Origin of the sequence: Paraburkholderia sp. GAS82 (assembly GCF_050436285.1) — a bacterium.
Taxonomy (GTDB): Bacteria; Pseudomonadota; Gammaproteobacteria; order Burkholderiales; family Burkholderiaceae; genus Paraburkholderia; species Paraburkholderia phenazinium_B.
In genome coordinates this window covers 1,206,241-1,319,392 of sequence record NZ_JBNDLX010000001.1, presented here as the reverse complement: position 1 = coordinate 1,319,392, position 113,152 = coordinate 1,206,241, and the positions used below count along the sequence as shown (strand labels likewise).

Annotated in this window: 105 protein-coding genes (1 of these 105 cut by a window edge); 63 read left to right on the top strand and 42 right to left on the bottom strand. The window is 63.7% G+C overall.

What is annotated here, in order from left to right; all coding sequences use genetic code 11:
• Together P3T17_RS05790 and P3T17_RS05785 are read right to left on the bottom strand one after the other, a co-directional pair.
• On the bottom strand, window positions 1-503 hold the 5' portion of the coding sequence (locus P3T17_RS05790) for a sugar ABC transporter ATP-binding protein (protein WP_429405245.1). Its footprint begins 1,060 nt before the window's first position; only the first 503 of its 1,563 coding nucleotides appear in the window; its start codon is at window positions 501-503; the stop codon falls past the left edge of the window.
• Window positions 504-559: 56 nt separating this feature from the next.
• Complete coding sequence (locus P3T17_RS05785; RefSeq protein ID WP_429288427.1) at window positions 560-1,687, bottom strand: sugar ABC transporter substrate-binding protein; 1,128 nt, start codon at window positions 1,685-1,687, stop codon at window positions 560-562.
• Window positions 1,688-2,092: 405 nt separating this feature from the next.
• On the opposite strand from P3T17_RS05785, the gene P3T17_RS05780 reads away from it, so the two are divergent.
• Window positions 2,093-2,821, top strand: coding sequence for a FadR/GntR family transcriptional regulator (locus tag P3T17_RS05780; protein ID WP_429405244.1), 729 nt, complete (start codon window positions 2,093-2,095; stop codon window positions 2,819-2,821).
• Between the two features lie 42 nt (window positions 2,822-2,863).
• On the opposite strand, the gene gph is transcribed toward P3T17_RS05780, so the two are convergent.
• Window positions 2,864-3,586: a phosphoglycolate phosphatase gene (gene gph / locus P3T17_RS05775; RefSeq protein ID WP_429405243.1), complete on the bottom strand. Its 723-nt coding sequence runs from the start codon at window positions 3,584-3,586 to the stop codon at window positions 2,864-2,866.
• Window positions 3,583-4,347, bottom strand: a complete 765-nt coding sequence (locus tag P3T17_RS05770; RefSeq protein ID WP_429405241.1) for an HAD family hydrolase — start codon at window positions 4,345-4,347, stop codon at window positions 3,583-3,585. Before P3T17_RS05770 ends, gph begins: the two co-directional genes overlap by 4 nt.
• Window positions 4,348-4,584: 237 nt before the next feature.
• Between P3T17_RS05770 and P3T17_RS05765 the strand changes: the two genes are divergently transcribed.
• Window positions 4,585-5,730 carry a beta-propeller fold lactonase family protein gene (locus P3T17_RS05765; protein WP_429405239.1) on the top strand — a complete coding sequence of 382 codons (1,146 nt, stop codon included), beginning with the start codon at window positions 4,585-4,587 and terminating at the stop codon, window positions 5,728-5,730.
• On the opposite strand, the gene P3T17_RS05760 is transcribed toward P3T17_RS05765, so the two are convergent.
• Complete coding sequence (locus P3T17_RS05760) at window positions 5,727-8,087, bottom strand: TonB-dependent receptor (RefSeq protein WP_429405237.1); 2,361 nt, start codon at window positions 8,085-8,087, stop codon at window positions 5,727-5,729. The genes P3T17_RS05765 and P3T17_RS05760 overlap by 4 nt on opposite strands.
• A gap of 217 nt (window positions 8,088-8,304) precedes the next feature.
• Here P3T17_RS05760 and P3T17_RS05755 point away from each other — a divergent pair, with 217 nt between their 5' ends.
• Window positions 8,305-9,324, top strand: a complete 1,020-nt coding sequence (locus tag P3T17_RS05755; RefSeq protein ID WP_429405236.1) for a histidine kinase — start codon at window positions 8,305-8,307, stop codon at window positions 9,322-9,324.
• Here P3T17_RS05755 and P3T17_RS05750 read toward each other — a convergent pair.
• From P3T17_RS05750 to P3T17_RS05700, 11 genes are all read right to left on the bottom strand, one after another.
• A complete protein-coding gene (locus P3T17_RS05750) occupies window positions 9,294-9,956 on the bottom strand; it encodes a response regulator (RefSeq protein WP_074264716.1) in 663 nt (220 codons plus the stop codon). The two genes, P3T17_RS05755 and P3T17_RS05750, sit on opposite strands and share 31 nt — an antisense overlap.
• 2 nt (window positions 9,957-9,958) lie before the next feature.
• Complete coding sequence (pqqE, locus tag P3T17_RS05745) at window positions 9,959-11,188, bottom strand: pyrroloquinoline quinone biosynthesis protein PqqE (protein WP_429405234.1); 1,230 nt, start codon at window positions 11,186-11,188, stop codon at window positions 9,959-9,961.
• A 4-nt stretch (window positions 11,189-11,192) separates the two neighbouring features.
• Entirely contained in the window at window positions 11,193-11,483 is a 291-nt protein-coding gene (gene pqqD / locus P3T17_RS05740) for a pyrroloquinoline quinone biosynthesis peptide chaperone PqqD (protein WP_429405233.1), read from the bottom strand.
• Window positions 11,480-12,232: a pyrroloquinoline-quinone synthase PqqC gene (gene pqqC, locus P3T17_RS05735; protein WP_429405232.1), complete on the bottom strand. Its 753-nt coding sequence runs from the start codon at window positions 12,230-12,232 to the stop codon at window positions 11,480-11,482. The genes pqqD and pqqC overlap by 4 nt, the downstream gene beginning before the upstream one ends.
• 63 nt (window positions 12,233-12,295) lie before the next feature.
• Complete coding sequence (gene pqqB / locus P3T17_RS05730; RefSeq protein WP_429405231.1) at window positions 12,296-13,225, bottom strand: pyrroloquinoline quinone biosynthesis protein PqqB; 930 nt, start codon at window positions 13,223-13,225, stop codon at window positions 12,296-12,298.
• Between the two features lie 13 nt (window positions 13,226-13,238).
• Window positions 13,239-13,805, bottom strand: a complete 567-nt coding sequence (locus P3T17_RS05725; protein WP_429288417.1) for a cytochrome b — start codon at window positions 13,803-13,805, stop codon at window positions 13,239-13,241.
• 76 nt (window positions 13,806-13,881) lie between these two features.
• Window positions 13,882-14,727: a formylmethanofuran dehydrogenase subunit C gene (locus P3T17_RS05720; RefSeq protein WP_429405230.1), complete on the bottom strand. Its 846-nt coding sequence runs from the start codon at window positions 14,725-14,727 to the stop codon at window positions 13,882-13,884.
• Window positions 14,724-15,695 (bottom strand): formylmethanofuran--tetrahydromethanopterin N-formyltransferase, encoded by a 972-nt coding sequence (gene fhcD / locus P3T17_RS05715; RefSeq protein WP_429405228.1) that lies wholly within the window; start codon window positions 15,693-15,695, stop codon window positions 14,724-14,726. The genes P3T17_RS05720 and fhcD overlap by 4 nt, the downstream gene beginning before the upstream one ends.
• A gap of 18 nt (window positions 15,696-15,713) precedes the next feature.
• Window positions 15,714-17,414 carry a formylmethanofuran dehydrogenase subunit A gene (locus P3T17_RS05710; protein WP_074264709.1) on the bottom strand — a complete coding sequence of 567 codons (1,701 nt, stop codon included), beginning with the start codon at window positions 17,412-17,414 and terminating at the stop codon, window positions 15,714-15,716.
• The gene (locus P3T17_RS05705) at window positions 17,411-18,811 is read right to left on the bottom strand and encodes a formylmethanofuran dehydrogenase (RefSeq protein ID WP_429405225.1); all 1,401 of its coding nucleotides are present in this window, start codon (window positions 18,809-18,811) and stop codon (window positions 17,411-17,413) included. The genes P3T17_RS05710 and P3T17_RS05705 overlap by 4 nt, the downstream gene beginning before the upstream one ends.
• Window positions 18,812-19,074: 263 nt before the next feature.
• Window positions 19,075-19,848 carry a HisA/HisF-related TIM barrel protein gene (locus tag P3T17_RS05700; protein WP_429405223.1) on the bottom strand — a complete coding sequence of 258 codons (774 nt, stop codon included), beginning with the start codon at window positions 19,846-19,848 and terminating at the stop codon, window positions 19,075-19,077.
• Window positions 19,849-19,862: 14 nt separating this feature from the next.
• Between P3T17_RS05700 and P3T17_RS05695 the strand changes: the two genes are divergently transcribed.
• From P3T17_RS05695 to P3T17_RS05685, 3 genes are read left to right on the top strand one after another with little or no spacing between them, the layout of a single operon-like run.
• Window positions 19,863-20,927 (top strand): ATP-grasp domain-containing protein, encoded by a 1,065-nt coding sequence (locus tag P3T17_RS05695; RefSeq protein WP_429405221.1) that lies wholly within the window; start codon window positions 19,863-19,865, stop codon window positions 20,925-20,927.
• On the top strand, window positions 20,924-22,078 hold the full coding sequence (locus tag P3T17_RS05690) for a hydantoinase/oxoprolinase family protein (protein ID WP_429405219.1): 1,155 nt from the start codon (window positions 20,924-20,926) through the stop codon (window positions 22,076-22,078). The genes P3T17_RS05695 and P3T17_RS05690 overlap by 4 nt, the downstream gene beginning before the upstream one ends.
• Before the next feature lie 39 nt (window positions 22,079-22,117).
• A complete protein-coding gene (locus P3T17_RS05685; RefSeq protein WP_074264704.1) occupies window positions 22,118-22,708 on the top strand; it encodes an aspartate kinase in 591 nt (196 codons plus the stop codon).
• A 75-nt stretch (window positions 22,709-22,783) separates the two neighbouring features.
• Here P3T17_RS05685 and P3T17_RS05680 read toward each other — a convergent pair whose 3' ends face one another.
• The 3 genes from P3T17_RS05680 to pqqA form a co-directional block, all read right to left on the bottom strand.
• The gene (locus P3T17_RS05680) at window positions 22,784-23,527 is read right to left on the bottom strand and encodes a (5-formylfuran-3-yl)methyl phosphate synthase (RefSeq protein ID WP_074264703.1); all 744 of its coding nucleotides are present in this window, start codon (window positions 23,525-23,527) and stop codon (window positions 22,784-22,786) included.
• Between the two features lie 27 nt (window positions 23,528-23,554).
• Window positions 23,555-24,154, bottom strand: coding sequence for a DUF447 domain-containing protein (locus P3T17_RS05675; protein ID WP_429405217.1), 600 nt, complete (start codon window positions 24,152-24,154; stop codon window positions 23,555-23,557).
• 99 nt (window positions 24,155-24,253) lie between these two features.
• A complete protein-coding gene (pqqA, locus tag P3T17_RS05670; RefSeq protein ID WP_143787599.1) occupies window positions 24,254-24,328 on the bottom strand; it encodes a pyrroloquinoline quinone precursor peptide PqqA in 75 nt (24 codons plus the stop codon).
• 472 nt (window positions 24,329-24,800) lie between these two features.
• Between pqqA and P3T17_RS05665 the strand changes: the two genes are divergently transcribed.
• The 7 genes from P3T17_RS05665 (at window position 24,801) to fba (ending at window position 33,056) form a co-directional block, all read left to right on the top strand.
• Complete coding sequence (locus tag P3T17_RS05665; protein ID WP_429405215.1) at window positions 24,801-26,300, top strand: form I ribulose bisphosphate carboxylase large subunit; 1,500 nt, start codon at window positions 24,801-24,803, stop codon at window positions 26,298-26,300.
• 123 nt (window positions 26,301-26,423) lie between these two features.
• Complete coding sequence (locus P3T17_RS05660; protein ID WP_429288407.1) at window positions 26,424-26,852, top strand: ribulose bisphosphate carboxylase small subunit; 429 nt, start codon at window positions 26,424-26,426, stop codon at window positions 26,850-26,852.
• Window positions 26,853-26,855: 3 nt separating this feature from the next.
• Complete coding sequence (gene cbbX / locus P3T17_RS05655) at window positions 26,856-27,815, top strand: CbbX protein (RefSeq protein WP_429405213.1); 960 nt, start codon at window positions 26,856-26,858, stop codon at window positions 27,813-27,815.
• 27 nt (window positions 27,816-27,842) lie between these two features.
• Window positions 27,843-28,940 (top strand): class 1 fructose-bisphosphatase, encoded by a 1,098-nt coding sequence (locus P3T17_RS05650; protein ID WP_429405211.1) that lies wholly within the window; start codon window positions 27,843-27,845, stop codon window positions 28,938-28,940.
• A gap of 19 nt (window positions 28,941-28,959) precedes the next feature.
• Window positions 28,960-29,832 (top strand): phosphoribulokinase, encoded by an 873-nt coding sequence (locus P3T17_RS05645; protein ID WP_429405209.1) that lies wholly within the window; start codon window positions 28,960-28,962, stop codon window positions 29,830-29,832.
• A 46-nt stretch (window positions 29,833-29,878) separates the two neighbouring features.
• Window positions 29,879-31,987 carry a transketolase gene (tkt, locus tag P3T17_RS05640; protein ID WP_429405207.1) on the top strand — a complete coding sequence of 703 codons (2,109 nt, stop codon included), beginning with the start codon at window positions 29,879-29,881 and terminating at the stop codon, window positions 31,985-31,987.
• Window positions 31,988-32,018: 31 nt separating this feature from the next.
• Window positions 32,019-33,056 carry a class II fructose-bisphosphate aldolase gene (gene fba, locus P3T17_RS05635; RefSeq protein WP_429405206.1) on the top strand — a complete coding sequence of 346 codons (1,038 nt, stop codon included), beginning with the start codon at window positions 32,019-32,021 and terminating at the stop codon, window positions 33,054-33,056.
• A gap of 63 nt (window positions 33,057-33,119) precedes the next feature.
• Here fba and P3T17_RS05630 read toward each other — a convergent pair whose 3' ends face one another.
• Genes P3T17_RS05630 through P3T17_RS05620 form a run of 3 tightly spaced genes read right to left on the bottom strand, consistent with a single transcriptional unit; the run spans window position 33,120 to window position 37,213 of the window.
• Window positions 33,120-34,502, bottom strand: a complete 1,383-nt coding sequence (locus tag P3T17_RS05630; RefSeq protein ID WP_429405204.1) for a DUF6513 domain-containing protein — start codon at window positions 34,500-34,502, stop codon at window positions 33,120-33,122.
• 45 nt (window positions 34,503-34,547) lie between these two features.
• Window positions 34,548-35,123, bottom strand: coding sequence for a flavoprotein (locus P3T17_RS05625; protein ID WP_429405202.1), 576 nt, complete (start codon window positions 35,121-35,123; stop codon window positions 34,548-34,550).
• Window positions 35,120-37,213, bottom strand: a complete 2,094-nt coding sequence (locus P3T17_RS05620) for a sigma-54-dependent Fis family transcriptional regulator (RefSeq protein ID WP_429405200.1) — start codon at window positions 37,211-37,213, stop codon at window positions 35,120-35,122. Before P3T17_RS05620 ends, P3T17_RS05625 begins: the two co-directional genes overlap by 4 nt.
• Window positions 37,214-37,658: 445 nt before the next feature.
• Between P3T17_RS05620 and P3T17_RS05615 the strand changes: the two genes are divergently transcribed.
• Window positions 37,659-38,183, top strand: a complete 525-nt coding sequence (locus tag P3T17_RS05615; RefSeq protein ID WP_429405198.1) for a dihydroneopterin aldolase — start codon at window positions 37,659-37,661, stop codon at window positions 38,181-38,183.
• 80 nt (window positions 38,184-38,263) lie between these two features.
• On the opposite strand, the gene P3T17_RS05610 is transcribed toward P3T17_RS05615, so the two are convergent.
• The 9 genes from P3T17_RS05610 to P3T17_RS05570 form a co-directional block, all read right to left on the bottom strand.
• The gene (locus tag P3T17_RS05610) at window positions 38,264-38,668 is read right to left on the bottom strand and encodes a hypothetical protein (RefSeq protein WP_074264690.1); all 405 of its coding nucleotides are present in this window, start codon (window positions 38,666-38,668) and stop codon (window positions 38,264-38,266) included.
• Window positions 38,669-38,753: 85 nt separating this feature from the next.
• Window positions 38,754-39,263, bottom strand: a complete 510-nt coding sequence (gene fae / locus P3T17_RS05605) for a formaldehyde-activating enzyme (protein ID WP_074264689.1) — start codon at window positions 39,261-39,263, stop codon at window positions 38,754-38,756.
• Between the two features lie 104 nt (window positions 39,264-39,367).
• Entirely contained in the window at window positions 39,368-40,306 is a 939-nt protein-coding gene (locus P3T17_RS05600; RefSeq protein ID WP_429405533.1) for a triphosphoribosyl-dephospho-CoA synthase, read from the bottom strand.
• Complete coding sequence (locus P3T17_RS05595) at window positions 40,299-41,348, bottom strand: ATP-grasp domain-containing protein (protein WP_429405196.1); 1,050 nt, start codon at window positions 41,346-41,348, stop codon at window positions 40,299-40,301. Before P3T17_RS05595 ends, P3T17_RS05600 begins: the two co-directional genes overlap by 8 nt.
• Window positions 41,345-42,376, bottom strand: coding sequence for a methenyltetrahydromethanopterin cyclohydrolase (mch, locus tag P3T17_RS05590; RefSeq protein ID WP_429405194.1), 1,032 nt, complete (start codon window positions 42,374-42,376; stop codon window positions 41,345-41,347). The genes P3T17_RS05595 and mch overlap by 4 nt, the downstream gene beginning before the upstream one ends.
• On the bottom strand, window positions 42,351-43,613 hold the full coding sequence (locus P3T17_RS05585) for an ATP-grasp domain-containing protein (RefSeq protein ID WP_429405192.1): 1,263 nt from the start codon (window positions 43,611-43,613) through the stop codon (window positions 42,351-42,353). Before P3T17_RS05585 ends, mch begins: the two co-directional genes overlap by 26 nt.
• Window positions 43,614-43,665: 52 nt before the next feature.
• Window positions 43,666-44,607: an NAD(P)-dependent methylenetetrahydromethanopterin dehydrogenase gene (locus tag P3T17_RS05580; protein ID WP_074264684.1), complete on the bottom strand. Its 942-nt coding sequence runs from the start codon at window positions 44,605-44,607 to the stop codon at window positions 43,666-43,668.
• Window positions 44,608-44,723: 116 nt separating this feature from the next.
• On the bottom strand, window positions 44,724-45,752 hold the full coding sequence (locus P3T17_RS05575) for a beta-ribofuranosylaminobenzene 5'-phosphate synthase family protein (RefSeq protein ID WP_429405190.1): 1,029 nt from the start codon (window positions 45,750-45,752) through the stop codon (window positions 44,724-44,726).
• Window positions 45,753-45,900: 148 nt separating this feature from the next.
• Window positions 45,901-46,299: a 4a-hydroxytetrahydrobiopterin dehydratase gene (locus P3T17_RS05570; RefSeq protein ID WP_429405188.1), complete on the bottom strand. Its 399-nt coding sequence runs from the start codon at window positions 46,297-46,299 to the stop codon at window positions 45,901-45,903.
• 479 nt (window positions 46,300-46,778) lie between these two features.
• Here P3T17_RS05570 and P3T17_RS05565 point away from each other — a divergent pair, with 479 nt between their 5' ends.
• The 20 genes from P3T17_RS05565 to P3T17_RS05470 all read left to right on the top strand — a co-directional run bounded on the left by P3T17_RS05565 (window position 46,779) and on the right by P3T17_RS05470 (window position 65,355).
• Window positions 46,779-48,596: a methanol/ethanol family PQQ-dependent dehydrogenase gene (locus tag P3T17_RS05565; protein ID WP_074264680.1), complete on the top strand. Its 1,818-nt coding sequence runs from the start codon at window positions 46,779-46,781 to the stop codon at window positions 48,594-48,596.
• A gap of 218 nt (window positions 48,597-48,814) precedes the next feature.
• The gene (locus P3T17_RS05560) at window positions 48,815-49,234 is read left to right on the top strand and encodes a c-type cytochrome (RefSeq protein ID WP_074264679.1); all 420 of its coding nucleotides are present in this window, start codon (window positions 48,815-48,817) and stop codon (window positions 49,232-49,234) included.
• A 30-nt stretch (window positions 49,235-49,264) separates the two neighbouring features.
• Entirely contained in the window at window positions 49,265-50,176 is a 912-nt protein-coding gene (locus P3T17_RS05555) for a substrate-binding domain-containing protein (protein WP_429288393.1), read from the top strand.
• A complete protein-coding gene (locus P3T17_RS05550; RefSeq protein WP_429405186.1) occupies window positions 50,173-50,937 on the top strand; it encodes a hypothetical protein in 765 nt (254 codons plus the stop codon). Before P3T17_RS05555 ends, P3T17_RS05550 begins: the two co-directional genes overlap by 4 nt.
• A gap of 15 nt (window positions 50,938-50,952) precedes the next feature.
• Window positions 50,953-51,915, top strand: coding sequence for a LysR family transcriptional regulator (locus tag P3T17_RS05545; RefSeq protein ID WP_429288392.1), 963 nt, complete (start codon window positions 50,953-50,955; stop codon window positions 51,913-51,915).
• Entirely contained in the window at window positions 51,912-52,487 is a 576-nt protein-coding gene (locus P3T17_RS05540) for a DUF3280 domain-containing protein (protein WP_429405184.1), read from the top strand. The genes P3T17_RS05545 and P3T17_RS05540 overlap by 4 nt, the downstream gene beginning before the upstream one ends.
• Window positions 52,488-52,695: 208 nt before the next feature.
• Window positions 52,696-53,715 carry an AAA family ATPase gene (locus P3T17_RS05535; RefSeq protein ID WP_429405182.1) on the top strand — a complete coding sequence of 340 codons (1,020 nt, stop codon included), beginning with the start codon at window positions 52,696-52,698 and terminating at the stop codon, window positions 53,713-53,715.
• Between the two features lie 3 nt (window positions 53,716-53,718).
• Entirely contained in the window at window positions 53,719-54,582 is an 864-nt protein-coding gene (locus tag P3T17_RS05530; RefSeq protein WP_429405180.1) for a DUF58 domain-containing protein, read from the top strand.
• Window positions 54,579-55,544 (top strand): calcium incorporation protein MxaA, encoded by a 966-nt coding sequence (locus tag P3T17_RS05525; RefSeq protein WP_429405178.1) that lies wholly within the window; start codon window positions 54,579-54,581, stop codon window positions 55,542-55,544. The genes P3T17_RS05530 and P3T17_RS05525 overlap by 4 nt, the downstream gene beginning before the upstream one ends.
• Window positions 55,541-56,527: a vWA domain-containing protein gene (locus tag P3T17_RS05520; protein ID WP_074264671.1), complete on the top strand. Its 987-nt coding sequence runs from the start codon at window positions 55,541-55,543 to the stop codon at window positions 56,525-56,527. Before P3T17_RS05525 ends, P3T17_RS05520 begins: the two co-directional genes overlap by 4 nt.
• Window positions 56,524-57,117, top strand: a complete 594-nt coding sequence (locus tag P3T17_RS05515; RefSeq protein WP_429405176.1) for a tetratricopeptide repeat protein — start codon at window positions 56,524-56,526, stop codon at window positions 57,115-57,117. Before P3T17_RS05520 ends, P3T17_RS05515 begins: the two co-directional genes overlap by 4 nt.
• A gap of 44 nt (window positions 57,118-57,161) precedes the next feature.
• Window positions 57,162-58,082, top strand: a complete 921-nt coding sequence (locus P3T17_RS05510; RefSeq protein ID WP_429288501.1) for an MxaL protein — start codon at window positions 57,162-57,164, stop codon at window positions 58,080-58,082.
• Window positions 58,083-58,342: 260 nt separating this feature from the next.
• Complete coding sequence (locus tag P3T17_RS05505) at window positions 58,343-60,076, top strand: pyrroloquinoline quinone-dependent dehydrogenase (RefSeq protein WP_429405174.1); 1,734 nt, start codon at window positions 58,343-58,345, stop codon at window positions 60,074-60,076.
• A complete protein-coding gene (locus P3T17_RS05500) occupies window positions 60,073-60,693 on the top strand; it encodes a c-type cytochrome (RefSeq protein WP_429405172.1) in 621 nt (206 codons plus the stop codon). The genes P3T17_RS05505 and P3T17_RS05500 overlap by 4 nt, the downstream gene beginning before the upstream one ends.
• 23 nt (window positions 60,694-60,716) lie before the next feature.
• Entirely contained in the window at window positions 60,717-61,388 is a 672-nt protein-coding gene (locus P3T17_RS05495) for an ankyrin repeat domain-containing protein (RefSeq protein WP_074264667.1), read from the top strand.
• An 89-nt stretch (window positions 61,389-61,477) separates the two neighbouring features.
• Entirely contained in the window at window positions 61,478-61,780 is a 303-nt protein-coding gene (locus tag P3T17_RS05490; protein ID WP_429405170.1) for a Dabb family protein, read from the top strand.
• Between the two features lie 117 nt (window positions 61,781-61,897).
• A complete protein-coding gene (locus P3T17_RS05485) occupies window positions 61,898-62,344 on the top strand; it encodes a PaaI family thioesterase (protein ID WP_074266081.1) in 447 nt (148 codons plus the stop codon).
• A 102-nt stretch (window positions 62,345-62,446) separates the two neighbouring features.
• Window positions 62,447-63,445, top strand: coding sequence for an NADP-dependent oxidoreductase (locus tag P3T17_RS05480; protein WP_429405168.1), 999 nt, complete (start codon window positions 62,447-62,449; stop codon window positions 63,443-63,445).
• A gap of 70 nt (window positions 63,446-63,515) precedes the next feature.
• Complete coding sequence (locus tag P3T17_RS05475; RefSeq protein ID WP_074264664.1) at window positions 63,516-64,382, top strand: SDR family oxidoreductase; 867 nt, start codon at window positions 63,516-63,518, stop codon at window positions 64,380-64,382.
• A 4-nt stretch (window positions 64,383-64,386) separates the two neighbouring features.
• Entirely contained in the window at window positions 64,387-65,355 is a 969-nt protein-coding gene (locus P3T17_RS05470; RefSeq protein WP_429405166.1) for an alpha/beta hydrolase, read from the top strand.
• A 36-nt stretch (window positions 65,356-65,391) separates the two neighbouring features.
• Here P3T17_RS05470 and P3T17_RS05465 read toward each other — a convergent pair whose 3' ends face one another.
• Both P3T17_RS05465 and P3T17_RS05460 read right to left on the bottom strand, forming a co-directional pair.
• Entirely contained in the window at window positions 65,392-66,240 is an 849-nt protein-coding gene (locus tag P3T17_RS05465) for an NRDE family protein (RefSeq protein ID WP_429405164.1), read from the bottom strand.
• Between the two features lie 138 nt (window positions 66,241-66,378).
• Window positions 66,379-67,428, bottom strand: coding sequence for a YgfZ/GcvT domain-containing protein (locus tag P3T17_RS05460; protein ID WP_429405162.1), 1,050 nt, complete (start codon window positions 67,426-67,428; stop codon window positions 66,379-66,381).
• 78 nt (window positions 67,429-67,506) lie between these two features.
• Between P3T17_RS05460 and mltG the strand changes: the two genes are divergently transcribed.
• The 10 genes from mltG to P3T17_RS05410 all read left to right on the top strand — a co-directional run bounded on the left by mltG (window position 67,507) and on the right by P3T17_RS05410 (window position 77,300).
• Window positions 67,507-68,517 carry an endolytic transglycosylase MltG gene (mltG, locus tag P3T17_RS05455; RefSeq protein ID WP_429288500.1) on the top strand — a complete coding sequence of 337 codons (1,011 nt, stop codon included), beginning with the start codon at window positions 67,507-67,509 and terminating at the stop codon, window positions 68,515-68,517.
• Complete coding sequence (gene tmk / locus P3T17_RS05450; protein ID WP_429288499.1) at window positions 68,517-69,137, top strand: dTMP kinase; 621 nt, start codon at window positions 68,517-68,519, stop codon at window positions 69,135-69,137. Before mltG ends, tmk begins: the two co-directional genes overlap by 1 nt.
• Window positions 69,138-69,230: 93 nt before the next feature.
• Window positions 69,231-70,268 (top strand): DNA polymerase III subunit delta', encoded by a 1,038-nt coding sequence (locus P3T17_RS05445; protein ID WP_429288381.1) that lies wholly within the window; start codon window positions 69,231-69,233, stop codon window positions 70,266-70,268.
• 193 nt (window positions 70,269-70,461) lie between these two features.
• Window positions 70,462-70,968 carry a GNAT family N-acetyltransferase gene (locus tag P3T17_RS05440; protein ID WP_074264658.1) on the top strand — a complete coding sequence of 169 codons (507 nt, stop codon included), beginning with the start codon at window positions 70,462-70,464 and terminating at the stop codon, window positions 70,966-70,968.
• Between the two features lie 48 nt (window positions 70,969-71,016).
• Window positions 71,017-71,808 (top strand): TatD family hydrolase, encoded by a 792-nt coding sequence (locus P3T17_RS05435; protein WP_429405160.1) that lies wholly within the window; start codon window positions 71,017-71,019, stop codon window positions 71,806-71,808.
• A gap of 124 nt (window positions 71,809-71,932) precedes the next feature.
• Window positions 71,933-72,616: an ankyrin repeat domain-containing protein gene (locus P3T17_RS05430; RefSeq protein WP_429405531.1), complete on the top strand. Its 684-nt coding sequence runs from the start codon at window positions 71,933-71,935 to the stop codon at window positions 72,614-72,616.
• Between the two features lie 118 nt (window positions 72,617-72,734).
• Window positions 72,735-73,091, top strand: a complete 357-nt coding sequence (locus P3T17_RS05425) for a Rap1a/Tai family immunity protein (protein ID WP_074264655.1) — start codon at window positions 72,735-72,737, stop codon at window positions 73,089-73,091.
• A 205-nt stretch (window positions 73,092-73,296) separates the two neighbouring features.
• Window positions 73,297-74,709, top strand: a complete 1,413-nt coding sequence (otsA, locus tag P3T17_RS05420; protein WP_074264654.1) for an alpha,alpha-trehalose-phosphate synthase (UDP-forming) — start codon at window positions 73,297-73,299, stop codon at window positions 74,707-74,709.
• Between the two features lie 61 nt (window positions 74,710-74,770).
• Window positions 74,771-75,940, top strand: coding sequence for an AAA family ATPase (locus P3T17_RS05415; RefSeq protein ID WP_429405158.1), 1,170 nt, complete (start codon window positions 74,771-74,773; stop codon window positions 75,938-75,940).
• Between the two features lie 286 nt (window positions 75,941-76,226).
• A complete protein-coding gene (locus P3T17_RS05410; protein ID WP_074264652.1) occupies window positions 76,227-77,300 on the top strand; it encodes a glycosyltransferase family 4 protein in 1,074 nt (357 codons plus the stop codon).
• 98 nt (window positions 77,301-77,398) lie between these two features.
• Here P3T17_RS05410 and P3T17_RS05405 read toward each other — a convergent pair whose 3' ends face one another.
• From P3T17_RS05405 to P3T17_RS05395, 3 genes are all read right to left on the bottom strand, one after another.
• Window positions 77,399-77,986, bottom strand: a complete 588-nt coding sequence (locus tag P3T17_RS05405) for a BPSL1445 family SYLF domain-containing lipoprotein (protein WP_074264651.1) — start codon at window positions 77,984-77,986, stop codon at window positions 77,399-77,401.
• A gap of 435 nt (window positions 77,987-78,421) precedes the next feature.
• The gene (locus P3T17_RS05400; RefSeq protein WP_074264650.1) at window positions 78,422-78,871 is read right to left on the bottom strand and encodes a hypothetical protein; all 450 of its coding nucleotides are present in this window, start codon (window positions 78,869-78,871) and stop codon (window positions 78,422-78,424) included.
• A 316-nt stretch (window positions 78,872-79,187) separates the two neighbouring features.
• Window positions 79,188-79,475, bottom strand: coding sequence for a PsiF family protein (locus P3T17_RS05395; protein WP_074264649.1), 288 nt, complete (start codon window positions 79,473-79,475; stop codon window positions 79,188-79,190).
• Between the two features lie 445 nt (window positions 79,476-79,920).
• On the opposite strand from P3T17_RS05395, the gene P3T17_RS05390 reads away from it, so the two are divergent.
• Window positions 79,921-80,217: a YciI-like protein gene (locus tag P3T17_RS05390; protein WP_429288378.1), complete on the top strand. Its 297-nt coding sequence runs from the start codon at window positions 79,921-79,923 to the stop codon at window positions 80,215-80,217.
• A 77-nt stretch (window positions 80,218-80,294) separates the two neighbouring features.
• Here the strand turns inward: P3T17_RS05390 and P3T17_RS05385 are convergent, their stop codons facing one another.
• The gene (locus tag P3T17_RS05385) at window positions 80,295-80,555 is read right to left on the bottom strand and encodes a hypothetical protein (RefSeq protein WP_429405157.1); all 261 of its coding nucleotides are present in this window, start codon (window positions 80,553-80,555) and stop codon (window positions 80,295-80,297) included.
• 196 nt (window positions 80,556-80,751) lie between these two features.
• Here P3T17_RS05385 and P3T17_RS05380 point away from each other — a divergent pair, with 196 nt between their 5' ends.
• Complete coding sequence (locus P3T17_RS05380; RefSeq protein ID WP_429405156.1) at window positions 80,752-82,080, top strand: transposase; 1,329 nt, start codon at window positions 80,752-80,754, stop codon at window positions 82,078-82,080.
• 76 nt (window positions 82,081-82,156) lie between these two features.
• On the opposite strand, the gene P3T17_RS05375 is transcribed toward P3T17_RS05380, so the two are convergent.
• The gene (locus P3T17_RS05375; protein ID WP_429405154.1) at window positions 82,157-83,677 is read right to left on the bottom strand and encodes a mannose-1-phosphate guanylyltransferase/mannose-6-phosphate isomerase; all 1,521 of its coding nucleotides are present in this window, start codon (window positions 83,675-83,677) and stop codon (window positions 82,157-82,159) included.
• Window positions 83,678-84,220: 543 nt separating this feature from the next.
• Between P3T17_RS05375 and P3T17_RS05370 the strand changes: the two genes are divergently transcribed.
• From P3T17_RS05370 to P3T17_RS05310, 13 genes are all read left to right on the top strand, one after another.
• On the top strand, window positions 84,221-85,618 hold the full coding sequence (locus P3T17_RS05370; protein ID WP_074264645.1) for an undecaprenyl-phosphate glucose phosphotransferase: 1,398 nt from the start codon (window positions 84,221-84,223) through the stop codon (window positions 85,616-85,618).
• A 91-nt stretch (window positions 85,619-85,709) separates the two neighbouring features.
• Entirely contained in the window at window positions 85,710-87,167 is a 1,458-nt protein-coding gene (locus tag P3T17_RS05365; protein ID WP_074264644.1) for a UDP-glucose dehydrogenase family protein, read from the top strand.
• Between the two features lie 22 nt (window positions 87,168-87,189).
• Entirely contained in the window at window positions 87,190-87,645 is a 456-nt protein-coding gene (locus tag P3T17_RS05360; protein ID WP_429405152.1) for a low molecular weight phosphotyrosine protein phosphatase, read from the top strand.
• Window positions 87,639-88,817 carry a polysaccharide biosynthesis/export family protein gene (locus P3T17_RS05355; RefSeq protein WP_074264642.1) on the top strand — a complete coding sequence of 393 codons (1,179 nt, stop codon included), beginning with the start codon at window positions 87,639-87,641 and terminating at the stop codon, window positions 88,815-88,817. Before P3T17_RS05360 ends, P3T17_RS05355 begins: the two co-directional genes overlap by 7 nt.
• 106 nt (window positions 88,818-88,923) lie before the next feature.
• Entirely contained in the window at window positions 88,924-91,122 is a 2,199-nt protein-coding gene (locus P3T17_RS05350) for a polysaccharide biosynthesis tyrosine autokinase (RefSeq protein WP_429405529.1), read from the top strand.
• A 17-nt stretch (window positions 91,123-91,139) separates the two neighbouring features.
• A complete protein-coding gene (locus P3T17_RS05345; protein ID WP_429288373.1) occupies window positions 91,140-92,066 on the top strand; it encodes a glycosyltransferase family 2 protein in 927 nt (308 codons plus the stop codon).
• Window positions 92,067-92,161: 95 nt separating this feature from the next.
• Window positions 92,162-93,316, top strand: coding sequence for a glycosyltransferase (locus P3T17_RS05340; protein ID WP_429405150.1), 1,155 nt, complete (start codon window positions 92,162-92,164; stop codon window positions 93,314-93,316).
• Window positions 93,317-93,319: 3 nt separating this feature from the next.
• Window positions 93,320-94,780 carry a glucose-6-phosphate isomerase gene (locus P3T17_RS05335; protein ID WP_429405148.1) on the top strand — a complete coding sequence of 487 codons (1,461 nt, stop codon included), beginning with the start codon at window positions 93,320-93,322 and terminating at the stop codon, window positions 94,778-94,780.
• Entirely contained in the window at window positions 94,781-95,980 is a 1,200-nt protein-coding gene (locus P3T17_RS05330; RefSeq protein ID WP_429405146.1) for a glycosyltransferase family 4 protein, read from the top strand. It begins immediately after the preceding gene.
• A 56-nt stretch (window positions 95,981-96,036) separates the two neighbouring features.
• Window positions 96,037-97,203, top strand: a complete 1,167-nt coding sequence (locus P3T17_RS05325) for a glycosyltransferase family 4 protein (protein WP_074264637.1) — start codon at window positions 96,037-96,039, stop codon at window positions 97,201-97,203.
• Between the two features lie 35 nt (window positions 97,204-97,238).
• Window positions 97,239-99,155 carry an SMP-30/gluconolactonase/LRE family protein gene (locus tag P3T17_RS05320; RefSeq protein ID WP_429405143.1) on the top strand — a complete coding sequence of 639 codons (1,917 nt, stop codon included), beginning with the start codon at window positions 97,239-97,241 and terminating at the stop codon, window positions 99,153-99,155.
• A 182-nt stretch (window positions 99,156-99,337) separates the two neighbouring features.
• On the top strand, window positions 99,338-100,348 hold the full coding sequence (locus tag P3T17_RS05315) for a glycosyltransferase family 2 protein (RefSeq protein WP_429405141.1): 1,011 nt from the start codon (window positions 99,338-99,340) through the stop codon (window positions 100,346-100,348).
• Window positions 100,349-100,363: 15 nt separating this feature from the next.
• On the top strand, window positions 100,364-101,389 hold the full coding sequence (locus P3T17_RS05310; RefSeq protein WP_074264634.1) for a glycosyltransferase: 1,026 nt from the start codon (window positions 100,364-100,366) through the stop codon (window positions 101,387-101,389).
• Window positions 101,390-101,460: 71 nt separating this feature from the next.
• On the opposite strand, the gene gmd is transcribed toward P3T17_RS05310, so the two are convergent.
• The 3 genes from gmd to P3T17_RS05295 all read right to left on the bottom strand — a co-directional run bounded on the left by gmd (window position 101,461) and on the right by P3T17_RS05295 (window position 104,397).
• Window positions 101,461-102,504, bottom strand: coding sequence for a GDP-mannose 4,6-dehydratase (gmd, locus tag P3T17_RS05305; protein WP_429405140.1), 1,044 nt, complete (start codon window positions 102,502-102,504; stop codon window positions 101,461-101,463).
• A gap of 55 nt (window positions 102,505-102,559) precedes the next feature.
• A complete protein-coding gene (locus P3T17_RS05300) occupies window positions 102,560-103,219 on the bottom strand; it encodes an SGNH/GDSL hydrolase family protein (RefSeq protein WP_429405527.1) in 660 nt (219 codons plus the stop codon).
• A gap of 86 nt (window positions 103,220-103,305) precedes the next feature.
• Entirely contained in the window at window positions 103,306-104,397 is a 1,092-nt protein-coding gene (locus tag P3T17_RS05295) for an acyltransferase family protein (RefSeq protein ID WP_429405138.1), read from the bottom strand.
• A 341-nt stretch (window positions 104,398-104,738) separates the two neighbouring features.
• Between P3T17_RS05295 and P3T17_RS05290 the strand changes: the two genes are divergently transcribed.
• From P3T17_RS05290 to P3T17_RS05280, 3 genes are all read left to right on the top strand, one after another.
• Complete coding sequence (locus P3T17_RS05290; protein WP_429405525.1) at window positions 104,739-106,910, top strand: hypothetical protein; 2,172 nt, start codon at window positions 104,739-104,741, stop codon at window positions 106,908-106,910.
• Between the two features lie 206 nt (window positions 106,911-107,116).
• On the top strand, window positions 107,117-108,583 hold the full coding sequence (locus P3T17_RS05285) for a flippase (RefSeq protein ID WP_429405136.1): 1,467 nt from the start codon (window positions 107,117-107,119) through the stop codon (window positions 108,581-108,583).
• Window positions 108,580-111,051, top strand: a complete 2,472-nt coding sequence (locus P3T17_RS05280) for a glycosyltransferase family 4 protein (RefSeq protein WP_429405135.1) — start codon at window positions 108,580-108,582, stop codon at window positions 111,049-111,051. The genes P3T17_RS05285 and P3T17_RS05280 overlap by 4 nt, the downstream gene beginning before the upstream one ends.
• A gap of 194 nt (window positions 111,052-111,245) precedes the next feature.
• Here the strand turns inward: P3T17_RS05280 and P3T17_RS05275 are convergent, their stop codons facing one another.
• Complete coding sequence (locus tag P3T17_RS05275; RefSeq protein ID WP_429405133.1) at window positions 111,246-112,484, bottom strand: acyltransferase family protein; 1,239 nt, start codon at window positions 112,482-112,484, stop codon at window positions 111,246-111,248.
• 310 nt (window positions 112,485-112,794) lie between these two features.
• Here P3T17_RS05275 and P3T17_RS05270 point away from each other — a divergent pair, with 310 nt between their 5' ends.
• Window positions 112,795-112,950, top strand: coding sequence for a hypothetical protein (locus P3T17_RS05270; protein WP_167379387.1), 156 nt, complete (start codon window positions 112,795-112,797; stop codon window positions 112,948-112,950).
• Window positions 112,951-113,152: the final 202 nt, after the last annotated feature.

The following is a 113,152-nucleotide window of genomic DNA, read 5'->3' as shown; positions in this document are numbered from 1 at the left end:
AGGATACGCGGCTCGTGCGCCAGCCCCTTCGCGAGCTCGACCATCTGCTGGCGTGACAGCGGCAGGTCGCGGACTTTGGCGAGCGGATTGATGTCGGCCGCGCCTGCGCGGGCGAGCGCTTCCTCGGCCTGGCGACGCTGGGTCCGGCGGTCGATCATGCCGAAGCGTCGCGGCGGATTCGAAGCGAAGATATTGTCCGCCACGCTCAGATCAGGGATCAGCGAGAGCTCCTGATACACGCAGACGATGCCGGCTGCGTTCGCCTCGGAGGGCGACGCGAAGGAGACCTGACGACCGTCGAGGTGCATGGTTCCCTCGTCAGGTTGCACGACGCCGGACATCACCTTCAGCAGCGTGGACTTGCCCGCGCCGTTCTCGCCGAGGACCGCATGGATGCGGCCGCTCCTCACCGCGAGATCCGCGCTATCCAGCGCGACGGCGCCGCCGTAGCTTTTCGACACGCCGGACATCTGAAAGAACGGCTGCTCCTCGTCCTGCCGCATGCTTGGTCTCCGATCCCATACAAGATGGTTGCCGTCACGTCACAGCACCAACCCGATCACTGGTTGCCCTGGCTCTGCTTCATGATTTCCTGCGCCGAGAAATTGATGCCGCAAGTCGGAAATGAGTTGCCGACGAAGAAGTTATCGGACTCATCCGGGAAATAGTTGACACCTGCCTTCAGTTTCGAATCGTCGGTGACGTCGAGCGGCAGCTTGATCGCGACCGGAATCGTCTGGCCGTCCAGCGCAGCGAGCGCCGTCTTGATCGCCACGGCCACCTGCGCGGGACCGCTACCCGCCGACGTGCACTTCAGGCCCTGGCTCCCATACTGCGCACAGAGCTTGCGAAAGCCGTTCTCCGTTTCGCCGCCGAACGGCACGAAAGGATGCTTCGCGTCGAGCATCGCGCGCACGACACCGGTGTCGCCGCCTTGCGCGGAGATGCCATCGAAATGGCCCTGCACGGCAATCGCGTCGGCCACGGCCTTCTGTGCGACGCCATCGTCCCACTTGCCGTAGACCTGGACAACGTTCCACTTCTTGCCGGTTGCGTTCAACGTATTCTGAAAGCCATTGTGCCGGTCGGTATCGACCGATGTGCCCGCCACCCCGCGAATCTCGAGCACCTTGCCTCCGTTCGACACATGGGAGGCCAGCCAGTTGGCCCACAGTACGCCGAGCCCATACTGGTCGACGTCGACGTTGATCGCGTCCTCGCTGTCGAGCGTATTGTCGAACGCGATCAGTACGACGCCAGCCTTCTTCGCGCGACGGATCGCGGGTCCGAACGAGGCCGGATTCTGCGCGTCGACGATGATCGCGTCATAGCCGGCATCGATGAAGTTGTTGACGGCCGAGATCTGCGCCGGCACATCTTCGCCGGTCGAGACGACCTTGAATTCCTTGAGCCTGGCGGCGACGGCTGGTTGCGCCGTGTAGGCCTTGGCTGTCTTGATCATCTGGATGCGCCAGGTGTTCGCGATATAGCCGTTCACCAGCGCGATCCGGTAGGGCCCGCTCTTCTTCGGATATTTGACGAACTTCGTGTCGCTCTTCCATGGGACCATGCATGTGGGATCGCTGGGCGGCCCGGGAACGATCGATGCCTGCGCGAAAGCCGTGCTTGCGCATAGCGCCAGTGTCGCGGTCGCCGCCGCTCGAAGCACCTGGATTCCTGAAAGCATGTTGTCTCCTGTCTGTTGGATTGAACTTACCGATTGCCAGCGCACATGGCTTGTCGGGAATGACCGGCACGGTGTGCGTATCGCAGGGAATCTTGCGGACGTGCTGCAGCGGGACTGAATCGGACTCGCCGATCAACGGAATGACCTCTTCAAAGACGTCTCCTCCAGGCAAAACGAAGGATGCGCCTACGCTCCCTATTCGACAGTACTGGCATACCAATCCGCGCGCGATAGTGGTTTACCAGTGCGCACGACGCACCACCCGATCGGGCTGAAACCCGCGCCGGTCATGCGCTTGACGGCCGAAGCCTGCGGCACGAAGACACGGCGTGACATGAAATTGGTGTACCATTTTGGCGAACTTTAGCCGCCACCAGACGGCTTCGACGATTTCGGGAATCCTGGATGGCCGACCTTTCGCATACGCCACCCGGCCGCGCCGCCGACGCGGACGCGGCCGACCGTTCCTATGTCGGGCTGGCAAAACAGATCTACGATCTGATCGAGGGCGGCGACGTCGGGCCGCGTGCCCGCCTGCCTTCCGAGCGCACGCTTGCCGGGCGTTTCGGCGTGAGCCGCACGCAGGTGAGGGAAGCGATCATCGCGCTGGAAGTGCAAGGTGTGGTCGAGGTGCGTGTAGGCTCGGGCATCTATGTGGCCGAAGCACCCGAGGCGCGCTCAGTCTCATTCGAACTACCGCGTGGACCAGGCCCGATCGAGACGCTGCGCGCGCGGGTGGTGATCGAAAGCGAGATCGCGGCGCTCGCCGCGACCGAACGCAAGGATTCGGACCTCGACCGGATCTTCGCCGCCTTACGCGCGATGCGCGAAAACATGGACGACAAGGCCGCGAACGAAGCAGCCGATCGCGAGTTCCATCTCTCGATAGCGCGGGCGACGGGAAACGAAGTGCTCCGCCTCGTGGTCACCGCGATGTGGGACAACTCCCGGGCCGACCCGCTGTGGAAAAAGATCGAGGAGCACTTCCATACGCCCGCGTTGCGGGTAGCTTCACAGGAAGACCATCAGCGCATCTTTTCGGCCATCATGGCGCGCGATGCGACCGCTGCGCGCACGGCAATGCAGGCGCATCTCGCGCGCGTGATCGGAGAATTCACGAAGGCCTGGCGTTAGACCGATTTTCCCATTCCAGCCGGCGCGGCGGAGTGGCTCGTGTTACAGCCTCACAGCGTCAGACGAGCACTTGCGGAGTGCAAGAATCGCGGGCATGGCCGCGAGCGAATCGATCAGACCATCGCATTCCAGGGCCGCCGGGCCGTCCGGTCCGGCATAGCCATAGGTCACAATGAACACCGGCAGGCCGGCCGCTCGCGCGGCAATTACGTCGACCGGAGAATCGCCGACCAACACGCTGTTTTCAGGCGCCACGTCGAGCAACCGGCACGCGTGCCACAACGGTTCGGGATCGGGCTTCATTCTGGCGATTGAGTCCCCGGCAACCAGCACGTCGAGATAGCGGGCGAGCCCGGTCGTGAGCAGGAGCCGCGCGGCCAGTTCCTGCGGCTTGTTGGTGACGCAGGCAAGCCGGTATCCAAGCCGCTGCAGTTCACCAAGACCGGCGGCCACGTGGGGAAAAACATGGCCGAGGCGTCCATTGGTCCGCACATAGTGGCGATGGAACACGTTCAGGGCATGGTCCGCGTCGACTCGCCGATCCAGCCCAGCCGCTTCCAGCGAGCGTCGAACCAGGTTGGGCACGCCCTTGCCGATAAAGCCGCTGACCGTCGCGAACGGCAACGGCGCCGTAGCGAATTCGTGGAGCATGCGGTTGACCGCCTCGACGATGTCCGGCGCGGTGTCGACCATCGTGCCGTCCAGATCGACCAGCACGGCGCTGGGGCGCATGCCGGTCACGAAAGACTTCCGCTGCGCACTCATGCCAGCTCGGTAAGCGCGTGGCGATGCCACTGACGCAAGGTGGCCAGGTCGACCCAGCCGGCCGGTTCATCCGGCACAGACGAAGGAACCGGCGCATGGGGCTCGCCCAGGTGAGGCAGCACGGCCAACGCGCCGTCGAAGTCATCCCGCGACGTGTACGCGGTCGGCGTCACGACCGTCGGGACACCGGCTGCGCGTGCCGCGCGCAGCCCATTCGCGGAGTCCTCGAAGGCAACGCAGTCCGCGCCTTTCAGCCCGAGTTGCCGAAGCACGTCGAAGTAGACGTCGGGCGAGGGCTTCTTCGTGCGGGTCGTGCCTGCATCGCAAATGGCGGCAAAGCGGGTGCGCCATGCAGGGCCGAACGGCGCTTGCAGCAGGGCGTCGAGGTTTGCTGGTGTAGTGGTGGTTGCGATTGCCACGGGAAGGGCGGCGGCCTGCGCCTCGCCAATCAGACGCGCAATGCCAGGCCGCAAGGGCAACCCGCCATCCCGCACGCGCGCTGCGTAATGACGGGTCTTGATTGCATGCACGGCGTCGATCACCTCGCTCACGCGCATGCCGTCCGCTTCTTCCGGATCGGCGACGTGCCAGTAACGCAGCAGGCGCTCCTTGCCGCCCGCCACCTTGAGAAGACGCGTATAGAGCGCCTCGTCCCAGAACCAGTCGAGACCGGCTTCGGCGAATGCGGCATTGAAGGCCTGCAGATGGACGGTCTCGGTATCGGCAAGCGTGCCGTCGACGTCGAAGATCAAGGCGTGCATGGTCCGGTCCTCTCGCTGGTTCACGCAGTCACGATAGCGGAGACAGGTGCCGGTTTGAATTCAGAAATTCTTTCGACTCCGATAAGACATCCTTTAATTTGCCGCGGCGAGCGCCTACCGCATCAATTCGGGAAAATCTCCCGTCCGATGCCCGTTGTCAAACGGTCACCCGATGGACTACTTTGCTTGAATGACGCGAGTTTTCGCGGCGCAGCGCTTTTACTACGGAGTACAACAATGCTGGAGACACGGTTTCGTATCACAACCCCCAGGCGTTTCCTCCCTTTCGCGGTCATCCCGGCTGTTACCACTTCGGTTACCACCGCAGTCACGACGTTAGCCACCGCCGTCACTGCGATCGCGTTCGCCGCGAGCACGGCCTGGGCCGCCGCTCCCACGGCCTACGTGACGAGCGAGAAGGCCGGTGTCGGCGTGATCGATCTGGACCAGATGTCGCTGACAAAGACGTTTCCGGTCGGCGCAGACGGCCCGCGCGGCTTGAGTCTGAACAAGGACGGCAGCCGGCTTCTGGTCGCCAACAAGAATACCGGCGACATGGCGGTGATCGACACGGCTTCGGGCCAGGTCGTGCAGCGTGTGAAGATCGGCAAAAACCCCGAATACGTGCGCGTGCACAACGGCTACGCCTATGTCACCTACGAGCCCGGCGAAGAGGGCGGTCCGCCCGCGGCGAGCGGGGCCAATGCGGGCAATGGCAAACCGGGTGCCGACGACGATGCCAGCAAGCCGCCTGCGGAAATCGCGATTGTCGATATGAAGACGTGGCACGTGATTCGTTCGGTGACGAGCGGCCATGAAACCGAAGGCATCGAATTTTCACGCGACGGCAAGTGGATGCTCGTCACCAACGAGGGCGACGACACGATCTCGGTCTATCAGGCTCGCACGGGCGCGCCGGTCAGAACCGTGAAGCTCGCGGCGGGCGGCCGTCCACGCGGCATCCGCCTGTCGTCGGACGGCAAGGTCTATATCGTCACGCTCGAGTCGCTCAGCAAGTTCGTGGCGGTCGATGCGCACACATTCGAGGTCCTCAAGACCGTCGATACGAAGCTCGGGCCGTACGGGGTCGCGTTCGGACCGAATGGCAAGCGCCTCTTCGTCGCTGCGGCGCGCGACAAGACGGTCCAGGTTTTCGACGGACACAGCTACGAGCATATCGCCGACGTCCCGGTCGGACAGCGTTGCTGGCACTTCAGCTTCACGCCGGACGGCACGAAGCTGCTGGTGGCGTGCGGACGCTCCGATGCAGTCTATGTGCTCGATGCGCAGAACTATCAGCCGATCAAACAGATCGGCGAACTGCCGCTGGCCTGGGGCATCGTTACCTATCCTGCCAGCGACGGATCGATTGAATCGCGCTAGTCCCACGCGTAATGCAGGCCGACGTAGAAACCACGCGGCGCGCCCGGTCCGACGAACTGTTCGTTGATCGGGTTCGCGCCGTCGAACGTATGATTCGGTCCGTTGAAGAAGTTCTCGCCGAGTACGCCGAAGCTTTCGTACTGCTTGTTGAGCAGATTCGAAATGGTCGCGAAGACCTGCAGCTGTTTCGTCACCTGGTATGAGCTGTCCAGATCGATCAGGAAGTAGCCGGAAATCTTGCCGTTCACATCCTGATTGTTCTCGTCGCCCTGCGCGTAGATGCCGCCGCGCCAGGTCAGGTTGGTGCCGATGTTCCACTTCGAAAACGGCGTGTAGTCGAGCCGCAGTTTGACCGTGTTCGCCGGAATGCCGGGGATATGGTCGCCCGGCTTGACGGTGATGTTGCCGTTGGCGTCGGCGCTCGAGTTGCTCGGGCTGCTCTCGGTCCAGGTCGAGCGGTAGGTGGCATCGACGTAGCTGTAACTGGCGCTTACGCCGACCGGCCCCATCTGGCTGCGCCCGGCCAGTTCGACACCCTGGCGGCGGGTCCGCCCGACGTTCTGGAAAAAGCCCTGTGTGCTCGTCGCGCTGCTAATGAACTCGATATCGTTGTCGAGCGTCGTGCTGTACGCCGCGGCGCTCCAGCTTGTGGCGCTGCCGATGCGCCCGCGTGCGCCGATCTCGAAGGTCTTTGAGATCACAGGCTGCAGCGCGGGGTCGGCGACGAAATCGTTCGGCAGAGAGCAGGGGGCGGCCGGATCCGCACAGGTCAACTCGATGGCGGTCGGCGTGCGCATCCCTTCGTTGTATGTCGCGTAGGCCGTGAAGTTGCTGGTCGGATTCCAGTTGACGCCGACGGCCGGATTGAAGCGCGAGAACGTATCGTGGCCATCGAGTTGCGGTTGCTGGCCGCTCTCGTCGCCGATATTGGCCTCCGCCCAGTTGTAGCGGCCCGCCACCGTCAAGGACCACTGCCTGGTGATGGACAAGGTGTCGGTGAAGTAGACACCATAGTTGCCGTCATGGGTTCGGGCATCGGTCTGCTGGGAGAAGCTGCCCACGCCGATCGTGGCACGCGTAGGCGTGAAAAACGCATCCTGCTCCGATTCCGTGTAGTGGGAATTGGCGAGGTCGGCGGCCACGCCTGCGACGAACTGGTTTTGCATGCCGCCGAGCTGCCCGAGCAAGGTCAGTTGCAGGCTTGCGCCGTAGCTCTGGGTGGAAACCGTCGATTTCGCGTTGGTGGCCTGGAGCGTATCGACCGTTCCATCCGGATTCAACGAGCCGAAATCCGTGTTGTTGTTGCTGCTAATGTTGGTGTTGAGGAACTGCCGGTAATAGACGTTACCGCTCAGTTCGACATGGTCGTTGAAGAAGTGGTCCCCGGAAAGCGTGGCATAGCCGACGCTGTTCTCATTCTGATCCGGGTAGGTGTAGGGTTGCTTCGGATTGCCAAGGAACGAGCGCGGAATGGTTTGCGTGCCCTGCAGGTCGTTGTCCGCGCCGCCTGCCGAGAACGACAACGTGGTGTCGGCGTCGGTGTAGCGTAGCTTGCCGAAGGCCTGGCGCAGCCGGCTTGGATTGCGCTCGGCCCAGCCGTCGTCGTTCTGGGCGTCGGCCGTCACGTAGTAATCCAGATTATCCCCAATCGTGCCGCCCTGTTCGATCTGGGCAGTCTTGCGGCCCCACGAGCCGGCCGTCACCTCGGCATCGCCGCCGGGGCTGGTCTTGCCGTTTTTCGTCGTGATCGAAATCGCCCCGCCGAGCGTGTTGAGTCCATAGGTCGGATTCGAACCGGGAATCAGCTGGATCGTGTTGACCGCCTGCTGCGGAAACAGATCCCAGTTCACGACGTCGCCGAAAGGCTCGTTGATGCGCACACCGTCCATGAACACCGAGAGCCCCTGCGGCGTGCCGAGCAGCGGCGATGCGGTGAAACCGCGATAGTTGATGTTGATCTGATTGGGATTGCCCTGGGCATCGGAGATATCGACGCTCGGCAGGTTCTTCGCGAAGTAATCGACCAGCGTGCTACGGTGCTGGCGTTCGATGTCCTGCGCACGCACCGTCTGCACGTTGGCAGGCACTTGCGACAAGGGCGTGCCGATGCCGAGCAGCGGTGTGGTGCCGACCACCACGATGGGCGCGAGCTGCACCGTGGGGCCGCCCGGAATCGCGCCGGTGGCCGCAGGGGACGATGCCGCCACTGGCGGCGCCGTCGTTTCGGCCTGAGCCCACGCCGTGGCGGGAAGGCCCGCCAGGGCGCCGCTGAAGCAGAGGGTGAAGCCGGCACGCCGCCGGAAACGGGGTAAGTCCGATAAGCGGGGCGGGCGGCGGGTGCGGGATGGCACGTTCATGGTTTTGTCTCCGGCCGGATTGACGCTATCTTCGATAACGCAGCCGCGTTGCGGCATGCGTAGCGCTTTCTTTCTGTGTGTAAAGCTTCGCATACGCCGCCGCGCGAAGCACGGGAGCTTTTCCCGATCTCGGGGGGAAACGTTCCCAAACGCGCCGCAACAAGCTGCTGTGTGCGAGCGGCCTGAGTAGAATGCAAACGTGACGGATGCAAAGGTGATGGCAAGCGACCCCTCGAACCCTTCTTCAGCGCGACCCGTTTCGCCGCATTCGACGGTGCGGCGCGACCTTGCGTGGGTGCTCGCGCTGACGGTGCTCGCCGCCGCATTGAGCGTGACATTCGATTTCAGCGAGCGCGCCTATCGCTGGACGCGGGGCCTCGAGCGCTTCCAGCTCGACGAATTGCCGGGCACGCTGTGCGTGCTCTCCGTCTGTCTTGCCTGGTTCGCATGGCGCCGCTATCGCGAGACACGCCGCGAACTGAGCCGCCGTTGCGCGCTGGAGGAGCAGGCCGAACGCCTGCTCGCCGACAACCGGCGTCTCGCCAATCAGGCCTTGCAGGCGCAGGAACACGAGCGCCAGCATCTGGCGCGCGAACTGCACGATGAACTGGGCCAGTACCTGAATGCGATCTCGCTCGACGCCGTGCGCATCCGCGATCTGTCCAGCGGACGTGAGCCGGAAGTGCATCGCGTGTCGCTCGGTCTGATGCAGAGTGCGAGCCACGTCTATCGGCAGATCGGCGGCATGATCCGGCGTTTGCGGCCCATCGGGCTCGACGAGTTCGGCCTGCCGAGCGCGCTCGAGCATTGCGTCGACGGCTGGCGCGAGCGACTGCCGGATGCGTCGTTCTCGCTGACGATCGAAGGGAATTTCGCGGACCTGAGCGATGCGCTGACCATCACGCTTTACCGGCTCGTTCAGGAAGGGCTGACCAATGTCTCGAAGTTTGCCCGCACCTCACGTGTGGAAGTGTTCATGGTGCGTGCGCCGCGCGAAGCCCGGGAGCCTCGGGACCGGCAGGACGCCGGGCGCATCGACGAGATCGTCGTCACGATGGCCGACGACGGTCCCGGGACCGATCTCGAGAAGCCTCGCAGCGGACTTGGCCTGATCGGCATGCGCGAGCGCGTCGAGGCGCTAGGTGGCGAATTTCACGTGGCGAGCAAGCCGCAAGGCGGATTCCTGTTTTGCGCGCGGGTGCCCGCTCATGCAGGGCTTGCCGAACCCGTGAACTGAAGCCCCAGACGATTCGCCATCTGTGCGAGTTGTACGCCGTTGTCGGCGCCGAATTTCTGCCGGATCACGGACTGGTGATTGGCGACCGTCTTCTGGCTGAGTCCCAGTTTCTCGGCGATGCTCGGCAGCGTATAGCCCTGCACCAGCAGACGCAGTACCTCGAACTCGCGCGCCGATAACTGCCGTCCGGGCGGCCCATCGCTGAACGCGTTGCGCAGCGCAAGCGCCTGCGAGATATCGGGGCTCAGATAGCTCGCGCGCCGGGCGATGTTGCGCACGGCTTCCACCAGCACGTCGGGCGCACTGGCCTTGGTGACGTAGCCGAGGGCGCCCGCGTCGAGCGCGCGGCGCACGAAGATCGCCTCCTCATGCACGCTGAAGATCAGCACGCGCGCGTCGGGTTCACGCGCGAGCATGCGCCGCATCGCCTCGATGCCGCTTGCGCCCGGCAGCGAAACGTCCATCACCACCACGTCGGGCCGCAGCGTGCAAAAACGCTGATAGGCCTGCGCAGCATCGGCCGCCTCGCCGCATACGTGCACGTCGGCATTCAGTTCGAGCAGGCGCCGGTAGCCTTCCCGCACCACCGCATGGTCGTCGACGAGCAGGACGGAGATGTCTCCCGCTGTCATGGTCAGCCTCCTGTGGGGCCGTGGTCGCGGCCGCTCATCTTGCCGCCTGTTTCGCCGCTCGCCGCAGCAGACGCGAGCCGCCGCGAATTGGCGTCGTTGCGAAACAGGATCGGCTGCTCGTGCGGCGGGGCGGCGGCCGCGTGCCGTGCCATGCTCACAACCTTCACCACGGTGTCGTGCGATGGCGATTTGTCGCAGACCGGATCGGCATTGGCCGGGTCGCCCGTCAGCATATACGCCTGGCAACGACAGCCGCCGAGGTCGTGTTCCTTTTCGTCGCAACTGCGGCAGGGCTCCTTCATCCAGGCGAGGCCGCGAAAGCGGTTGAACGCGTCGCTCTCGTACCAGATCTCGCGCAGCGGGGTGTCTTTCACGTTCGGCAGCACGAGACCGGGCAGACTGCGCGCGGCGTGACAGGGCAGCGCCGCGCCGTCCGGGGCGACGCCAAGAAACACTGAGCCCCAGCCGTTCATGCAGCGCTTCGGGCGCCGTTCGAAATAGTCCGGCACGACAAAAAAGATCTTGCAGCGATCACCATGCGTGCGGCGGTACCGCTCGACCACCGCTTCGGCTTCGTCGAGCTGTTCGCGCGTCGGCATCAGCTGCGCTTCGTTTTGATGCGCCCAGCCGTAGTACTGCGTGTTGGCGAGTTCCAGATACTCGGCGCCCATCGCCAGCGCCATGTCGATGATCTTGTCGACGTGCGGCAGGTTGTAGCGATGCAGCACGCAATTGAGCACCATCGGAAAGCCGTGCCGTTTGATCGACGCGGCCACACGCTGTTTCAGTTCGAAGGTACGGGTGCTGCTGAGGAAGTCGTTTAGCTGCTGGGTCGAATCCTGGAACGACAGCTGGATATGGTCGAGGCCGGCTGCCTGCAGGTCGTCGAGACGCTTATCGGTGAGACCGACACCTGAAGTGATCAGATTCGTATAAAAACCGAGCTTGCGCGCCTCGCCCACCAGCACTTCGAGATCGTCGCGCACGAGCGGTTCGCCGCCTGAAAACCCGAGTTGCGCGGCGCCGAGCGCGCGCGCCTCACGCAACACGCCGAGCCACTGTTGTGTGCTGAGTTCGAGGCTGTGATCCGTGTAGTCGATCGGGTTGTAGCAGAACGCGCAGTGCAGCGGGCAGCGATACGTCAACTCCGCAAGCAGCCAGAGCGGCAGCGGGATCCCGTTTGGGACCGCTTGAGACTGGGCAGCGGCGGCAGGCTGTGACAGGTCCGTCATGGCGCTACTCCAGCCAGCCGCGCGACTGCGCGTCGGCGACGAACGCGCGCACTTCGGGACCGAGCCCGGTCGTGTTGAACGCGTGCTCCAGGTCGGCAATCAGCGCATTCATATCGCGCGTGCCGTCGCAACGCTTGAGAATCTCTCCCGCGCTCTGATTGAGCCTCACCATGCCCTCGGGATAGAGCAGCACGTGAGCGTTCTGAGCCGGTTCCCATTGCAGGCGAAAGAGCTTGCTGATCGTCAGACAATCGGCGGTTGGCGTGGCGCCGCCGGCGCGTGGCTGGTCGTTCATTGCGGGAAAGCCTTTTCGATTGAGTCGAGCATGGTCCACAGGATGTCGAGCTTGAATTGCAGGATGTCGAGCGCGCGTTCCTGCTGCTCGCGCCGCGTGAAATGATCGAGCGTGACTTCGAGCCCGTGCTGCACGTCGCGCTGCGCAAGCGAAATGCGCGAGCGGAAATACGCAAGACCCGAAGGCTCGATCCATGGATAGTGTTCCGGCCAGCTGGCGAGCCGGTCGCGATGCACCTGAGGTGCGAACATTTCGGTAAGCGACGAGCAGACCGATTCCTGCCACGGTGCGCGGCGCGCGAAATTCACATAGGCGTCGACGGCGAAGCGCACGCCGGGCGTCACCTGCTTCAACGACCACAGGTCGTCGCGCGACAGGCCAACTGCGTCGCCAAGACGCGCCCATGTTTCGATGCCGCCTTCCTCGTCGCCATAGCCGTCGTGATCGAGAATACGCAGCACCCAGCGGCGGCGCGTTTCGCGATCCGGGCAGTTCGACAGCACGGCCGCATCCTTTAGCGGAATATTGATCTGGTAATAGAAGCGATTGGCGACCCAGCCGCGAATCTGTTCGCGCGAGCAGCCACCGCTATTCATCTTGACGTTGAATGGATGATGGATGTGATACGCCGTGCCTTTCGCGCGCAACTGTGCTTCGAATTCCTCGCGGGTCCAGGCGGGCTGGCTGCCATCTGCGCTCGTCCCTTCACCCTGCTGCGGCGCCGTACCCAAGATGTCTTTTGCGTTCATGCCCTCTCCGTTTGTACTTTATCGCTGCGTTTTCAGACTCCAGCCTGGCTTCGCAGCCTCACGTCATATCTCGAACGTCATTCCGTCGTATGCCACTTCGATTCCGTGTTCAGTGAGGATGCGGCGCTCGGGGCCGTCCTCGACGAGAATCGGATTGGTGTTGTTGATGTGAATCAGCACCTTGCGGACGTGGCGTGCTTCGGGTGCCTCGAGTGAGTCCAGTACTTCGATCATGCCGCCCGGGCCGGACTGCTCCAGATGACCCATATCCGCAGCGGTTTTCTTCGAGAGACCGAGGCGGATCATTTCATCGCCGGTCCACAGCGTGCCGTCGACGAGCAGCAGATCCGCTTCACGCATCGCGGCGAGCACGTGCGCTTCGATCGCTCCGAGTCCGGGCGCGTAGAACACGCGCTTACCGGTTTGCCGGTTTGTGAAGACCAGTCCGATGTTGTCGCCGCGCTCGGGCGCATGCCGATGCGGCGAGTAAGGCGGCGCCTTGCTCGACAGCGGCAATGCGTCGATCTGCACGCCGTCAAGGGCGGCAACGGGTAGCGGCGCGCCGTCGAGCGCGATGCGGCGATGCTCGACGCCGCAATAATGCGAGAGGATCGGTGCGACCGGAAAGCCGCTGCACAGGTCCTTCCATACCGCATCGGTTGCGTAGAGCGGCAGTGGCGTGTCGCGTTCGCGCAGCATCAGCAAGCCGGTGACGTGGTCGATCTGCGCGTCGATCACCAGCACCGCGGCAATCCCGCTATCGCGCGCGCGGCGGGCCGGCTGCAGCTCGGGGTTGGCGGCGATCTGCGCGAGCAGATCGGGTGACGCGTTGACCAGCAGCCAGTCCTCGCCGTTCGCACTCACCGCGATCGACGATTGCGTGCGGCGGGTCGCCTTCAGCGTGCCGCGCCGCACGCCGTCGCAATTGCGGCAATTGCAGTTCCATTGCGGGAAACCGCCGCCCGCCGATGAGCCGAGTACCTTGATCTTCATGGTGCGCGCCGCATCATGGCAGCATCCTCGCGAGCAGGTTGTCGCGATCGATCCATTGATGCTTGAGCGCGCCCGCGACGTGCAGCGCGATCAGTACGATCAGCGCATAGCCGATTGCCTTATGAAGACCGAAGAACAGTTCGCGCAAGCCCGCATCGTCCCAGCCCCACTGCGGCAGCGCGAGGCCCCAGAAGCGCGTCCCGAAGCGGTTGAACGACGAACCGAGATACCCGCACAGCGGCATCGCGACCATTGCGACGTATAAAAGGCCCTGCGTAGTGCGCGCGGCGGCGCGTTGCCACGGTCGCATCGGCGGCAAGGGCGGCCGGTGGAGGGCCACACGCGCCATGATGCGAAGAAGCACCAGCAGGAAAACCGTCAGTCCGACCGACTTGTGAAGGTTGAGGAGCGTCGCTTTGAGAGGCCAACCCTTTGGCAGTCCGACCATATAGAGTCCAAGCGCGAGCAGGCCGATGATGCCAAGTGCAATCAGCCAATGCAGTGCGATCATCGAGCCGGCATAGCGCGGCGCGGATGCGTCGGCGCCCGGCTGTGCGGGGGGAGAATGCGCCATCGTCATGCCTGTCTCCTTCGTTATCGGGTGTTTCTGTCGAACACTGTCTGACTGCGTGTCATGCGGGGTGTGCTTGCGGCGGCTAGCTCACGACCAGGATTTCGCCTCGTCCGTCGACCGCGAGATCGCCCGTATAGCGCGTCGGCAAACTCGCTGTGCGCCACTGCGAAAAGGGTGCGATCTCATCGGCGAGACTGCGTACGAGGAGTGCCCAGAACACATCGAAACCGCGACCGCCCTCGGCAAACGTCGGCGGCAAGTGCATGGGCCGCTGGGTGAGCAGGAGGGTGCCGCGCCTCATACCGTATGCATAATGCGCGCCCGCTTGACCGGCAATCCCAATAGTGCCTGCCACAAGCCGCGATGCGGCAAAATCTCCCGCGTTGCCGCCAACCAGCACGAGTCCGCGGCGCATGCGATCGGCGAGCCGCGCGCCCACGTTGCCGTGAATCGTCAGCGTGCCGCCCGTCATGCCTTCCATGTCGCCAGCGAGGGCGCCGGCGGCGAAGTCGCCGCTATGCCCGGTCACCGTCAGACGGCCGCCGCGCATTTCGCAGCCGGTAAAGTGACCCGCGTCGCCCTCGATGTGCAATACGCCGCCCGCCATCTGGAAACCGCTGTAATCCCCGGTCGAGCCGCGCACGACGAGGTGGCCGTCCGCCATGCGCGCGCCGACGCGGTCGAGCCATGGCGCTGCGTTTTCGATCACCAGGGTAGCGCCGCTGTGCGGCGCAGCAGATTCAGCGGCGGCTTCACTGCGCGACACGTCGAACACATCGCCCACGTTACACCTGTCATTGCCCGCGGGCAGGACAATGCGCTCGATTTCCGCCGTGCTCATCGCCGCCAGCGTCGCCGGCAGCAAGGCAGACGCGTCGACGCGGAAGCCGGGTGGCGTTGTCACGCGCAGGGTGATGCGAAGACTCATGCGCGGCTCCCGTCGAAGTCCGCTGCGGCGCTCGCCGCGAGGTTGTGCAGATGGAAGTGGTAAGGTCCCAGCTTGCCGCCGTAGTTGCCCGCCGAAATGCGCAGCAGGCCCGCCGCACTTCCGAGCCTGACGGCTGCGCCAATACCCGCGCTCATCGCCGCGCCGACATCGGCGTCGGTAAGCCCGTCGATCACGATTTCGAGCACGCACCCGACTTCCGCGCCCAGTTCGCTGCGCGCGGAGAGACCTGTGAGGGTTGGACAGAACGCGTCGTTGGTGGACGCGCTCGCGCCCTGGTATTTCGAGCCGACCTTTGATCCCGACCGGACCACGCCGCCGGGGAACGGCATGACCACGTTCGGCAGCCTGCGCATCGCCGCGACCGCGGCTTCGGCGGCGGCGAGTGCGGCGTCGATATCGCGCGCCAGCAGGATCAGGTTGCCGCCGCCCACGGCCTTGACGGTAAGCGCCGTCTCCTCGCAGACGAACTCGCCGTCCATCACCGGCACACGCCAGTAACGCGTGTCGCCGAGCATCTTCGAGATCTGCCAGCCGTCGCCGAAAAAACGCAGCCCGCTGCCGAGCGACGCCCGATCGGAAAGCGGTGCGCGGCTCGTCTCGGGATCGATGCCGCCATACACGGCGGTGGTCGGACACGTGAGCACGCATTGTCCGACGCGCCGTTCGATCTGTTTGGCCAATTCCTTCGACGACACCGCGAACAGCAACACCGTCACGCCAGGGCGGCCATCCGGCGTTTCTCCGGTGGTCAGCGTTCGTTCGACGCCGGCCTCGCAGCCGCAGCCGATCACCGAGGTCGCGAACCCTGTCAGCGAGATGGCGGCGTTCATCGCCCACGCCGGCGTGTGGGCGGTGATGACGAGCCGGGTCGCCTTCATCGGAAACGCTTCCGCGAAAGTGGCGTCGATCGTGGTGCCGTTGATCTGCAGGGTCGCCGGGGCGCTCATGGTATGTGGGCCATTGGGTCAGCCGTTGGCGAGACATTCGACGGGCAGCAGCCTGCCGCCGCGGCAGCAGTTGCAAACCTCGTCGTCGCTGATCGCGGCGTGCGCGAAGTTGCTCGCGAGGTTGGCGCCGCTATAGGCGCGCAGTGTCTTCTCGATGCCGCGGTCGAAGTCAGGCGAGACGAAATGGATGCCGCCCGTCGGCGTGGCGACCAGCGTGCCGTCGCAAGCGACGAGTTCGCCGTCCTTGAATACATAGGCCGGCGATGTGAACATGCGCTCGCGATCCGGGTCGTCGCGATAGACGGCGATGTCCGCCGCGGCGCCTGCGGCGAGATGGCCGCGGTCGCGCAGGCCGAGCAGGCGCGCCGGTCCTGCTCGCGTGATGATGGCAATTTCGTACAGCGAGAACTCGCGCGTCAGTTGCGCCAACGCACTTGCCACCTGGGCGTCGGCATTAAGCTTTGCGAGCTGCTCATCGCGAAACGACTTATCCATCAGGAGACGGATCAGGTGCGGATAGCTCGTAAACGGACCGCCGTTCGGATGATCCGTCGTCATCGCGACGCGCCACGGGTCGTCGACCAGCAGGAAGATCTCGAGGCCGATAATCCACTGCAATGCATTCACATAGCTCTGCTCACGATAGCGGAACGGCACCACGCCGCAGCCCGCGTCGCATTCGATGTCGCCGACCACCCACTTGTGCGGCCGCCCAAGCGGTGTGTTGCGGAACTGCATCATCGTGTCACCCGAGGCCGTAACGGTCTGTCCGAAGATGATCTGGCCGACGTCGATCGACACGTTCGGCCGTGCGTTCACCGCCTCTGCGATCTGCCTGGCGCCCGACGAGAATTTTTGCGGACCCTCAGTGCCATAGCTATGAAACTGGATATGCGTGAGATGGATCGGCAGACCGTCGGCGGCATCCATGGTGGCGATGGTCGAATCGATGTTGCCGGGCACGCCCAGATTGCTGGCGTGTACGTGCAGCGGGTGCGGTACGCGCAGCTCGGTCAACGCGCGCGACAGTGTGTGCAGGACATCGCGAGGCGTGATGCCGTAATGCACATGCGGCTCGTCGACGTTCAGCGAGCGCTGGTTGAACTTGAACGCGGAGATGCCGCCAGGGTTGACGACCTTCACGCCGAGCGCCTTGCTCGCATGGATCGTCCAGCCGATATAGTCGCGCAGACGCTCGAAATCGTCGCGGGCGGCGAGCATCTGCAGGAACAGCTCGTCGTTGCCGAGCATGACGTACGCGCCGTGATCGATGATCGGGGTGTCGCCCATCTCAAGGTGCGTATGACGCGCGTTGGAGGGCATCATGGCCGGCTCGAAGGCGGCCGTATAGCCCATCTCGGCGTAGCGGTAGCCGGTCGCGAGCGTGCCGGGCGTGCAGACTCCACATGACGGCAGCCTCAGGTAGCGGCCGTTTGCGTCCTGCACCGCGTCGTACGCGGGTTCGCGCACAGGATCGTTACGATGATCCTCGGGGAGCAGCAGGCGCGCGAGATTGGTCTTGCCGCCGCCGATATGCGAGTGCATGTCGATGCCGCCTGCCATCACGATCATGCCGGTGGCGTCATATTCGCGATCGGCCGGCATCGTGGCGGGCACGTCGACGATGCGGCCGTCGCGGATCGCCAGATCGCGGCGCTCGCCGTCGACGCCGTTGGCCGGGTCGAAGATCCTGCCGCCCTTGAGCCGGATGAGACTCATGGCTGCACCTGCGGGGCGGGCCGGGCATCGAGCTGCGCCGCCAGGCGCTCCGCGATCGTTGCCACCGAGGGCAGTCCAGCGCTGCGTGCGCAGGCAAGCGGCATCACGACCGGGCCGTCGACGCGAAACAGATGACCGGCGCTATCGATCCCAGGCGTGGCGACCGGAATGAAGACGGTAGCGGCGCCGCGCGCTTTCGCGGCTTCGGCCAGAGCAGGATGGCCAAGCACGATCACAGGCACCGTTTGATCGAGCGCTTGCGGCCAGACCGGCGGCGCGAAGCTGGCGACCCACAGCAGCGCGTCGATCTCGCCGTTGGCGAGCAGCCGCCCGGTGCGATACCGGTACGGATCGTAGTCGAGCGGCGCCGTGCCGGCGGTCCGCGAGGGCGTCGAGACCCGCGTCCGCAACGGCAGACCCGAGAGCCACGCCACGGTCTGGTTGACCGTCAAGGCGCCGTCATCGCCGCCGAGCGCGAGACAGCCCGCGCGCACGGTGCGGTTGGCTGCCTTGACGATCCGGTTCAAGGCCTCGATGAGCAGGGCCGCGTGCGGACCAGGCAGTGCGGCAGGCTCGTAGACCAGCACGGTGTAGTGCGCGGCGGCGATGCGTGCTTGCAGGCGGGCGAGTTCCGCTGCCGTGTCTGCGGCGCTATCGTGCAGTGCACGAGCCCCGCGTCCTTCGCAGAGTGCGGACCAGAGCGCGAGCGTGTCAAAAGGATCGTTGTCCGGAAGAATCGCTTCGACTCGCGTATTCGCCAGGCCGGTCGCGGCGGGATCGGGAGGGCAGCCGACGAACACCAGCTCGCGTGTCTGTTCTGTGCCTGCCAGCGCGCGTGTGAAGAAGCGCGGATAGCGCTGCGAGGGCTGGCAATTGAAGAACACCAGCAGGTCTGCACGCGAGCGCACCTCGGACAGCGTGGTGAAGAACGATCCGCGATCCTGCAACGCAAGCGTGGCCGCGCTCATCGCATCGCCGTGCCAATGATCGAGGATGGCGCCGCAGCCCGCGGCCAGCGTGTACAGCGCGCGGGTCCCGGCTACATCGGTGGTCAGCGAGCCGAATAAAGGGCGGCGTGCCGACGACAGGATGCGCGCCGCGCCAGCCAGCGCGGTATCGAGATCCGTATCGTGTCCGTCGACGCTGCTGCGGCACTGTGCATCCGCGCTGCTGTAGCAGGCGAGCGCCTGGGTGAGGCGCCGGCATTCGGTATCCGGCACGGTGAGCGTGGCGTCGTCACGCGACTCGACTACGAGGTCGTCGCACAGCAGCGGGCAGAACGGGCAAGTCCAGTCGCGCGTTAGCGACGAGGCAGGAACGTGGGCCGTGGCCGATGGGGTCGTGGACGATGGATCGATGGACGAGAGGTGCATGGCCGCACTTTTAGCAAGCTCCATGCCGATTTGAGTCCAGATGCCATAGGGAGGTGCGCGACGCATCGTGCGCCGCTTATGTGGCCTTGCGCTTAAAAGGATCGATACCGTCGCGATATGCGCGCTGCCCTGCACGCAATGTGTCGGCTGTGCAACGGGCGCGCCGCATTGCTCCGCACAGGTTGTGTGTCAATCTGGAGCAGAGTGTCACAAACGGCACCTTTAGCTTGCCGTTTGTTTACAGCCACGGCTTCTCCGGCGATTGGCATGAAAGTTGTATAGCACGCCTATGTTGATTCGACGAATGGCAGGCCTATACGGCGATCGTGCAGCGCAGACGCCACAAGCCATGCCGAAGCGCCGGTGCGGGCCGCCGCTGCCATGTCCTCGCGATGGCGAATGCCGCCCGCGCCGATCACGGCGGTATGCGTGGGAGCATGGGCACGGATACGTTCGAACGTGGCGAGGTCGGGACCGTCGTAGCTGCCTACCTGATCGAGCGTCATCGCGATCACCCTGCGAGGCCACCATGCCGAGGTGTGCCCGGCTGGGGTGAGCGATGACGTAGCCGTGATCAGTTGACCGGCGCGGTGGTCGAGCGAAAGGATTGGAGAAAGCCCGGCGGCTTCGGCGGCGCGTAGTGCGTCGATGTCGTGCAACGACTCGCTGCCGAACACCGGCACGAGCGTCGCGAGACCGTGCGGAGCAGACTGGCGAGTGCCGTCGAGGCTGTTGCGCCGGATCGTTTCTTCGATACGCGCGAACAGCGCATGCATCGACGCATAGTCGGCATAGCCCGCGTCGAGCCAGATGTCAGTGCCGGGCAGGGCGGCACGTAGTGCAGCGAGCGTCTCGACGTGAGCGCCTTGCTGAAGGATCGCGCCGAGGTCGGCGATATAGAGCGTCCGTGCGCCGCTTGCAGCAAGCAGGGCGCGGGCGATGTGAAGCGGCTCGCTGGTAGCGGCAAGTGGCGAGTGGATCGGCTGATAGGCTGTCCGTTCGCCGCGCACCGCACGTACCACGTGGCCGTCGAGCAGATCGAGAACCGGTATCACCTGCATGGGGGCGCGCTCCTTTGACCAAGATCTTTGTCTTCGAGTATCTCACCGGTGGCGGCATCGATCCGGCACATGCCGGCGCGGGAAGTCTGGCCGACCTGAGCGCGCTGATCGTCGAAGGCCGGGTGATGCGTGACGCACTGGTGAGCGACCTGCGGGAACTCGACGGAGTGGACGTGAGCTTCGCGAGTTCCCGTTTTGAAACCGTCGCGTCGTCGCGCGTTCATTGTAGGGCCGCACAAGGCGAGTCGATGACCGCTTTTGTCGCGCGGGTAGCTCGCGAGCACGACTACGCGTGGATCATCGCGCCGGAGTGCGACGGTTTGCTGCTGCATCTGTACGACGCGGTGGGCGCCGCGCGCTGGCTTGGCTGTTCGAAAGAATCGATCCGCGTGGCGTCGAGCAAGAGCGCGACTGCGGCGTGCCTGACGGCGCACGGCGTCGCCACGACACCGGCCGTCGAACCTGGACAGCTCGCCGGACAGGCCGCCGGACAACCGGGCAGCCGTTGGGTCGTGAAACCGGACGACGGCGCGGGCGGTCTCGATACCTTCGTATTCGACAATTTTTCCGACGCCTGCGCCGAATACGACGCACGTGCCGCCGCCGCGCGCAATCCGGTGCTGCAGGCATGGGTCGACGGCGAGCCGCTCAGCCTCTCGCTGATCTGCCACGGCGACTGCGTTGAACTCGTCAGCATCAACCGGCAGCAAATCAGCCTGAGCGAAGGCGATGCGGCGCAGCAGCAACCGCACATCGTGGAATTCGATGGCGTGATGGTCAACCAGATCGACCTGGCCGGCGACCAGGGCCGCATGCTCGGCGCGCTCGCGCAGCGCGTGGTTCAGGCGCTGCCGGGGCTGCGCGGCTTCGTCGGCATCGACGTGGTGTGGCATGCGTCGCGCGGCCCGATTGTGATCGAGGTCAACCCGCGTCTGACGGTGGCGTATGCCGGGCTGTCCGAGGCGCTCGGCGGCAACCTCGCGCACGCCCTGCTTGCTGCCCACGGCGTGCGTATCGTGGGGTCCGGTCCGGCGGCGCGCAACTGTGGCGCACCGCCCGCCTGTGGAGCGCAGCGATGAGCGCCGGGTTCGGCGCCGATGCAAGCGTCGCTACGGCGGATGGCGCGGCGGTATTCGGCTGGGATGTTGGCGGCGCGCACGTGAAGGTGTCGATGGCCGATGCCGCGGGCGCGGTGCTCGATGTCGCGCAGTGGGCTTGTCCGCTATGGCAGGGCCTCGACCATCTCGAGCGAACCATCGACCTTGTCTTCGAGCGCTGGCCGGACGCCCGGCCTGACGCCGCGCTGCACGCGGTGACGATGACCGGGGAGATGGTCGACCTCTTCGAGGATCGTGCGCATGGCGTGCAGGCCATCGCTGCTGCGCTCGCGCAGCGGCTCGGGCCGCGCTTGCGTTTCTACGCGGGCGACGCCGGCTGGCTCACGCCGCAGTCCTGCGCGGACGGTTGGCGCAGTGTCGCCTCGGCGAACTGGCTGGCCACCGCGCGCTGGATCGCGTCGCGCGTACCCGATGCGCTGCTGATCGACATTGGCAGTACCACCACCGACATCATTCCGATCGCCGGCGGTGGCGTCGTCGCGCGTGCTGCGACGGATGCCGGGCGGCTCGCCACCGGCGAGCTCGTGTACCAGGGCGTGGTGCGCACGCCTTTGTGCGGCATCGCCCAGCGCATCGAGTTCGCTGGGGAGACCGTCAACGTGATGAACGAATGGTTTGCGACCACGGCGGACGTCTACCGCCTCACTGGCGAACTGGCGCCGCACTACGACCTGTATCCGAGCGCCGACCAGGGACCGAAGACGGAAGCAGCCAGCCGCACGCGGCTCGCGCGGATGATTGGCCGGGACGCCCACGAAGCGGGTTCCGACGAATGGCGCGGGTTCGCGCTGCGCTGGCGCGAACTGCAGTTGCGCGAGATCGGCGCCAATCTGGCGCGCGTGACGGCGGCTCACCCTGAGCTCGCCGCCGCACCGCTGGTCGGCGCTGGGTGTGGACGCTTTCTCGCGGCGGCGCTGGCCAGTATGGAAGCCGGTGAAGCGCCACGCGCCTACATCGATTTCGGCACGCTGGCGGGTGTGCCGGCGAACCGGTCGGACTGGGCCGCAACGTGCGCGCCGAGTGTGGCGGTAGCGCTGCTTGCGGCGACTCGCCACTGGGAAGCCGGTGATGCCAGCCGCGGCGGAGCAGCGCGGGCGGCCTTGAGCGGTTGAAGGGAAACGAGCGGAAACGCGCGGAAGAGGACAACGATCATGTGGGTGGTCAAGATCGGGGGCAGCCTGAGTCACGATCCGATGCTTCGCAAGTGGCTCGTCGAGCTATGTGAGGTGGGGGGCGGGCGCGTCGTCATCGTGCCCGGTGGCGGCGATTTCGCGGACAAGGTGCGGCAATACCAGAGCGAGTGGCGCTTCGACGATCTCGCCGCGCACAACATGTGTCTGCTTGCCATGACGCAATACGCGATTCTCATGCAAGGGATCTTGCCTGAACTCGTGCTCGCCTCGAGTGAGGCGAAGATCCGCCGCGCGCTGCGCGACGGCCGCGTGGCCGTGTGGGTGCCGACCTCGCTGATGCGCGATACGCCGGACGCGATGAGCAATTGGGACACCACCTCCGACAGCCTCGCCGCATGGCTCTCGACCATGCTCAACGCCGAGCGGTTGATCGTGGTGAAGTCATGCGCCATCTCGGAGAACGAGCGGCTCGAGACGCTGGCGGCCACGGGCGTGGTCGACCGCCGTTTCGTCGACCATGTGATCGAGGCCAATTACGTGGTCGAGATGTTCAACAAGGACAATGTTGCGCTGATGCGCGACCGGCTGCTGAACATCCCGGTGATCTAGTATTCGTGCCTATTGCTGCGCGGTCTTTTGCGGCATCCTGGGTGCGAGGCAACGGCTTGCGCGCAATCAGGTGCATTAAAGACGTGCAGCGCCGGAGGCCTGGGTGTTCGCCGCGGCGAGCGCGCCGCTTGTCTCTCCAGCAGGACGGTGCAGTGCGGTGGCCCATTGCGCCACACGTTGCGGATCGAGTCGCGAGCGCCTTCCATCGACGCATAGTGCCGTGCGAAAACCCGCCACGTCCGGCGCGAGCGCCCGGATCTGCTCGAACTGCGCCCAGCCGAGCGAGCCGGCGATGCCGCTCATCGCGCCGCGCTCGCGCGTGAGCCGCAGCCATTGCGCGAGCGAATCGCCATCCACGTAATCGAACAGTGTGCGGCCGTCCTTGCCGGCGGTGTCGAACATCACGCCGACAAAACCGAGCGTGGCCGTATAGGCGACCAGTTCGCTTTCCATGCCGCTGTCGCACAGTAGCACCGGCACGACCGCAGCCGGCAGATTGGCCAGTTGTTCGAGACAGCGTCGTGCAGACGGACCGGGCGCCACACCCACTTTCACGTAGTCGATGCCTGCATCGCTGACTTCAATGACACGGGTGGCGATTTCATCGAGCGCGTCCGCCGGCACGTCGCCAATCGTTGCGCTAATCGGCTTGACTGGATAGCAGGCGCGAAGCTGGCGGACGATATGCGTGATATCGCCGATCGACAGGCCGCCGAGCGCGCCCGCGTTCGGTTCCTTCAGGTCGATCAGTTCGGCGCCGGCACGAGCGGCGTCCAATGCTTCGTCGTCCGAGCGGACGCTCGCGAGCAATGCGGTCATCGATATTCTCCGAAAAGGCGGGACAGACTAGTGCGCTATGAGTTCGGCGGCTGAACCGCCGGAAGATTCGAGGCTCTCGCGATGCCGCGCGATCGCGGCGGTGAGCCACCCCCAGGCGGTGAGTTCGGCATCGCCGGCGGTTTTGTCGATGGCGATCTGCAGGTAGGCCATTTCGCGGTCCACCTTGTCGGCCGGCAGCATGAAAAGCCGGCTCACGAGAATCGCGCCTTCCACCACCGCGGCCTGGGCGCGGTTAAAACCGGTGAACGGCGCATGGTTTTCGCGGTGCACGCATTTCATGCGCAGCACCGGGCGCTCCCTGTCGTCGCGCAGTTCGTCGAGTTCGAGTTCAGCGTGCGCCAGCGACCCGGCGAGCCTGATGCTCGCCACACGGCTGGCGGCGACGGTGGGCCAGTCGCTCGCGCAATGCGTGACGCAGCCGGCGAAGATACGGACGTCGGTAGTGAAGTTCAGCACTGCAGCCCGCGACGCGACGATATTGTCGAGCGTGACCGACGGGCGAAACGGCGAGAGGATGACGAAGTCGTCCTCGTAACGGGCCCCCATGGGCGCGATATGAGGACGGCCATCGCACGCTGCTGTGGTGACGATCGTTTCGTGGATCATGGATGGGAACGCGTGTCCTGGCAGCGCCGAAAAGCCGGCCGGTTAGTCAGGGATTACCGCAAATCCGCCGAAGGGCCGCGTGTCGCGGCCCGGGCGGGCTTAACGCGTAGCGACGTACATCGTGATTTCGTAACCAAGACGTATATCGGTGTAGCTCGGAGTCGTCCATTGCATACGTGTTTCCTCCATGTGTTGTACAGCGTTGCGCCGTCGGTCCGGCGCGATGCCGGACTTCATTGGCGTTGGTTACTACGCAAGCTCCATGCCGGGTTTTCGATGACCTGGCACAAGCGACTTGTGGGCGCGCCGCAATGCAGCGTTTGCCGAATTGCACCGGTGCGACCACGGTGTGCGCAGCACGATGCGCTCGTGCCGCGCACTGTTCCGGGAATGCAGCAAAGTGTTCCATGCCGGGCAGCACGGCTCTGTTCTCCTGTCACCCGGTGCTCGCCAATCCCATGCAGATCATTCTCCATCGATCGTTCGCGCATGTGTTGAAAAATCGCTTCGCGTTGTGCAATCGATAACGGATCGGTTAAGTCTGCCAAATGAAATCGTGAATTCTCAGTGACTGCGTTCCTGCATACAGTGCAAACAAGCGCTCCGTTCTTCCGGCAGCGCACCTGTTCACCTTCGAGGATATGTCATGAACGATTTCAGTCAACCGGTCATTGATTCCATACACAAGCCGCGCGACGCGCAGAAACCTCGCGAACGGTATGCCGCGGGCGTCATGAAGTATCGCGAGATGGGCTACTGGCAGCCGGATTACACGCCGAAAGATACCGACATCATCGCGCTCTTTCGCATCACGCCGCAGCCCGGTGTCGATCCGGAGGAGGCGGCGGCAGCCGTGGCCGGCGAATCGTCGACGGCAACCTGGACCGTGGTATGGACCGATCGCCTGACCGCCTGCGACATGTACCGTGCGAAAGCCTACCGCGTCGATCCCGTGCCGGGCGCAAGCGCCGGCGAGCCGCAGTATTTTGCGTACATCGCCTATGAACTGGATCTGTTCGAAGAGGGTTCGGTCGCCAACCTGACCGCCTCGATCATTGGCAATGTATTCGGCTTCAAACCGCTCAAGGCGCTGCGTCTCGAAGACATGCGCATACCTGTTGCTTATCTGAAGACCTTCCAGGGGCCGCCGACGGGCATCGTCGTCGAGCGCGAGCGGCTCGACAAGTACGGCCGGCCGTTGCTTGGCGCGACCGTCAAGCCGAAGCTCGGTTTGTCGGGCAAGAATTATGGCCGGGTCGTATACGAAGGATTGCGCGGCGGCCTCGATTTTCTGAAGGACGACGAAAACATCAACTCGCAGGCCTTCATGCACTGGCGCGACCGTTTTCTGTTTTCAATGGAGGCAGTGAATCGCGCGCAGACGGAAACGGGTGAAGTCAAAGGCCACTACCTGAACGTGACGGCCGGCACGATGGAGGACATGTATGAGCGTGCCGAATTCGCGAAGCAACTGGGTTCCTGCATCGTCATGATCGATCTCGTGGTCGGCTGGACGGCGATTCAATCGATGGGGCGCTGGGCGCGCCGCAACGACATGATTCTGCATCTGCATCGCGCGGGTCACAGTACCTATACGCGGCAGCGCAATCACGGCATCTCGTTTCGCGTGATCGCGAAGTGGCTGCGCATGGCGGGCGTCGATCATGCGCATGCGGGCACCGCGGTCGGCAAGCTCGAAGGCGATCCGCTGTCGGTGCAGGGCTATTACAACGTGTGCCGCGAGGCGCACAACGAGGTCGATCTGTCACGCGGGATTTTCTTCGACCAGCCGTGGGCGGGTTTGCGCAAGGTGATGCCGGTGGCCTCGGGCGGCATTCATGCAGGGCAGATGCATCAACTGCTGGACCTGTTCGGCGACGACGCGATCCTGCAGTTCGGCGGCGGCACGATCGGTCATCCGGCCGGTATCCAGGCGGGCGCGGTAGCGAATCGCGTTGCGCTCGAAACGATGGTGAAGGCACGCAACGAGGGCCGCGACATCGTGCACGAAGGGCCGGAGATTCTCGAAGCGGCGGCGCGCTGGTGCACACCGCTCAAGCAGGCGCTCGATACGTGGCGGGATGTGACGTTCAACTACGCGTCGACCGACACGCCGGATTTCGCCGCCACGCCGACAGCGGCCTGAGCGGCGGCTATCCAGAGCGGGTATTCAAGGTTTCTCAATGCAGGTCCGGTAGCAGTGCAGCCGCACTGCGCGGAAAACCGTTGGCGCCGTTTCCGAACGATGCATTCATCAGCGAGGTACGTCATGCGTATTACACAGGGTACGTTTTCCTTCTTGCCGGAACTGACCGACGCGGAGATCGGCTTGCAGATCGACTACGCGCTGGGCCAGGGCTGGGCCTGTTCGGTCGAGTACACCGACGATCCGCATCCGCGCAACACCTATTGGGAAATGTGGGGCCTGCCGATGTTCGACCTGCACGATGCGGCCGGCGTGTTGCAGGAAGTGAAGGCGTGCCGCGCGGCGCGGCCGCAGCACTACATCAAGATCAACGCCTTCGATTCGGTGCGCGGCTTCGAGACGATGCGTCTGTCGTTCATCGTCAACCGCCCGGACGAGGAACCGGGCTTTCGCCTCACGCGCCAGGACGGGGTGGGACGTGTGCAGCGTTACGGGCTGTCCGGCTACGCGGGCGACCGGCCCTCAGGTGAGCGATATGTACCGGGGCGCTAGAAGATGAACTGCGCACAGGTGCCCAATGTCGATCTCGCCGCGCTCTATCGCGACTCCGGCATCGGCGACGTGCTGGCCGAACTCGATCGCGATCTGGTCGGGCTCGCCCCGGTGAAGACCCGCATTCGCGAGGTCGCGGCCCATCTGCTCGTCGAGCGGGCCCGCGCTTCGCTCGGTCTCGCAGGCGGCGCGCCGACCCTGCATATGTGCTTCTCCGGCAATCCGGGCACCGGCAAGACCACGGTCGCGCTACGCATGGCCGAAGTGCTGCACCGGCTGGGCTACATTCGCCGCAATCACCTGGTTTCGGTGACGCGTGACGACCTGGTCGGTCAGTACATCGGCCATACCGCGCCGAAAACGCGCGAGGTGTTGAAGCGCGCGATGGGCGGCGTGCTCTTCATCGACGAAGCGTATTACCTGTATCGCCCGGAAAACGAACGCGACTATGGTCAGGAGGCGATCGAGATCCTGCTGCAAACCATGGAAAACCAGCGTGACGATCTCGTCGTGATTCTCGCTGGCTACGCGGCGCGCATGGAAGTGTTCTTCGAGAGCAATCCGGGCTTCCGTTCGCGGATTGCGCATCACATCACGTTTCCCGACTACGACGACGCGGAACTGCTCGACATCGCCGAGCGGATGCTCGCGACGATGCATTACCGCTTCGACGCCGACGCACGGCGCGCTTTCGCGGACTATCTCGCGCTGCGCACCCGCCAGCCGAATTTTGCTAACGCCCGTTCGGTGCGCAATGCGCTCGACCGTTCGCGGCTGCGTCAGGCCAATCGCCTGTTCGCCACGGCGATGCGGGACGGCGCGGCCATCGACGCCGCCGCGCTCACCCTGATTGCGGCCGTTGACATTCGCGGGAGCCGTGTGTTTGCCGAAACGCCCGCGGCAACCGACGGGGGGCCTGCGTCCTCCCATGCGACGCACGCCGTGCTGGCGCCGCCAGGCTAAACGAAAACCATCCCTCAGGAGATCGCCATGCAAGACGGACGTACGACCCTCTCGAAGTTCCTGATCGACACGCTCGACCGCCAGCCTGGAGCGCAGAACGCGGGCCTTTCGGCGCTCCTGATCGACGTGGCCGCGGCGATCAAGTCGATCTCCGCGATGCTCACCAAAGGCGCGCTTGGCGGCCACTACGGCTCCGCGCATAGCGTCAACACGCACGGCGAGGAGCAGAAGAAGCTCGATGTCGCGACTAACGAGATCTTCGTGCAGCAATGCGAATGGGACGGACTGCTCGCGGCGATGGCGTCCGAGGAAATGGAGGCGGTCTACCCGATTCCGCCGGGCTATCCGCGCGGCGACTATCTGCTTGTCTTCGATCCGCTCGACGGTTCGTCGAATATCGACATCAACGGCGTGGTGGGATCGATCTTTTCGGTGCTGCGCAATGAAAACCCGGCGGATTCGCAGGCGCCGGTGGGCGAGTCCGCGTTTCTGCAGCCGGGCCGCGAGCAGCTCGCAGCGGGCTACGCCGTCTACGGGCCTTCGACGATGCTCGTGCTCTCGGTCGGCAACGGCACGCATGGCTTCACGCTGGAGCGCGACATCGGCAACTTCGTGCTCACGCATTCGAACATTCGCATTCCAGAAGACACGGTTGAATTCGCCATCAACGCGTCGAACGAACGGTTCTGGGAACCGCCCGTGCGCCGCTACGTACAGGAGTGCAAGGACGGACGCAGCGGTTGCCGTGCAAGCGACTTCAATATGCGCTGGATCGCATCGATGGTCGCCGAGGTGCATCGCATCCTGATGCGCGGCGGCGTGTTCATGTACCCGCGCGACTCGAAAATACCGGCCATGGAAGGGCGCTTGCGGCTGCTGTACGAGGCCAACCCGATGAGCTTTCTGATCGAACAGGCCGGCGGCCTTTCGATCACCGGGCGCGAACGTATTCTCGACGTCGTGCCGCGCACGCTGCATGGACGCGTGCCGGTGATCCTCGGTTCGAAGAACGAGGTGGAGCGCATCGAACGCTATCACGGTGAATACGACCGCGGCGAGGATCGACCCTTCACGTCGCCGCTCTTTAGCCGTCGCTCGCTGTTTCTGCCCGGCTTCACGGCTTAAATCATCCGGAGACAAACGCATGTCAAGCAAACACCCGATCGTCGCGGTGACCGGTTCGAGCGGCGCCGGCACCACGACTGTGATGAAGAGCTTTACCCATATTTTCCGGCGCGAAAAGATCAACGCGCAGATCGTCGAAGGCGACGCCTTTCATCGTTATGACCGCAACGGCATGCGCGAAGCCATGAAACAGCACGAACGGGATGGCGCACCGAACTTCAGCCATTTCGGGCCGCAAGCGAATCTGCTCGAAGAACTCGAGGCGCTCTTCGCCCGTTATGGAGAAAGCGGCGCCGGGAAGTTGCGCCACTATGTGCACGACGAGCCCGAAACGCGGCTCTACAAGCAGGATGCCGGAACCTTCACGCCATGGGAGGAGGTGACGCCGGACACCGATCTGATGTTCTACGAAGGCCTGCACGGTGCGGCGGTGACGGACAGCATCGACATCGCGCGGCATGCGGATCTGCTGATCGGCGTCGTGCCGATCATCAATCTCGAATGGATCCAGAAACTGCATCGCGACCAGACCATGCGCGGCTACTCGCATGAGGCCGTGGTCGATACGATCCTGCGGCGCATGCCTGACTACGTCAACTATATCTGCCCTCAGTTCTCACGCACGCATGTGAACTTCCAGCGCGTGCCGACCGTGGACACGTCGAATCCGTTTACCGCCCGCGAGATTCCGCAGCCGGACGAGAGCTTCGTCGTGATCCGTTTCGCGCGGCCGAAGGGGATCGACTTCCAGTATCTGCTGACGATGCTGCACGACTCGTTCATGTCGCGGCCGAATGTGATCGTGGTGCCAGGCGGCAAGATGGGCCTCGCGATGCAGCTGATTTTCACACCGATGATTCTGCAACTGATCGACCGGCGCTCGCGCGCCTGAGGCGCCGCGCCGCATGGTGGGTTGATTTCGTGCAAGGAGAGCTTCGATGAGTACCGTCGCAAAATCCATCGCAACATCGGCAGCACCCGTCACACCTGCAGCCGCGGCGACCCGTCTGATGGCCGACGCGCTGCGCATGCTCGCGATCGATGCGGTCGAAGCGGCGAAATCGGGTCATCCGGGCATGCCGCTCGGCATGGCCGAGATCGCCGTCGCGCTGTGGGATCGCCATCTGAAACACAGTCCGCGCAATCCTGCGTGGCCCGATCGCGACCGCTTTGTGCTGTCGAACGGGCATGGCTCGATGCTGTTGTACGGACTGCTGCATCTCACCGGCTACGACCTGCCGATCGGCGAACTCAGGCGCTTCAGGCAACTGCACAGCAAGACGCCGGGGCATCCCGAAGTGGGCGTCACGCCCGGCGTCGAAACGACCACGGGGCCGCTCGGCCAGGGACTGGCCAATGCGGTCGGCATGGCGCTCGCCGAGGCGCTGCTCGCGCGTGAATTCAACCGGGCCGGCCATGCGGTCGTGGATCACCGCACCTACGTGTTTGCCGGAGACGGCTGCCTGATGGAAGGCATCTCGCACGAGGCGGCCTCGCTCGCCGGTACGTTGAAGCTCGACAAGCTCACGGTGCTGTACGACGACAACGGCATCTCGATCGACGGCCACGTCGCGCAGTGGTTCAGCGACGACACGCCGGCGCGTTTTGCGGCCTACGGCTGGCACGTCGAGCGTGACGTGGATGGACACGACGTCGAGGCGGTCGATCGGGCATTGTGTGCTGCGCGCACGGCGGGCCGGCCGACGCTGATCTGCTGCAAGACGGTGATCGGCAAAGGGTCGCCATCGAAAGCAGGGACGCACGATGTGCACGGCGCGCCGCTCGGTGCCGATGAAGCCGCGAACACGCGACGCGCGCTCGGCTGGGAGCATCCGCCGTTTGCGATGCCGGCCGAGGTCCATGCGCTCTGGGACGCCGGCGAGCGGGGCGCCACTGCTGAAACCGACTGGATGAAGCAATTCGAAGCCTATCGTAAGCACTATCCGCATGAAGCCGCTGAGTTCGAGCGCAGGGCGCAAGGCACGCTGCCCGCGCAGTGGCACGATGCGGTCCGCGCGATGTTGCGCGACGCAGACGGCGCGGCGGAGTCGATTGCGACACGCAAGGCCTCGCAGCAGGCGATCGCCGCACTCGCCCGGACGTTGCCGGAATTGCTGGGCGGCTCGGCGGACCTGACCGGCTCGAATCTGACCAACTGGAAAGGAGCGGTCGACGTCCATGCGGACGATAGCGGCCTGCAAGGCGGCAACTATCTGCACTACGGCGTGCGCGAGTTCGGCATGAGCGCGGTCATGAACGGCATTGCGCTGCATCGTGGCTATATCCCGTTCGGCGGCACCTTCCTCACGTTTTCCGATTATTCGCGCAACGCGTTGCGTATGGCTGCGTTGATGAAGCTCCGTTCGATCTTTGTGTTCACGCACGACTCGATCGGCCTCGGCGAAGATGGGCCGACGCATCAGTCGGTGGAACATGCGGCGAGTCTGAGGCTGATTCCGGGGCTCGACGTCTGGCGCCCGTGCGACACCGTCGAAACTGCGCAGGCGTGGGCCTGTGCAGCGGAGCGCGGCGGACCGTCATGCCTGCTGCTGAGCCGCCAGAATCTGCCGTTTGCCGCGCGCAGCGGCGCGCAGATCGAGGCGGTCGCGCGGGGTGGGTATGTCTTGCGCGACTGGGCGGATGCGGCGGCGCAAAGCCGCGTTGTCCTGCTCGCCACCGGCTCGGAAGTGTCCCTTGCGCTCGACGCCGTCGCGCCGCTGGCCGAAGCCGGTATCGCCGCGCGCGTCGTGTCGATGCCGTCCACCAGCGTGTTCGACCGCCAGCCCGGCGCGTGGCGCGACGCGGTCCTGCCGCCAGGCGTGCCGCGCATTGCGGTCGAGGCGGGGGTTCGCGCGTTCTGGCGGCAATACGTGGGCCTCGAAGGCGGAGTTGTGGGCATCGATACGTTCGGCGAGTCCGCACCCGCTGCCGCGCTGTTCAAGCATTTCAATCTGACCGTGCAGGCGGTGGTGGATGAAGCCATCCGCGTCGTGCAATGCGCGCAACGGGCGCCATGGACATTAACAGGCGTCCACGCGGCGAGCTGATCCGATTCGATTCGACTTCGAGGAGTTTGCAATGGCCTTCATCGCACTGCGGCAACTATTGGACCACGCGGCCGAGCACGGCTACGGCGTGCCCGCGTTCAACGTCAACAATATGGAGCAGATCCAGGCGATCATGCGGGCCGCCGAGGCGACCGCGAGCCCGGTGATCCTGCAGGCCTCGGCGGGCGCCCGCAAGTATGCGGGTGAACCGTACCTGCGGCATCTGGTGCTCGCCGCGCTCGAGGCGCATCCGGATATCCCGCTCGTGCTGCACCAGGATCATGGCGCGAGCCCGGCGGTATGTCAGCAGGCGATCCGCTCGGGCTTTACGTCGGTGATGATGGACGGCTCCCTGTTGCCGGACCAGAAGACGCCCGCTGCCTACGGGTACAACGTCGACGTGAGCCGCCGGGTTGTCGAGGCGGCGCATGCAGTGGGTGTGTCTGTCGAAGGTGAGCTGGGTTGTCTCGGTTCGCTCGAAACCGGCGCGGCGGGCGAGGAGGACGGCGTCGGCGCCGAGGGGCAACTTTCGCGCGACGAGCTGCTCACCGATCCGCGCGAGGCACAGTTTTTCGTGGAGGCGACCGGCGTCGACGCGTTGGCGATTGCGATCGGCACCTCGCATGGCGCCTATAAATTCAGCCGTGAGCCGACAGGCGACATTCTTGCCATCGACCGGATCGTCGAGATTCACGAACGGATTCCGAACACCCACCTCGTGATGCACGGCTCGTCGTCGGTGCCGCAGGAGTGGCTCGCGGTGATCCGCGAATACGGCGGCGAGATTCCCATGACGTACGGGGTGCCCGTCGAAGAAATCCAGCGCGGCATTGCGCATGGTGTGCGCAAGGTCAATATCGATACCGACATCCGGCTCGCAATGAGCGGCGCTATGCGCAAGTCGCTGGCCAATGCCCGCTCGGAGTTCGATCCGCGCGCCGCGTTGAAGGCGGCGACGGCGGCCGCGAGCGCGCTTTGCATCGAACGTTTCGAGGCGTTCGGATGTGCGGGCCAGGCCTCGCGCATCAAACCGCTGCCGCTCGATGCGATGGCGCGCCGCTACCACTAGGTGTGCAGCAGGCCACCGGCGCATGGGCAGTGATGTGATGAATCGGCGCGGCTGGGTTAGCCCTCAGCGCTTTTTCATCGTCTCGCCTGGCGCTTGCCACGCCATGAGATCCTGTTCAGGCCGGTCGATCGCGCAGCCCCAGTCGAGCGGCTGGTCCTGATCGAAGCGCTTGCCGAGCCGCCAGGCGATCTCGGCGCGGGCGAGCTGGACGCCCATATAGAAGGCGTGGCCGCCGTCGGTTTCGAGATTCAGGTCGGGGTAGAGCGCGAACGGGTCGCCCGCCTGGCGATGTCCGTCGCGGTTGTAAACGTGAATGCCGTCCGCGCTGACCTGGACGCGAAAGTTGGGGTCCCGCACCTCGCGCGCAACCTCGGCGATTTCGGCGGTGCTGTATGGAAAAGGGCGTTTGGCGTGAACCGTCGCGAGATCGCTGTTGATGCCCTTAGGCAGCACCTGTGCTTCGCGGGCGGCGTACATCACCCTGCGCGCGACATCGGCTTCGCGGACCGCGCGCCGTGCGTGCAGGCTGACTGACGTGGTGAGCACTGCGCTCACACGTAGCTCCGCTGCCATGCCAAGCAGTACCGCGTTGATGCCGCTCGTATCGGCCTCGGTCAGTTCAGTCACGTTGCCGATGCCCATCATGATGCCGATATCCGGGTAGCGTTCGCGCAACCGGACATAACGCGCAATCGATGCGGCGAGACCGAACGGAATCGGATCGAGAATGGGGTCGGCGAGAAACGCGCGGCCGCGTGCGGCGAGCCGCTCGATCGCGGCATCGAGCGAGGCCGGGTCTGCCGGCTCGCGGGCGACGAGGATCGGCGTGGACGGCACCTCGTCAGCAATCCAGAGCGTGTCGAGGTTCAGGCTCATCAGATAATCCGCGCCCGCACGGCCGCCACGCAGCAGTTCGTCGCTGCGCATCGAATCGACGCTCACGCGATACCCCTGAGCTTTAAGCAGGCATACCGCGTCTTCGAGATGCGGAAACGGCGTTTCGGGCAGGCAACCGATGTCGATCACATCGGCGCCTTGCGCGACGTACTCGCGCGCACGTGCGGCGATGCCATCCAGATCAAGCCGCGGCGCATCGACGATCTCGGCGAAGATCCTGGTCTCGTAACGCGTCAGATCGAACGGTTGCGCCTCGCGGCCGAAGAATTGCGGCAAATCCTTGACCTCTTCCGGACCTCGCTCGAACCGCACGCCGTAGTGCCCGGTCAGCGCAGCGAGATCGCCACGGCAACGCCCGGGCACGATGACCCGCTGCGCCACGAGCGGGACGGGAATGCGGCGGCGAATCAGGTCGGCCGTCATGAGCGCTGCGACCTGCAGGCCGATTTCGCGGATTTCCCAACTGAACGGAGTCGGCGCCATGCTTTCGAGCGTTTGAATCAGGCTCTTTTCGGCGAGCCGGCCAGTCAGGAAGACGATATGGTCCATGTCAATGCACGGCCGGGCAGCGATCGCAGGGAGCGTGGGGGCTGTTCATATATTTACGCGCGACAGGCGCTCACCGAGCGCCGCTTTCAGTTCATCCAGCGAGCGCACGAGTGTCGTGTATTCGAAGCGCGACAGGCGCTCAACGTTGTCGAGTTCGATCGCCCGCGGACGCAGTTCGACCCATTCGTTCGGGCTCTGCGTCACTACGGTCGGCTCCGTGTCGCATGCAAAGACAATGCCCGGAATGCACTGCTTGCCCGCCTGCGCGTACATGTTGGTCGGTAGCGTGTCGGAGATGCCGAATGCGCATTTGGCCACGGTGTTGCTGGTGGCCGGCGCGATCACCACCGTGTGGTACATGCCGTGGTAGAGCATACCGACCGGCACGCCGCTCGCACTATTGTCGCGAAACACGCGGAAGTGCTTACGCAGCTTCGGCAGGGGCCAGCCATAGAGTGGCAAGACTTCCTCCGCGGCTGCGGAAAGGAAGAGATCGACGCGCGACAGTTCGAGCGCGAGCGCGATCGACTCGTCGAGCAGATGCCCGGAGCCTGTTACGCACCAGGCGAAGCGCGCATCGGGCTTGAACTCGGCGAGACGACGAGCGGGCGTCTGGGTCATGCGTCGTCGATGGGCGGCGACTCTTTGGAGAACGAATCGTCGGACGGCATCTCGTCGGCCGGCTCGCCGGCGATTGCGGAGCCGTCGTGCGACAGGCGGATATGCAGCCGGCGCATCTTCCGGTACAACGTGTTGCGGCTGATGCCAAGCGCCTTGGCGACGTTGCTGACGTTCCAGCGGTGCTCGTCGAGCAGCGTCAGAACGGTCCCGCGTTCGTTCAACTGGATGGCGTTGAGCGCGGAAAGATCCACTTCGTCGTCCGGATGCGGGTCGACGTCCGGCACCGCCGCGCGCAAAGCTGCCACCGGCCCGTTTTCCGGCATACGTTGGGTGATTTCGCCAGGCAGGTCCTGGCAGCGGATGGGTTGTCCGTCGCAAAGCGCAATGGCCATCTGCAATACGTGACGCAACTGGCGGATATTGCCGGGCCATGCATACGTCAGCAACGCCTGCTCGGCTTCCGGGGTCAGCTCGGGCGGATCGTTGTTCGTTTCTTTTTCGAGCAGATGATGGATCAGCGCGAGCTTGTCGACCCGTTCGCTGAGTGGCGGCAGATTCAGTTCAACACCCTTGAGCCGGTAATACAGATCCTCGCGAAACTGTCCGCCGTGCACGAGTTCGAGCAGATTGCGGTGACTGGCGCTGATGAGCTGGAAATCGACCTTGATGGTCGTTTCGGCGCCGAGCGGCGTGACCTCGTGTTCCTCGATCACGCGCAGCAGGCGCGCCTGCAACGCGAGCGGCATGTCGCCGATTTCATCGAGGAAGAGCGTGCCGCTATTGGCCTGCACGATTTTGCCACGCCGTCCTTCACGCTGTGCGCCGGTAAACGCGCCCGCCCGATAGCCGAACAGTTCGCTTTCGATCAGATTTTCGGGCAGCGACGCGCAATTCACCGGCACGAACGGACCGGATGCGTGCGGGCTGATGCTATGCAGCGCTTGCGCGAAGACTTCCTTGCCGGTACCCGTTTGCCCTCTGAGGATGATCGGAATCTTGCGCTGGACCACTCGCGCCGCGAGCTGGATTTGCGAGGCCATGCGCGGATCGCCGAATTCCAGGTGCGCGATCTGGTCGAGCCGGGCCGGCGCCGGCCGCTTCTCGGGCGCGCTGGCACGCGTCACGGGCGCTGTCCCCGCCACTCGCACGCCACGTTCGGCGCTGCTTTGCGGCGTCTGCGCGACGAGAAAGAAGCGGTTGGTCGCGTTAGCGCTGTACACGGTGACCGGATGGAACGACCCGCGGATGCTGCGCGCGATCATGTCCTCGAGCGAAGCATTGAACGCTTCCTCGATGCGCCGGCCGCGCAGTTCGCGCAGCGAGCGGAAGCCGAGCTGGAACAGCGCGCTGCGGTTTGCGGCGAGCACCGTGCTGTCGTCCGCCACCGCCAGTTTGCCGCCGTGCAGCGTACCGACGAATTCCGGGCGGCTGTGAAAATGGATCATGTTCGCGTGCCGGTAACGCGCATCCAGCAGACGGTTTTCGATCATCTGCCGCGACATGCCGACCAGCACCAGAGAATGCTGCTGCAGCAGCTTCGAGCGGCTCGTCACATCCAGCACACCGGCAATTTCGCCGCTGTCGTCGAAAATCGGCGCGGCGGAGCAGGTGAGGGACGTATAGCGCGGATAGAAATGCTCGTGCTGGCAGACGGCGATGCAGTCGCGTTCGGCGAGGCACGTGCCCATGCCGTTCGTGCCGGCCTCGCGTTCGCTCCAAAGAGCGCCGACGCGAAAGCCGTCCGCGGCGACCGCTTCGGCGAAAGGCACCGACGAAACCTGATGGACGATCATGCCGCCGGCATCGACCAGCACCACCGCAAGTTCGGGATCGGCCAGTTGCTGGTAAAGCGTGGTCATTTCGAGCTTCGAGCAGGCGATCAGATCGCCCATTGCCTCGCGGCGCGAACTGAGTTCATAGTCGGTCAGAACAGGGGGCACGACAAAGCGGGAAGGGTCGAGCTGGAATTCGTTCATGCAGCGCGCCCATGATTGAGCGACGGGGTCGCTCGTCGGGCGGGTCGCCAATTGATGATTGACGACGTTCAGAACTTCACGGACGTGCATGGTGCTGTCAGTGAGCAACGACATGGGGTTTGTCTCCGTTGCGTCAATTCGTCCGTGCCGGCTCACACTGCGTTGCTGCTGCCTTGCTTCGCCATGCGCGTACGAGTGCCGCTTTATCGATACCGTCTTCCCCTCGCGCTACGGTTCTGGGTCCATATGCGCACCGAGTGATTAGTCCTTATACCAAGCATCGGCTTAAAACTCTACGCCGGATGTCGCTCCCGTTCAATAAAAAAGTCGCAATAGCCCTGGATAGCGTGCGCGATTTTTGCTTTTCTCATCATCGTGCCCGAATGACTTCCTCTGCTGGCCGAAGGCGAGGAGAGTGTTGCAGCTTCGGCGCAGAGTGCTTCGCGTGCTGTCACACCTGTGCGGCTATGCGTTTACCCGAGGCGCGTCTTGCAGCGCGGTTTCGGGCCTTTTGCCAACTCGTTTGCAGATTATTTGCCGCGCCGCGGCGGAGTACACCATGGATCGTCTCGATGCCGTTCGTCTTGCCAGTTTCTCCGCTGCCGGGGTGCCGGGCGCCACTGCGCCGTTCGACGCGCCCTCTACCGCCATGCCGTCCGGGCGGATGGACATCGTCTTCATCGAAAACTTTGTTGGTCAGACGATCATCGGTATCGACAGCAGCGAGCAACATGTCCCGCAGCCGGTACGGATGAATCTTGCAATCGGTGTTCCCGCCATTCGTGCCTGCACAACCGATCGCATCGAGGACACGATCAATTATGCGGCGGTACGTAGCGCGCTACATGGGCTCCTTGCGTCGCATGGCGTGCGTTTGCTCGAAGCGCTTGCCGAAGCGGTGGCGCGCCTCCTGATCACCGAGTTCGGCGCTCACTGGGTGCGCGTCGCGCTAGCCAAACCCGCCAAGTTCGATGATGTGTCGGCGGTCGGCGTGCAGATCGAGCGGCAACGTAGCGATATGCCGCAAACTGCCGCAGGGGTCACAGGTTATGCGTTGCTCGGGAGAGGGCTGATTCCGGACTGAGCGCAAAAACGCGGCGCGGTGCTGTTGCCAGCACCGTGCGCGTGATTCGCTATTTGAGGCGGCCCCACACATTGGCTCGACTACTTCGCCGCCGTCTTTTCGTGCCCTAGCCCACAACTGCGGTAGGCATCGGTCTGCAATGCGCGGAATTTCTTCGTCTGCGCTTTCGCCTGATCGACCCGAAACTCCGAGCCGCCTTCGCCGCCCAACGTTGCGTACTTGGAGAACGTCGACTGATCGACGAACTCCTCGTAGGGCAGCGCGGTGGCCATCTTGTCGATCACGCACGAACATTTATAGACGTTGGCGAAATCGTGTCCGTTGTCGTCCATGCATCCCAGCACATATTCGACCCGGCCCTGCGTCGGATAGTTGTAACCTCCCGCCGGGGCCGCCGCCGTGGGCGCGTCGCCATCCGCCCACGCGAGCGGTACCGCGAGCGTGAGGCAGGCACAGGCTGCCAGCGCACGACATCGTATGCTCATCTCTTGCCTCTATGAGAGGGTCGCTTCACAGCAAAGGTTCGCGCGAGCGCGAACCCTTGCTGCCCCCACGCAATCCGGCGCACCGTCAGTTCGGTGCAAACGGATGCGCGACGCTGCCCTTCTTCGCCACGACTTCCGCAGCGCTCGGTTCACCGGCGACAGCGCGCTTGATCGCCTCGCGCGTCGCCTGGTAGTTGAATTCCTGAATCTTCTTGTCGTCGTCGGCCTGCCAGTGAATAAAGACGCCAACGCACAGGAACAGATCGTCCGCTTCGTCCTGCGGGATCGTGCCATCCTCGACGCTGTCCGCCACGGCGAGTGCAACGGCATGCTGCGCAGGACCGAACATCTGCACGGCCTGCTTGGCGCCCTTGATCGTCACCTTGTTGAACAGAATCGTATTCGGCTTGGTGAGCAGGTTCGGCGCGACGACGGCAAGCAGCGATGTGAAGCCATCCTTATTATTGGTGAGTGCATTGCAGAATGCAGTTTCCGCCGCTGAACCTCGCGGTCCCATCAGCAAGTCGATATGTGCGACCTCGTTACCGTCGCCGACGAGCGACTCTCCTATCAGGACGCGATTAATCTTGGCCATTCTGTTCCTCCAATGAGTGGAATAGTGACTTGACGACTGACTGACATGCTCCAGTGACGATGCTGTTGCCCGATCGCCAACTGGCGGGTGAATGCGCAGTGGCACTAACTAACAGGATCCGTGCCAATGCACTGGCTGCCCGGCTGGTATGAGCTGGGGCCGGCGCCGTCGACGGATGCAAGGCAGCCGGCGACGAACAGCGTCGCCACGGTCAAGTCCGCGCTGGTGCCGGGGTTGATGGCACTAGCCTTCAGTTCTGCGTCCCATGCATCGAGCGGCTGACGCATTTCGTCGGAACGGTTTTGCGCGAGCGAGTGGCGCCACGTCGCGTGCCGTTCGCGTGCCGCAAGCGTGACACTCTGCGCCACGGCAATACCCTGCTTACGCACAATGTGAGAGTCGGGCCAGGCGCCGAGGAACGTGAGAAAGACGTTGAGCGTGGCGTTCCGCGGCTGATCGGCAGGCATTTCGCGGAACGCGGCAAGGCCGCTGTCGAAGATGTCGCGAAATCCTTCCGCATATTGGCGCGCGATGCTGTCGCGCCCGGCAGCGAGCGTCATCGCTTCGCGCAGACCGACCGTCGGCGGCGTGTGGACCGACTGTTCGGGCGCCTCGCCGAGACCGCCGGGATTGGCGAGCGCGATCGCGCGGTACGCGAGGCGCGTGTCGTCGATATCGAGCCGCGCCAGCACGCGTTCGGTCGCGTCGCGCCAGCGGTCGGCCGACAGTGGGCGCAGCGCCGCCTCCAGCGCCGCGGCGAGCGGCGCGACTAGCAGCAGGATGCCGAGGTTCGTGTTGCAGCCGACCGCGTCGCGCGTGCGGGTGATCGCATCGAGCACGCGCAGGCCGACCGGCGCGCCGCGTGCGAGGAGCGCGGCGGCGGCCACTTCCGCGCTGGTGATGAACTGGGCCGCGCGCATGCCGTGTCCGGCGCTTTGCACGCTGACGTTGCCGGGCTTGGGGGTTTCGACATCGAGCCGGCAGGCCGCAAGGAAAGCGGCGTGAACGGGTCCGTACGCGACGGAACAGGGCAACTCAGCCATGGTGTCCATGAAGCGCTACAACGGCGGCCTCATCGGTCTGCGCGACCCCGGTAACACCGTCGCGCTGCGCGGGTAGCTTGCGCTGGAGCAGGTCGTCGGCGAGAGCTGCCGCGAGATCGATCGATGTGACCGATTGCAGGCCGCGCCATGCGGCTACGCCGTTGACTTCCAGCACGAGCGGCCGGGTGGGGTCATGGGGATCGGGAATCAGGTCGACGCCTGCGTAGTCGAGTCCGAGCGCCTCGGTGGCGCGCACGGCAGTCTGCGCGAGCGGCGCATCGAGTTGCGCCGCTTCGCACGCGGCGCCCTGAGCGAAGTTATGGATCCAGCCCTTGCCGCCGACCCGCCGCATCGCCGCCACGGCACGGCCGCCAACCACCAGCACGCGCCAGTCGAAGCCCGGACGGCCGCCATCGATATAGCGCTGCAGATACGCAACCTGCTGATAGGGCTTGAGCGAAGGCAGAGGCGTCAGCGCGCGAGGTTGAGCGCCGCCGCGCGCGCCGAGCCGTTTAAGCCCGTGGCCTTGCGAGCCGAACAGCGGCTTGAGCACGACCTGGCGTCCAGCCGCTGCTTCGCGCATCAATACGCGTTGGGCAAACGCTGCGGATTCGCCGGCCCACGTCGCGGGCGTCGGTACCCCGTTGCGGTGCAGCAGAAAACTGGTCATCGATTTATCGACGCTGCGCTCGATCGCGCGCGCGTCGTTGTAGACGGGGACACCGGACTCGCGCAGTGCATGCAGAATACCGAGCCGCAGCGTGACCTGCTCAAAGGTGCCGCCGGCAATGCCGCGCACGAAGACGGCGTCGGGCAGGCCGTGGCCAAAGCCCGGCAGCATCAGCCCATGGGGTTCCCATGTCGTGTCGATCCGGCAGTCCGCCAGATCGATGCAGCGCGCCTCCACGCCGCGCGCGCGGAAGGCCTTTTTCAGGCGCCCGGTGTGCCAGCCGGTTTCGTCGGTCATGATCGCAATGCGCAGCGCCGCCCGCGCATCGACGGGGTCGACGCCAGCGAAAGAGCCCGGTGCAGGAATGGTCATGGCTTGCCGTTCCATTGCTCGTGCAGCAGCGCCGCGTCGACCCGTCCGCCGTGCCAGGTCGCGCCGCTTTCGAGGCTGCTCACCCACACCTCGGCCGGCGCGAACAGCGCGGGATCGATCTGGTAGAAGTCGTAGTTGAACGAAGTGAAGATGTCAGCGAACGGGCGGCCATAATCGCGCGAGGTGGAGGCGGGCAATTCGACGGCGAGCTGCTTCGCCACCGCGTCGTGCTTCACGGTGAGATGCACGCGTCCGCCATACAGGATCGCGTCGTTGGTGCGGCCCATCGCCTGGATGCCGTCCGGCGCGGGCGGCGGCAAGGGCGCCGAGCCGCCGCCTTCCACGACTTCGTCGAGCGGTACGCCAAGCACATGGGTTTTGTGCAATGCAACTTCAACGACGCGCGCCACCACCTGTACCGTTCCCGCGACAGAGTGTGTCGGCGTGGTGACAAGCGTTAGCCGCTCGGGCGCGAGGCCGCAATCGTGCAGCACCTTGTCGATCACGACCTGTGGCGGCAGGCGATCCACCTCGAGCACCAGCACACCGCGCTCATGGCGGTCGCGGTAGCCGAGTTCGGCGAATAGCGGCTCCTTCACGGCCAGCGCGCGCGCCGGGCCCGAGCCAAGCGAGAAAAACTTCTTGCCGCCGGTCTGTTCCCTGGTGGCCGACAGGCTCCATCCGGCGTACTGGCTGCCGAGGCAGGCGAGCACGGGCCACGAGGTGCGCACCTCGATCGTGCTGGGCCAGAGCGGCTGCGCATCCAGGTTCTCGCGCACGGTGACGTGGCCGAGGCCACCCATGCAGATGCGCGCAATCAGCACGCCCGCCGCGACGCTGCCGGGCGCAACGACGCCCGCATCCACCAGCACAGTGCCGTTTTCCGTGCGGCTGACGATTGCGCCGAAGCGCGCGGCGTCGTCGACCAGGCGGCTGACGAGACGCTCGCCAAGCGCGTTGACGCTCAGCGCGGCAGCGCCGGCGAGCGGTAGCTGAGGCGCCTCAGGAGTGGCATTGGATGAAGGCATAGTCGGGCTCATGGCAGGTTTCGATTCGTTGCAGAACGAGCGCGCGTTGTTCTTCGAGCGCGTGCCGCACCGCGTCCAGCGAAGCCGCGCGCACGAGCAGCGTACAGACCGGTTGGCCGGTCTCGATCCACGTGCCGGGCATGGGCACGTCGCGGCAGCATGGGTCACGCAGACAGGCGTCGCTGAAGCTTTGGGAGACGACGAATGGACGCGGCGCGAACAGAACCTGTTGACCTGCGCGCCACGCTGCGGGCGCCGGCGTTTCAGGCGATGCGGGCGCGGGCAGGCGGCCGTGGCGGCATGCTTCGATATGACACGCGAGCAGTCCGTCCGGCCAGGCATCGGGCGAGGCGGTCTCGTAGAGCGTCATCGTCGAGGAGGGGCGGGTGTTGATTTCGAGCAGCTCGAACGTGTCGCCGTCGAGCAGAAAGTCGCAGCTATTGATGCCGGCGAGGCCGGTTTGCGCGCACAGCGCGACAATCGCTGCCCGCACGCGCGCCTCGACGGCGGGCGGCAGATCGACCGGACCGAGCGGCCCAATCGACCCAGCGTGCACGAACGGCAGATTGCCCATCTTGCAGGTGAGTTGCTCAGCGAAGCCGAGCACGCGCGCGCTGCCGCGAGCGGCGATAAACAGCGCAGAGAGCGAGCGGCCGCTGCTTCGGCGCTGGAAATATCCTTGCGCAGGCACGTGCGAATCGCTGACCGCCGTGGCCGGTTCGATATGCGTGCCACCGCAACCGTCCGCGTGTTTGATCAGCCAGCCTTGCGCTTCATTGGCCACATCATTGGCGCCTTTATTGGCACCTTCAGCGGGCCGCGTGAACGCCACCGGCGGATGCGGAATACCGAGGGTATCCAGCAGCGCAAAAAATCGCCGGGGTTCGCGCACGGCGGCGCTCGCCTCCGCAGGATTGCCAATGAAGCGGGGCAGGCCTCGCGTGCGGCACAACTGCGCGACGAACGGCTCGAGCCCGCTGCCGTCGATCCAGCCGATCAGCCCCGGCAAGCGCGCGGTGCGTTCGAGCGCCGCCACCAGCCGCGCGTAATCGATCGACAACTGGCCGGCGCCGATGTCGAACCACAGTTCGGCGGCCTCGCGGGTATCGCGGTCGCCGAACACATCGAGCGCGGCGACACGCAAGCCCGCGCGCGCGGCGGACTGCGCGAGCATCCGCGCCGACAGTCCCGCTACCGCGACGAATGGCGCATGCGAGAGCGATGGACGCGAGTTCATGGCGGCTCCGGTCGCGATAGCAATGGCGCGCAGATCGTCACGGGGCGCGCGCTCAACCGAGGCCGGCCGCGACGGCGCGGGCTTCGTCGAAGGCTTGTGGAAAACCGAGGTAGACCGGCTTGCCGCCCGTGCGCATCTGAATGAAGAGGCGATGCTCCACCTGATATTTGACGTTGCCGATGGCCAGCGCCCCAATGCCGATGGCGCCGCCGGCGGTCGGCACGCCTTCGATTGGCTTGCCGTCGTTCATCACGTTGACGCCCGCAATGCCTTCGGGCGGCACGGCGTTCACATCCGCGGCAATCAGCAGATGGGCGGCATGCGCCAGATCGGCCGTGCTGACCACCTGAACGCCTGCGACGGCAGTGGCGAGTACGATCTCGGCCTCGCCTAACGCCGCGCGCAGTTCTGCCTGCGTCGTTGTGCCCACCCCTTTGGTGACGATACTAAAGCGTTGATTGATATCGTCGCTGACACGCACCGCGCGCGCCTCTCCGGAGTGGCTCGCAATCGACACATCGGCGCCGAGCGAGGCCGCCATGGCCGCGGCCACGCGACCGACGGCGCCGGTGCCGCCGAGAATCAGCACGCGCTTGCCGCCCAGTTCCATGCCATAGGCCTTGGCCAGATGCCGCTCCACCAACGCGACGAGCGCGGCGGCGGTGGTGTACGACCCGCTCGGATCGGCGAACACCGACACTTCGAACGGCGGAACCATGGCTTTGCGCGCGGTCTCGAGCATGTCGGCCGCAAGCAGGACATCGCGCCCGCCGATGAAGATGCCGGTGCGCGACACACCTTTCGGACCGCGCGAAAAAATCGCGTCCTGGGTCAGGTTCGCGACCATGCCGGCTTCGACGCTGCAATACGGCACGATGATCTGATAGCCGGCGTCGGCGGCCATGTTCACGTCGAACGGACTCATCTGCGGCGTAGCCGTCAACATGTGCAGGATATAAGGCCTTTCAGTGGGTTTTTCAGTGGTGTCGGACATGGCAGGAGGCTCGTTCAGTGGCGTATCTCATGCAGGGCGCAAGGGAAGGGCTCAAGGCTGCGTGTGTTGCGTGCGGCGGCGTTCGATTGTCCGCGGCGGTGTGGGACCGTGGTGCGTCATGCTGCGTCGATGCGCTGCTGCTGCGGGGCAACGACGCCGCGCACGGTCGCGCCGCGATTGCGTCCCGTGACAATCGTGCATTCGATGTGCGGCACACCGCGCGTGGCGTCGCGGGCCGTGGCGAGCGCACCCTCAGCCTCGCGTGCGTCGGCGACGATCGCAAAGCCGGTCGGCCCCCACGAACTCTGGCCGATGCCCGCGGTTCGCTCCGCGGCCACGGCGCGCAGCGCGCGCTCGACATCGGGGCTGGCGAACACGCCGCCTTGCACGGGAGCAAAGTATTCGCCGATGGTCTGCTGCATTTCCGTCAGGCCCTGCGCGAACGGCGCCAGGTTTCGCTCCGCGACGCCGGGCAGAATCTTCATCAGCACGAGGTGGCACAGATGCGCGGCGAGTTTTTGCGGAAAGGGGGCGAGCGCGGCGAGGCCGCGGCGTTCTTCAGCACCGTGCAGGCCTTCGCGGGCGTTGTCGCTGACGAGCAGCACGCGCCAGCTATCCGGAAACGGCTGACGTGCGAGCAGAGGCGGCACACCCGGGTGCAGGTCGCCCGAGGGTCCGCCATCCACCAGCAGGCCGCCGCAATCGAAGCCGAGCACGCCAATGCCCGAGCGCGCGCCGCGCCCGAGGAGGCTCGCGAGTTCAGCGCTGGTCGCGGCATGGCCGAGCAGACGAACGAAGGCGCTGCCGACCGCGAGCGAGAGTTGCGTGCCCGATCCCAGGCCGCTGTGCGCGCGCGGCGTCCGGGTTACCTCGATCGCGACGGGCGTCGGGTCGTAGGCGGCGTGCAGCCGTTCCAGACAGATCGCAATGCGCTCGCGTTCCGCATCGGTCATCGTGCCTTCGATCTGGTCGTGTGCGGCGCGCCGCGCTTCGACCTGGGTGCCGGCGGAATCGATCACGAGTCCGAGGCTGCCGAACGCGCGTCCCAGCGAGGCGTTCGGATCGAGAAAACCCAGATGCAGCCGCGCGGGCGCATCGACCATCACGCAGGCGTCTGGTTGGAGGCGGCGACCGGGAAGCTGCATTGTGCGTGTCCTTATTCGTGCCTGACTTGCCGTGTATGAGCGGGCGCACCCGAAGGGCCGTCGCGGTAACGGCGCGTGCCGTGGCGCAGCGGCCCGGCGGGGCACTTCAAGCGAAAGCCGTACCAGGTGCGCGGGACGGTGCCCTGCGTTAGCTTCCTGACGTGCTTTTCGGCGCGTCGTACTTGATGTAGCGAAAGCGCTGGTCGTCCGTTGGCGTGCCCTCGAGTGGGCCCCCTTCGGTTCCCGGCTGCCACTGGATGAATGATTCGATCTTGCTGGCGAGCGCGAAGTCCTTGTCCGTGATGCCCTTCGCGGAATGCGTCTTCAGTTTCACCGTCACGAATGCATAGGAGACCGTGAGATCCGGGTGATGCCACGCGGCTTCCGCGAGGTGGCCCACCGCGTTCACCACCATCAAGGTCCCTTTCCAGCCCTCGGTGCGATATTTGCGCCGCAACCAGCCGTCTTCGAGATACCAGTGCTGTAGCGGGCCAACGAGGCGTTGCTGGATCTCCTCGTCGGAATAGACCTGTTCAGTGTTTGCCATGACCGTTGCTCCGCTCGTGATGAACCGCTCGTAACCGCATGATGCGCTGCAATAGGCGGGCCAGTCACGTGATCGGCTGCGGGCGGAGGGGTTTTGTCGCGGCTTGCCTCCCGACGGACACGCTTCGTATCGCGCAGTGACACAGAATGTCCCACGTGGCGCGACGCAGCCGGTCACGGCCGTGACACCGCTGCGCCGGATGGTGAGTGATCCGAAGCTAACGCGAGGGGGTGGCGCGAATGGACGCAAGACGCGTAGCGAGCGCCGCGCGGCGTATATCGACGAGCTTGTGGCGGCGCGCGATATGCACGCCAGTTCGATTCCGGCATGGAATATGCGTCGGCCGTCATGCGCCGCAAAGTCCGACAACGATCGGGTGAGGGCGCTGATCGTTACCCGCATCCGAGGAGGCGCGCCCGATGCGACGAGGTAGCGTGGGTCATTCGTGAGTTGAACAGCAAGACCATTCTGGAGGAGACATGAACTTACGCACCACGGTTCTTGGGCTCGCGATCCTCGCGTCGGCAGCCTTGAGTTCTATCATTGCACAGGCCGATCCGCAGCTCGACGAGGCCTTGAAGAGTCCGTCCAACTGGGCGGCCCAGGCGGGCGATTATGCGAACCATCGCTATAGCCCACTTAAGCAGATCAACGAAAGCAACGTCGGGAAACTACAGGTCGCATGGACCATGTCGACCGGCGTGCTGCGTGGCCACGAAGGCTCACCGCTCGTGATCGGCGACACCATGTATATCCACTCGCCGTTCCCTAACAAGGTTATTGCAATCAATCTGAAAGACCAGACGTTCATCTGGCAGTACCTGCCGAAGCAGGATGACCAGGTGGTGTCCGTGATGTGCTGCGATACCGTCAACCGCGGGCTCGCCTATGGCGACGGCAAGATCTTCCTTCAACAGGCCGACACCAAACTCGTTGCGTTGAACGCGAAAACCGGCGATGTGGTCTGGACCGCGCAAAACGGCAATCCGAAAGCGGGTGAAACCAACACCAACGCGCCGCACGTATTCGGCGACAAGGTGCTGACCGGCATCTCGGGCGGCGAGTTCGGCGTGCGCGGGCGTCTCATCGCGTATGACATCAAGACCGGCAAACCGGCCTGGACGGCCTACAGCACCGGGCCCGACAAGGACATGCTGATCGACCCCGACAAAACGACGACCTACGCCGACGGCAAGATGGTGCCGGTGGGCGCGGACTCGTCGCTGAAGTCCTGGAAGGGGGACCAGTGGAAACTGGGCGGCGGCACCACCTGGGGCTGGTATGCGTGGGATCCGAAACTCAATCTTGTCTACTACGGCACCGGCAATCCGGGTACATGGAACCCGACGCAACGTCCGGGCGACAACAAATGGTCGATGTCGATCTTCGCGCGCGACCTGAATACCGGAGAAGCCAAGTGGGTCTATCAGATGACACCCCACGACGAATGGGACTATGACGGTGTCAACGAAATGATCCTCTCCGACCTGACGATCGACGGCAAGAAGGTGCCGGCCATCGTTCACTTCGACCGCAACGGTTTTGGCTACACGTTGAATCGTGAGACAGGACAACTGCTGGTGGCCCAGAAGTTCGACCCGGCGGTGAACTGGGCCGACCGTGTGGATCTGCAAAGCGGCAAGCCGATTCGCAACGCAGCGTATTCGACCCAGGCGGCGGGCTCCGATCATAACGTGAAGGGCATCTGTCCGGCGGCACTCGGCTCGAAGGACCAGCAACCGGCGGCGTACGACCCGAACTCGAAGCTCTTCCTCGTGCCGACCAACCACGTGTGCATGGACTACGAGCCGTTCGATGTCGATTACGTGTCGGGCCAGCCGTATGTGGGCGCCACGTTGTCGATGTATCCGGGCCCGAACGACAACAACTCGATGGGTAACTTCATTGCCTGGGATGCTTCGAAGGGCAAGATCGTCTGGTCCAAGCCGGAGAAGTTCTCGGTATGGTCGGGCGTGCTGGCTACTGCAGGCGGAGTGGCGTTCTACGGCACGCTGGAAGGCTACATCAAGGCCGTTCGCATCAGCGACGGCAAGGAACTTTGGCGCTTCAAGACCCCGTCGGGGATCATCGGCAACGTGTTTACCTACGAGTACCAGGGTAAGCAGTTCATCGGTGTCTACTCGGGTATCGGCGGCTGGGCCGGCATCGGTATGGCGGCAGGCCTCGAAAAGTCGACTGAGGGTCTCGGCGCAGTGGGCGGTTACCGCGAACTTGCGAAGTACACGGCGCTGGGCGGCACGCTGTTTGTGTTTGCCATTCCCGGCGGTACTAGCTGAAGGGCAGATCCATGACGGGCTGGCCCACGCCGGGCTGGCTCATCACGGGCCAGCCCAGATTGAAACGCGCGACCGGTTCGCTGCCCTTGCGGAGGATTGGGGCCGGTCGCGCCGTCGTCAAACGAGTCGTCTACGGGTCATCTGGCCCGCGCCATGCCACGGATGCGTCGCCAAAACGCGTCGGGGTGTGGCCTTAATCTGAAGGGAGACATCTGCATATGAAAGGCCGAGCTATCTTGTTGCGGGCGGCATTGCCCGCCGTTTTCCTCGTGCTGCCTGCTGCGTTTGCCCAGACCAATCCCGCGATTGCCCAGGTAACGTACAAGGTGCAGGACGGCAACAAGGTCGACAGCAACACGCTGCAAGGATGGAAGACCTGGCGCGCGCTCGACTGCGAACGCTGTCACGGCGCGCAGCAGCAGGGTATGGTCGGACCATCGCTGATCGACGCGTTCAAGACCCTGGATACGAACGAGTTTCACCGCACCGTATTCGGCGGCCGGGTGGACAAGGGCATGCCCGACTTCAGTTCGAGCCAGATGATGCAGAAGAACTGGCAGAACCTTTACGCGTATCTGAAAGGACGTTCCGATGGCCAGATCAAGCCGGGCGATCTGCAGGCTATCGACGCGAAATAACGCCTACGTCCCTACCTCAGGAGCTTATTGATGCGTCATGGCAAACGAATGCCCGCGCACGTCGCGATCGTCGCGGCCGCGCTGTGCTATGCGGCGATGGCAAGCGCCGCGGTGCAGGCCCAGGGCGAGGCATTGCCCAATAACGATGGCGCCGATGGTGTGCTGCGGGTCTGTGCCGACCCGAACAACATGCCTTTGTCCAACAGCAAAGGCGAGGGCTACGAAAACCGCATTGCGAGCCAGATGGCGAGCGATTTCGGCTACAAGCTCGAGTACACCTATTTTCCGCAACGCATGGGTTTCGTGCGCCATACGTTGCGCGAGAAGGTGCCCGATTCCGACCAGTACAAATGCGATCTGATCATCGGTGTGCCGAAAGGTTACGACATGACCTCGACGACGCAGCCGTATCTGCGCTCCACGTATGCGATGGTATTTAGCAAGCGGCCTGAACTGGCCGGCATCAATACGCCGGACGATCTGCTCAAGCTTCCACCGGACCAGTTGCACAAGCTGCGCTTCGGCATTTTCTCGCAGACGCCTGCGGTCGACTGGCTGCTCAGTCACAACCTGATCGATCAGGCCGTCTCGTATCAGGTGCAAAGCGGCGACCCGCAGGAATATCCCGGCCAGATGATCGAGCACGATCTGCAGGCGGGCAATGTCGACGTGGTGTTCCTGTGGGGGCCGATTGCGGGCTACTTCGCCAAGCGTGCCGGCGATACGGTAAAGCTGGTGCCGTTCCCGCCCGATCCGGGGATCCGCTTCGACTATACGATCTCGATGGGCGTTCGCTACGGCGAAAAAGCGTGGAAGGACAAGGTCGATCAATGGATCGGTGCGAACCATGACAAGATCGACAGCATCCTGACGAGTTACGAAGTGCCGCTTCTAAAGCCCATCGACACGCCGGCCGCCAAGCCCGCGGACGGGTCGCCATGAGGGGTGCAACGAGGTGCTCGCGCCGCGACTGGCGGCGCCTGCTTGCGGCGTGCATCACGTGCGTGGCCTGTCAGATGCACGCGGTGGCGTTTGCTGCCGGCACGGACGAAATCTCGGCCGCCGAGAAGCTCATCTTCACGACGGATCATCTGCATGGCATCGAACAGCAAACCGAACTCGACTATGCCTTCCTCAGTTCGGACCAGCCGGCGCACAGCACGGATGTCGTCAGGGTGCTGGTGGTCAGTCCGGACAACGCCAAGGGCGACGCCCAGGTGTCCGATCACAGCGGAGCCGTGCCGTTGCCCGATGGCGGCCTGCAGTGCAACCCCGTGATTGTCTATTTCCTCGAGCGCGACATCGCGGAGATGGAGCGTCTGACCGGCGGCCAGCGCCGTTATTTCCAGCAGCGCCTGCGACTCGCGCTCGCCGCTGGGCCGAAGATCGAAACCGTGACGAGCCAGATCGGCGGCAAGTCCGTGAAGGCCCAGCAGATCGTCGTGCAGCCGTACCTGAACGATCCCAACGCGGACCGCTTCGCTCAATACACCGGCAAGCGCTACACGTTCCAGATTGCCGATACCGTGCCCGGCCAGGTCGCGCTGATCCGTACTGACGTACCCGGCGCAAACAACGATTTCGCGCACCCGCTGCAGACGCAGACGTTGAGCTTCCAGGCCGCGTTGCGCAAGCTGCCGCCGCCGCCAAATGCGCCTAATGTGCCCATGAAGCCTTCGGACGCGCCGCGGGCGAGCCGTTAGCGAGGCCGCGCCAAGGTGAATTTCATCCGCTCGCTGACCTTGCGTCAGCTGCAGATCTTCGTCGTGGCGAGCCGCTATACGAGCTTCGCACGAGCCGCGGAGGAACTGCATCTGACCCAGCCGGCGGTGTCGATGCAGATTCATCAACTGGAGGAGGCGGTCGGACTGCGTCTGTTCGAGCGCATCGCGCGCAAACTCACCATGACCGAAGCGGGTGAAAAGCTAAGCCATCACGCGAGCCGGATTCTCGGCGAGATCAAGGATGCCGAAGACGCGATGACCTCGCTCAAACAGGCCGATAGCGGCTCGATCGCCGTGGGCATCGTCAGTTCTGCGACGTATTTCGCGCCGAAGCTGCTGGCCATGTATTCGCACCTGTATCCCAAGGTCGACGTGCACTTCTCCGTTGGCAACCGTGACGCGCTGCTGCGCCTGCTGCAAGACAATGCGATCGATCTCGCCATCATGGGGCGGCCGCCGCCGGAACTCGATACCACGACCGAACCGCTCGCGTGGCATCCGCAAGTGGTGATCGCTCCGGTGAGTCATCCGCTGTGCGGTGCGCAGCGCTTCGATCTGCAGGAACTGCGCGGCGACACGTTTCTGTTGCGCGAACCCGGTTCGGGAACGCGCATGGCTGCGGAGGAAATGTTCAGACAGCATCTTTTCACACCCGCGAAGGTCGTCACGCTCGGCAGCAACGAGACGATCAAGCAGGCGGTCATGGCGGACATGGGGGTGAGCCTGATTTCGCTCCATACGTTGCTGCTGGAATTGCGCACGAAGGAAATCGCCTTGCTGGATGTGAACGGCACACCGATCGAACGTACGTGGCAGATCGTGCATCTGCGGGCCAAGCAGTTGTCTCCGACCTGCGTGGTATTCAGGCGGTTTCTGCTCGAGCAGGCCGCCGCCTATCTGGAGCGCGAGTATGCGCCATTCGTCACGCTGCCCGCGAAGTGGGGGGTTCTGAAATGAGCGGTGCCTTTCGGGTACGTGCTGCGCTCGCGCGCTGCGTGAGGGTTGCCGGCATGGTCTGCGTGACATTCGCCGCCTCGCAGGCGCTCGCTGCGCCGACCTCGATCGCGCTCATGGACTGCGTGCTGATCGATGATAACGCGGCCTACAACGACGCCGAGATCAACCGTCTCCAGCAGGCGCGCCTCCAGATGGTCAGTACTGCCTTGCGTGAGCAGTTGCGCGTCGGCGGGCGCTATGAGGTGGCCGACAATGGCCCGGCTGCCGCCCTGATCGCTCAACTCGGCGCGTCGCAGGATCTGAATGCGTGCGCCGGCTGCGCGCGGCAGGTAGGCCGCAAGCTCGGCGTCGAGCAGGTCGGCAGCTGTTGGGTCCAGAAAGTCAGCAACCTGATCCTCAATATCAACCTGCACGTCGAAGATGTCGCCAGCGGGGCGACCGTATTCCAGCGCTCGGTGGACATTCGCGGCAATACCGATCTGTCCTGGCGCCGTGGCGCCACGGCGCTGGTCGGACTCATGCTCGGCAGTGCAGCCGCAGGCTCGCCCGGTAGCAGCGCATCTCCGCAATAGCGATCAGGATTTTGCAGTAGCGGAACACTCTGTACTTGAAAGGTGTGACAGGGTGACATTGTTTTCCGCGCGAGCGCGTCTGCCGTACGAGCGGGCGCGCTGGCACAGAGTATGCGTCGCTGTCCGGAGTTTTCCGTGAGAAGCCCGTTCGTCTCGCGGCTCAGCCGACACGTCTGCTTCAGCACGACTGCTATAGGGGATTGCATCGATGGGTTCTGGCGAACTGCTTCAGGACTGGCGTCTGCATGCACTGCAAATCGAAGACGAGATCTCGAGAGTCGTGATCGGCCAACCGCAAACCATCCGTCTCATCAATGTCGCCTTGTTTGCCCGCGGTCATGTGCTTCTCGAAGGCGGCGTCGGGGTCGGCAAGACAACCGTGTTGCGTGCGTTTGCGCGGGTCGTGGGTGGCGCATTCGAGCGTGTCGAAGGCACCATCGACCTGATGCCGGGCGACCTCGTCTATCACACGTACGTGGACGCCGAGGGGAAGCCGCGCATCGATCCCGGTCCGCTGCTTCGACACGGCGAGCAGTTGACCACGTTCTTCTTCAACGAAATCAACCGGGCCCGTCCGCAGGTTCAGTCACTGCTGCTGCGTGCAATGGCGGAACGCTCGGTGTGGGCGTTCGATCGCGAATATCGCTTCCCGCATATGACGGTGTTCGCCGACCGCAACAAGGTCGAGAAGGAAGAGACCTTCGAGCTTGCCTCGGCCGCTCGCGATCGCTTCCTGTTCGAGCTTGCCATGCCTACGCCGACTGAGCCCGACGTGCGGCGCGCGCTGGTATTCGATGCGGCGTTCCATGACGTCGACAGACTGCTTGCACGGCTCTCGCCTGGGATCGTTCCGTGGGAGCAGCTGAACCAGGTCGGAGCGGCGATTCAGGAGAGTGTGCAGTCGAGTGAAACGATCGAGCGTTATGTCCTGGACATCTGGCAGGCAACGGAAAAGCCGCAGCTGTTCGATATTGCGCTCGACGGCGTCGATATGGACCGGCTCATCCTGGCAGGGGTAAGCCCCCGAGGCATGAGCGCTCTGTTGCGGGCTGCGCGCGTCGTGGCGTGGCTGGCCAACCGTTCGCATCTGGTTCCCGAGGATATTCACGCCGTGCTGATGCCCGCGCTTGGGCATCGCGTATTCTTCACGCCGATTTATGAACTGCGCCGTCAGGAACTCGCTGAAGCCCTCACTACGCAAATCATGAACAGGCTCGCCGTACCCTGAGCCATGAACGGGGCCGCGGAATTTCACTACCGTTTGCCGATGCGCGCCGGCGGATTTCGTCCCGGTTCGCACCCCGGATCGAGCTTCGGCGCCGGCCAGGAATTCGCGATGCACGGGCGTCTGTTCGACTACCCGGATCCGCGCCGCCTGGATCTGCGGGCCAGCCTGCGCGCCGCACGCTCGGAGTGGCTGGTGCGGGTTCATCTGCAACGCGCCGCGGTGCCCGTGCAGGTGATCGTCGATGTCTCTGCGTCGATGCACTTCGGCACGCGCCAGACGAAGCTACAGGTAGCCGCTGACTTTGTCGAGGCGTTGGGATACAGCGCATTTCGCGTCGGCGATCAGTTGGGCATGCTGGCCTTCGATACACACGCGCGCGACGATCTCTTCATGCCGGCGCGCTATGGCCGGGGCGTCGGCAATCTGCTCGCGACGAAGTTGCGCGAGACGACTAGCGATGCGGCGGGAAACGGCAGTCTTGCCGGGTTGCGGCGCGCCGCTTTGACGCTGGCTGGAAGGCAGGCGCTGGTCTTCCTCGTTTCCGACTTTCACTGGCCGCTCGTGGAATTGCCCACTGTACTCGACCTGCTGGTGCATGCCTGCGTGGTCCCGATGGTGGTCTGGGACAGCGCTGAGATCGCACCGCCCAGCGGTGGTCTGCTGCTCGCGGTCAACGATGCCGAGTCGGCGGGGCAGCGCACGCTATGGTTGAGAGACAGCGTGCGCGAGCGTTGGTGTGAAGCGGTTGCGCGGCGGCGTGCGGAACTCTCGAAGCTATTCGGCGTGCGCGGCATGCAGCCGTTTTACGTCGAAAGCGCTTTTGATCCCGAGGCCATGTCACGCTACTTTCTGGAGGCGATCGCATGAGACAGCGTGGGCGCCAGGTTGGCAGAGCAGGGCGTTTGCATCGCCGGACATGGGTCGCCGCGATGTTGACCATCTCGCGAGCGTTCGCGTTGCCGTTGGCGTGCGCGCTGACGCTGGCGCCGGCGATGAGCGTCGACGCGGCCTCGGGCAAGCTCTTCCAGCCGGCGGTTCAGGAGCCGCGCGCATATGGCTACCTGCTCGGCGATATCCTCACGCAACGCATTCTGCTGCCAACCGGCGCTAACGATGCGGGTCCGGTGGCGCCGCCGTCTATCGGCCGCACCGGTGCGTGGCTCGAGCGCCGGCCTGCCCGCTACGAAACCGATGCTGGCGGTCGCCGGTGGATGGCGATCGACTACCAGGTGGTCAACGTCGCACCCACGCTCACGAGAATCGCCTTGCCCGCGCTGAGGTTGACTACGGCATCCGGTGCGACGCTGCAGGTTGCCGAGTGGCCGATTAGCATTGGTCCAATGACGTCCGCCGACGCCTTCGATGCCGGCGATCTGCAACTGATGCGGCCCGACCGGCAAGCTCCTTTGGCGCCGACCGCGCCGCTGCGGCGCCAGGCGAGCGTCGCACTTGGCCTGTTGCTGCTGACTTTGCTCGCGTGGCTGGGCTGGTGGCTGTGGCGCAACTGGCGCGAGTCGGCCCAGCTGCCGTTTGCACGCGCCTGGCGGCAAATGCGGCGGCTCGACGGGCCAGGCGCCGATACGTCGGCGGATGCATGGTTGTGCGTGCATCACGCGTTGAACGAGACGGCCGGTCATGTCGTTCACGCGGGTTCTTTGCCGAGCCTGTTCGCGCGAGCGCCGTATTTGCAGCCGCTGCGCACGCAACTCGAACAGTTCTACCAGCAATCGACCGAACGATTCTTTACGCCTGCATCGACGGCGGCCTCTTATCCACTCCGGGGGCTATGCCGGTCGCTGTATCGCGCCGAGCAGCGCCATGAGCGATGAACATGGCGTTCGACTTCACCTATCCGTGGCTGCTCGTCCTGCTGCCGCTGGCCGCGCTGCCGTTGTTGCGCCAGCGCGCCGACGCGCTGGCTTTCTCCTGGATCGCATGGCTGCCGGACGATCGGGTCGGACAATGGATCGGTTGGATTGGGCGGGGCAGTGCGGCGCTGGCGATGGCCGCCATTGTGCTGGGTCTGGCCGGCCCGGGACGCTCGCATCGCGAGGTGCTGCGTACGGGCAGCGGGGCGCAGATCCTGATCCTGATGGACCGCAGCGCGAGCATGGACGAAACGATGAATAGCAAAGGCGTGGAGTCGCCGGGAGGCGAGTCGAAGAACAAGGTTGCGCGTGCATCGTTGACGAACTTTATTGCCCAACGGCCCAACGACCGGCTCGCCTTCATGATGTTCGGCACGAGCCCTGTGCTGGCCATGCCGTTTACCTACGACCACCGGGCGATCGACGCGGCAATCGCGGCCACAGCGGTGGGACGCGGTATGCCCGATACGGAACTCGACCGTGGGCTGCTGGCGGCGATCGGCGAGTTCAATGGGGCGAGGTTCTCCGGGCGCCGGGCGATCGTCCTCGTCTCGGACGGTGGCGCGAAACTCGACGCGCCGGTGCAGCGGCTCATCCAGGATGGACTCCTGCGCAACCAGATCGCGCTTTACTTTATTTACTTGCGCAGCGGCGTCTACAGCCCCGATCTGAACGCCGCGCTTCCCGCGAGCGAGTCTTCAGCCGAGGCCGAACTGCATCGCTACTTCCTGTCGTTAAAGACTCCTTATCGGCTTTTCCAGGCGGGTGATGCACAGGCGATGAAGGACGCGATGGCCGAGATCAACCGGCAACAAAATGCGCTGACTTCATTTGTCGAGCGTTTGCCGCGGCAGGATTTCAGCCCGTATTGTTTCGCCGTGGCGCTTGCAGGCTGCACGCTATTGCTGGCGTTGCGGCTGTTTCAGGTGCGGGCCTGGGCATGAAGCGCGCATCGATTCACCTCATCTTCGCGGCCGCCGCGCTGTGCTGCGCCGGGGTGGCGGCGTATGACGGGGTGCGCCTGTGGCACGCACAGCACGTCAATCTGGCGATGGCGGCAGCTGCAGGTGAAACAGGCACGGTAGCGGGCACCAAGGCCACAACCGGCACGGCAGGCGCCCCGCGCTACGAGCGCAACGACGGCGCCGCCCGCGAGGTCAGGCTCGCACGCGCGATTGCGCTCTCGAAGGCGGGTGCCTACGATACGGCAGGCCCGCTCTTCGAGGATCTGATCCGCGAGCGGCATCTCGACGAGGTCGGGCGCGCGGCGCTGTTCGATCTTGGCAACATGTACCTGCGTGAGGGCATGGGCCACAGTCCTTCCGGCACGCTCCAGTCGGTCGCCATGGTCGAGGAGGCCAAGGCCCGCTACCGGACTTTGCTGCGTGCGACCCCGGACGATTGGGAGGCGCGTTACAACCTCGAACGGGCGTTGTGGCTCGCGCCTGAAGCGCGTGCCACGGCCGACGCGCCAGAGGTCAAGGAGCAACACAACGTCCACCTGCGCGATGCGCAGAGCCAGGATCTGCCGTGAGCTTGCGCGCACTGACACGCGGACTTTATAGCGGGCGCCACTGGATGACATCCGTGGCGCTTCTGTTGCTGCTCGCGGCGGTCGCCATGCCCCGCGTGATACTGCCGCGCGACACGTTCAGCTACATCGTCACCTTCGATATTACGCAAAGCATGAATGTCGAGGACGTCGCGTTGAATGGCGTACCGGTGAGCCGCCTCGTGTTCGCACGGGCGGCGATGCGCGACGCGCTGGGGCAACTGCCTTGCGGCTCGAAGGTGGGATGGAGTGTGTTCACGGGGCAGCGAACGTTGCTGTTGCTGCCGCCCGTCGAAGTTTGCAGCAACTTTGACGCGCTGTTGTCGTCGCTGGAGGGGATCGATGGGCGCATGCGCTGGACCAACTGGAGCCGGATTGCCGAAGGCGGTATCTATTCCGCCACGCGCGTGGCGCAGGACGTCGGCCAGGGCGCGGCCGTCGTGTTCATCACCGACGGCCAGGAGGCGCCGCCCGTCCTGCCGTCCGATGCGCTGAAGCGGGACATCAACCCCGCTCAGGTCAAGGGCTGGCTGATCGGCGTGGGCGGCGATCAGGCCGCGCCCATTCCGCACACCGACGCCGAGGGTAACCGTGACGGCTACTGGCAGGCAGAAGATGTGATCCAGGTGCCGCCCGTGCCAGGTTCCGCAACGCAGGCCGAAAGTCACGAGGAACTGTCCGAATTGCGCGGGCATTACCTCGCTGCAGTGGCCGGAGGGATCGGCTTCGGATATCGCCGCCTGTTGAGTGCGGAGTCCTTGCGCGAAGCCATGATCGATACGCGATTTGCTCACCGCGAGCCAGTGCCGACCGACTTGCGCTGGTGTCCCGCGCTGCTTGCCTTGCTGCTGCTCACGTGGCGATTTGCGCCGGGCTTCGGTTGGGCCTGGCATCGCGTAACCGGCAGACGCACGAACCCGCCATATGCAGGCGGTCGCGCTTCCTGAAACCTGTCGAGAGTCTGGAAAATCACGTGCGCATCGCCTACGCTTAAGCGAGCCGGCCTTTTCGGACGTGAGGGCATTTCCCCCCATCCATCTATGCGCAGCCGACCCATCCTGACAAAGCAGATTAACGGTTCTAAATCGTACGCTTTTGTTGTTTGAGAGGGTTGTGCCATCCTGTTTTTCTACGCCGACGGTGGCGTGGATGAATGCCGCACTCCAGCGCTGAAATTCTTGAACAACAAAAAGCCGAGGAGACGCTCATGCCATTTATTCGCATTCCCCATGTTATTGGTCTTGTCCTGTTCGCCATCGCATTCGGCTCGTCTGCCGCTTACGCCGCGGACGAGGTTCAAAACAGTTCGACCACGATGACCTCGCCGGTGCCGTCGACGCTGGAGCCCGTGAGCCAGGAACAGCTCGACAGGGCAGCCACCACGTCGAACGACTGGCTGCATTCGAACGGCTCGTACGCGCAGACGCGCTACTACCGTGGTGCACAAATCAACAAGACGAACGTGTCGAAACTCCGGCCAGCTTTCATATTCCAGACAGCTGTCAACGAGTCGATGGAAACGGCGCCGATCGTCTCGAACGGCGTCATGTTCATTACCACTTCGTTTAACCACGTGTATGCGGTCGACGCGGTAACGGGCAAGGAATTCTGGCATTACAGGCACAAGATGGGTTCGGTCACGACGTTTTGTTGCGGACCCAACAATCGCGGCGTAGCCATCGCGGGCGAGCGGCTCTACATGGGCACACTCGATGCGAAACTCGTCGCGCTCGACACCAAAACCGGCAACGTACTGTGGCAAACGCAGATCGCCGATCCCGATGAGGGCTACTCGGAAACGATGGCGCCGGTGGTCGTCGACGGCAAGGTGCTGATTGGCACGAACGGCGGCGAGTATGGCATTCGCGGGTTCCTGAAAGCGTTCGATGCCAACTCCGGTCAATTGCTGTGGACCTTCTATACGATTCCGGAAACCGGCCAGGAAGGCGTGTGGGCCACGAAGGATGCAACCGGCCGCGACGAGAAGCGCGACATCGATGCGGAGAAGAAGCAGTTGAGCGACAAAGGCGGCGACTTCTACAAGACGCTTGGCGGCGGGGTATGGATGGCGCCGGCAGTCGACCGGCAAACGCATACCGTGTTCTTCGTGGTCGGCAATCCGTCGCCTGACCTGTATGGCGCAATCCGGCCCGGAGACAATCTCTATACGGATTCGCTGGTCGCAATCGATCTGGATACCGGCAAATACAAATGGCACTACCAGTATGTGCCGCATGATGTGTGGGACCTGGACGCCGTGAGCCCGCCGATGCTGATCGACGTGCGCGACGAAAACGGCAAGATGATTCCGGGCGTGGTGCATGCGGGCAAGACCGGCCACGTGTACGTTCACGATCGCGCCACCGGACGGCTGATCCGCTATTCGCAGGCGATGATTCCTCAGGAGAACATGTGGACGTTGCCGACCGCCGAGGGCGCGCGGATGCTGCCCGGTGCGAACGGCGGGGTCGAGTGGTCGCCGATGGCGTTCGATCCGCATACGCGTCTCGTCTATGCGGCGAATCTGCATCAGCCGATGACGTATCAGGTCGAGGATGCCGCTTATCCGGGTGGCAGCAAGCTATGGCTGGGCGGTGCGTTCAAGACGATCCCGACCGAGCAGCAATGGGGCAAGCTGTCTGCCGTGAACGTCGACACGGGTAAGGTGGTGTGGGACTACAAGACCGAACAGCCGCTGATTGGCGGCGTGTTGGCAACCGCGGGCGGCCTTGTATTCAACGGCGAAGGCAACGGCCTGTTCCGTGCATTCGACTCCACCACCGGCAAGAAGCTCTGGGAGTTCCAGTGCGGCGCCGGCGTCAATGCGCCCGCGGTGTCGTACATGGTGCATGGTAAGCAGTACATCGCAGTCGCGGCGGGGGGCAACACACAGCTCGATTTCAAGCGCGGCAATACCGTTCTCGTTTTCGCGTTGCCATGACGATGCGGACGCTGCGCGCAGCAGTGGGTCCGGCTCGCCGCTTATGGACGGCACTGCTGTGCGGCTGGTTCGCCGCCGCATGGCTGCCGTCGGGCGCGCACGCCGACGCCGAAGCGGGCCAGGCGAAGGCGCAAGCGTGCGTGGCCTGTCATGGGCCGATGGGCAATTCGACCAATCCGGACTATCCGATTCTTGCAGGTCAAAACGCGCGCTATATCTATCTGGAGCTGAAAGACTTCAAGGAAGGACGGCGCAGCGACCCGCGCATGTCGCCGATGGCGGCCAACCTGTCGAAAGAGGACATGCAGGATCTCGCCGACTACTTCGCCGCGCAAAAGCTGGTGCCGGTTCCGTTCAAAACGGACAGCGCCAGCATTGAAGCAGGAAGGAAGAAATCCGCCGAGGTGCTATGCACGATGTGCCATCTGGGCGGCTTCTCAGGGCAGAACGAGATTCCGCGCGTGTCGGGGCAGCAGTATCAATACATCGTCAAGCAATTGCAGGATTTCCGCTCGCACACGCGGACCAACGATGCGGGCAACATGACCAGTGTGACACGCAATCTGACCGACGACGACATTCGCAATCTGGCTGCTTACATCAACAATCTCCAGTAGCTCCAGTGGCGCGGAGGGATACCATGAAAAAGACCGTCATCCGATATATCGCGACTGTGGTTCTGTTGCTGGCCGGTGCATTCGGCGTGTACTTGCCCGTGCATGCGCAAGGCGACGGCGTTGGAGAAACCAACCGGCAACTGCTGGCCGCCGCGAAGGACGGCGACCAGGCGTCGGTTCTCGCGGCGCTTCAGAACGGGGCGGCCGTGGATGCCATGAACCGCATCGGCGACACCGCATTGATCACAGCGTGCAAAAAAGGCGATGTGGCGATGGCGCGCATGCTGATCGATCACGGCGCGAACGTCCAGCACATGGATGCGCCGGGCGTCACACCATTGATGGCCGCAGCGTACGGCGGCTTTGACGAGATCGTTGCGCTGCTGCTCGGGCATGGTGCGGATCTTTCCGCCACGGATCGCATTGGCAAGACCGCCATGGAGTACGCGGCCGGCCAGGGACAAACGAAGGTGGTGAGCCGGTTGCTCGATGCCGGGGTCGACGTGAATCGCACCTACAGGAACGACCTCACCGCGCTGATGTGGGCCGCGGGATACGATCGCGCGGACACCGCCCGGCTGCTGATTGCTCGCGGTGCGGATCGGACGTTAAAGGACAATCGCGGAATGACGGCGCAAGATATCGCAGTGCAGACCAGGTCGGATCAGGTTGCCCGTCTGCTTTCTGCGGGCTAGGGCATGCGAGGGCGAAGAAACATTTGAAAAGCCAATGCGTATAATGACCCGACCCATTTACTGGAATAGCGTGGAACGCTACGGAAACCATGATTCGACATATTGTGATGTGGAAGTTGAAGGAATCGGCAGAGGGCGCTTCGCGCGCGGAGAATGCCGTCAAGCTGAAGGAAAAGCTGGAAGGTTGCCGCAACATCGTGCCCGGCATCCTGCATCTGGAAGTGGGTCTGGCCGGAGCAGGCCTCGACTCCACCTACGACGTCGTGCTGGTCTCCGACTTCGCCGACAAGGCATCGCTCGACGCCTACCAGGTTCACCCGACTCACGAAGCGCTCAAGAGCTTCGTCAGCGCAGTGCGCGAATCGCGCGAATGTGTCGACTACGAAGTCTGAGCCGCGGCAATGACTGATTCGCAGAAAGCGGGGGCCGGCCAACCGGGGGCCGGCCAACCGGGGGCGGGTCGCGATGCATCCGCACCCGCTGCAACCGTCGCCCCCAACGCGCTGCCGGTGCTCGAAAGCCCCTTTGTCGACCATCTCGGCGTGCAACTCGTCAGCGCGGCGGACGGCGCGAGCGAAGTCGTCCTGCCGCTCGCGCCCGATCACATGAACACCTGGGCCGTCGCGCACGGCGGCGTGACGATGACGCTTGCCGATGTCGCGCTGGCAATGGCCGCCCGCAGTCTCGCGGGCGACGGCGTGGGCGTCGTCACGGTGGAGATGAAAGTCAACTTCATGCAGCCGGGGCGTGGCGAATTGCGCGCCACCGCACGCGTGCTGCATCGTTCGACCACAATGGCCTATTGCGAAGGCGAAATCCGCGACAGCGAAGGCCATTTCGTCGCGAAAGCGCTCGGTACTTTCAAGTACATGCGCCGCCTTGCCGTGGGCCGCGAAGTAACGCATCAGCGTCTGCGCAGCGACCCGTCTGCCAAACCGGGTCCTAGCGACGGTTGAACGCATGGCGGGACGTGCCGCTTTGCACGTTCCGCTACGCACGTTCCGCTTTGCGTACCCGCGGATTCACGCTACATCCAGACAATCAAGGAGACGATCGACATGCCCCAGATCAACCGTCAATTCGTGCTCGCGTCGCGTCCACAAGGCGCCGCTACGCCCGACAATTTCAGGCTCGTCGAAACGCCGCTGGCACCGCTCGCCGAAGGCCAGTTCCGCGTGCGCAATCACTATCTGTCGCTCGACCCGTATATGCGCGGCCGTATGAACGACGCCAAGTCGTACGCGGCGCCGCAGCCGCTCGACGAGGTGATGGTGGGCGGGACTGTGGGCGAAGTCATGGAGTCCAGACATCCGAAGTTCGCGGTGGGCGACAAGGTGGTCGCGACGCTTGGCTGGCAGGAATTCGGCACGTCCGATGGCACCGGCGTGCGCAAGGTGGACGACACGCATGTCCCGCTCGCTGCTTACCTGGGTGCCGTGGGCATGCCCGGTGTCACGGCCTGGTACGGTCTGAACCGCATCATCCAGCCCCAGTCCGGGCAGACGGTGGTGGTCAGCGCGGCGAGCGGGGCGGTCGGCGGTGTGGTCGGGCAACTGGCGAAGCTGGCGGGGGCACGCGCGGTCGGCATCGCCGGTGGGGCGGACAAGTGCCGCTATGTAGTCGAGACGCTCGGCTTCGATGCCTGCGTCGACTACAAGGCCGGCAATCTTTATCAGGACCTGAAAGCTGCGACGCCGGACGGTGTCCACGGCTACTTCGAGAACGTCGGTGGCGAGGTGCTCGATGCGACGCTCGCTTGCATGAATGCGTTCGGCCGGATCGCGTTTTGCGGGATGATCGCCGGCTACGATGGCGAGCCGGCGCCGCTCAAGCATCCGGCGCTGATCGTCAGGCAGCGTCTGCTGGTGCAAGGCTTCATCGTCACCGAGCAGCTGGACGTGTGGCCTGAAGCGCTCGCGCAACTCGGCACGCTCGTCGCGCAGAAGAAGCTGCATTACCGCGAGAGCATCGCGCAGGGCCTCGAGAGTGCGCCCGAGGCGTTTATCGGTCTGCTCAAAGGCAAGAACTTCGGCAAGCAGCTCGTCAAGCTGATCTGAGTCGAGTTGACCGGGCTAGGCCCCATTGGACCTCGTTTGAATTTTGACAGGCAACTAGCGGAGACACCTGATGTTCCAGTTCGACGGCAAAGTGGCCGTGATCACCGGCGCGGCGAGCGGTTTCGGGCGCGCCTTTGCGGAGAAGGGCGCGGCTCTGGGCATGAAGCTGGTGCTGGCGGATGTCGACGGCGCCGCGCTCGCGCGAACCGTGGATGATCTGCGCGCGGCCGGCGCCGACGCGATCGGCGTGCCGACGGATGTTTCGGACGCCACCCAGGTCGAAGCACTGGCGCTCGCGGCGCTCGACGCGTTCGGCAAGGTGCATCTGCTGTTCAACAATGCAGGCGTGGGCGTCGGCGGTTTCGTGTGGGAAAGCACGGCGCGCGACTGGGAGTGGGTATTCGGCGTCAACGTGATGGGCGTCGCGCACGGCGTGCGCGTCTTCACGCCGATCATGCTGCGGCAGAACGAACCGGCGCATATCGTCAATACGGCGTCCGTTGCCGGGCTCCTGTCGCCACCGGCGATGGGCGTCTACAACGCGTCCAAGCACGCAGTCGTCTCGCTGACGGAGACGCTCTACAACGATCTGCAGAACGCGGGCGGCCAGGTGAGTTGCTCGCTACTGTGCCCGGCCTTCGTGCCGACCGGCATCGCCGATGCGGAGCGCGCCCGTCCCGAGACCCTGCGCAACGACACGGGTCCGACACGCTCGCAACTCGCCGCCGGCAAGCAGTTGCAGCGGGCGGTGCAGTCGGGCAAGCTGAGCGCGAAGGACGTCGCCGAGATGACGTTCGAGGCGATCGACGCAGGGCGCTTCTACATCATCACGCACGCGGCGATCCTGCCGACTGTCCACCTGCGTCATGAGGACATCGAACAGTTGCGCAATCCGACTGACCCGCTATCGCTCAAGCCAGAGGTCAAGGGACAGTGAGTCGATGCCGCTGAATCCGAAGATCGAGCAGGTGCTCGAGTTGATTGCGCGGGCGAAGCGCCCGCCGTACCACGAAGTTACCGCGCAACAGGCGCGCGCCTCTTACGAGAAAAGCGCGCCGATTCTGGAGATCCCGTCCGCGCGGATGTTCGCCGTCGAAGATCTGAAGGTGCCGATGCGCGACGGCGCGACGATCCGCGCGCGGCTCTACCAGCCGGCCGAACCGAGCTGGGCGCAGCCGTCACCGGCGCTCGTCTACTACCACGGCGGTGGCTTTACCGTAGGCAGCGTCGATACGCACGACGCCCTGTGCCGCATGTTCGCGCGCGACGCGCAATGCGTGGTGCTCTCGGTCGATTATCGGCTTGCGCCGGAACATAAATTCCCCACTGCAGTGGACGACGCGTTCGATGCGTTGAGCTGGCTTCATGCCAACGCGAGTCTCTATGGCGTCGACCCGGCGCGTATTGCGCTTGGCGGCGATAGTGCAGGCGGCACGCTTGCTACCGTCTGCGCGGTGCTGGCGCGGGACGCCGGATTGCTGAAACCGGTGCTGCAGATGCTGATCTATCCAGGCACGACGGGGTATCAGCAGACCGATTCGCATGCGCGGCTCGCGGATGGTTTTCTGTTGTCGGCTGCGACGATCCAGTGGTTTTTCGAGCAATACGTGCGCGACCCGGGCGATCGCGACGACTGGCGCTTCGCGCCGCTCGACGGCACACGCAATGCGCCCCGATTAGAAGGTGTAGCGCCCGCGTGGATTGCGACGGCCGAGTACGATCCGCTCAGCGACGAAGGCATCGCCTACGCGGAAAAGCTGCGCGCAGCAGGCAACGAGGTCACGCTCATGCGCTACGCAGGCATGATCCACGAGTTCTTCAAGATGGGCGGCTTTGTGCCGGACGTCGCGCGGGCTCATGCCGATGCGGTCGCTGCCTTGCGTTCGGCGTTTGGTATCGAGCTGGACTGAGCGCGTCAGGCGAAGTCTTCCCGGCGGTGGCTTGCCTCAGCGTTCGATATTGAACGCGAAGCTACGCTCGAAGTCACCTGGGCGCACCACGCGGTGCGAGCCGTTGTCGTCGCTGCGTTCGACGACCGCCGCACTCAGATGTTTGCCATGCGTGTCATGCGTACCGTGGATGCCGTCCGCCACGACCCGCAAGGCCGTCGTCCCGCGCGTGCCGTAATCCGGCGATTCGATAAACGCTGCCGACAGCACCCGCTCCCGTTCGAGCGGGATGCCGGTGGAGGGCAACTGGTCGTCGCGGGCGAGGCGGGTGTCGCGCATCAGTTCGATTAGCCCTTCGAGCGGCACGAGCGGGTCCGTCGCGACCAACGCGCCCAGCTCGGCGCGCTTTCGCACAAGCTTGGGCCACGGTGTATCGAGCACGGCATTCGAGATGCCGTGCGTGCCGGCTTCGAGCAACGCCGGCGGCATGGCCGAGCGGTTGCAGTACCAGCCAAGTTCGCGCCGCGACCAGTCGCCGACCAGCAGGTTAAAGCCGTTGTAGATCTCACCGTCCTGCGCAACCCGCTGCAGGTAATCGAGCGGCGTGAGTTCGGCGGATGGCTCGCCCAGCAGCCAGTGGCTGACCAGCGTGCCGCGTGTGGGCGCATCGGCGCGCATTTCATGGGGCGCGCGGTAATTCGTCAGCGCTGCAAAACGGCCGTCGCGCGTCATGCCAAGCCAGGTGCCGCCGCCCACCAGGTCGCGCCCGGCCAGAAGGTTCGGCGCTTCGGTCCACCAGTGCATCGGATCGGCGGTGCGGCGCAAGAATTCGTCGCGATTGGCGGCGAGTGTGAAAAGCGGACCCTCGGCCGCATCGGGCCGCCAGTCGAAGACGATCAGGCACATCGGGGGCAGTCTCCCGCGCCACGGGCATTCGCATCGTTGCGGTCAAACCTGAAATCGGTCGGCAGCGTGCCGCGGAAGGCGCGCAGGCGGGCGAGGAGTTCTTCGTTGGGAGGCTTTGTTTCCAACCCTAACACCGTATCAAACCTCAGTCGGCAACGTATACGGCAGTGCCAGGAAAGTCAGCGCCGGCCCATCAGCCGCGCCAAGGTGAACCGACCCCGACTCGAGCGCCGCGAGCTTGACCTCGACCAGCACGTCCACACCGCCATCCAGCGCCGAAGCGGCATTCACCACCATGCCGCAAGGCTGGCCCGGATCCGCCGAGTGGAACAGTTCCATACCCGGCGCAACCGTCGCCAGTTCACCGGCCACATTGGCCAGCGACGTGCGTCGTTTGATCGTCCCTCGATACTGGCTGCGCGCCACGACTTCCTGCCCCGGATAGCAACCCTTGCGGAAATTCACGCCGCCGAGCACATCGAAATTGACCATTTGCGGCACGAACTGCTCGACCACCGGCTGGGTGATCCGCGGCTCGCCGGCGCGAATATCGAGCCAGTCCCATACCGCCGCCGAAGCACGCGTGAGCTTGCCGTCGAAGAGCGGCAAACGTGCTTCAACCTCGGCTTTCGGCCCGACCCACAGGTAACGCAGCTTCCCGAGCGCATCCGGCACGCGGATCAGCGAGCCGGCGGGCCCGTCCACCTTCACATGCACGCCATCGGGCAGCGCATCGAATACGCCCGACAACACCTTGCGCACGTCGCCCGCGAGGCCCACTACAGCCAGCTCGCCGCTCGCATCCGAAAGCTTCGCTTTAGCGCGCAGCACGAACATCGACAGACGCTTCTGCACGGCGGCCTGAATGTCCTTCGACACCAGCAGGCGGATCGTCTCGCCGCTACGCCAGTTCAGAAACGACGCCAGCAGACGCCCCTTGGCCGAACAGTAGCCCGCCAGACGTGCATTGGCCGCGTCCAGATGCTGGGTATCGTTGGTTAGCTGACCGTGGAGGAAGCTGGCCGCGTCGTCGCCGGTCGCATCGATCACGCCGAACTGCGTGAGCAGCATATAAGCGCCGTGCGCGCCGACAGCGTCGAATTCCTCACGCGAGGGGCGCGGCAGCGGAGGCAGTGCGGCCGGTGCGGTAGCGGCGGTGCCGGGGGCAGAAGCGAGCGGTGCATTCATGGATTCGGGGAACAGTCAATTCTGACTTTGGCTAAGGCAAGCAAGTATTATATGGACTTCAACCAAGCCATGTTCCGCATGTCCCTCCTGAAGAAATGTCTCGTTGCCGGCACGATTGTCGTTGCGCTGGCTGCCGCCGGTGTTGCTGGCGTATATCACTGGGCCAACAGCCCGATCAACCTGACACCGCCGCAACTCGACGTCACCGTCAAACCGCATAGCAGTCTGCGCAGCGTCACGCTGCAGTTGAACCGCGGCGGCGTGCCGGTCGAGCCGGAACTGTTCGTCGTCATGACGCGCGTGCTCGGGCTGCAGACCCAGCTCAAATCGGGCAACTACGAGTTCAAGAGCGGCGTGACGCCCTACGAAGTGCTGCAGAAGCTTGCCCGCGGCGACGTCAACGAATACGTCGCGACGATCATCGAAGGCTGGACCTTCAAGCGCATGCGTGCCGAACTGGACGCCAATCCGGCCCTCAAGCACGACACCGCCGGCATGAGCGATGCCGATCTGCTGAGCGCGATCGGCGCACCGGAAGCGTCGATTGGCAATGGCGAAGGGTTGTTTTTCCCCGACACCTACCTGTTCGACAAGAACACCAGCGACCTCGACGTGTACCGGCGCGCCTATCATCTGATGCGCGAGCGCCTCGACGAAGCCTGGATGGCACGTTCACCAGGGCTGCCGTACAAGACGCCGTATGATGCACTGACGATGGCATCCATCATCGAGAAGGAAACCGGCAAGCCCTCCGACCGGCCCATGGTCGCGGCGGTGTTCGCGAACCGGCTGCGTGTGGGCATGCCGCTGCAGACCGATCCGACGGTGATCTACGGGATGGGTGACGGCTACACGGGCCATCTGCACAAGCACGACCTGCTGGCCGACACGCCCTACAACACGTACACGCGCATGGGCCTACCGCCAACGCCCATTTCGCTGCCGGGCGTCGCGTCGCTGCAGGCGGCGCTGAACCCGGCGCAGAGCACGGCGCTGTACTTCGTGTCGCGCGGCGACGGCAGCAGCATTTTTTCTGACACACTCGGCGATCACAACAAGGCCGTCGACAAATATATTCGAGGGCAATGATGGCGCGGGGCAAATTCATCACATTCGAAGGCATTGACGGGGCGGGCAAGACCACCCATCTCGCGTGGTTTCGCGAGCGCCTCGAAGCGCACATTGCGGCGAGCGGCCGGACCGTCGTCATGACCCGCGAACCTGGTGGCACGGCGCTCGGCGAGTCGCTGCGCGAGATTCTGCTGCACCAGACGATGGACCTCGAAACCGAGGCGCTGCTGATGTTCGCCGCGCGCCGCGAACATCTGGCGCAGGTCATCGAGCCGGCGCTCGCGCGCGGCGACTGGGTGCTGTCCGACCGCTTCAGCGACGCCACGTTCGCCTATCAGGGCGGTGGCCGCGGCCTGCCGCGCGACAAGCTCGAAGCCTTGGAGCGCTGGGTGCAGGGCGGCTTTCAGCCGGACCTGACGCTGTTGTTCGACGTGTCGCCGGACACTGCCAGCGAGCGCCGCAGCTCGGCGCGCGAGCCGGATCGCTTCGAAAGCGAATCGGATGCGTTTTTCACCCGTACGCGCGCCGAATATCTGCGCCGGGCCGAAGAAGCGCCGTACCGGTTCGCTATCATTGACTCCACGCAGAGCATTCCGCAGATTCAGAAACGACTTGAAGAACTGATTACAACGCTTTGATTTTCAATAAATATTAATCAACGTTATAACGGCCCGAAAGTTCGTGTTTTACCTGATAAAACAACGACAACCGATTGAATTTAAAGAGAAACAATGATTTATCCGTGGCAAGCCGATGACTGGAACCGTCTGCAACAGCTACGTGGGCATTGGCCGCATGCGTTGCTGCTCCATGGGCAAGCCGGGATCGGCAAGCTGCGCTTTGCGCAGCATCTGGCGCAAGGGCTGTTGTGCGAGGCCCAGCTTCCGAACGGCGAGCCGTGCGGGACGTGCGCCGCGTGCAACTGGTTCGTGCAGGGCAACCATCCGGACTACCGGATCGTCGTGCCCGAAGCGTTAGCCGCCGAAGCCGGTCTCGCCAGCGCGGCCGCTGATGAAAAAGCTGACAAGGCCGACGCCGACGACACCAAAAAGACCCGCGCGCCGAGCAAGGAAATCAAGATCGAACAGGTGCGCGCACTGCTGGATTTCACTGGCGTGGGTTCGCATCGCGGCGGGGCGCGCGTCGTCGTGCTGGCGCCGGCCGAGGCGCTCAACGTGGCCGCCGCCAACGCGCTCCTGAAAACGCTCGAAGAGCCGCCGGCGGGCGTGGTGTTTCTGATGGTGTCGGCGCGCATCGACCGTCTGCTGCCGACCATCATCAGCCGCTGCCGCCAGTGGCCGATGACCGCGCCCGCGCCGGAGATCGCGACGCCGTGGCTCGCCGCGCAGGGCGTGGCCGACGCGCCGGCGCTGCTCGCCGAGGCGGGCGGCGCGCCGCTCACCGCGCTGGCGCTGGCGAGCGACGAGAACCGGACCTTGCGCGACTGGACCCTCAAACAGCTCGCTGCCGGCCCGCAGTGCGATGCGTTCGCGTGCGCCGAGGCGCTGCAAAAGCTGCCGGTGCCGCTCGTGCTCGGCTGGCTGCAGCGTTGGCTGTATGACCTGCTGGCTCAGCGGACCGCTGGAGCACCGCGTTACTTCCCGCAGGCTGCGGCGGCATTGGACCGCTGCGCCGCGCAGACGGATGCCACGGCGTTCGCCCGCTTCATCAAGACCGTGACGCGTCAGCGCGCGGTGGAAAACCATCCGCTGAACGCGCGGCTGGTCTTCGAGGAACTGTTTATCGGCTACCGCGATCTGTTCGCCTGAGGCGGCTGGCCGTCTCCGCTGGTCGCTGGTCACTGGCTCGCTGACACGTCGGCAGGCGAGCGGCGAGGCGGGCCGTACGCGGCCCTGGCCGCGGCGTAGCGCAATGACACGCGATTCGCGGCCCGGCTACGCCCCGATTGCAGCTATCCATACCTGACTTTTTTCAGAACCACCACCCGACACACCCGCCATCATGAGCCTTTCGTACCGCGACGCCACACTCGACGATCTGCCCGCCATCGTCGCCATTTACAACTCGACCGTGCCGTCGCGCCTGGTCACCGCGGATCTGGAGCCGGTGAGCGTCGAGAGCCGGCTCGCCTGGTTTCATGCCCATGGTCCGGAAAAGCGACCGCTGTGGGTGGTGGAAGACGGCGACCGGATCATCGCGTGGCTGAGCTTTTCGGATTTTTACGGCCGCCCGGCCTATCTGCGGACGGCCGAGGTCAGCATCTATCTGGACGAAGCAGCACGCGGCAAAGGACTCGGCAAGCAGTTGCTGGCCGAGGCGCTGTCGGCCGCGCCGGGGCTCGGCATCCATACCGTGCTGGGCTTCATTTTCGGCCACAATGAAGCGAGCCTGCGCCTGTTCCGCGGCTTCGGCTTTGGCGAGTGGGGTGCGCTGCCGCGCGTCGCGGTGCTGGACGGCATCGAGCGCGACCTGTTGATTCTCGGCCGGCGGATCGATTCCGCTGCCTGATGCAGGCTGGCTGACCCACACCCATTCGATTCACCGCAGGACACCACCATGTTTGTCGATTCGCACTGTCACATCAACTTCGAAGGACTCGGCGACCGCCTCCCGCAGGTCATCGAGAACATGCGCAGCCACTCGGTCACGCATGCGCTGTGCGTGTCCGTCGACCTCGAAAGCCTGCCGTCCGTGCTGGCGGTTGCCGAGGCATACGAGAACGTGTTCGCCTCGGTCGGCGTACACCCCGATCATGAGGATGCCCAGGAGCCGAGCGTGGCCGAGCTGGTCGAACTCGCCAGACATCCCAAGGTGGTGGCGATCGGCGAGACGGGCCTCGACTACTATCGCCTCGAAGGCCGCACGATCGCCGACATGGAATGGCAGCGCGAGCGCTTTCGCACTCATATCCGCGCTGCGCATGCCACGGGCAAGCCGCTGATCATCCACACACGCTCGTCGTCGGAAGACACGCTGCGGATCATGGCCGAAGAACGCGCGGGCGAGCCGGGCGGCGTGATGCACTGCTTCACGGAACCGTGGGCTGTCGCCGAACAGGCGCTGGCGCAGAATTTTTACATCTCGCTGTCGGGCATCGTCACGTTCAAGAGCGCGACGGAGGTGCAGGACGTCGCTCGCCGCGTGCCGCTCGAGCGTTTGCTGATTGAAACCGACTCGCCGTACCTCGCACCGGTGCCTTATCGTGGCAAGGCGAATGAACCTGCGTACGTAAGTTATGTCGGACGCTTCATCGCGCAACAACGCGAGATGCCGGATGCGGCGCTGGCCGCCGCAACGACCGAAAACTTCTTCCGGCTCTTCAGGATTCCCGCAGCAGCTGCTGCCTGAATCTGGAAATTGAATATTATCAACAAGATAGGGACGATTCCTAAAGCTATATATGAATAAATATCTGACCCAGGCCAACGCCCAGAACGCTTCGTCCTCCGTTGTAAACGCCAACTGCACCGGCATGCTCGCGTCGCTGTGCCGAGGCGCTGCCCGCGTGTCGCGCGTCGCGCTGGCCGGCGGCTTCGCCTGCGCGGCGCTCGCCGCTTTGCCGGCTCACGCCGCCCCGGCCGATACGATGATCAAGGCCGTCAAATTCGACGATGTCAGCGAGGTCAACAAGCAGCTTTCGCACGGCATGGACCCGAATCTGACCGACGACCAGGGCATCCCGCTGCTGGTATTGGCTGCCCGCGAGAAGTCCGACAAGGTTGTCGCGGCACTGATCGCCAACCCGAAGACCAACATCGAGATCACGGACAAGGCCGGCGAAAACGCCATGATGATGGCCTCGCTCAATGGCGACATCAACATCGTGCAAACGCTGATCGCGAAGGACGCCGAGGTCAACAAGAAGGGCTGGGCGCCGTTGCACTACGCGGCCGCCAACGGTCACGACGACATCGTCAAGCTGCTGCTCGACCACTCCGCTTACGTCGATGCCGGCTCGCCGAACGGCACCACGCCGCTGATGATGGCTGCGCGCGGCGGCCATGTGTCGACGGTGAAGCTGCTGCTCGACAACGGCGCCGACCTGAATGTAAAAAACCAGATTGGCATGAACGCGCTCGACTTTGCCAAGCAGTACAAGGAACCGGATGTCGTCGAGGGCCTGACAGCGAGAATGCAGCAAACGCAGCAGAAGTAACGTGCCGGCATGCCTCGCATGCAGAAAAACAGTGCAGAATAACGGCTACGGCGCGCTTTGGGGCGCGCCGTTTCTATGCGGCATCAGACCGCTCGATAATCACCCTGGAAGGATCACCATGCTGCGGGCTTTGATTTGCGCCAGTGCGCTTGCCGTACCGCTAACGGCAGCCGCATTCACGGGAGGCGACCTCAACAAGCTGTGCGAGAAAACGGATGTGGCATCGCGTAGCGCGTGCGCTGCGTATATCGAAGGCGCGGCCGACGGCGTCTTCAACACGATCGACGCGATCGGCGGCACCACCGGTCCAAGGGTCGGCCAGTATTTCTGCCTGCCGCCGGACGCGCGCTCGCAACAGCTGACCGATGCGGTGCGCAAGTACATTGCAGAGAATCCAAACGCGGTGGGTTATAACGCCAGCACCGCGATTTCGCTGGGGCTCGGCAAGGCGTTTCCCTGCCGAAGCGGCGAGTAACGCGCCGGCTGAATCCACTGGGGACCGGCTGCGTGAAGCCAGTCCGAGGTGTGCCTGAACCCTGTCTGCGGCCACTGCATGGGGCCCGGCTCCCACCGGGCCTGCAACTGATCGTCCTCGCGACCGGTCGAACTGTCATTTCTTAGCCGCGAACCAGGGCGCCGCGCCAGCGCGCGAGGCCCTCGGAACCAGGAGGACAATAGACATGGGCAGGCTGATCGTCGTATCGAATCGTGTGGCAACCCCGACGGAAACCAAAGGATCGGCAGGGGGGCTAGCGGTCGGCGTATTCGGTGCATTGAAAGACGCGGGGGGCGTGTGGTTCGGCTGGAGCGGCGACGTCGTCAGCGAAACCGTCGCCAACGCTGGTCCGACGCTCGAGCAGGAAGGTGCCGTGACCTTCGCTACCGTCGGGCTCACGCGCAAGGACTACGATCAGTATTACCGCGGTTTTTCGAACGCGACGCTGTGGCCGGTCTTCCACTATCGCAACGATCTGGCCCGCTACGAGCGCGAGGAATATGCCGGCTACCGGCGCGTCAACGCGTGGCTCGCCCACCGTCTCATCAAGCTGCTCGAGCCCGACGACATCATCTGGGTCCACGACTACCATCTGATCCCGTTCGCCGAAGCGCTGCGTTCCGAAGGCATCACGAACCGCATCGGCTTCTTCTTGCATATCCCGTTTCCCGCGCCGCAGATCCTGCTCAACATCCCGCCGCATGAAGAGCTGGCGAAGTCGCTGTGCTGCTACGACCTGCTCGGTTTCCAGACTGCCACCGACGAGCTCGCCTTTCACGACTACCTCGTGCGCCACGCGCGCGGCAGCGTGACGGCCGACGGTCACGCGGAAGCCTTTGGACGCCGCCTGCGCACGGGCGTCTACCGGATCGGCGTGTTCCCCGACGAGATCGCCGAGCAGGCGCAGCGCTACGAGAGCCGTCAGCATGTGCTTGATCTCAAGCAGAGCCTCGAAGGACGCAAGCTGATCATGAGCGTCGACCGGCTCGATTATTCGAAAGGCCTCGTCGAGCGGTTCCGCGCCTTCGAGCATCTGCTGGAACGCTCGCCGGAGTGGCGCGGCAATGTCACGCTGGTGCAGATCGCGCCGCCCACCCGCTCCGACGTCGCCACTTATCAGCAGATCCGCCAGGACCTCGAATACGAAGCAGGTCGCATCAACGGCCGCTATTCGGGCCTCGACTACACGCCGATCCGCTATCTGAACCAGCGTTATGACCGCTGGAAGCTGATGTCGCTGTTTCGCGAGTCGCAAATCGGCTTCGTCACGCCGTTGCACGACGGCATGAACCTGGTTGCCAAGGAGTACGTGGCGGCGCAGAACCCCGACGATCCAGGCGTGCTCGTGCTGTCGGTCTTCGCGGGCGCGGCGGCTGAACTGAGCGGGGCGCTGCTGGTGAATCCACATGACGCAGTGGGGATGTGCGAAGCGCTGCAGCGTGCGCTGTCCATGCCGCTCGAGGCACGTCAACGGCGTCACGAGATCAATATGGAAGCGCTGCGCAAGAACGATCTCGGTGTGTGGCGCGACTCATTCCTGCACGACTTGCGCAGCGTCCCGCTGCATGGGGCGGGTGCCGCGGGGCGGTCGTCCTGATGGGTGGCGCGCGGGGTGGCGCGAGCGATGGACCGATGAACGCCGTATGGCTGGAGGCTTCATGCTGACCACGCTGGCGATTGCCAACTATCGTTCGCTGCGGGAAGTGATCGCGCCGCTCGGTCCGTTGAATATCGTCACCGGGCCCAACGGCAGCGGCAAATCGAGCGTGTATCGCGCATTGCGGCTACTGGCGATGACGGCGCGCGGCGGTGTGATTGCGTCGCTGGCACGCGAAGGCGGCTTGCCATCGACGCTCTGGGCCGGCCCCGAACGCTTCTCGCGCGCCATGCTGAGCGGCGAGCTGCCGGTGCAGGGCGTGCGGCGCGACGATCCGGTCAATCTGCGGCTCGGCTTTGCCGGCGACCAGTTCGGTTATGCCATCGACCTCGGTTTGCCGACCATCAAGCCGACGACGACGGCGTTCTCGCTCGACCCGGTCATCAAGCGCGAATGCATCTGGAGCGGTCCACTGCTGCGGCCCTCGGCGATGCTGGTGGACCGCCACGGCCCGACGCTGCGCACCCGTGACGACAGCGGCGAGTGGCAGACCCTCCCGCAGCCGGTGGCGAGCTTCGACAGCATGATGACGGAGTTCTCCGACCCGCGCACCGCGCCGGAGATGATCGCGGTGCGCGAGCAGATCCGCTCGTGGCGCTTCTACGACCATTTCCGCACCGATAGCGAATCGCCCGTGCGCCTGCCGCAGATCGGCACGCACACGCCGGTGCTTGGCGACGACGGCTCGGATCTCGCCGCAGCGCTGCAGACGATCCGCGAAATCGGCGACGCCGCCGCGCTTGACGACGCTATCGACGACGCCTTTCCCGGCGCCAGCATCGCGGTGATCAACCTCGACGGCCGCTTCGAAGTGACGATGCATCAGCACGGGCTATTGCGTCCGCTCAAGGGCGCCGAGTTGTCCGACGGCACCCTGCGCTATCTGCTGCTGGTGGCGGCGTTGCTGACGCCGCGCCCACCCGCCTTGCTGGTGCTGAACGAACCGGAGACGAGTCTGCATCCCGATCTGCTGCCGGCATTGGCACGGCTGATTGCCCGGGCCTCGCGCCATTCGCAGGTGCTGGTGGTGTCGCACGCGGCGCGCCTCATTGCCGCGCTCGAACGGGAAGACGGCAGCCAGTCGATCGTGCTCGAAAAGCAGCTCGGCGCCACCCGGATTGCCGGAGCGGATGCACTCGATATGCCGCCGTGGAAGTGGCCCTCCCGATAAGCCGGGATGTGTTTCCTGACTGTAACAGCGCATAGGAATTGAAAGGTTTGTGGGCTTTTTTGTACGCGATCGGCAATAATCGGCAGTAACCGGTGAAATAAGCCGGCGAAATAAGCGGGTGCAATAAGTACACAAACTGGCGCGAGCAAACGCAACGCCGGTCATTACATTGATTGGAGACATAGGCGCTGGCATACTCGTGCGCCGCTGACAAGGCCGTTGCAGGCTGCTGCGCTGGATGTCCGGGCTCAGCGTGGCCAGGCCGTCAGTTTCACGGAGAGACACGATGAGAATTGCTCAGATCGCCCCCTTGACCGAATCGGTGCCGCCCAAGCTATATGGCGGGACCGAGCGCGTCGTGTCGTACATTACCGAGGCGCTGGTAGACCTCGGCCACGACGTGACGCTGTTTGCCAGCGGCGACTCGGTGACCTCCGCAAAACTCGAGGCTGTGTGGCCGCGCGCCCTGCGGCTCGACCCCGGCATCCGGGACCGCATCGCGCCACATATGCTGCTGATGGAACTGGTGCGCCGCCAGGCGGACCAGTTCGACGTGCTCCATTTTCACATGGACTATTACTCGTTCTCGGTGTTCAAACGCCAGGACACACCGTTCGTTACGACGCTGCACGGCCGCCTCGATTTGCCCGAGCAGCAGCCCGTGTTCGACACGTTCAACACCGCACCGGTGATCTCGATATCGAATTCGCAGCGTCACCCCTTGCCGCAGGCCAAATGGCTGACCACGGTGTATCACGGACTGCCCGAGAACCTCTACACGCCGCAACCGGTGGAGCAGAAGTATCTGGCCTTCCTCGGCCGGATCTCGCCGGAAAAGCGCGTCGACACGGCGATCCGCATTGCGGGCCGCTGCGGCCTGCCGATCCGGATCGCGGCCAAGGTCGACAGTGCTGACCTCGAATACTTCGAGCGCGATATCAAGCCGCTGCTGGATCTGCCGTATGTGGAATTTATCGGCGAGATCGCCGATAACCAGAAGGCCGAATTTCTGTCGGGCGCGCATGCGCTGCTGTTCCCGATCGATTGGCCCGAGCCGTTCGGTCTCGTGATGATCGAGGCGATGGCCTGCGGCACACCGGTCATCGGCTTCAATCGCGGGGCCGTGCCCGAAGTACTGGACGACGGCGTGACAGGCTTTATCGTCGAGGACGAGATTGGCGCAGTGGCTGCCGTGAACCGTCTGCACAAGGTGCCGCGTGCCGGCGTGCGCGAGCACTTCGAAGCGCGCTTCACGTCGCACCGGATGGCGCAGGAGTATGTCCAGGCGTATCAGTCGGTGATTCGCGCGCAAAAGCGTTCACGCTTCAAGGTGATCGACACGACCACCACGCCGCGTTGATCCCGGCGCGCGTCTGGCAAATAAAAACGGCGATGCCTGCAGCATCGCCGTTTTCGTCTGGGATCGCATCAAGACGCGCGATCCCGGATCCTGCCCGCCTAGATATGCAGGCGCGACACCTTCGTGCCGTTGATCGAGACGTCGCCCATCAGACCAGCATTGGTGAGGATGAACACTTCGACCGGTGCGGTGGCCGTAGTGGTGTCGATCGCGCCGTTCGCGCCCATCTTGACGAGAGCGACTGAGGCATCGCCGCCTGCCGACCAGCCGTCGGTATTGCGGAATTTGTCGAGCGCGTCCTGCGTCATGAACAGGAAGATGATGGCCTTCGACTGCGCGCCGGCCTGCAGGCCGAACGAGCCCGAGACCGTGCTGTAGTAGCCGACCGTGCCGCCGCCGACCTTCAGCGAGCCTTCGCCATACTGGCCGCCGACGATAAAGCCGGCTTGCAGCACCGACGGGAATACCAGTACGCCACGCGCCTTCGACACGAGCTCACGCGAGCCGGGCACCGTCTGGAAGAGGCGCGACATCGTCCCATCGACGCTGGAGTCAATCGACTGCCGCTTCGACATGTTGGTCGCCGCGTTGTCGGGGGTGCCTGACGACGTGGTGCATCCAGCGAGTGCAAGGCTTCCGAAAGCTAGCGCAGCGGTAGTCTTCAGCATGAAGTTTCGTCTTTGCATCGTTTTTCTCCGTCACGGTTCCTGGGTGCAACCACGCTTTTTTACCGGGCTGCCAGGTTAGTTATATCACACGCACGAGTAAAGGGTGCGTTCCCGCTTGCGACGAAAACCCTTGTGGGACGGGCGTTTGCGGCAAATATGAAAAGTCATTGGGGTAACTATGACCGATCACTGGACCGCCTTCGAAGGGCTTCGTACGCACGGAAGGACGCAGAATTTGTGCCTGAGATGGCAGCTCGCCAGCACCGGTGGAGCGGTGTCTTTCGTGCACCCGGCAGGTCGCTTTTTACCGATTTTCAGCGCGACACAGGACGATTGAAATAAATATGAAAGGTTGAGGGTGTGTTGCGCGCACGCCGCAATGCCGACGGCGTTGCGCGATCGTACGGACTCGCCGCGATACCTGACGCCAGCGAGCGGGTGCACGTGCACCCTTCAATGATTCTGCGTGCTTTTGATGGGGGGTGGAGGGCGGCGTAGCGCGCGGCGAACGCCGCCGATCAGCGCCCCGAGGAGAAACAGCGTGATGGCCGGCACGATCCAGTAGCCGACGAACGCGTGCCACAGATACGCGAACAGCGTAGTACGGCGCAAGGAGTATTCGTCACGGGCCTCCTGCTGACGGGGTGCGTTGGCGCTCAGCACGTCTGCCGGGCAACCTGCCGCGCGTGCCTCATCCGGCTCGCCATGACAGCGGGCGGGGGCACCGGCGGCGCGCTGCGCGTCGGTGAAATTCCACGTGGTCAGGGCGCGATCGAGGTCGACGGCGTTGTAGGCCATTTCCTCCTGAATCTCGCGCACCGCGACGATCGCGACCGGCACCGCCCAAAAGACGATGACGACCAGCCACCGCCTGAACCAGCGGTTTTTCTGTCTCCATACCATTCTTGCCTCCGATCAATGCTCTGTGGCATCAACGACAAGATGGCGGCCCGATGGCGCATGGTGTTTTATAGGTGGGCCGTCTCCGCAGCCATCATAGAAGAAAATGCTGCAATCGGGGCGAACGGACTTTGAAAGGCGGGAAAGCGGCGGGGAAGCCGGACGCTGCTGATGGCGCAACCAGCGCTGACAGGCGCGGCGGCCTTTATGGTGGAGAGATGGCGGCGAGACAGGCGTGCTCTGCCGACAGTGGCGTCGCGGAGGTGGCGCGGTTCTAACCGCGCCGTGCCTCCGCTACAACGTCCAGGAGAGCCTGGATTCAGCTCTTGTTGCTCAGGCAGGTCGACATGAAGGCCTTGCGATCGTCGCCTTTCTTGCCGGCGGCTTGTGTGTTGCACGCCTTCATCTTGTCTTGCTGGGACATCGGCGCGGCGGCCGGTTTCGCCGACAGGCACGATTTCATAAAGGCCTTGCGGTCGTCGCCTTTCTTGTCGCCGGCCTGCTGGTTGCAGGCGGTCATCTTCGACTGCTGACTGTTTTGAGCGAAAGCGGGCGACGCCAACACGGCGCCGAGGACGAGGGCTGCGAGCGCGGACTGGATCTTCATGGGACACTCCATCGGTAGTGAAACTGTTATTGGTAGTCGTACGACCGGGCGTCACAGGCATCCGTTTGCCCATCGCCGTCGTTATTATGGCAAAACTGTCAGGTAAAACGGATGGCAATGTTGGCTGGTTGACAGGCGGCGGGGCAGGTTTTCCCTGGGCGCCCATCCGCCGGCGATCGCCGGTCAATGACACTCAAGACACGCCTGGCATGAGCAAAATGCGCAGATAGTTCGGAATGCAGAATGAATGACGATCGATAACAATACCTTTCAATTTGCTTGTCACGTTTCCCGGTGAACAGAAGCGCGCCCGCATTGGTATAAGCTCGATTCGATCAGTTTCAATTGAAATCCGGAAGAAAATTCCGCCGTTATTCTAAAGCCGCAATATTGACGTGATTGGCTAAACCGGAAATATTTATCCGCTAATTCAGGAGGGATATCCATGCATTACCTGTTGATCTACGACCTCTGCGACGACTATCTCGAACGCCGGGCAAGCTGGCGCGACGAGCATCTGAAACTGGCGCGGGCCGCGGTCGCGCGCGGCGAACTACAGCTTGGCGGAGCGCTCGTCGAGCCGGCTGACAACGCCATCCTGCTGTTCGAAGGCGATTCGCCGGCTGCTGCCGAAGCCTTTGCAAACGCTGATCCGTACGTGCGGGAGGGGCTCGTTACGCGCTGGCGCGTGCGTGGATGGATGACGGTGGTGGGTGAGCACGCAGCGAATCCGGTCACCTGATCTACGCTGCGCGGCGGTCCCAAATGTGCTCCCGCGCAGAGGCACAGGAGCGGATCGCCAGCCGGCTCGTTGCGCCCTCAACGTGTTGCGGTACCGATACACACGTCTATCCGGCCATAAAAAAGCAGTAAAACTTTTCCGTATTCATTTGGCTGAAATAAAGCAGTTCTTTCATCGTGGATGTGCTGCGCGATAGACGGTTGTGCTGCTGCCACTGACGGCATTTCTGCCCCGGCTATTGGAAAATCAACGCGGCAAAAACCACAAGTTTGTTTCCATCCGTAACACTTGTGTTTGGGATATTCACGGAAACCCTGGTGATGGTATGCTTCCTGCACAATTTCTCCTATGCACGAGTGAGACCACGTTTTGTGCTTCGCGGTGGGGAACAATCGCACTAACGCAGTGCGAAATTCGCGAATCGGCCGGGACGTAAATACATATTTGTGCAACCGAGGACACTACACGGATCGTGAACGCTGAATTCGTGAGATGTCCAACGCCGCGGCCTGGCCAGGCTGCGTGGAGAACCGCATGTTTTTCGATGAGCTAAGCAATGACGAATGGGCGCAGCTCGCAGCGCTCGTTTCCGATGAGCCGGCGGTCCGTCTCAACCGACGCGGCCGGCCGCGCGCCGAACCACGCATCGTGGCAAATGCAGTCCTCTGGATTCTGACAACCGGTGAGCCCTGGTCGAAACTGCCAGGCCGCTATCCGTCGGGTCCGACCTGCCGTCGCCGTTTTGAGGAATGGCAGGTAAACGGCACGCTCGCCGAAATGGTCCGGCTGCTGTCGCAGACCGGGCGCACTTTCGTGTATGTCCCGCAAGCATCGCCGCCGGCTGCTGCAGCGAACCCCGTGCCGCAACTGGAAACCGTGAGTGTGCGCGACGACAGTCTGCGCGGCGTGTCGTGGAAAAGCCCCGAGTCGTGGCAGACGCCTGCCAATGCGACGCGCGGCTGGCCCTCGCTCGATCCGCTCGCCGACATGACGCGCCAGCTGTCCGGCACGGTGCCGCCGGATGTCGGCGTGCGCACCGAGCCGGCCGTAAGCCGGGCAGCGGAACTGGGCGCCGTACCGCGCCGCTGCGACCATCCGCTGGACGCTCCGCAACGTCCGTTGCCGATGAGCCTTGCGGCGCGCGGCATGCAGGTCGTCGACCGGCGCGGCTACGTGATCTACGTCGCGGCTGAACGCGTGCCGAGCGCCATGTATCGCGCGTGGGCGGAGATCGAACTGGACGGCCGCCGCGTCGAGCGCTCCGGTCTGGTCGGCCCGCGCTTTGCCGACCCCGATAGCGCGCAGGAGTATGCGCTGGAGTGGGCGCGTCAATGGATCGACCGGCAGTACCGCACGGTGGGCGCTGCGGCGAATGTCGCAACCGTCGCGAACGTGGCAGGTGCGGGAAGTGTCGCACCTGCGGCAGGTTATTCGCGTCCCTTGCCGGCCACCCGTACGATGCCCAATGTGCCCACCGTCAGTTCGGCAGCCGTGCATGCGGACGCGCCGCCAGCTGGGCAAGCACGTGGACAGGCAGGACAGATGAGTGGCGCTAAAAACGGCCAGGCGGCGGACAGCCAGTTGAATGACGGCCACGTTGGTCAGGCCAGCATCCACGCGCAGGGCCATCATCTGAGCGGTTCTCTTGGTGGGCCGATAAATGGGCCAATTAATGGTCCGATCAGCGGCCCGCTTGGTGGTCCACTGAACGGCCCTATCAATGGCCAGCTGCACGGTCCCTTGCATGGCCCGATCAGCGCACTGCGCGCACCGCTGCGCCGCTACCCCAGCGAAACGCCGGCCGACAGCAGCACGTCCGAGCGATTCCCGATGTCCTCAGAGCTCATCTCCCACGCAGGGTGAGCCAAAGAGCAGCCCGCGGCCGGTAGGAGCAACCGCCGCAGGATCCGCATCAATAGCTGGTGATTCGCCATCAAGGTTACTGGCGTCCGTAAGTGTCGTCGAAGCGCACGATGTCGTCTTCGCCGAGATAGGAGCCGGACTGCACCTCGATCATTTCCAACGGCATCTTGCCGGGATTCTCGAGGCGGTGAGTCGTCCCAAGCGGAATATAAGCTGATTCGTTTTCGGAGACGATAAAACGCTCTTCACCGCGGGTGACGAGAGCTGTGCCGCGCACGACGATCCAGTGTTCTGCGCGGTGATGATGCATTTGCAGCGACAGACGTGCGCCCGGATTCACGACAATGCGCTTCACCTGGAAGCGCTCGCCGCTGTCCACGGAATCGTAGTGCCCCCACGGACGATGCACCTTGCGGTGATTCGCGGCCACCGCGCCACCCTCGGCGCGAATCCGGCCGACAATCTTCTTCACGTCCTGCACGCGCGATTTATCGGCCACCAGTACGGCGTCGGCGGTCTCGACAACCACGAGGTTCTGCGTGCCGACGCAGGCAATCAGGCGTCCTTCGGAGTGTGCGAAGGTCGACGTCGAGCCTTCGAACATCACCTCGCCGCGTCCCACGTTGCCGGTTTCGTCCTTCGGCAGGATCTGCCAGATCGCATCCCATGAACCCACATCCGACCAGCCGGCCTGCAACGGCAAAACCACGCCGGTCGCAACCGACGGATCGCCGCCAAGCTGTTCCATCACCGCATAGTCGATCGAATTCGACGGCGACGCGCTGAACGCTTCGCGCTGCAGCCGGAAGAAGTCGCCGTCCGCCTTGCCGCCCGCAAAGGCCGCGTCACAGGCTTCGTAAATGCCCGGTTGAAAATGTTTGATCGCCGCAAGCCAGGTTGAGGCGCGCATGATGAAGATGCCGCTATTCCACCAGTACTCCCTGGATTCGACGTAGCGCTGCGCGAGTTCGAGATGCGGCTTTTCGACGAAGCGGTCGAGACGGTGCGCATCGAGTGCGCCGTCACGCTCGAGCGGTGCGCCCAGACGGATATAGCCGTAGCCGGTTTCCGCATGTGTCGGCACGATGCCCATCGTCACGATATGGCCTTCGTAGGCGTGCTGCACGCCGGCGGCGACTGCCGCGTGAAACGCTTCGACATCGGTGACCGCGTGGTCGGCGGGCATGACCACCATGATGCCGTCGTCGTCCTGCGAGGCGATCGACAGGGCGGCTACCGTCAGCGCCGGCGCGGTGTCGCGGCCGGCCGGCTCGAGAATCAGCCGGCTTGCCTTGCCGCTCACGCGCAGCTGCTCGGCGGTGGTGAAGCGGTGTTCTTCATTGGCGACCACGATCAGCTGATCGGCGAGCGGATGCCCGGCATCGAGCGCGTCGAGGCGCCTGGTGGTCGATTGCAGCAGCGAGTCGTCGCCCAGCAAGCCGATCAGCTGCTTCGGATACTGCTCACGCGACATGGGCCACAGGCGGGTGCCAGAGCCGCCCGCCAGGATGACGGGATGAACCTTCAGCTTGACCTTCAGGGATGGGGCGGCGCCTTGCCGGCTGTCGCCGACGGATGCCGTGACCGTTGCTGTCATGGTGATGTGCTCCTCGGGGCTGGGTGAGTACGTCGATTTGTATCACGGCGTAAATAGCCAATAAAAGCTTGATAAATCGAAGTTCCAAAAAACTAATCAAAAGAACCCGCAAAAAATCTCGAAATAATTGATGGTTTATTGCGGCGCAGCAAAAAATCAAAAAAATATTCGCAAAGAAACGTCCTGGATTTTTTTCGGTGGTCAGGCTGCCTAAAAAAGGGGCAGCACAGACAGGTGTCATGACGTGCAAACTTTGCCGAAAACTGTCCGATAAACGCTAGAAATGCCCCCGCCGAGGCGCCAAACAGCCTCCGAATCAGAAAAAATTACCTAAATAATGCAGAAAAAATATTGCATTTCTGACCGATACAATTTGAGATTTTTTACGATCTTGCAGTGCGATTTTTAATGCCCCCTTATCTAGTCCTGTACGGGTATTCACTCATTCTGACTTAGGCCTCTTTTGAATTGGCTTGTAAAGCGCGGTGTGCATGCCCGCTTATCTGACGGACGGAACTTGACTGACCAACTGAGGTGCCGCGCATGCTGAGCGTCCTATCGAGAATCATCGACATCGCCATGGTCGCGCTCGGCGCCGTGCTCGCGGCAGCGCTGCACAACGGCAAATGGCTGTGGCTGGACGACATGCAGAGCGTTTCGCTGGCGTTCGACTGCCTGCTCGTCGTGGTGTTCTTTCCCGCGCTGGGCATTTACCAGTCGTGGCGCGGCAAGCCGCTGATGGACCTGTTGTTTCGCGTCTGCGGCGGCTGGGTGATGGTGGAAATCACCGGCGTGCTGATCAGCTTCAGCCTGCACCGCTCGGACCTGCTGTCGCGCCTGTGGCTCGCGTATTGGGCCGTCGCCACGATCGTGCTGCTGATCGTCACCAAGGCGCTCGTCTACACGATCCTGAAGGGGCTGCGTCGCGAGGGCTTCAATCACAAGGCCGTGGCGATCGTCGGCGGCGCGCCCTACGGCAAGTTTCTGATCGAGCAGATGCGCATTCGCCCGGAGGCGGGCTTTAGCCCCGTGGTGGTCTACGACGAGGACGCCACGATCGATCCGTATCAGGATCCGGACACGGTGCAGGCGATCGAAGGCGTGCCGGTGGAGCGCGAGTTCGCCACGATGATCCAGCTGGTGCGCGGCCGCGCCATCAAGGAACTGTGGCTCGCCTTGCCGATCTCGAAGGAGAAGACGATTCACCGCTTCGTGATGGAACTGCGCAACGACTTCGTGAACATCCGCTTCATTCCGGACGTGCGCAGCCTGACGCTGTTCAGCCAGCCGATGGTCGATCTGCTCGGCGTGCCGGCGATCAACCTCGCGGCCTCGCCGATCACCGATCTGCGGGTGCTGCCCAAGCGCGTGTTCGACCGGCTGTTCGCGTTCGGCGCGCTCACCGCGCTGGCGCCGCTAATGCTGGTTATCGCGGTGATGGTGAAGCTGTCGTCGCCGGGTCCGGTGTTCTTTCGCCAGAAGCGCAAGGGCATCGACGGCAACCAGTTCGAGATCTACAAGTTCCGCTCGATGAAAGTGCACGCCGAGACGGCCGGCAAGATCACCCAGGCGACCCGGCGCGATCCGCGCATCACCGCGGTGGGGGCGTTCCTGCGCCGCACGAGCCTCGACGAACTGCCGCAGTTCATCAACGTGCTGCGCGGCGAGATGTCGGTGGTGGGACCGCGCCCGCATGCGCTCGAACACGACGACATCTACAAGGATCTGGTGAAGGGCTACATGCACCGCTATCGCATCAAGCCAGGCATTACCGGATGGGCGCAGATCAACGGCTACCGGGGCGAAACCGACCGCATCGAAAAGATGATGGGCCGCGTGAAGCTCGACCTGTACTACATGCAGAACTGGACCTTCTGGCTCGACATCAAGATCGTCGTGCTGACGCTGTGGAAGGGGTTTGTGGGCAGCAACGCGTACTGAGAGACGTACCTGGCGCGGACCGGACACATGCGGGCGCAGGCAGAAGCCTGAGCCCGGTTTCAGAACCATTCATATCTCCGAGGTGTAATTCATGAACGTGACGATCATTGGTAGCGGCTATGTGGGCCTCGTGACGGGCGCGTGTCTTGCCGACATCGGCAACGACGTGTTCTGTCTCGACCTCGACCAGCGCAAGATCGACGTGCTGAACAATGGCGGCGTACCGATCCACGAGCCGGGCCTGCAGGAGATCATCGCGCGCAACCGCAAGGCCGGGCGCCTGACGTTCTCGACCGACATCGCCGCAGCGGTGGCGCACGGCGACATCCAGTTCATCGCGGTGGGCACGCCCTCCGACGAAGACGGCTCGGCCGACCTGCAATACGTGCTGGCGGCAGCGCGCAATATCGGCCGCCACATGACCGGCTTCAAGGTGATCGTCGACAAGTCGACCGTGCCGGTCGGCACCGCCGTGCGGGTACGCAATGTGATCGCCGAAGAACTGGCGGCACGCGGCGCGCACCACATGTTCTCGGTGGTATCGAACCCGGAGTTCCTGAAAGAGGGCGCCGCCGTCGAAGACTTCACGCGCCCCGACCGCATCGTGCTCGGCTGCGACGAAGACGTGCCGGGCGAAAAGGCCCGCGAGCTGATGAAGCGCCTCTATGCGCCGTTCAACCGCAACCGCGAACGCACGCTGTACATGGACGTGCGCTCGGCCGAGTTCACCAAGTACGCCGCCAACGCCATGCTGGCCACGCGCATCTCGTTCATGAACGAACTGGCGAACCTGGCCGACCGTGTAGGCGCGGATATCGAAGCCGTGCGCCGCGGCATCGGTTCAGACCCGCGTATTGGCTACGACTTCCTGTATGCCGGCTGCGGCTATGGCGGCTCGTGCTTCCCGAAGGACGTGCAGGCGCTCATCAAGACCTCGATCGAGCATGACCAGGGCCTGCGCATTCTGGAAGCCGTGGAAGCGGTCAACGAAACGCAGAAGAAGATTCTCGCGCACAAGATCGTGGCGCGCCTGGGCGACGATCTGTCGGGCCGCACGTTTGGCGTATGGGGTCTCGCGTTCAAACCCAATACCGACGACATGCGCGAAGCACCGAGCCGTCCGCTGATCGCCGAACTGCTCAAACGCGGTGCTCGCGTCAAGGCCTACGACCCCGTCGCGGTAGACGAAGCGAAGCGCGTGTTCGCGCTCGATCTGCAGCACGTCCCGCAACAACACGCGCGGCTTACCTTCGAAAGCGAAGAAATGGACGTGGCGCGCGGCGCCGATGCGCTCGTGATCCTGACGGAATGGAAGGTCTTCAAGAGCCCCGATTTCGGCAGCCTCAAACAGCACCTGAAAACACCGCTGATTTTCGACGGCCGCAACCTGTACGAGCCGGAGGCGATGCAGGAACTCGGCGTCGAGTATCACGCGATTGGCCGCCAGCACGCGCAGGGCGCCGGGCACACGCCGGCTGCACACGGCCTGAATCATCCGCATCACGACAATCGCGCAGCCCGGTCCGCCGGTGCCGCCGCCACGCAGTGACCTCCAGCGAAGGAGTCCGCCTATGTTAGCCAACGTATTGATTGTCTGTCATGCCAACGTCTGCCGCTCGCCTGCGGCCGAATGGCTTTTCAGGGCGCGGCAACGCAGCGCCGTGGAGGCCGAAGGGCAGGCACGGCGGGCAATCCGCTTTCATTCGGCGGGCATCCGCGCGATCGACGGCTGGGGCATGGACCCGATGATGCGGCGCCTGCTCGCCGAGCGCGGCGTGACGCCGGGCATGCATCAGTCGCGGCGCATCGACCGTCAGATCGTGCGCGACGCGGACCTGATCCTCGTCACCGAACACCGTCAGGTCAAGGACGTCGAGAAACTCGAGCCGGATGCGCGCGGCAAGGTCTTTCCGCTCGGCACGGAAGCCGACGTCGTCGATCCCTATGGCAGGGCGGAAAACGAATATCGCGCGAGCCTCGTGCTCATCGAACAGTTGGTCATGGGATGGCTAAATAAAATATGCTGAATCGAAATTTTACTGTTGCTCTTTTGCTGACGGTTTTTCTGTCGGCCTGCGCTACCGCACCTGGCAATTACCTCGACACTTCGAGTCTCAAAGAGGATTCGTCGAACAAGCCGGCCCAGACGTATCAGGTCCATCTGATCGACGGCGATCTGGTCGATGCCCAGACCCAGGCGCAGCAGGCAGCGGCGCAGCAGCGCCCGTTGCCGCCCAGCCGGTACACCGACCCGTCTCAATACGTCTACCACGTGGCGCCGCAGGATATTCTGGGCATCACGGTGTGGGATCACCCTGAATTGACGACGCCGAGCGGCAGCACGCTGTCGACCGGCGACAACACCACGCAGACGCTCGCAGGCGCCGTGCAGCAGCCGTATACGACGGCGTTGCCGGGCCAGGCCGACCCGTACGGCCAGACCGTTGCGCCGGACGGCACGATCTACTTCCCGTTCGTCGGACGCGTGCAGGCGGCCGGCAAGACGGTGGGCGACATCCGCAACGAACTGGCGGTGCGTCTGGTGCCGTACATCCGCAATCCGCAGGTGGATGTGCGGGTGCTGTCGTTCCGCAGCCAGAAGGTCCAGGTGACCGGCGAAGTGAAGACGCCCGGGCCGCTCGCGATCAGCGACGTTCCGCTCACGCTGCTCGACGCGATTACGCGTTCGGGCGGCAGCACTTCGATTGCGGATATCCAGCGCGTGCGTCTGACCCGCAACAACAAGCTCTACGTGCTCGACGCCGATAGCGTGCTCGACCGCGGCGACGTGCGGCAGAACGTGATGCTGCAGGCCGGCGACATCGTGAATGTGCCGGACCGCGTGGACAGCCGTGTATTCGTGATGGGCGAGGTCAAGGCGCCGCAGGCCGTGTCGATGTTACGAGGCCGCCTGACGATTGCCGATGCGCTCACCCAGGCCACCGGGATTCTCGACACCGACGCGAACCCGCGCCAGATCTACGTGATGCGCGGCATGAAGGACCATCCGACCACGCCGGAAGTCTATCGCCTCGATATGACCCAACCCAACGCCATCATGCTGTCGTCCAAGTTCCAGCTGCAGCCGCTGGATGTGGTCTACGTCGGCACGGCGGCTTCGACGACTTTCAACCGTGTCATCCAGCAGGTGTTGCCGGCGATCCAGTCGGTGTTCTATATCAAGGAACTGACGAACTAGTCGCCTGAAACTGCCGAAGATCCTGCGTGATGCGAACCCATGCACAGCGCAGGGTCCGAGGCGACCCAACCGGGATGGAATTGTGAGCACTCAACTGAATCCGTATATGGCCCCGCCGGCCAAGACCGAAGAAGAGGACGTCGTCCTCGGTCAACTATTGCAGGTGATTCTCGACGACATCTGGTGGCTGCTTGCCATCGCGATGACGATCGTTGCAATGGCCGGCGTCTACTGCTTCCTTGCCAAGCCGACCTACAAGGCCGACGCGTACGTGCGGGTGGAGGAGTCCGACAACAACTCGCAGGCCCTCACGCAGACGCAGACGGGCGCGATGATTTCGAGCGGCCAGACCTCGCTGCCCACCGACGCCGAGATCGCGATGATCCAGAGCCGTGGCGTGGTCGGCCCGGTGGTTCGCGACGGCAAGCTGGACTTCTCGGTCGCGCCGAGGACCTTTCCGTTTCTCGGCACTCTTGCGGCGCACTTCGCCACGCCTGGGGTGCCGGCCCGTCCGTGGCTGGGTCTTGACAACTACGCGTGGGGCGGCGAACAGGCCGAGGTCGATTCCGTCGAGGTCGACCCGTCGCTCGAAGGCAAGAAGATGGTGATGACCGTGCTGTCCCCTACGTCGTACGAGCTACGCGACCCGAACGGCAAGCTGTTGCTGCGCGGCGAGACGGGCCAGACGGAGCAGGGCGGCGGCGTGACGATTCTCGTCAACAAGCTGGTGGCGCGACCGGGCACTGAATTCACGGTGGTGCGCGCCAATGAGCTTGATGCCATCACCGGGTTCCAGTCGGCGATCAAGGTCGAGGAGCAGGGCAAGCAGACCGGCGTGATCGAGATTTCGCTCGAAGACAAGGACCCGGCGCATGCGGCGTTCATTGCCAATGCACTCGCCGAGTCGTATCTGCGCGAGCACATCGCCGCGAAGCAAACCGATGCGACCAAGATGCTCGAATTCCTCAAGAGCGAGGAGCCGCGTCTGAAGAGCGACCTCGAACGCGCGGAAGCGGCGCTCACCGCGTATCAGCGCGAGTCCGGCTCGATCAATGCGAGCGATGAGGCGAAGGTCTATCTGGAGGGCAGTATCCAGTACGAACAGCAGGTCGCCGCCCAGCGCCTGCAGATCGCCTCGCTCGAGGAACGCTATGGCGACGAGCATCCGCTCATCAAGGCTGCGCGCGAACAGATGGCCGACCTCGAAGCGCAGCGCGACAAATACAGCGATCGCTTCCGCAATCTGCCGGCCACCGAAGTGAAGGCCGTGCAGTTGCAGCGCGACGCCAAGGTGGCTGAAGACATCTACGTGCTGCTGCTCAACCGGATTCAGGAGTTGTCGGTGCAGCGGGCCGGCACGGGCGGCAACGTGCATATCGTCGATCTGGCATTGCGCCCGGGCACGCCGGTCAAGCCCAAGAAGGCGATGATCCTGTCGGCGGCCGTGATTCTCGGCCTGATCGTCGGGACCGGCTTCGTGTTCCTGCGCCGCAATATGTTCAAGGGCATCGACGATCCGGAGCGCGTCGAGCGCATGTTCCATCTGCCGATCTTCGGGCTCGTGCCGCTCTCCGCGGAGCAGGCCGTGCTGGAGCATTCCGTCGTGCGCGGCGGCAACCGGCTCAGCTCGGTACTGGCCGATGCGCGGCCCAAGGACGTGTGCATTGAAAGCCTGCGCAGCCTTCGCACCTCCATGCAGTTCACGATGATGGATGCGCGCAACCGCATCGTCATGCTCACCGGGCCGATGCCTGGAGTCGGCAAGAGCTTTCTGACCGTCAACCTCGCGGTGCTGCTCGCGCATTCGGGCAAGCGTGTGCTGATGATCGACGGCGACATGCGGCGTGGCGCGCTCGAGCGCTACGTGGGCGGTGCGCAGGTCAACGGGCTGTCGGAGCTGCTGAGCGGACAGATCTCGCTGGAAGAAGCGATTCGCGCCACCGACATCGAAGGCCTCAGCTTCATCTCGTGCGGCCATCGTCCGCCCAATCCGTCGGAACTGCTGATGTCGCCGCGCCTGCCGCAATACCTCGAAGGTCTTGCCAAGCGTTACGACGTGATCCTGATCGATACGCCGCCGGTGCTGGCGGTGACCGACGCGTCGATTATCGGCGGATATGCAGGCTCGACGTTCTTCGTGCTTCGCTCAGGGGTGCATAGCGAAGCCGAGATCGCCGATTCCCTCAAGCGGCTGAAGGCAGCCGGCGTGCACGTGCAGGGCGGCATTTTCAACGCGATGCCGCAACGCGCACGCGGCGGCTACGACCGTGGCTACGCAGCGGTCCAGGAATACCTCAGCGCTTAACAACGGAGCATGACGCGATGAAAGTAACGGTACTGGTTCCCACCTTTCGCCGGCCAGCCGATCTGACGCGCTGCCTCGAAGCGCTACAGCGCCAGTCGCGCGCCCCGGACGAAGTGGTCGTCGTGGCCCGTCCCGACGACATCGCGACGCACACCTGCCTGCGCGATCCGGCGGTCAAGGGTAGGCTGCCGCTTTCGGTGGCACTGGTCGAAACGCCGGGACAGGTCGCCGCGCTCAATCGTGGCCTCGACGTGGCAAGCGGCGACGTGGTTGCCATCACCGACGACGATGCCGCGCCGCGGCCCGACTGGGTCGAGCGGATCGCCGCCGCGTTCGGGAGCGATTCACGCCTGGGTGCGCTCGGCGGCCGTGACTGGGTGCACGAAAAGGGCCGCATTCTCGACGGTGAACGGCCGCTGGTCGGCAAGGTTCTGCCGTCGGGCAAGATCATCGGCAATCACCATCTGGGCGTGGGCGGCGCCCGCGAAGTCGATTTGCTCAAGGGCGCCAACATGAGCTACCGGCGCGCAGCGATCAGCCAGATCCGCTTCGACGCGCGTCTGCGCGGCGCCGGCGCGCAGACGCATAACGACATGGCGTTCAGCATGAGCGTGAAGCATGCCGGCTGGAAGCTCGTGTACGACCCGCGCGTAGCGGTCGATCATTACCCCGCCGAGCGTTTCGACGAAGACCGCCGCGACGCGCAGACCATGATGGCCGTGCGCAACGCCGCCTACAACCTGCATCTGATCCTGCGCGACCAGTTGCCGCCGCTGCGGCGCGAGGCCGCCTGGTGGTGGTACACGCTGGTGGGCACCAAGGTCTATCCCGGCTTCGCCCATGTAGTGCTCGCACTGCTCTCGAAGCAGGGCCGCACGCGGCTCTCGCGCTGGCGTGCGGTGCGCACGGGCGCAAACGAAGCGCGCCGCGCGACAGCCTCGTGACGCGTCGCGATGCGTTCGCCCATCGGTTGCCACAGTGGCGGGCCGTTTGCGCCGAGGCCTTTTCACCCCGCGTCACTCTGCAGACCGGAGTCTGAATGAGCACAAAAGTCAACGTGCATCTGTTTTACGGCGCCGATCCGCGCTTCTATCGCAAGGGCGAGAATATCGGCTGCCTGTATGGCTATCACCACGCCGAATCCGACGAGTTCGCGCTGACCTATTCGCAGGATGCGCGCGAAAGCGCGCCGGTGCGGCTGCTGCGCCGCGGCCTCAAGGCCGTGCTCGGCTTCGATCTGATCCACACGTGGCGCAATCGCGCCGAGATCCTGCGCTCGGATGTGATCTGGACGCATACGGAGCACGAGTATCTGTCGGTTGCCCTGGTGCTGCTGCTGAGCGGGCGCCGCAACGCGCCGCCGCTGTTGCTGGCACAAAGCGTGTGGCTGCTCGACAAGTGGCCCGGCTACGGCATGCTGCGGCGCTGGCTGTATCGCAAGCTGATTGCGCGCGCTGACGTGCTGACGACGCTCGCAAGCGAAAACGCCGAGCTGTGCCAGCGCTACCTCGGCCGCGCAGCGACCCATGTGTACTACGGTCTGAATACCGGCGACTTTCCGGTGCAATCGCCGGCCGAATGGCAGGCCCATACGCCGGTGCGGATTGCCGCCATCGGCAATGACCGCGATCGCGACTGGGAAACGCTCATCAAGGCGTTCGGCAACGATCCGCGCTACCACGTCAGGCTCGCCACGCGACGCAAGATTCCGGCAAAGCTGCACGCACCGAATGTGGATATCGCGCCTGCCGCGGGGCTGAAGAAAGCACGCGAGCTGTACGACTGGGCCGATCTGGTGCTGGTGCCGCTGCGGCCGAACTCGCACGCCTCGGGTATTACGGTGATGCTCGAAGCTGCGGCGCTCGGCAAGCCGATGGTGGTCACCGGCGTAGGCGCGCTCGAGGACTACTTCTCACATCAGGCTGCGTCGTACGTGCCGCCGTTCGATTCGCATGCCATGCGCGAGGCGGTTGACCGGCTGGTTGCTTTGCCATCCGAAGCATTGCGCCAGGCCCAGGCGGCTGCAGAGCAACTGCTGTCGCGCGACCTGACGACGCGCCATTTCGCCATGCAACATGTGCGGATCACCGAAGACCTGCTGCGCCGGCGTGTGGCGCCACACGGCCGTCCGGAGGCGCGTGCCGAAGTGCGAACCGAGGTGCGGACATCGGGCCAGTCCCGCGGAGGCCTCTAACCGATGTCAACGATCACGCGTGCCGCCGCAAGCGGCGCCGCCCGTCGCCTCAAGAGCGACCCGATGGAGTGGGGGCCGCCCGCGCTGCTGTGGTTCATTACCGCGCTACTGGTGGCGGCGCACCAGGGCTCGCTGCTGACGCTTGCCTTTCCGGTGCTCGCCACCATGACGGGGCTGTGGCTGTACTTCAGAAGTCCTGCGCGTTATGTCGGCTTCATGTGGTGGCTGTGGTTCCTCAGTCCCGAAGTGCGGCGTCTCGCCGACTGGTCGAAGGGTGGCTTTACGCCCACCAGCCTGATCCAGATTGCGCCGCTCGCAGTGACGATGATCAGCGGCATAGGGCTGATTCGCCACTACCCGCTGCTTGCGCAGCGGCGCGGCTTGCCGGTGCTGCTGATTCTGGCCGGGCTCGCCTACGCGTTCATGGTCGGCGTCGTCTCGAGCGGGCCGCTCGCGGCGATCTATGACCTCGCCAACTGGCTCTATCCGCTGCTGATCGGTTTTCACATCATGGCGAATACGCGCAACTATCCGGCGTTTCGCGACACCATCGTCAACACCTTCATCTGGGGCATGCTGGTGATGGGCGGCTACGGACTGGTGCAGTTCGTCATCATGCCGCCGTGGGACGCGCTCTGGATGCTCGGCTCGCAGATGAACTCGCAAGGCGACCCCGTACCGATGGGTGTGCGCGTCTTCAGCACGATGAACTCGTCGGGTCCGTTTGCGTTCGCCATGATGGGCGCGATGGTCTACGTGATGGCCGCGAATCACCGCGTGCGGTGGATTGCCGCCGTGCTGGGCTTCTTCGCCTTCGCTTTGAGCCTCGTGCGCTCGACGTGGGGCGGCTGGGTGGTCGCCATGCTGGTCCAGCTGGTCAAATCGAACAACCGGGTACGCGTGCGCATCGTCGGCAGTGCGATCGTGCTGGCCGGCCTGTGTGTGCCCTTGCTGGTAGTGGGCCCGGTGGCCGAGCGGATGCAGACGCGCCTGAACAGTATCGTGAATCTCAAGGACGACCAGAGCTATGCGGCGCGTAACCAGTTCTACGCGACCTTTGCGCAGAAGGCGTTCACCGACGTTTCGGGCGAAGGCATGGGCGCGACCGGCACGTCGACGAAGCTCTCGAACGACGGCGGCCAGCTTGGCCAATACGGCAACTTCGATAGCGGCGTGATGAACATCCCGTTCGTGCTGGGCTGGCCAGGCACGCTGCTATACCTCTCCGGCATCCTGTGGCTGATGGTGCGAGCGTTGCTGGCCTCGTTCAAGATGCGCGACGACAAATTCGTGTCTTCTTCGGTGAGTCTCTCGCTCGCGATCTTCGCGATGCTGGTGTTCACCAATTCGCTGGTCGGCACGGGCGGCCTGCTGCTTTTCATCAGTCTTTTTTCGATCCTCTCCGCCGCGCACTGGCAAAAGCAGCAGCGCATGCGAGAGCTCATTCTCCACGGAGGCACCTGATTGAGAGTCGCCATTGTCACGCATGTCGTGCGCCATAACGACGGCCAGGGTCGCGTCAATCATGAGATCGCACGCGCGGCCCTCGACGAGAATATCGCTGTCACACTCGTCGCCTCGCACGTCGCCCCTGACTTGCTCGCGCATCCGAACGTGCGCTGGGTGCCGGTGAAAATCGGCCGCTGGTGGCCGACCAATCTGTTGCGCCAACAGGTATTCGCTTTCAGGAGCGCGCTGTGGCTGCGCACGCACCGTAGCGAATACGATGTGCTGCACGTCAACGGCTTCATCACGTGGGTGCCCGCCGACGTGAACACCGCACACTTCGTGCATAGCGGCTGGTTCGGCAGCAAGTACTACCCGTTCAGGCTGACGAAAGGGGTGTGGTCCGCGTATCAGTTCGTCTATACGCGGGTCAATGCGACGCTCGAGCGCTGGGCATATCGCCGCTCGCGGGTGATTACGGCAGTGTCGCAAAAGGTGGCCGACGAGATCCGCGCGATCGGGTTGACGCCGCGCAACCGCGTCGACGTGATCTATAACGGCGTCGATACTCAGGGCTTTGCTGCCGCCCACGGCGACCGCGCGAAGTTCAATCTTCCGGGCGACGCGTTTCTGCTTCTGTTCGTGGGCGATCTGCGCACGCCGCGCAAGAATCTCGGCACGGTGCTCGAGGCCTTGCGCCATTTACCGCCCGACGTGCATATCGCGGTAGCCGGTTACCTGCCAGGCAGTCCCTACCCGGAACAGGCACGCGCGCTTGGCGTGGCCGACCGGGTGCATTTCCTCGGGCTGGTGAAGGAGATGCCGGTGCTGATGCACTCGGTCGACGCCTTCGTGTTTCCTTCGCGCTACGAAGCGATGAGCCTGTCGCTGCTCGAAGCGATGGCAGCGGGCCTGCCGGTCGTCACCGCGCGCACGGCAGGCGGGGCGGAGATCATCACGCCCGAGTGCGGCATCGTGCTCGACGATCCGGACGATCCGAAGGCCCTGGCCGGCGCCATTGCGCGGCTCGCGAATTCCAGCGACGTACGCCGCGCGATGGGTGTCGCGGCCAACGAGCTTGCGACCGGCTTTGGCTGGGCGCGCATGGCGGCACAGTACATCGCGCTGTACCGGCAACTGGCGGGACAGCGGGAAGACCGCCAGCGAGCCGCTACGGCGAGCGAATCCCAGCCGGTCAACTTCAAGGTGGCGGAATGAACACCGCTACTGCGACTGCTTCAACCGAAATTTCACGCCACACGAGAGAGCCCGTCATGAAAGCCAGTTCCATCAAATCGTTGCAGATCGGCATGCACTGGTTCCCGGAGCGTGCTGGCGGACTCGACCGCATGTACTACTCGCTGGTGGGCGCATTGCCGGGTGCCGGCGTGGCGGTGCGTGGCGTGGTCGCCGGTTCGGCGCGCGTCGCGGCGGACACGGACGGCGCGATCCAGGGTTTCGGCTCCGCGGCCCAATCGTTGCCGCTGCGCCTGATGGCCGCACGCCGCGCCTTGCGCCGTGAGATTACGCGGCAACGCCCCGACGTGATTTCCTCGCACTTTGCGCTCTATACCTTTCCGGGTCTCGATGTGACGCGCGGCATCCCGCAGGTGTCGCATTTCCAGGGGCCGTGGGCGGACGAGAGCCACGTCGAAGGAGCGGACTCGTTCGGTCAGCGCGCCAAGCGTTATCTGGAGCAGTCGGTCTATGCGCGTTCGTCGCGTCTGATCGTGCTGTCCGACGCCTTCGGCAAGATACTGACGTCGCGCTATGGAATTTCCCCGGAGCGGGTACGCGTGGTACCGGGCTGCGTGAATGTGGACCAGTTCAATTTGCCGATCACACCGGGCGAGGCGCGGCTGAAACTGCAGTTGCCGCAAGGCCGCCCTATCGTGCTGGCCGTGCGCCGTCTGGTGCGGCGCATGGGGCTGGAGGATCTGATCGATGCAGTGAAGCTACTGAAGAAACGGGTGCCCGACGTGCTGTTGCTGATCGCGGGGAAGGGGCGATTGCAGGAGGAGTTGCAGACGCGCATCAGCGAGGCCGGGTTGGACGACAACGTCAAATTGCTCGGCTTCGTGCCGGATCAGCATCTGGCGGCGCTGTATCGCGCGGCCACGATCAGTGTGGTGCCGACCGTGGCGCTGGAGGGATTTGGACTGATTACGGTGGAGTCGCTCGCCTCCGGCACACCCGTGCTGGTGACGCCGGTAGGCGGCTTGCCGGAAGCCGTAGCAGGGTTGTCGCCGAATCTGGTGCTGCGGGCGACTGGCGCAGAGGCGATTGCAGAAGGACTGGGAGCCGCGCTCGATGGCAGCTTGAAGCTGCCGGATGCGCAGGCCTGCCGGGATTATGCGCGGGCCAACTTCGACAACTCGGTGATCGCGAAGCGGGTGGCCGCGGTCTATAGCGAGGCGATTGCTTCGGGTGAGACGCATTGACGGTTCGGCCAGGCTGGGTCTCAGGAGAACACCACATGGTCTGGAAGCGAATCCATGCTGTATTCCTTGGTCTGCTGCTCGTCGTGATCGCGCCCGCGTGTTGGGCGCAATACACCACCGACTGGCTGGCGAATACGTATGGGACCGATGCCACCCATGTGGGTAACACCGCGCGCTCGATGTGGGTCGCACCCGAAGGCGTCATCTATACCGCTTCGTTCTGGGATGAGGACGAGGGCGGCGTGGCGATCTACCAGAACGGCGCCAGCCTCGGTTCCATCGGCCTTCACAACGATTTTCAGGGGGGCGCGATTACCGGCAATGCCACCTCGATCTTCGCGGCGTTGCAGGGCGGTACCCCTTACGGCAGCGCTGCGGTGGGGAGATACAACCGCATCACCAAGACACGCGATCTTGTTATTGACGTCAGCGTGTGGAATGCCGTCAGCAAGGCCGATGTCATTACGGGACTCGCAACGGCGGGCTCGCTGCTCTATGCGAGCGACTTTTTTGACAATCGCGTCCGGGTCTACACCACCGATGGCGTCTTGCAGCGTGACATCGCCGTCTCGAGTCCCGGTGCGCTCGCGCTGGATGGCGCGGGAAATATCTGGGTAGCGCAGAAGAGCGCGGGCACGATTGTCGAATTCACTCCGGCTGGCGCGCCGCTTAACACTATCCAGATGCCCGCCGGCTCGCAACCGTCGGCGCTGTATTACGACGCTTCGTCTGGGCAACTCATGGTGGGCGACGAAGGGCCCGACATGAACATCAAGCTCTACAACATCTCGGGCACGCCGACACTGGCAGGCACGTTCGGCATTCAGGGCGGTTATCTCGACGCTACCCAGGGGGTCAAAGGTCAGGTCGGCGACAAGCGTTTCACCCGCATCGTCGGCATCGGCAAAGACTCGGCCGGCAATCTTTATGTGCTCAACAATCCGTGGGGTGGAAGCTGGGACATGGGGCGCAATGGCGGCACCGACATTCACGCCTACAACAGTGCCGGCAACCTGCAGTGGAAGCTTCAGTCGCTTAACTTCGAAGGCGTCGCTGCGCCGGACCCCTCCACGGATGGCGCCAACTTCTATAGCGGCACCAATATCTACACGGGCACGGCCGGCGGCACCTTCGTTGCGAACACCGTGGATCCGTTCGACTATCCGTCCGATCCGCGCCTGAACATGCAGGATACGGAGCGCGACGAACACTTCGGCCAACTCGTCACCGTCGGCGGAAATCGCATTCTCGTGGCGTCCGGCCAGAATCCCGCCGCCTTCTACTTCTTTCATTTCAACGCAGCGAACGGCTACATTGCGATACCGGACGCGGCGCTTCCCGGTCCTGCGTTCAACACGACATTAGCGGTGACCGCCGGATTCTGCATCGACAGCAGGGGAGACGTGTGGGCCGGTCTGGACCGGACGAACCACATTTACCACTACCCGCTGACCGGCTTCGATGGTGAAGGAAAGCCGACATGGGGGCCAGCCGTCACCCTCTCCATTCCGGAGAGCATCCGGCCATTGACACGCATCATCTACCTGGCGGATAGCGACACCATGATCCTCGCACAGGGCATCCCCGGGAGCGCGGACTGGACGGCGATGCAATCGCGGATCGAGGTGTATCACGGCTGGAGCGCCGGCAATACCACCACGCCCGACCCGGTGATCACCCTGACCAGCGTCAATCCGAAGTCGATGACAGCGGCCGGCAACTATCTCTTCGTCGGCTACGTGCACACCGTACCCAACATCGACGCCTTCAATCTGACCACAGGGCACCTCGATACGACACTGATCAACGCGAACCCAACTGCGGTGTACGTCGGCAACGACGTGGATTCAATGTATGGGCTGAGAGCCTATCTCACGTCCTCGGGCGAGTATGTGGTCACGAAAGATAACTACAACGCCTCCAGCATCATTGTTCACCGATGGACGCCCTGACCGGTATGCCGGGGCGAATGCCATTGTGAAACCCGCATTCCCCGGATTGCCTAAGGTTTTTAGATTTATTGAGCCTATTTTTCAGGTTTTTTTTAGCCTATTTTGCTAGATACCCGCCGTGTGTGAACGCATACGCAGAGCGAACCGGCCGCTGTGCCTCCGCTCATAATCAAGGTGAAGCCATGACGCGCCCCTTTAAAGTTTCTATCTGCCTGCCGACATGCAATCGCCCGGAGCTGATCGTCCAATGCATCGACTCGTGCCTCGCGCAGACGCACGCGAACATCGAGATCGTGATTGGCGACGATTCGAAGGACGACCGGACCCAGCGGCTGATGGCAGCGCAATACCAGCATGACCCGCGCATTCGCTACGCGAAAAACGAACCGTCGCTCGGCCAGGCGCGCAATGTCGCCAGCCTGTTTGCGCGCGCGAGCGGCGACAAGATCCTGCTGATCCACGACGACGATTACCTTGCCGAAGACGGCGTCGAGCGGCTGGTTTCACTATGGGACAGACATCCCGATCTGGATGTCGCCTTCGCCGACCAGTACGAAGTGGATCAGGTGGGGCACGTCGATGGTGCGGTCAGCGCAAAGCTCAACGCTGATTTTCACAGAACGAAAAGCACCGAGGGACTGCAGAAAGTGCCCGGCCGCACGGGTCTGATCCAGATGTTCCCGAACAACGGCTGGCTCGCGAACGCAGAGCTCGTGAAGCGGGTCAGTTATAAGGAGCAGTACGGGACGTGCTGCGACTTTGTCTTCGGCGTCGAACTCTGTCTGGCTGCGAAGCAGATCTACTACCTGAACGAATACGTGTCGTACTACCGAAAGACCGACGTTTCGATCTCGGCGAGCACCCGCGGTTCGACCAATGCGGCACCGGTTTCCGCCTATGCGTTCGTCAGCAGTCTGACGCTTGAGCGCCAGGTTGAACCCGCCCGCACTGTCGCGTTGCGCCGGCTCGTACCGATCGTCGTGTCGGTCTATGCGAAGAATGCCGCGCCGCTCAAGGCACTGCGAATCGCGTTCAGTCATCTGTCCGCGTATCACTACGGCCTCAATGCGCGGCTCTACTATCATCTGATGCTGATTTCCAGATCGATGCTCTCATCTCGCGCTGGGCGACAGCCAGATGCGCCCACGACCCGGTCCGCCCGCGAAGAATCGCGCACGGAAACGGTTCTCTAATCGACACGGACTGCCATGAAAATTTCGATTGCGATGGCCGCCTATAAAGGCGAGCGCTTTATCCGTGAGCAGCTGGACAGTATCGCCCGGCAGACGCTGCCCCCGTTCGAGCTGGTCATCACCGACGACAGCCCGGACAGTGGAACGCACGACATCGTGGTCGAGTTTTCGCGCCGCGTGTCGTTCCCGGTCCGCATAGTGCGCAACGAACAGCGTTTGGGATTTCACGAGAATTTCTTCAAGGCGATATCGCTATGTCGTGGCGATTTCATCGCGTTCTGCGATCAGGACGACGTATGGACGGACGACAAGCTGGAGCGGGTAGCCAAAGAGTTCGTGGACCCTGAAGTGATGCTGGTGGTTCACGCCGTGAAGGTGGTCGATGCCGATCTCAATGTCCGTCCGGACAACACCGCGAGCCACTGGTCGCACCGTGGTGTCTACGACCCGCTGACGACGAATCCCTGGTACGTGCTTTTCGGCATGTCGACCGTCGTTCGACGCTCCATCTACGAGTACGTCGACTGGCACGATCGGCCCGAGCATCCGGTCGATCCAGGATTTCCGATGTCGCACGATACATGGGCCTGGTTCGTCGCGACGTCGCTGGGAAAAATGGTGGCGTTGGAGGACCAGCTCGCGCTTTATCGTCAACACGACGCTAATAGCTGCGGCATTTCGCCTGACAGGGACATGGGGGAGAAAGTCGCCATGGCCAAGGCGGCTGGGCAGACACACTATCGCAGGATGGGGACGTCGGCCCTGGCGCGAGCGGACAAACTGCGCCACGTGTTGCAGGAAGCGCCCGCACAGATTCGGCAGCGGGCCGCTATTGCAACGGATTACTACCGGAAACTTGGAGAGCGCCTGCTACGCCGAGCCAATCTCTACAGCGCTGCGACGGCGCGGGTCAGTCGAGCGGGCACCGTCGTCCAGTTGCTCGCGTCCGGAGCCTATCGGCCGGTACCTAAGGGAGGTCTGGGGCACCGGGCCTTTTTGAAGGACGTCCATGCGACCGTCTTTCACGTCAGCATCGAATGAAGGATTAAAGCTGAACAAAAGCTCGCGCGGCGCCTCCTCAAACACCACCGCGCGAGCGAAAAGCAGCAACGCTAAAACGTCTCATGCGCCTCGTTGCGCGTAAGATCGGCAGCCACCATCATCTTGCAGAGCTGCTCGAGTTCGGTCTGCGGTTGCCACCCAAGCTTGTCTTTGGCCTTGTCCGCACACCCGATGAGAAGATCCACTTCGGCAGGCCGATAAAATCTGGGATTCACGCGAATGAGGGTCTTGCCGGTGGCGACATCAATGCCGACTTCCCTCTGTTCCTTCCCAGACCATTCGATCTGATACCCGGCCGCCGCGAATGCCATTCTCACGAAGTCCCGTACAGTCTCGGTCCGATTGGTCGCAAGCACAAAAGTATCGGGCTCATCGGCCTGCAGCATCCGCCACATCCCCTCGACGTATTCGAGCGCAAATCCCCAATCCCGCTTGGCATCGAGATTGCCGAGCTCGAGCGAATCCTGCTTGCCAAGCTTGATCTTGGCCACCGTGTCGGTGATCTTCCGGGTGACGAACTCGCGCCCACGCAACGGCGACTCGTGATTGAACAGAATCCCGCTACTGGCAAAAATCCCATACGACTCGCGATAATTGATCGTCATCCAGTGAGCAAACAGCTTGGCGACGCCATAAGGACTACGCGGGTAAAACGGCGTGTCTTCGCGCTGCGGCACCGCCTGCACCTTGCCGAACATTTCGGAGGTCGAGGCCTGGTAGTAGCGCGTCTTCGGACTCAGAATGCGAAGCCCCTCAAGCAGATTCAGCGCTCCGATCCCCGTCACCTCGGCCGTAGTAACCGGCTGATCAAACGACACCCCAACAAAGCTCTGCGCAGCAAGGTTATAAAGCTCATCGGCCTGCGCCTCTTCAAGCAGCCGCAGCGTCGACCCAAGGTCGGTCAGGTCATGCTCGACGAGCCGCAGGTTAGGATGCCCGGAAACGCCCAGCTCGTTCATCCGCCAGAAATTGACGGAACTGGTGCGCCGATACGTGCCGGTGACCTGATAGCCCTTGTCGAGCAGCAGTTTCGTCAGATACGCGCCGTCCTGACCGGACACGCCGGTGATAATCGCTTTGCGTTGGTTGCTCATGGGTCGCCCTGGAAGCAGTTAAAAAAATCGGAAGATCAGGTGATGGCGCTATCTGCTACGACGAGCCGGCCAGTAACCGCTGCACCAGCGGATCGACTACGCGAAAGTCCTGTTCGGCTTTCAGCCGGTACAACTCAGGCTTCGGATGCGCACCGTCGGACATCATGGTTTGCCAGCCCGGCAACGCCTCGATGTACGCGTACTGATCGACGAGCGGCACGTGCTGCTCGGCCGCGACCCGGCGGGTCATCGCCACCATCGCACCAAGGCGGGCATTGAGCCGGCCATCGGGCATCGGATTCGATGTCTGCAACACAGGCTGTTTGCCAAGCGCGAGCGCGGTTTTCACCAGCGCGGTTTCGGCTTCGTAGAACTGTTCGGGCGTCTGGTTATGCATCACCTCGTTGATGCCGTAGTTGATCGTGACGATCTGCGCGTTGGACGCCGCAAGCCGTTGTGCCCACGGCGGCACGCCGCGGCCCATGCCGTCGCGCAACTGGTAGGCCATCGTGCCGCCCACGCCGAGATTGACGACACTCACGCGTTCGCCGAAGCTGGTATGCAAGGCATCCTGCAGATAAGCCACCGCGTTCTGTGGGCGAGGGAAGCAATGACCCTCGCTGCAGGAGATGCCGAGCGTGGTCGAATCGCCGTAGGCTTCGACCACGACCTGTGCAGACGTCCCGGCACGAGGCGGCTCGTTCGCGCGCTGCATCGGCGCTCCGTCCGCACTGGCCTGAACGCATGCCGCAGCCATCATCAGCAGGGCGCCCGCGGCGCCACGAAGTTGGCCGAGGAGCTTCATGCGCGCGACTGCGGCGCTCGCGACGCGCTGCCCAACGTAGCCCCGGCGTGCTGCGCACGAGAGGCAGGACCATGAATCAGACGCCGCTCGAAAGCGAACCACGTCACGCTGGCATAGGCGAGCGTGATAGCCAGCGCAAGCGCGGCGGTGACATAACGGCTCATATGCAACGGCCACAGCGTGTACAGGATGCTCAGGTGGATCAGATAGATCGTGTAGCTGATCGTGCCGATGTAGACCAGCACCGGATTGCACAGGAGGCGTTTGACGATGCCCTGGCTTTGCAAGGCGATGACAACGACCGATGTGCACAGGACCAGCGAAACGCTGTAGAGCGCCGCATTCGAAAGCGGCGTGTTTTCGGCGCGAAAGCGCGGATAGTGAATATGTAGCCACGCCAGCACGGCCAGCGCAGCGAAGAACCCGAGCATGGCGAGCGGCCGGAACGGTTGTAATGCGTTGGGGTTGCGCCGCACGGCCACCGCCAGCAGCGCGCCGGCCGCCAGCAGATCCATGCGGAACGGTGTGAGGTAATAGATCGGCCAGAACGAATCGAACCACGGCGTCGCCACGGCACGCAGCACCGGCACGGCAACGATCAACGCAGCGGCGACCCACGCAAGGGCACGTTCGGGCAGCAACAGGATCACGAAGGGCCAGACAATGTAGAACTGCTCTTCGACGGCGAGCGACCACAGCACGTTCAGGCTGTCATGACCGCTCTGGCCGAGCGCATCGCCGATGTTGGTGGCGAAGAATGCGTACCACTCCCAGTGCTTCGCCCAGCCGAAGCCGAACAGCAATGAGGACACCACCATCAGCAGCAGATACGGCGGCAGAATGCGGCGCGCGCGGCGAGCATAGAAATAGCCGAAATACGACTGCCCGCGCGCCTTACGATCCAGCAGGATGCCGGTGATCAGAAAGCCGCTCAGGACAAAAAACAGATCGACGCCCATCCACAGCGGCGCCTTTAGCGCGTGCTGCGCGAACACCGCCAGCACGGCGATCGCGCGCAGGCCGTCGAGCTGCAGGATACGGCGCGAGTGAGAAGGAGAAGGCGGGGCAGCCAGGGTGCTAACTGTCATGAACCGTCCATGGTGGGCATCGGGTGGGCGTCAGGCGAACTCGTTCGCGGCATGGGCATTGCGTTGCCGGCCTGATTCAGCTGCGAACGGCGCAGGCCACGGAAGTGGGATTCATTCTAAGGAAAAGAAATTGATGAAAAAACGGGAATGAAAAGAACCGGCGGATTGAAAAATCCAGAATGATGCTTTCAAAAGTTCAAATCTTTATTTGCCTTTATTTACCGCATTCCGGTGAATATTTTTGAATTATTTTCGAATTTCTTCGCGGCGCGGTTAGCAGGTAATGTGGCCCGGTAACCCTTGACTGGAGGAACACCTTGGCTCGTCTCAGCTTCGCGAAACTGCTGGTTGTCTGGCTTTCTTTTGCAGCTTGCGTTGCCTCAGCCGAAACGGCGCTGAACGCGAAGACCTCCTGGATCGGCAATACCTTCGGTTTCGGCGACGGCACGTGGACGCAGATCAATATCACGGCGATCGCGGTGTCGCCGGACGGCAAGGTCTACACCAACGCTCCATGGGACGAGAGCGGCGCCGAGGCGAGTACCTATCAGAACGGCAAGATGCTTGGATTCGCCGGCGGCACGCATGGCTGGGGTGCAGGCGGCGGTAACGCGATTGCGGTGAACCAGCACTATGTCTTCATGGCTGTTGCGCTTGGCAACGAGAGGGGGCATCTGGTCGGGCAGGGCATCTGGCCGCAAAAGGGCAAGCAGTGGTTCGGCATTTCGCGACGCAAGATCGAAGATCCGAAGCTTAGCGCGCTGTTTCAGCCGGTGGCCACGCTGCCCAATGGCGCGACCGACCCGCACGCGCAAATGGCCGCAGGCTTTCTGGTGGTGAACGAAGTGCCCGCGGGCACCAACGCCGACATCCAGGGTCTCGCGGCCAACGACACGACGCTGTACGTATCGAACACCACGCAAAACCGCGTCGAAGTCTACGACGCCGAATCGATGCAACGCAAAGCGCAGTGGACCGTGCATGAGCCGGGGCACATGGCGCTCGCAGCTGACGGCACGCTGTGGGTGATAAGCGGCGCGCTCAGCGATGCCACGCCACACGTGGCGCACTACTCGGCGAGCGGCCAGCTTCTCGCCGACACACTGCCATTACCGGCCGATTCGGTGCCGGTCGACGTCGCTCTCGACGCGCACGGCCGGGTACTCGTCGCCGACAACGGTCCGCGTCAGCAGGTGCTGTTCTTCAGCAAGGAGGGCGGGCGTTATGTGGCATCGGGCACGCTCGGCGAACGCGGCGGCATCTTCGCAGGTGTGGCAGGACAGCCCGGGCCACAGCGCTTTAACGGACTGACCGGCGTCGGGGTCGACGCACACGACAACGTTTATGTTTCCACCAACGGCATGGGGCCGCACTTCGCGCCGCTTGGCGCGGGGCTCGGCGCCACGCTCGAAAGTTACGCCCCGGATGGCAAACAGCTTTGGCAGGTGCAGGGGCTGCTATTCGTCGATGGCGCGTGGATGGACCCAGCGCGCCCGGACAGCGTCTACACCGGCAACAAACGTTTTCAACTCGATCTGTCGAAGCCCGCGGGACAAGACTGGAAATACGTAGGCTTCCTGTCGAATCGCTTCAAATACCCGGACGATCCGGTCTTTCATACCGACATGTGGCCGGGTTTGCCGATCGCCCGGCAACTGAAGGGACATACGTTTCTTTATCTGACCGACATGTATGCGGACCATCTGAAGATTTACCGCTTCGATGCTGCGCACGACGGCGAGACGGCGATTCCTTCGGGCTTCATTGCGGGCCGCGAGCGTGGCGTCGCGGGCGTGCCGAACGCACCGCCCGGCGGCGAATGGATGTGGCGCGACACGAACGGTAACGGCAAATTCGACAGTGACGAGTTCACGCCGAACACGAGCGGCACGCGACTCGTCGGCGGCTGGGGCTGGTGGGTCGACAGCAACGGCGACATCTGGCGCACGAGCGTGGTCAAGGGCATCGACCGGCTGCACTTCGGCGGCCTCGATGCAAAAGGCAATCCGGTCTACTCCTATTCGGACATGACCACCTATCCGGTACCGCAGCCGTTCACCGAACTGCGCCGCGCGGTGTACGTGCCGCAGACCGACTCGCTCTATGTGACCGGCTATACGGCCGACATGCCCGTCGACCGGTCCTTCTGGAAAGAGGTGGGCCGCGTGCTGGTGCGCTACGACAACTGGTCGAGCGGCAAGCCGGTCCAGCGGTACTCGATCACGCTGCCATGGGAAACGCATGCCAAACCGGTCGTAACGATCATCGGGCTCACCGTGGAAGGGCAATACGTGTTCGCGGTCGAACCGGTAGGCGCCGTGCATGTGTTTGACAAGGACAGCGGCAAGGAAGTCGGCGTGATCCGGCCGGGGCCGGAGGTGGGCAAGGCCTCGGGCTGGGTCGACGTGCCGAACGGCGTGAGCGCCTACCGGCGCAGCAACGGCGAATACCTCGTGTTCGTGGAAGAGGACGCGCGCGGCAAGGTGATGATGTACCGCTGGAAGCCGTCTTGATGTCAGATTGATTTATTTTCCGGCGCCGCACATTTCGACGCATGACATGCATCGTGCGGCGAATTATTTTTCTGTCGATTTATAGAGAACGGCACGCATTTTTAACGTGCTTTACTCGAAGCAGACTTCATGGGCTTGCATCGCGCGGCTTTTCTATGGCGCGTGCATCGCGGTGCACGCTGCATCGCTGAATCAAAAGGCATCCGATGGACAAAGGCATTCTCAAGAACGTAGGCATCAATTTTTTCGGCCTGGTGTTGCCGACCTTCGTTTCGCTCGTGACAGTGCCGTCGTATATCCGGCTGCTGGGCGTCGAGCGCTATGGCGTGATTGCCCTCGTGTGGACCTTGATCGGCTATTTCTCGATTCTCGATCTCGGCATGAGCATGGCGGCGCAAAACCATATCTCGAAGGCGCTCGCTTCGAAAGACTCGGACGAGTGCGCACGCGTGTTCTGGAGTGCCACGTGGCTGAATCTGGTCACGGGCATTATCGGCGGCCTGATCATTTATTTCGGCGCATTTCTCTACACCGCCTATTTCAGCAAAGTTTCGCCGGCATTGCAGCACGAGGTCTACATGGCGCTGCCGTGGCTCGCGGTTGCGATTCCGATTGCCAACCTCTCATGGGTGTTTGGCGGCGCGATCAACGGCGCCGAACGCTTTGGCGTCTACAACACCAACCAGACGCTCGGCACCTTCGCGTTTCAGCTGCTGCCTTTAGGTGTGGCGTGGTGGATGGGGCCGAGCCTGCAGAACGTACTGGCCGCCGCGGTGGTGGCGCGTCTGTTCGCCGCGTTGCTGCTCGGACGCTCTGCCTTGAAGGTGCTCAATCTGCGGCGCATCCTGCCGCCGCAACTCGGTGTGGCCAAGGGGCTGTTCAATTTCGGCGGCTGGATGCTGGTGACGAGCGTCGCTTTTATGGTGGCCGATACGCTCGACAAGGTGTTTCTCGGCACCGCCCTCGGCGCTCGCTTCGTGACCTTCTACACGGTGCCGCAGAACCTCGTGACGCGCCTGAATATCGTGCCCACCGCGTTGGGGCGCACGTTGTTTCCGCGTCTGTCCGCCGTCGGCCGCGATCACGCGGACCAGATTGCGCAACAGTCGCTCGAGTTTCTCAACGGCGCCTTTACGCCGATTGCGCTGGGCGCGATTTTCGTGCTCGGCCCGTTCCTGCGTATCTGGGTCGGCAATGAGATTGCCACGATCGCCGCCCCTGTGGGCCGCATCCTGATTGTCACGGTATGGCTGGTCGGCCAGGCCAACGTGAGCCGCATCATGATCCAGTCGCAGGTCAATCCGGCGGTGGCGGCGCGCGTCGGCCTGCTCGAATTGCCGGTTTATGCCGCCGGCCTGTGGTTCGGCATCAAGTACTTCGGTCTGACGGGAGCGGCGGTGGCCGTCGGCGGCCGCGCGCTGCTCGACTACGGCGTGCTGCTGTGGCTGTCGGCGGTTCGTGCCCGGCCGATCGTGCTCGACATGCTCCCCCATCTCGCGTTCTTGCTGGCAAGCCTGTGGCTTGCGGGTGCCGTGCCTAGTCTCTCGCTGGCGATCGTCGCCGGCACCGTAGTGGCGGCTGTCAACGTGGCGTGGTCCATCACCTCGACGCCTGCCTTGCGCGATCTTGCGCGTTCGCTGCTGTTGCGACTGAATCCGAGGAAAAGCGCATGAACCAGGACGTCCTAGAGGAAGCCGTCATACGGCCCACCCAGCGCAGCGCGCTGGCCGAAGTCGCTACACCGCCCGCACAGCACGCGCCGCCTCGACGTGTGCCGCGCGCGAACAGCCACGTACGCGTGGCGATCGTGCACGACTGGCTCGTCACCTACGCGGGTGCCGAGCGTGTGCTCGAACAGATCGTGGCGTGCTTTCCGGATGCGGATCTGTTCAGCGTGGTCGATTTCCTCGAGGACCGCAGTTTCCTGCGCGGCAAGCCGGTGACGACCTCGTTTATCCAGAAGCTGCCGAAGGCGCGCACGAAGTACCGTACGTATTTGCCGTTGATGCCGATCGCGATCGAGCAGCTCGACGTGTCGGCTTACGACGTGGTGATCTCGAGCAGCCACGCGGTCGCCAAGGGCGTGCTGACTGGCCCGGACCAGGTGCATATCAGCTACGTGCATTCGCCGATCCGCTATGCGTGGGATCTGCAGCATCAGTACCTGGAGCAATCGAAGCTGACCAACGGGCCTAAATCCGCGCTGGCTCGGCTGATTCTTCACTACATCCGCAACTGGGATATCCGCACATCGAATTCGGTGGACACCTTTGTCGCCAACTCGCAATTCATCGCGCGGCGCATCCGCAAGGTGTATCAGCGTGACGCGGCTGTGATCTTCCCGCCGGTGGACGTGGAGGCTTTCGTACTGCACGAGCAGAAGGAAGATTTCTATCTGACCGCATCGCGGATGGTGCCGTACAAGAAGATCGACCTGATCGTCGAAGCGTTTGCGCGGATGCCGGAGCGGCGTCTCGTCGTGATCGGCGACGGGCCCGATATGCAGAAGGTGCGCGCGAAGGCGGGGCCTAACGTCGAGATCATGGGCTACCAGCCATTCAAGGTGCTGCAGGAAAAGATGCAGCGGGCCAAGGCGTTCGTGTTCGCTGCCGAGGAAGACTTCGGCATTTCGGTGGTCGAAGCGCAGGCCTGCGGCACGCCGGTGATCGCTTATGGCAAGGGCGGGGCGCTCGAGACCGTACGCGATCTGTCGAACTCGCGGCCTACCGGCATGTTCTTCGAAGATCAGCGCGCCGAGTCGATCATCGCCGCAGTCGAGGATTTCGACGCGCACGCAAGCCGTTTTTCCGCTGCCGATTGCCGTGCCAATGCGGAGCGTTTCTCCGCCGCGCATTTCCGCTCGCGTTTCTTCGCACATGTGCGAGCTGCGGTGCCGGCCCTGCACGGTGCGACGATGCCGGCTTACGAGCCGTACGTTGCGCCACCCGCTGTTGAAACGGCAGCAGGGAATACGCCGCGGATACTGGCGCTCGATCAGAGCGGTGTCCTCGGCGGTGCCGAGTTGTCGCTGCTCGAGATCGTCAAGGCGCTGAAATCGCGAATCGAAGTCGTGCTGTTCGACGATGGGCCATTTCGCACCGCGCTCGATACGGCTGGCGTGAACGTGCGGGTACTGGATTCCGGTGCGCTGCGTGAGGTGCGCAAGCAGGGCAGCACGCCACCGCTTGGACGTGCTATCAAAGGGGTGGCTGGGCTGGTGAAGGCCACCGTCGCTCGCGCGAAGCATGCCGATGTGATCTACGCGAACACGCAGCGCGCCATGGTGATCGGCGCGCTCGCTGGGCGGCTCGCACGGCGCCCGGTGGTGTGGCACCTGCGCGATATCGTGAGTCCCGAGCATTTTGGCGGCAAGCAACTGAGCATCATCAAGTGGTGCGCGAAGCTGGGTCTCGCGCATGTGATCGCCAATTCAGCCGCGTCAGCGCGTGCGTTTGCCGAGTTGACGCGTTTCGATGAGAAGCGCATCGACGTAGTCTTCAACGGGATTTCGGCCGCACCGTTCGACGCGCTGCGCGGCGTGCCGGTTGCGGCGCTGCGTGCCCGTCTGAAGCTGCCGCAGGACGCGTTCCTCGTGGGCTCGTTCAGCCGTCTCGCGCGCTGGAAAGGCCAGCATGTGCTGCTCGAAGCGATGGTCCTCAATCCGCACATGCATGCGGTGCTGGTAGGGGCGCCGCTGTTTGGCGAAGACGCGTATGAGGCAGAGTTGCGCGCGTTCGTCGCGGAGCATGGACTGGGCGCGCGGGTGCACTTTCTGGGCTTTCAGCACGATATCGCGGCTTGCATGTGTGCGGTCGATGCCATCGCCCATACGTCGATTACGCCGGAGCCGTTCGGCCGCGTGATCGTGGAAGGGATGCTGGCGCAGCGCCCCGTTGTGGCGGCGCGGGCCGGCGGCGTGCTGGAAATCGTCGAGGATGGTGTGAATGGCGTGCTGTGCACGCCCGGCGATGCAAACGCGCTGGCCGATGTGCTTGCCGAGTTGCGCAGCAATAACGGACTGCGCGAACGGCTCGTCACGAACGGCTACCAGACAGCGTTGGGACGCTTCGGCACCAAGGCTTATGTGAATGGCGTCGAACGGATTCTGAAGGACGTCGCAGGAGGCAAGACGAGAGGTTGAGGCTACGAAGCTCGACGAAGCAGAAGGGCCGCAACGGCAACGTTGCGGCCCTTCTGTCATTCGTGCTCTGAAGATTTGTTGTCGTGCCCTGTCTGTCGTGCCGTTACTGCGGGCCAAGTCAGCGGGCAGCCTGCGCTGTATCGTTTACGAGGCGGCCGCCACTATTGAATCATGGGCGGCTGCCACCGCCGATTTCACGCCGCCCGCGCAGCAACGCGACTGCCCCTGTTCTTCGGCTTGAGGCTCGCGGACCACCTCATCGCAGGCAGCTCGACCAGACGGTAGAACACATAGGCAACCGGCACGGCCACCAGCATGAAGCCGAACGACGGCCAGATCGACAATTGCAGCGCCGAACGATAAAGCAGCGACGACAGCAGCACGAAAATCGGCAAGTGGATCAGGTAGAGCGAGAAACTGAAGTCGCCGAACCGTGACAGCACGCGCGTAATGGGCGTATCCACAGCGCGTTGCCGATCCAGTGCCTTGTACAGGTAGAAAGCGAAACCGAGCGCCCAGAACTGGAACGCACCGTACTGGCCGAAGTGAAACGCGACGCAGCCCAGCACCACGAACGCCGTCGCGACCGCGTAGAGCCAGTTCGAGACAGGCCGCTTGTCGAGCGACACAGCGGCCCCCGTCTGGGCCCGCGCATCGGCAATCCAGGCGCCGAGTGTCCACGAGAACCAGTACGACGTGAAGAACTGCAGGTCGTGCCGCTCGAGCACCAGTGCCGATACGATATTGACGAGCGCGACCAGCGCCAGCACCGGCGTCATGCCGATCCGGCGCCGCAGCGCGAACAGCAGCGGATAAATGACATAGAACTGCACCTCGAGCGAAAGCGTCCACAGCGCGCCGTTCGAGCCATACGTCTTGCCCGCTACGCCTTGCAGCGAGAACAGGTTGACGAGAAACGCCTGCAGGCCGATCTCGCGCAACTTGTGGTTGACGGGCGGCAACTGGAAGCTGAACCAGTCGAGCGCGAAGGTCAGCAGCAACGCGGCCAGCAACACCGGGTAGATCCGCGCAAAGCGGCGCGCCCAGAAATTGACCGTGTCGAGCCGGTAAACCGGGTTTTGCGCGAGACGCAACGCGCCGCCGCGATGAATGCAATAGCCGCTGATGACGAAGAAAATCGGCACGCCTGCCGAGCCCCAGGCGATCGGAAACGTCAGGTAGGCCGCGATGGAACTGAAACCCAGCGCGTGGCCGACAGTCCGGTGAAAGCTTTCCATGCCGACCCAGGCCACCTGGCGGCAATGAAAATAGGCGACCAGCAAGGCGGCAAAGCCGCGCATGGCATCGATGACGTGTTCCTTGCCGGCGCTGTCCACGCGCGAATCGCGCAGCGGGCGAGCCGGGATGGACGCGGAAGCGGGGAGGGAAGCCTGCAGGGATGCGCCACTGGCATCGAAGGCTGAATCGCTCATGCGCGGTCCTTTATCGGGCGAGGGAAGAGGCTAAACGGGGCTAAACGGCTAAACCGGCCAGCGGTTCATACGAACGCGAACCCGTGCGCAAATCGGCCGCTCAAAGGACGCCCTATGCGCACCAGTCGCCGCATGCACATGCTAGAACACCGCCGAGGTAAAAAAATGAATAAAAAATGGCATATCCAGTGGCAAAAAAATTAAATGTGTTTCGATTTGTAATTCGCTGGCAAATCAGCGGTCACAGAATTATTTGCCGATTTTGTCGTGATAGTTTGGTGCCCTGATTCTTCTGACCAGAGGTGGAGTCATGAACCTGCATCTGCTCGCCGGCATTGCCGTGCTTTTGATCCTTGTCGCCGCTTCGGCTTACCGGGAGGCGCTGCGCAATGAACCGATCGGCCGCTTCCGGATGAAACCCGGCAATTTGCCGCCAATGGACGAAAACGAGGAAGGCGCCGCCTGACGCCGCGCGCCGGGCAGTTACGACCCGTAAAAATTACGGCATTGTGCCTGTCCGGCGTAATTGTTTCCTGCGTTGACGTGCAAAGTTAATCACCCGGTGCGATAAAGGCTTATAGATTATTTTTTCACACGATTTACTTTAATTTTGACGAAACGTGAATTAGATTTTAACGACACTTTCGATCAGTTCTATTCGGCGCCCA

Excerpts from the sequence above, each read along its gene's own strand:
- P3T17_RS05760 (WP_429405237.1), bottom strand. The coding sequence starts at position 8,087 with ATGAACGTGCCATCCCGCACCCGCCGCCCGCCCCGCTTATCGGACTTA.
- P3T17_RS05515 (WP_429405176.1), top strand. The coding sequence starts at position 56,524 with ATGAAGCGCGCATCGATTCACCTCATCTTCGCGGCCGCCGCGCTGTGC.
- P3T17_RS05705 (WP_429405225.1), bottom strand. The coding sequence starts at position 18,811 with ATGGAGCTTGCTAAAAGTGCGGCCATGCACCTCTCGTCCATCGATCCA.
- P3T17_RS05390 (WP_429288378.1), top strand. The coding sequence starts at position 79,921 with ATGCATTACCTGTTGATCTACGACCTCTGCGACGACTATCTCGAACGC.
- otsA (WP_074264654.1), top strand. The coding sequence starts at position 73,297 with ATGGGCAGGCTGATCGTCGTATCGAATCGTGTGGCAACCCCGACGGAA.
- P3T17_RS05495 (WP_074264667.1), top strand. The coding sequence starts at position 60,717 with ATGAAAAAGACCGTCATCCGATATATCGCGACTGTGGTTCTGTTGCTG.
- P3T17_RS05625 (WP_429405202.1), bottom strand. The coding sequence starts at position 35,123 with ATGACCCAGACGCCCGCTCGTCGTCTCGCCGAGTTCAAGCCCGATGCG.
- P3T17_RS05410 (WP_074264652.1), top strand. The coding sequence starts at position 76,227 with ATGAGAATTGCTCAGATCGCCCCCTTGACCGAATCGGTGCCGCCCAAG.
- pqqB (WP_429405231.1), bottom strand. The coding sequence starts at position 13,225 with ATGAAGATCAAGGTACTCGGCTCATCGGCGGGCGGCGGTTTCCCGCAA.
- P3T17_RS05315 (WP_429405141.1), top strand. The coding sequence starts at position 99,338 with ATGACGCGCCCCTTTAAAGTTTCTATCTGCCTGCCGACATGCAATCGC.
- P3T17_RS05300 (WP_429405527.1), bottom strand. The coding sequence starts at position 103,219 with ATGCAGCGCGCGAACGAGCCGCCTCGTGCCGGGACGTCTGCACAGGTC.
- P3T17_RS05270 (WP_167379387.1), top strand. The coding sequence starts at position 112,795 with ATGAACCTGCATCTGCTCGCCGGCATTGCCGTGCTTTTGATCCTTGTC.
- P3T17_RS05530 (WP_429405180.1), top strand. The coding sequence starts at position 53,719 with ATGAACGGGGCCGCGGAATTTCACTACCGTTTGCCGATGCGCGCCGGC.
- P3T17_RS05720 (WP_429405230.1), bottom strand. The coding sequence starts at position 14,727 with ATGAGTCTTCGCATCACCCTGCGCGTGACAACGCCACCCGGCTTCCGC.
- P3T17_RS05770 (WP_429405241.1), bottom strand. The coding sequence starts at position 4,347 with ATGCACGCCTTGATCTTCGACGTCGACGGCACGCTTGCCGATACCGAG.
- P3T17_RS05645 (WP_429405209.1), top strand. The coding sequence starts at position 28,960 with ATGTCAAGCAAACACCCGATCGTCGCGGTGACCGGTTCGAGCGGCGCC.
- P3T17_RS05325 (WP_074264637.1), top strand. The coding sequence starts at position 96,037 with ATGAAAGCCAGTTCCATCAAATCGTTGCAGATCGGCATGCACTGGTTC.
- P3T17_RS05490 (WP_429405170.1), top strand. The coding sequence starts at position 61,478 with ATGATTCGACATATTGTGATGTGGAAGTTGAAGGAATCGGCAGAGGGC.
- P3T17_RS05510 (WP_429288501.1), top strand. The coding sequence starts at position 57,162 with ATGACATCCGTGGCGCTTCTGTTGCTGCTCGCGGCGGTCGCCATGCCC.
- P3T17_RS05535 (WP_429405182.1), top strand. The coding sequence starts at position 52,696 with ATGGGTTCTGGCGAACTGCTTCAGGACTGGCGTCTGCATGCACTGCAA.
- P3T17_RS05780 (WP_429405244.1), top strand. The coding sequence starts at position 2,093 with ATGGCCGACCTTTCGCATACGCCACCCGGCCGCGCCGCCGACGCGGAC.
- pqqC (WP_429405232.1), bottom strand. The coding sequence starts at position 12,232 with ATGAACGCAAAAGACATCTTGGGTACGGCGCCGCAGCAGGGTGAAGGG.
- tkt (WP_429405207.1), top strand. The coding sequence starts at position 29,879 with ATGAGTACCGTCGCAAAATCCATCGCAACATCGGCAGCACCCGTCACA.
- P3T17_RS05405 (WP_074264651.1), bottom strand. The coding sequence starts at position 77,986 with ATGCAAAGACGAAACTTCATGCTGAAGACTACCGCTGCGCTAGCTTTC.
- P3T17_RS05320 (WP_429405143.1), top strand. The coding sequence starts at position 97,239 with ATGGTCTGGAAGCGAATCCATGCTGTATTCCTTGGTCTGCTGCTCGTC.
- P3T17_RS05480 (WP_429405168.1), top strand. The coding sequence starts at position 62,447 with ATGCCCCAGATCAACCGTCAATTCGTGCTCGCGTCGCGTCCACAAGGC.
- pqqD (WP_429405233.1), bottom strand. The coding sequence starts at position 11,483 with ATGAACGACCAGCCACGCGCCGGCGGCGCCACGCCAACCGCCGATTGT.
- P3T17_RS05680 (WP_074264703.1), bottom strand. The coding sequence starts at position 23,527 with ATGACCGCATTGCTCGCGAGCGTCCGCTCGGACGACGAAGCATTGGAC.
- P3T17_RS05430 (WP_429405531.1), top strand. The coding sequence starts at position 71,933 with ATGCTCGCGTCGCTGTGCCGAGGCGCTGCCCGCGTGTCGCGCGTCGCG.
- P3T17_RS05565 (WP_074264680.1), top strand. The coding sequence starts at position 46,779 with ATGAACTTACGCACCACGGTTCTTGGGCTCGCGATCCTCGCGTCGGCA.
- P3T17_RS05395 (WP_074264649.1), bottom strand. The coding sequence starts at position 79,475 with ATGAAGATCCAGTCCGCGCTCGCAGCCCTCGTCCTCGGCGCCGTGTTG.
- P3T17_RS05375 (WP_429405154.1), bottom strand. The coding sequence starts at position 83,677 with ATGACAGCAACGGTCACGGCATCCGTCGGCGACAGCCGGCAAGGCGCC.
- P3T17_RS05615 (WP_429405198.1), top strand. The coding sequence starts at position 37,659 with ATGGATCGTCTCGATGCCGTTCGTCTTGCCAGTTTCTCCGCTGCCGGG.
- P3T17_RS05440 (WP_074264658.1), top strand. The coding sequence starts at position 70,462 with ATGAGCCTTTCGTACCGCGACGCCACACTCGACGATCTGCCCGCCATC.
- P3T17_RS05620 (WP_429405200.1), bottom strand. The coding sequence starts at position 37,213 with ATGTCGTTGCTCACTGACAGCACCATGCACGTCCGTGAAGTTCTGAAC.
- pqqE (WP_429405234.1), bottom strand. The coding sequence starts at position 11,188 with ATGACGGACCTGTCACAGCCTGCCGCCGCTGCCCAGTCTCAAGCGGTC.
- gmd (WP_429405140.1), bottom strand. The coding sequence starts at position 102,504 with ATGAGCAACCAACGCAAAGCGATTATCACCGGCGTGTCCGGTCAGGAC.
- P3T17_RS05415 (WP_429405158.1), top strand. The coding sequence starts at position 74,771 with ATGCTGACCACGCTGGCGATTGCCAACTATCGTTCGCTGCGGGAAGTG.
- P3T17_RS05370 (WP_074264645.1), top strand. The coding sequence starts at position 84,221 with ATGCTGAGCGTCCTATCGAGAATCATCGACATCGCCATGGTCGCGCTC.
- P3T17_RS05460 (WP_429405162.1), bottom strand. The coding sequence starts at position 67,428 with ATGAATGCACCGCTCGCTTCTGCCCCCGGCACCGCCGCTACCGCACCG.
- P3T17_RS05295 (WP_429405138.1), bottom strand. The coding sequence starts at position 104,397 with ATGACAGTTAGCACCCTGGCTGCCCCGCCTTCTCCTTCTCACTCGCGC.
- P3T17_RS05755 (WP_429405236.1), top strand. The coding sequence starts at position 8,305 with ATGGCAAGCGACCCCTCGAACCCTTCTTCAGCGCGACCCGTTTCGCCG.
- P3T17_RS05345 (WP_429288373.1), top strand. The coding sequence starts at position 91,140 with ATGAAAGTAACGGTACTGGTTCCCACCTTTCGCCGGCCAGCCGATCTG.
- P3T17_RS05690 (WP_429405219.1), top strand. The coding sequence starts at position 20,924 with ATGAGCGCCGGGTTCGGCGCCGATGCAAGCGTCGCTACGGCGGATGGC.
- P3T17_RS05555 (WP_429288393.1), top strand. The coding sequence starts at position 49,265 with ATGCGTCATGGCAAACGAATGCCCGCGCACGTCGCGATCGTCGCGGCC.
- P3T17_RS05785 (WP_429288427.1), bottom strand. The coding sequence starts at position 1,687 with ATGCTTTCAGGAATCCAGGTGCTTCGAGCGGCGGCGACCGCGACACTG.
- P3T17_RS05335 (WP_429405148.1), top strand. The coding sequence starts at position 93,320 with ATGTCAACGATCACGCGTGCCGCCGCAAGCGGCGCCGCCCGTCGCCTC.
- P3T17_RS05400 (WP_074264650.1), bottom strand. The coding sequence starts at position 78,871 with ATGGTATGGAGACAGAAAAACCGCTGGTTCAGGCGGTGGCTGGTCGTC.
- P3T17_RS05525 (WP_429405178.1), top strand. The coding sequence starts at position 54,579 with ATGAGACAGCGTGGGCGCCAGGTTGGCAGAGCAGGGCGTTTGCATCGC.
- P3T17_RS05340 (WP_429405150.1), top strand. The coding sequence starts at position 92,162 with ATGAGCACAAAAGTCAACGTGCATCTGTTTTACGGCGCCGATCCGCGC.
- P3T17_RS05540 (WP_429405184.1), top strand. The coding sequence starts at position 51,912 with ATGAGCGGTGCCTTTCGGGTACGTGCTGCGCTCGCGCGCTGCGTGAGG.
- P3T17_RS05595 (WP_429405196.1), bottom strand. The coding sequence starts at position 41,348 with ATGACCATTCCTGCACCGGGCTCTTTCGCTGGCGTCGACCCCGTCGAT.
- P3T17_RS05610 (WP_074264690.1), bottom strand. The coding sequence starts at position 38,668 with ATGAGCATACGATGTCGTGCGCTGGCAGCCTGTGCCTGCCTCACGCTC.
- P3T17_RS05280 (WP_429405135.1), top strand. The coding sequence starts at position 108,580 with ATGAACCAGGACGTCCTAGAGGAAGCCGTCATACGGCCCACCCAGCGC.
- P3T17_RS05285 (WP_429405136.1), top strand. The coding sequence starts at position 107,117 with ATGGACAAAGGCATTCTCAAGAACGTAGGCATCAATTTTTTCGGCCTG.
- P3T17_RS05665 (WP_429405215.1), top strand. The coding sequence starts at position 24,801 with ATGAACGATTTCAGTCAACCGGTCATTGATTCCATACACAAGCCGCGC.
- fhcD (WP_429405228.1), bottom strand. The coding sequence starts at position 15,695 with ATGAGCGCCCCGGCGACCCTGCAGATCAACGGCACCACGATCGACGCC.
- gph (WP_429405243.1), bottom strand. The coding sequence starts at position 3,586 with ATGAGTGCGCAGCGGAAGTCTTTCGTGACCGGCATGCGCCCCAGCGCC.
- fba (WP_429405206.1), top strand. The coding sequence starts at position 32,019 with ATGGCCTTCATCGCACTGCGGCAACTATTGGACCACGCGGCCGAGCAC.
- P3T17_RS05575 (WP_429405190.1), bottom strand. The coding sequence starts at position 45,752 with ATGCAGCTTCCCGGTCGCCGCCTCCAACCAGACGCCTGCGTGATGGTC.
- tmk (WP_429288499.1), top strand. The coding sequence starts at position 68,517 with ATGGCGCGGGGCAAATTCATCACATTCGAAGGCATTGACGGGGCGGGC.
- P3T17_RS05360 (WP_429405152.1), top strand. The coding sequence starts at position 87,190 with ATGTTAGCCAACGTATTGATTGTCTGTCATGCCAACGTCTGCCGCTCG.
- P3T17_RS05710 (WP_074264709.1), bottom strand. The coding sequence starts at position 17,414 with ATGAGTCTCATCCGGCTCAAGGGCGGCAGGATCTTCGACCCGGCCAAC.
- mltG (WP_429288500.1), top strand. The coding sequence starts at position 67,507 with ATGTCCCTCCTGAAGAAATGTCTCGTTGCCGGCACGATTGTCGTTGCG.
- P3T17_RS05600 (WP_429405533.1), bottom strand. The coding sequence starts at position 40,306 with ATGGCTGAGTTGCCCTGTTCCGTCGCGTACGGACCCGTTCACGCCGCT.
- P3T17_RS05580 (WP_074264684.1), bottom strand. The coding sequence starts at position 44,607 with ATGTCCGACACCACTGAAAAACCCACTGAAAGGCCTTATATCCTGCAC.
- P3T17_RS05470 (WP_429405166.1), top strand. The coding sequence starts at position 64,387 with ATGCCGCTGAATCCGAAGATCGAGCAGGTGCTCGAGTTGATTGCGCGG.
- P3T17_RS05465 (WP_429405164.1), bottom strand. The coding sequence starts at position 66,240 with ATGTGCCTGATCGTCTTCGACTGGCGGCCCGATGCGGCCGAGGGTCCG.
- P3T17_RS05560 (WP_074264679.1), top strand. The coding sequence starts at position 48,815 with ATGAAAGGCCGAGCTATCTTGTTGCGGGCGGCATTGCCCGCCGTTTTC.
- P3T17_RS05685 (WP_074264704.1), top strand. The coding sequence starts at position 22,118 with ATGTGGGTGGTCAAGATCGGGGGCAGCCTGAGTCACGATCCGATGCTT.
- P3T17_RS05365 (WP_074264644.1), top strand. The coding sequence starts at position 85,710 with ATGAACGTGACGATCATTGGTAGCGGCTATGTGGGCCTCGTGACGGGC.
- P3T17_RS05700 (WP_429405223.1), bottom strand. The coding sequence starts at position 19,848 with ATGCAGGTGATACCGGTTCTCGATCTGCTCGACGGCCACGTGGTACGT.
- P3T17_RS05765 (WP_429405239.1), top strand. The coding sequence starts at position 4,585 with ATGCTGGAGACACGGTTTCGTATCACAACCCCCAGGCGTTTCCTCCCT.
- mch (WP_429405194.1), bottom strand. The coding sequence starts at position 42,376 with ATGCCTTCATCCAATGCCACTCCTGAGGCGCCTCAGCTACCGCTCGCC.
- P3T17_RS05445 (WP_429288381.1), top strand. The coding sequence starts at position 69,231 with ATGATTTATCCGTGGCAAGCCGATGACTGGAACCGTCTGCAACAGCTA.
- P3T17_RS05630 (WP_429405204.1), bottom strand. The coding sequence starts at position 34,502 with ATGGACCATATCGTCTTCCTGACTGGCCGGCTCGCCGAAAAGAGCCTG.
- P3T17_RS05585 (WP_429405192.1), bottom strand. The coding sequence starts at position 43,613 with ATGAACTCGCGTCCATCGCTCTCGCATGCGCCATTCGTCGCGGTAGCG.
- P3T17_RS05475 (WP_074264664.1), top strand. The coding sequence starts at position 63,516 with ATGTTCCAGTTCGACGGCAAAGTGGCCGTGATCACCGGCGCGGCGAGC.
- P3T17_RS05570 (WP_429405188.1), bottom strand. The coding sequence starts at position 46,299 with ATGGCAAACACTGAACAGGTCTATTCCGACGAGGAGATCCAGCAACGC.
- P3T17_RS05380 (WP_429405156.1), top strand. The coding sequence starts at position 80,752 with ATGTTTTTCGATGAGCTAAGCAATGACGAATGGGCGCAGCTCGCAGCG.
- P3T17_RS05660 (WP_429288407.1), top strand. The coding sequence starts at position 26,424 with ATGCGTATTACACAGGGTACGTTTTCCTTCTTGCCGGAACTGACCGAC.
- P3T17_RS05425 (WP_074264655.1), top strand. The coding sequence starts at position 72,735 with ATGCTGCGGGCTTTGATTTGCGCCAGTGCGCTTGCCGTACCGCTAACG.
- P3T17_RS05500 (WP_429405172.1), top strand. The coding sequence starts at position 60,073 with ATGACGATGCGGACGCTGCGCGCAGCAGTGGGTCCGGCTCGCCGCTTA.
- P3T17_RS05725 (WP_429288417.1), bottom strand. The coding sequence starts at position 13,805 with ATGACGATGGCGCATTCTCCCCCCGCACAGCCGGGCGCCGACGCATCC.
- P3T17_RS05550 (WP_429405186.1), top strand. The coding sequence starts at position 50,173 with ATGAGGGGTGCAACGAGGTGCTCGCGCCGCGACTGGCGGCGCCTGCTT.
- P3T17_RS05650 (WP_429405211.1), top strand. The coding sequence starts at position 27,843 with ATGCAAGACGGACGTACGACCCTCTCGAAGTTCCTGATCGACACGCTC.
- fae (WP_074264689.1), bottom strand. The coding sequence starts at position 39,263 with ATGGCCAAGATTAATCGCGTCCTGATAGGAGAGTCGCTCGTCGGCGAC.
- P3T17_RS05355 (WP_074264642.1), top strand. The coding sequence starts at position 87,639 with ATGCTGAATCGAAATTTTACTGTTGCTCTTTTGCTGACGGTTTTTCTG.
- P3T17_RS05310 (WP_074264634.1), top strand. The coding sequence starts at position 100,364 with ATGAAAATTTCGATTGCGATGGCCGCCTATAAAGGCGAGCGCTTTATC.
- P3T17_RS05350 (WP_429405529.1), top strand. The coding sequence starts at position 88,924 with ATGGCCCCGCCGGCCAAGACCGAAGAAGAGGACGTCGTCCTCGGTCAA.
- P3T17_RS05505 (WP_429405174.1), top strand. The coding sequence starts at position 58,343 with ATGCCATTTATTCGCATTCCCCATGTTATTGGTCTTGTCCTGTTCGCC.
- P3T17_RS05275 (WP_429405133.1), bottom strand. The coding sequence starts at position 112,484 with ATGAGCGATTCAGCCTTCGATGCCAGTGGCGCATCCCTGCAGGCTTCC.
- P3T17_RS05435 (WP_429405160.1), top strand. The coding sequence starts at position 71,017 with ATGTTTGTCGATTCGCACTGTCACATCAACTTCGAAGGACTCGGCGAC.
- P3T17_RS05750 (WP_074264716.1), bottom strand. The coding sequence starts at position 9,956 with ATGACAGCGGGAGACATCTCCGTCCTGCTCGTCGACGACCATGCGGTG.
- P3T17_RS05675 (WP_429405217.1), bottom strand. The coding sequence starts at position 24,154 with ATGATCCACGAAACGATCGTCACCACAGCAGCGTGCGATGGCCGTCCT.
- cbbX (WP_429405213.1), top strand. The coding sequence starts at position 26,856 with ATGAACTGCGCACAGGTGCCCAATGTCGATCTCGCCGCGCTCTATCGC.
- P3T17_RS05520 (WP_074264671.1), top strand. The coding sequence starts at position 55,541 with ATGAACATGGCGTTCGACTTCACCTATCCGTGGCTGCTCGTCCTGCTG.